We start from the raw sequence: 115,343 nt of genomic DNA, 5'->3' as shown, positions 1-115,343 counted from the left end.
CCAATAAAGATACATAAGGTAAAGTGTAGTATTGATTGGGATAGAAGAGAAGATGGTATGCATCAACATTTTGGACAACATGTACTCTCAGGATGTTTTTTTAAGACTTTTAATGCAAATACAACGGGTTTTCATTTAGGTAATGAGTACAGCACAGTGGATATAGAGGGTAATTTAGATGAAGAAAAAATTAGAGAGATAGAGTTACTTGCCAATGAAATTATTCATCAGAATATACAAGTAGAAACATTACTTCCAACTAAAAGAGAATTAAAAAAAATTTGGTTAAGACGTGCTTTACCAAACACAAATGAAGAAATAAGGGTAGTAAAAATAGGTGACTTAGATACAAATGCGTGTTGTGGAGTACATCCAACATCAACAAGTGAGCTTAGAATGATAAAAATAAAGAAATGGGAGAAGCATAAGTCTAGTACAAGAATAGAGTTTTTGGCTGGTAAAAGAGCTGTAGATGAAGTATTAAAAAGGGATATATGTTTAACTAAAATCTGTAGATATTTAAGTTGTAGTGAAGAAGATGCTATAAATGGAATTGTAAATTTAAATGAGAAAGTGGAAGATTCTCTAAGTAAAAAGAGAAAACTTGAAGAAATAGTAGCTAAGTATCAAGTTAAAGAAATGGTTGAAAATGCAAATAAGATTGGAAATATTTCAGTTGTTAAAAAAATTTATGATGAAGAAGATTTAAAATATGTAAATAAAATTGCAAATAAAATTACAGAAGATGAAAATAAAATTGCATTATTAGCTGTTAGATTTGAAGAAAAAATAAACTTGATTTTTGCATGTTCTAAAAATTTGAAGGATGTTAATATGGGAAGTTTATTGAAGGATGCAATAAGTCTTATAGATGGTAAAGGTGGAGGAAGTCAGGTTTTAGCTCAAGGTGGGGGAAAAAATAATGGTAACTTAGAATCTACCTTCGATTATGCATTTATGAAACTAGAAAAAATTTTATAATGTATTATTACAAAGAGATTAATGTAATACGTAAAATAGATATGGGGGAATAAGTATGGAACAAAAGGACTATATAGAATTATATGAAAATGAAGAACTGATAGAGATAAGAGAAGCCCGTTTAGATGATTTGGATATAATAGCGAGATTTAATTATAATTTAGCTAAAGAAACAGAAGGAAAAGAACTTGACATGGATGTTTTAACTAAAGGTGTAAGGGCGCTGTTATTAGATGAAAGAAAAGGAAAATACTATGTATATACAGTATTTGATAAGGTTGTTGCACAGATTATGTATACATATGAGTGGAGTGATTGGAGAAATGGAAACTTTCTTTGGATTCAGAGTGTATATGTAGAGAAAGAGTATAGAAGAAAGAACATCTTTAATTATTTATTTAATCATATAAAAAATATGTGTGATAGAGATGAAAATATTGTTGGCATGAGATTATATGTAGAAAAAGAAAACATAAATGCAAAAGCAACATATGAGTCTTTAAATATGTATGAATGTGATTATAATATGTATGAATATGAAGTAATAAACCAGTAATGTAAATATAAGATGTAATAAACCAATAATATAAACTTATACTATTATTATATTAAGATTATAAGTTTATATTGGGTATATTGAGAATTGTATGAAATAAAGCAGATATTATAATTAAATTTTTTAGGGGGTATAAGTATGGGCGTTTTAAAAGTCATGTTTTATGTATTTTTGTTTTTAGATTTAGTATCAATATTCTGTTTCTTTTTTAATAAAGGCAAGATAGCATCTAACACAATTGTATTTAATGCAATAGGTGTATATACATTTGTACTTTGTTTCATGTATTTTAGTTCTTATCCAAGTAATAATATTCTTGGTAAATTTATTGCATCTCTCTTTTTTATACTTGGAGTTGCAGGAGTTATGCTTAAAGAAAAAAATTTTTTATATGCTAGATTACTTTTAACTTTGGTTATTGTTTGTTCTACACTTAAATTGTTTGTCATTTAATAAAATGTATCTATAATGAAATTTATGAAGGTCTATATTTTAAAGTATAGACCTTTTTAATATGTTTTAATTTAACACTTAAGGAAAATTTAAGAAAATTTTAAAGGCATCTTAAACACTTGTTGGTATTATTAAAATATTAGAAGAGAGAAGGTGTTATTATTGAAAAAAGACATGTGTAGAACTTCAGAAAAATTATTATTATCAATTATATACATAATATTTTTTGTATATGTTCTAATAACTATAAGGATAATTTTATTTAAAGATGTACCAATTTATGCCATTTTCAAGGGTGGATTTAGGTCTGTCAACTTAATTCCATTCTATACAGTATGGGAATTTATGACAGATAGTAACATTAGTCTTATAAGAGCTATTGCAAATATCATAGGTAATATTGGTATATTTATTCCAATGGGAATTTTTCTTCCTGTAGTATTAAAAAAATTAGATAAAAAAACTATAATTATAATAATTTCTCTTATTAGTTTAGGATTTGAATTAATACAATATATTTTAGCTATTGGAAGCAGTGACATAGATGATGTGCTTCTAAATTCATTAGGTGGGATACTTGGTATTATTATTTATACAAAGGTGACCAAATTATTTCCTAATAACATTAAGAAATTCCAAGCCATAATAAGTACAAGCATAGTTTTGGGAGTAATAGGATTAGGTGTCATTGTTACAAATTACCAAAGCTTGTTAACTTTTAAACTCAAGCCAGATAAACAAGTTTCAAGAATATTAGTTGAAGAAAATAAGGAAATAATTAAAGATATAGATAAAAATGAGGGAGATATAATTGGCTCATTTGAAAGCTTTAAAAATGGTGTATTAACTATTAAGGCAGCTTGTAATAATAATATAAAGAGTCCAGATAATTTAATGGATAAGAATGGTAATATAAAAGTTTATCTAAGTAAAAATACAAAACTAATATCCTTTGTAATCACTGAAGGAGAGAATAAAGATATAATTAGATATGAAGAATTTGATGCTAAAAATTTGCCTCTGTTAAAGAAATCTGATACATTTGAGATTTGGATTGATAAGTATAATCGACCAAAAGATGAACATGGAATTACAGCTGCTAGATTATTAATCGGATTAGATGAATAGAATATCCAACAAAAAAGAATAACAAAAGTAAAAAACGAAAAAACTATTTCTACAATTATTTTTACATTATGCACAAAAATATATCAACTATTGAAGGAGTAGAGATAAATTATGGAGATAATAAAATATATTTTGTATTTTTTTATATATTCATTTCTAGGATGGGTAGTAGAAAGTGCAGGATGTTCTATAGCAAGCAAAAGGATAATCAATAGAGGTTTTTTAAATGGCCCAATATGTCCTGTTTATGGTTTTGGAGCAGTACTTGTGATATCAGTATTAGGCAGGTTTGACAATATAATTATTTTATTTTTGATAGGAATGATTTTGACTACAATACTAGAATATTTTACAGGATTTATTTTAGAAACATTATTCCATGCCAAATGGTGGGATTATTCTGACCAAAAATTTAATGTAAAGGGAAGAGTCTGTTTAAAAAATGCAATATATTTTGGAATAATGTCTGTTGTAATAATAAAATTTATACATCCCTATATAGAATACATTGTGAGTACTATTCCGTATAATATATTAATTTCAATAGTGGTAATTACGACTTTATGGACAATTGTGGATTTAATTGTTACTATCATATCACTTAAAAAATTAGACATGAAGCTCAATTTATTAGATGAAATAATTACAGACCTAAATGGTATAAACATGAAATTGGATAAGTTTGATAGAAGAGAGATACAAGCTTTATTTAAAACAATAAATAGTGAAGAGTTAGAAGCCAGAGAAAAATTAAACAAAATAAACAGTAAATTAGACCGTATAGAATCTAATATTATCTTACAAAAAAGAATTATCAAGGCTTTCCCAGATATAAAACATAAAAAACAACAAGAACAATTACAATATTTTAAAGAAATCATTAATGATAATAAAAGATGATAAGATGATTTAATTAGAAATAAATGGAAAAATAGTATTTATAAGATAATTTGCAAAGAACTCTATTATAATAGAATAGAGTTCTTTATTTTTTGGAGAAATAGAGTTGATTTGCTGAAAATAAAATATATTATCTCTGAATAACAAATATTTTGAAAATTATAAAAACATATATTGACAATTTGTGTCAAAAATACTAACATTAGTATATAAAGAATTTTATATAAAAATATCTTTATAAATTGCAATAATTCTAAAAATATAAATTTACTTAAAGAGGGGAATGATTTGCCAATGAGCGAGATAACTAGTCAAATGATAAGTACAGAAGAAAAAAAATATGTTGCTAAGACTCAAAAAATACCTTATTATCCAGTAGCATTTAAATCAGGTGAAGGTGCGATGTTATATGATTATGAAGGTAATGAGTATGTAGACTTTTTAGCAAGTGCAGGCTCTGCAAATGTAGGTCATGGAAATAAGGAAATCTCACAAGCAGTTAAAGAACAAATGGATGATATCACACAATATACACTTGCATATTTTCATAGTGATCCTCCTGTAAAGTTAGCTGAAAAGCTTGTGGAAATAGCCCCTGGAGATAATGATAAGAAAGTATTATACAGCGCAACAGGCTCTGCTTGTATAGATGCTGCTATAAAATTAGCAAGAGGATATACTGGAAGAACAAAAATAATATCTATGTGTGAATCATATCATGGAAGTACTTATGGAGCTATATCTATATCTGCATTAAGTACAAATATGAGAAGAAAAATGGGTCCATTATTACCAGAAGTTTATCACTTCCATTATCCAGATAAAAATAGAACTGCCAAAGAATGTTTAGATGAAATGGAATATGCTTTTGCACACTACTTACCAGTAGAAGAAGTAGCTGCAATATTTATAGAACCAATTGCAGGAGATGCAGGAATAATAGTGCCTCCAGTAGAATGGATTAAAGGATTAAGTAAAATATGTAAAGAAAATGGAATACTACTTATAAGTGATGAAATACAGCAAGGTATGGGAAGAACAGGTAAATGGTTTGGTATAGAAAATTTTGGTGTTGAAGCAGACCTTATAGTTCTTGGAAAATCTGTTGGTGGAGGATTACCTTTAGGAGCAGTTGTTGGAAGAACAGAAATAATGCAAAGTCTTGATGCACCAGCACATCTATTTACTTTAGCTGGAAATACAACAGTATGTGTAGCTGCTTTAAAATCTATAGAAATAATTGAAAGAGAAAATTTACTTCAAAAGAGTATAGAAATGGGAGATTATATTAAAGCAGGATTTGAAAAACTAAAAGAAAAATACGATATAATTGGAGAAATAAGAGGCTTAGGTTTATCTATAGGAGTTGATATAGTTAAAGGAAAAGGTTCTACTGAAAAACATCCAGATGCTACAGCTAAGATATGCTACAGATGTATACAAACTGGTTTGATAATGATATTCTTAGGACAATCCACTTTAAGAGTACAACCACCTTTAGTAATAACTAAGGAACAAGTAGATAAAGCAATGAGTATTATAGATTCTGCAATAGATGATTATTTAAATGGTAGAATTGGTGACGAAGTTTATGAAGTAACTCAAGGTTGGTAAAATAGATAGTAAATAAAAAAGAGTTATCTCAATTTTAGAAAATAATTTCTGAAATGAGATAACTCTTTTAAGTTACCCACAAGTAAGAAGATTAGTCGATTCATTAAAGGTTATGTTTTGGGTATTACTTTTGTGAGTATTAGAAACAGTATTGCGAGAGTAGTTACTCTTACTCGAACTATCTGTCAGTTTTGTTATAATCAAAATTGCTAAAAGAATAAAAATTACTGTGTATAAAGCAATAACATATGGTTTTCTTTTATATTTGTATTTGTTATTAAAAAAAGAATGTCCATAATTATCTTTATTGACCTTATGTTTATTTATATTTGTATTCTTTTTTTTGTTATTCTTCTTTTTATCATCCTTTTTTCTATTTTTAGGGTAAGGAATGACTTTGTGTGTATCATCAAGTTTGACATTTTTATTTTTTTGAATATTGTTTTCTAGGCTAGCTTTTTTTTCTCCAAATTGAATAGTTTTATTGGTATTGTTGTTATCTTTCAATGTTAATCTCCCTCCCTTAAACTTTCCCTTTAGATAATATTACTACTAACCTATAGAATATACAATAATAATATACAACGAATAAAATTTTATAAGTATAAATCTCTTTCCCCACGTTCTAAGGCAGTCATATTGTTAGATACGATGTTTCTTATGTCTTCTCTTTCTATCTTAGATATTTCTTCAGTAATAAGTTTTTTACCCATAGCTTTAAGTTCTTCGTCACCATAATCAATTAAAAATTCATTCAATGTAGTAAGTGCATTTGGTGTGCAGACATTGTGAATTTGACGACTCTTAGCCAAACTCATAAATCTATCTCCAGTTCTACCTTTTCGATAACAGGCTGTACAGTAACTAGGGATATATCCATCAGTGATTAATTCCTTAAGGACTTCTACAGGGCTTCTGTGGTCTCCAACCTCAAATTGTTCTGTATTGTCACCATCTTCATATGCTTTATATCCACCAACACCTGTTAGAGAACCTGCACTAACTTGTGATACACCATATTTTAGTAATTCGTTTCTCATTTCAGCAGTTTCCCTAGTAGACATTATAATTCCAGTAAAAGGAACTGCCAATCTAGTTATAGCTACAATTTTTTTGAACATATCATCAGAAACTAAATGAGGGAAATTTTCTAAACTCATACCCTCAGCTTTTTTTAATCTAGGGAAAGATATAGTATGGAATCCTACACCAAATTTTTCTTCTAGGTGTTCATTATGCATCATAAGTCCTAAAACTTCAAATTTAGGGTCAGCTAGACCAAATAAAACTCCTGCACCAACATCATCAACTCCAGCTTCCATGGCTCTATCAAAAGCTGTTAAATGGTAGTAGTAATCATTTTTTATAGACTGACCATGCATCTTTATAAATGTTGGTTTATGGTAAGTTTCTTGGAATAGTATATAAGTTCCTATTCCCTTTTCTTTTAGTAGTTTATATTCTTCTACACTAGTAGCTGCTATGTTAACGTTTACCCTTCTTATGTTTCCATTTTCATTATATGTTGAATAAATTGCATCTAAGCAGTCTAATATATAATTTATATCACAATTTTTAGGGTCTTCACCAGCTTCTAAAGCAAGTCTTTTATGACCCATTTTTTCAAGTATTTTAACTTCTTCTCTTATTTCGTCCATAGTAAGTTTTTTTCTTTTAAATTTATTACATGTATTGAAACCACAGTAAACACATTCATTTACACAGTAGTTTGATACATAAAGAGGGGCAAATAAAACCACTCTATTACCATATATTTCATTTTTTATTTGCCCAGCTATACTAAATAATCTATCAAGTTGTTTTTTATCTTCTACTTCAAGAAGTGTAGCTATATCTTTATAACTAAGTTTTTCTCTTCTATCAGCCTTATCAAGTACTTTCTCAATATCATCAGAAGTTGAATTTTTTGCATCCTCTAACAAAGAATTAATAAGTTCATGTTTTATGAACATTTACAAACGCCTCCATTCAATATTATCACCACGAGAGTAGTCAACCTTAAGTCCTAGTGACTTGATATTTTCCTCTAAACTCTGGTGATATTCACAAGCTTCTTGACCAGTAAAGGCTTTGTTATCATAAAGAGAATATTGTTTTCTAAATTCTTGAGGAGAAAGGTTTGGCATAATTACATTACAACCAGCTAAAAGACCTGCATTTCTACCACTAGGGTTTATAGATGCAAGAGCTGTTGTAGCAGGTAATAAGACTTTTGGAAGTAGAAGTCTTGTAATTGAAAGCATAAGTAGTGTTTTTTCTAAATCACCATGTTTATAATCTTTAAAGATTGTATCATGATGTGGGATAAAAGGTCCTATACCAACCATATGAGGATTTAACTCTTTTAGGTATAATAAGTCACGAACAAGGTCCTCATTGCTTTGGAATGGTGACTCAACCATAAATCCAGCACCTACTTGATAACCAATTTCCTTGAGGTTTTTAAGGCATTCTTTTCTAGTTCTAAGTTCAATGTTTGGCGGATGTAATTTTTTGTAATGGCTGTCTGTAGCAGTTTCATGTCTTAAAAGATATCTATCTGCACCACTTAAAAAGTATTTTTTATAGGAGTCATAGCTTTTTTCTCCTAATGATAATGTTATAGCACAATCCTCATATTTATTTTTGATACTTGAAACAATCTCACATATCTTATCATCAGTAAAATATGTGTCTTCACCACCTTGTAAAACAAAAGTTCTGTATCCTATCTTATAACCTATATCACAACATTCAAGTATTTCATCCGTTGAAAGTCGATATCTTGTAATATTTTTGTTAGAAGATTGTATACCACAGTAGTAACAATTGTTTTTGCAGTAGTTTGTAAGTTCTATAAGCCCTCTTAAGTAGACTCTATTTCCATAGTGTTTATTTCTCATATCGCTAGCTTGCTTGTAAAGATAGTTTCTCAAATTTTGTTCAAAGTTATATTCTTCATTGTCGATATTCTCTATTAAGTATAGTAGTTCATCAAAGCTTAGTGAATTAATGCTGTAAAGTTTATCTATAAAGTATTTAATCTTATTTTTAGTCATATCTTAGTATGTATTTATTAAATATATTTAAATTTTTAGTAATTGAAAAGTTCAAGGGATCTTTCCAAAATACCTTTTGTATATGCTATTAAAATACCATAGTTTACGATAGGTACATTGAAAGATTTTGCCTTTTCTATTCTAGATAACATTCCAGCTCTATTCATCATACAAGCTCCACAGTGAACTACAAGTGCATATTTAGTTATATCTTCAGTGAAAGATACTCCAGAACTAAATTCAAAAGTAATATTTTTACCAGTTTTCTTTCTAATCATATTAGGGATTTTAACTGTTCCAATATCATCAGTTTGTCTGTGATGAGTGCAACCTTCAGCCATCAAGACCTTGTCACCATCTTTTAAATTTTCTAAAGCATAGGCACCATCAATTAATTCTTTAAGGTCTCCTTTTTGTCTAGCGAACAATATAGAAAAAGATGTAAGAGGAATATCTTTTGGAGTATCTTTATCCACTTGTGGAAATACTTGAGAGTCAGTAATAACAAGCTTAGGTTTTTTACCTAAATTAGATAGAGTTTCTTTTAAGCTATCTTCTTTTGTAACTATAGAAATTGCTCCAATATCCAAAATATCTCTTATAACTTGCTGTTGAGGAAGTATAAGCCTACCTTTTGGAGCTGCCTTATCTATTGGAACAACTAAGACAACTAAATCATTTGGCTCGATTAAATCTGATACCAATTTAAACTCATTACTGTCTTTAGGCAAAACCTTTATTATTTCATTTTTTAAATCTTCAATTCCAATTTTATCTGTTGATGAGACAGAAACAACTGGACATTTAACTTTATTTTTAGTTAAGTTTAAAATTTCAGATTGATTTTTAATTGTATCAATCTTGTTAAGTACTAAAATGTGAGGTATATTTTTATCATTAAACTTTTCAATTAGTGATAAATCTTCTTTTGACACACCAATTTGGCAATCCACTACTAGTAAAGCTATGTCTGTCTTTTCTAAAATATCTAATGATTTGCTTATTCTAAGCTCACCAAGTTCACCAACATCGTCAAGACCAGCAGTATCTATAAGAACACAAGGTCCTATAGGAAGGATTTCCATTGGTCTAAATACTGGGTCTGTAGTAGTTCCAGCAATATCTGATACTATTGCAGCACTTTGATTTGTTATAGCGTTTATTACGCTAGATTTACCTGCATTTCTTTTACCAAAGAGACCTATATGTACTCTTATTGATTGTGGAGTAGAATTTAGACTCATTTGTACTCACCACCTTAAATTTCTTTTTTTGATATACTAGTTTTTACAGATACATGAGGTATATTTCCCAATTTACCAGTCAAACTATTGATAATATCCATTTCGCCAACAACTGCTATACATACAATTGAGACACCTTCTTCTTCACAAGGAATTCCCATTCTACCTTTAATAATACCTTTAAAAGTTGATACAACTTCATTAAATTTAAGCTGACATTCTTTTGGTTCTTCCAAAATAGCACTTATAACCGCAACCTTTTTCATAAATATCCTCCTAACTCAGAAAATATGTTCTTAAACAAATCCAAAATCAAAAAACTTTTCTTTTTAAAGAAAAGTTTCTACAAAAGAAAAGTTATTAATTACACAATTATAATGTGCTATATTAAACTATTTCCTTACAGATTAGATAACTCTTTTCTGGTAGGGTTAGCTTGTAAAATTTATTTTAACAACAATTAGCTAAAGAAAATTTTTATACAATTTGTGTGAATCATATAAAAATTAACTAAAGAAAATTGAAGTTACTTATATAATAGTAGTAAATCGAGATTAAGTCTATAGAAAAACCAATTTTTGTATAAAAATAAAAATAAAAATTGGTTATTTACAAAGAAATGACTTTAATAAAATATATAGTTAATTATTTTTTTAGCATGTAGTTTATAAGAAGTTTTAGAGTATTTTCAATTGCTTCTATATGAGTTCTTTCGTAGTGGTGGCTATTATTTGTTCCAGGGCCAACACAAGCTATTTGAACATCTTCTCCCCAACGAATAGCCTCTGAAGCATCTGAACCATAAAAAGTAAATACATCGACAGCATAATCTAAATTATTATCTTCTGCAACATCTACAAGTTTATTTCTTAAACTAAAATCATATAGAGATAAGTTATCTTTTGCAACTATAGTTACACCATGTTCACTAGATGTTTGACTTGGTCCAGTAGGTGCTATATCTATTGCTACAAATTCTCTAGTTTTTTCAGGTAAAGCTTTAGAGACACCATGTCCAATTTCCTCATAATTACTTATATAAAAGTTAGTAGTATGCTTAGGTATTAAGTTGTTTTCCTTAAAGTATCTAGCTATTTCAAGAACCATTGCTACAGCTGCTTTGTTATCTATATATCTAGATTTTATAAAACCAGATTCTGTAGTTTCAAAACGATGGTCTAGACATACAAAATCTCCAACATTTATTCCCAAATCCAAAATATCCTGTTTATTAAATACTTTTTCATCAAGTCTAATAATCATTGTTTCTTCATTTCTTTCAGATGCAGCTTTTGTCTGTCCATATATATGAGTAGAAGCGTATTTAAACACAACACTTCCTCTAATTTTTTTACCTTTTCTAGTTATAACAGTGCAATTTTCACCTTCTATAGCGGCCCAACAACCACCACCGACTTTATGGTATTTAAGAGTACCATCTGGTGATATTTCTTTTACCATAGCACCAAGTGTATCCATGTGTGCAGATATTGTTATTTGATTTGAATCATCTTCACCAGGAAGAGTAGCTATAAGAGCACCTTTTTTTGTAAGAGTAGTATTAAGACCTAAAGTTTCAAAATCCTTTTTGCTTTCTAAAACTGCATTTTCAGTATATCCAGCTGGACTTGGTATATCAAGATACTTCTTCATCAAATTTATAGTATTAGTTAAATTTAAATTCATATTATTTCCTCCTAAAAAATGTATATTCATACAAATTATAACATAAATACGAATGTTCTGAAAACTGTATTTGAAAGAAAAATTTCTAAATCTATTAAAAAAAATAATATATAAGGTAAAATTAATTTATATTATATGGGTTTAAGTTGAAAATAGTTTTATTGTATAAATAATAAAAATAAATAAAAAACAAATAAACAAATAAAAACAAATAAATAAAATATTTAGTTTAATTCTCTTTACAAATAAAGATTTTAGTAATAAAATAATTTTTGAAAAAGATTTTAAATTCAGACTATTCGTTTTTAAAGTAATTAATCTGTAAACCTTTATTAATATGTGTAAATAGTTGGTTATATATGTATTTAATTAGCTAAATATAAAAAAAAGTTTATTTTAATTATTTTCATTATTTGGAAAAAATTTATTAGGAATTATAAAAAATCTGGATTACTTAGAAAAAGAGAGGGTGTGTATAATGTGATTGAAAACGGATTCGTATTTTGTAGTTTTTTAGTTGTATTTGTAGGTGGCATTTTTTACATGGTTGATAAATTAAAATGGAAGATATTCGATGTTATTAATCCAATGCTTTTAATCTATTTAGGAGCTGCTATACTTGCATCATTTGGTTTATTTGCACAAAATGAAGAAGTTGGTATCTATCAGAATATAATAACCGTAAATTTTCTACCATTAATGTTAGTATTCTTATTAATTCAATGTGATTTAAGAAAAATATTAAAAATGGGCCCTAAAATGTTATTATCATTTTTCTGTGCTACATTGACATTTATGTTTGGGTTTGTTATAGCCTTTATAATTTTTAAAGGTTCAATGGGTGCAGATTCATGGAAAGTTCTTGGTGCAGCATCTGGGTCATGGATAGGTGGTTCATCAAATATGATTGCAGCAGCTAATGCTTTAGGTGTTGCAGAAGAAGGGCTTAGTTATGCAATACTTATGGGTTCTATAGGATATACAGTATGGATGTCTGTTTGTCTAATGTCTGTAAAATTTGGACCTAAATTTAACAAATGGACAAAATGTGATACAAGTTTTATAGATGAGGTTACAGCAAAGCTTGAGAAAGAAAATAAAGATAATACAGCACCTACGTTTGTGGAACTTATGACTTTATTATCTGTTGGATTTGGAGTTGCAGCATTTGCACAGATTGTATCTAAGATACTTCCAACTTCAGGCATACTTAATGAGACTATGTGGGTAGTGCTTGTTGCCTCTACAGTATCAATACTGTTAGGTATGACTAAGATATCAAAACTTAAAGGAAGTACATTAGTAGGAAATGTGTTTATGTACTTGCTTCTTGCAGCAACAGGAAGTAAAGCAAATTTCTTTGGACTATCAGAGGCTCCTGTTTACATAATGTTTGGATTAGTAGTAGTTCTTGTACATGCCATTTCATTTATAGGACTTGCAAAACTATTTAAATTAGACTTATTTACTTGTGAGGTAGGAAGTATAGCTAATATAGGTGGTGTAACTACAGCACCAATGATTGCTGGGGTTCATAATCCAGTATTAATTCCAGTAGGTGTACTTATGGGGCTTTTAGGAAATGTTATAGGAACTTATTGTGCTCTTATAGTTACTCAAATATTACATATGTTAGCTTAATGAAACTATAGTATAAAGCTAAATAATTCATATCAAAAAAGTTATTTCAATTTAAGCATAAGCTTTTATCGAAATAACTTTTTTTATTTGGCAAAATAAGTCGTTTTAAAAAGTTGTTTTGACATATTTAGTGAATAATATTGTAAAAATTACCAATAACGATATATATTTAATTTTTATATTGAATCGAACGTTTGTATGATGTATAATAAATATATAGAACGAATGTTTGCAGAACGAATGTTTTTTGAAATTATTTTAATAATTTATGAATATATATCACAATGCATAAATATATTTAAATATAAAGATAAAAAGAATTTAAAGGAGTGTTGATAACTTATGATAATTCCATCAAGAAAAATACAGGATATAACATTAACAAATTTAAAAAATGGTGAAGTGACTTTAATTGAATTAGATGAAATATATAAAAAGATGGGATTTTTATTTGTTGTAAGTGAAGGCAAATTGAAAAAAATAAAAAAGGAGAATCATCATTAAAAATGCATAAAATAAATACTATAAAATTTTGTAAAACCTAACTTATGTAGAATATAAATACTTAAGTTAGGTTTTTTGTGATAAAATCTGTGATTACTTGAGTTTTAGAAAGCAGTACAGTGTTTTATAAACTAAAAAATAAATGAGTTTAAATCTCAAGGGCATAATACTGCATAAGAGGTGATATTAATGAAAATAGTAACCTACAATATTCATAAAGGTATGGATTCAAATAATAAATTGACATTATCTAAAATGGGAATATATTTAAAGAACTTAAATTGTGATGTAGTTTGTTTGCAGGAAGTACTATACCCTCAATTTTTAGCTTTAAAGGCTGTTTTAAATATGGATGGTGTATTTGCTACAAATGTAAAAAAGGTAAATATGCTATATGGAATTTGTACATTTACAAAATTAAAAATATTAAACAATAATCATTTTTTTTTAACTAGTAAAAAAGAACAGCGAGGAGCACTTTGTATAACTGTAGATGATTATGGAAGAATTATAAATATTATAAATGTTCACTTAGGTTTAGATAGAGAAGAGAGAGCAAAGCAACTGGATGAAATAATAGACTATAGAAATAGATTAGTAGGAGCTGTTGTTTTATGTGGTGATTTCAATGAAAAAAATATCTCTTTAGATATGTTTAGTGATATGGCTGTTTGTCTAAATAAATCTCAGTTTGCAACCTTTGAAAAGTCAAATTCTAGGATAGATTATATTTTTGTTGATAGAAAAACTGAACTAAAAGGATATATAGTAGAGAAGATTTATTTATCAGACCATTATCCAGTAATAGGATATATTTGATTTTTAATGTAACTTAATCAATATTCGTAAATAAAGAGTAAATTTTTTATTAAGGTATAATTAAAAAAATATAATTAAAAAGTGTCAAAAAGAAATCTAATTATAAGACATAAATTTACAATAAAGTTACATTTGCTTAAATGCCTTGTTTAAAAAAAGCTATTCAAATATAATCTAAAGTAGTTTTGAAAGGGAAACTTTAATAAGCAAAATTAAGATAAATTAAGTTAGTGTTAAAATGAGGTGAATTTATGAGCAGAAGTACAACAAGGGTTTCAAAATTAGGAAAAGAAAAAAAACGAAATTTTATAATAGTGTTAGCAGTTTTAGCTGTAGCGATTGGTGTGTCTACTTATTTTTTTAACAACAAATTTCTATATAATGGGAAAATAGCTAAAAATGTATATATAGAAGATATAAATGTATCCGATATGAGCAAAGAAGAAGCATTAAAAGCTGTAACAGATAAGTATACTCCAGAAGACCTGAATCTTACTTATGATGGAAAAGATTATAAAATATCTCCAAATGATATTGATTTAAAATATAACACAGAAGAAGTTGTAAAAAATGCTTATGAGAGTACAAAAAAAGGTTCTTACTTTCAAAACTTAAAGAAGTATATTGATATAAGAATAAATAAGCTATCCCTGAAAATAGAATCTGGATATGATGAGGCAAAACTTAGTGCTCAAGTATCTTCAGTAGCAGATAGCATCAACGTTAAAATGAAAAATGCTTCAGTTAGTGTTGGAAGTGGTGGATTAAATTACACAGAGTCTGTTATAGGTAGAGAATTTGACTTGGCATCAAATAAAGAATCTATATACAACATGATAAAAAATAAAGAGCATAAGCCTTTAGAACTAAAAGTAAACCTTCAAAAACCAGATATAACGACAGAACAAGTAAAATCTGTGAATTCTGTTATAGGTCAATATTCAACAACATATTCTCAATCTGTATCAGGTAGAGCATATAATGTGGCATTGTCAGCAAGAAAAACTAGTGATGTTTTACTAATGCCAGGTGAAGAATTTTCATATAATAAGCTTACAGGGCCTAGCAATAAAGCTAATGGTTACAAAGATGCACCAGTTATAGTTTATGGAAAATTAGAGCAATCAGCAGGTGGAGGTGTTTGTCAAACATCTTCAACAGTTTATAATGCAGCTCTTCTTTCAGGTATGGAAATAACACAAGTTACAAACCACTCATCTGCATCTACTTATGTACCAAGAGGTAGAGATGCTACGGTAAGTGATGGAGGATTAAATTTAAAATTTAAAAATCCATATAACCATCCTGTATATATTAAAAATTATGCAGGTGGAGGAAGTGTATCATCTATAGTATATGGCAATTCTGGTGATAAACCAAATATATCTATAGAAGTAAAAAACACTGGAAAAGATAAATATTCTACATATAGGGTGTATAAAGACTCAAATGGAAAAGTCATAAAAAGAGAACATATATCAAATAGTTCTTATAAAGAATTGAAAAAATAGATTATTTTTTAGCTTAATATTGAATTGATACAAAAAACAAGAGAGTTGATAACTCTCTTGTTTTTTGTATAAGAGTAGACTTACTAATTGTCGTTTTGATATTAGAATCATTAATATATAGAAAATATTCCTATATATTGGTATAATTATAAATAGATTTAGTTATATAAAATGTATGAGGAGGTGACAGGGTTGAATTTTATAGGCAATAGGTATGAGGTAGTAAATTCTGATGACGTTTTAGAAATTAACAAAATCTATAAAGCTAGGGATGTTTTTTACAGAAAAAATGTGTTAATAAAAGTTATAAAACACAATAACTATATTTGTGAAGATTTTGTATCAAATTTAATTGATGAAAGTACTGCTTTAGATGAAATAAACTCTCCTTACATACTAAAAATAATTGATGTTGGGATTCATTGCACAGAAGAAACAACATTATATTATATTGTAAGTGAAGACTTTGATGGTATTGGCCTAGATGAATTAATTCTAGGTAATTATCTTCATCTAGAAGCAATTATAAATATAATGATACAAGTTTTAAAAGCTTTAGAAATGATACATAGAAATTATTCATATCATGGCAGTTTAAAGTCAAGTAGTATAATGGTGAATACAGAATATAATATTAAAATTTGTGATTTTGGAATTACAAAAGCAAATAATGGGGTTAATACAAGAAGCTATGGAAATAGAAGATATTTATGTCCACATCAACTATGTATAAACTATACTGATAGAGAGAGTGATTTTTTCGCAACAGGTCTTATTTTATTTGAGTCTATATTTAAGAAATTACCTTTTGGAGAAGCAAATTCAGAAGAAAAAATGTTACAATTGATTGATAAAGGGCTAGATTGGAATAGTATAAGAGCAATTAATGGCAACATAGAACTTATAAATGTTATAAAAAGACTGCTTGGTAGAAATAATAAATATACTAGAGCTAATGATATTATTGTTGACCTTAGTAAGGTAATGTATGAAAAAGCATATATAGAGGTTGAAGATAAATTAGAAGAAGAACCAAAAAAAATTGTTCAGGTTAGAAAAGAAGATAAAAGTAAAGTGAGAAGAAAATTACATAAAAAAATTGTTGTTGCTGGCTTAGCTATAGTTATGATTTCAATGATTATTATAGGTTCTATAATATAAAAATTATATATTGTACATTTTAAAATAAATGTCTATAAATAATATACATATAGATTAAAATTTTAGTATTGTTTTAATTATGAGAGGAAGTGGTTATTATGTTAGCAAAAAATAATGAGGTGTTAAACGTTTAAGAGTATTTTAACAAATAGCCACCTGCTTTTGTAGTTTAAAATAAAAAAGCTGTGGCTAAAAGTCACAGCTTTTTGCTACTTTTTAAAGGCAGGAGTATATTAAAAAGGAGCAAAGTATGAGTGAAATAAAAATAATAGCAAGTAACAAGTGTTGGATTGAAGATATAGCAAAGAAACAACTTGAAGATATTTTAAAATTGAATGGAGTTTTAAGAATAGTAGGATTGCCTGATTTACATGCAGGTAAAATACCTGTGGGCCTAGCAGTTGAAACCAAAGATATTATCTATCCACATATAATTGGAAATGATATAGGTTGTGGCATGACTTTATTTAAAACTGGAATTTCCAAAAAGAAATTTAAAAAAGATAGATGGATTAAACGTCTTTATGAAATTAAAGATTTATCTGATATAAAAATAATAAATCCATATGAAGAGGAATGCCCAATATCAAATTTGGGGACTATTGGAAGTGGAAATCATTTTATAGAATTTCAATGTGTAAATAAAATTCACAATAAAGAAAAATTTGAACTATTAAGATTTTCATCTGATGACATAATGATGTTAGTTCATTGTGGGTCAAGAAATTACGGAGAAACCATACTTAAAAAATTTTATAATAAAAATGGTATTGAAGTTGGAAGTGAAAAAGAAAGAGATTATATGATAAATCATGATAAAGCTTTAATCTGGTCAGAGCGTAATCGTGAAATTGTTAGTAAAAAAATCATGCAATCAATAGGTATATCTAGAGATATTGAAAAAATATTGTCTATAAATCATAATTTTATAGAAAAAAGGGAAGATAAATTCATACATAGAAAAGGTGCTGTTTCAAGTGAAAGAGGAGCTGTAATTATACCTGGTTCAAGAGGAAGTCTATCATATATAGTTATGCCTACTGAAAATACAGAACTGTCTTTATATTCTCTATCACATGGAGCTGGTAGAAAATGGTCTCGTTCAATTTGTAAATCTCGTCTTAAAAACAAGTATAATAAAGATACTATAAAACAAACAAAATTTAAAAGTCATATTCTATGTAATGATATAAACTTGTTATTTCAAGAGGCTCCAGAAGCATATAAAAATATAGAACAAATTATTGAAAGTTTGATAGAATATAAGCTTATTCAAGTAGTGGCAACTATGAAACCACTAATTACTTATAAAGGGTAATTTTAAAAATTATATTAAATTATAAATAACTGATTTTATTAAAGCATATTAAGAATGCTTTGATACTATCAGTTATTTTTTTGTTTTTTGTTAGGGTTAATAATTTAAAAAGCTTAACTTCATAATATGTAATTTTTATAAAATTACATTCTGTAAGAAATGTTGGGTATAAATGAAAGAATAAACATTATTTTTATTTTAATAGTGAGTATTATAGGTGTTTTATTATGTTAAAAGATAAATAAATTTATTTATATTGACACTAGGATATAATTTATGAAATAATGTTAAAGTGACTAAAATAGTTAAGTAAAAATAGAAAAGGAGCAGTGTTTTATGAAAAAGAATACTAACATTAGTGAGTCCGGGGTTAGACTTCTTAATAAATAAGGAGTTTAATGAACAATAATTCCTTATTTATTAAGTCGATTACAAATAATTATTATAAAAATAAGTGAAATAGTTATTTAAAATTCATGACTTATAAATAAAGGAGAAAGTAAAATAATGAATAGTAATACAATTGAAAGACTACAACTAAATGAGGTTAAAGAATTAATAAAAATACATTGTGTAAGTTCACTTGGAAGAAATTTAATAGACAAATTAACTCCTAGTGGTAATATTGAAGTAGTAAGAAGGAAATTAAAAGAAAATAAAGAAGCTAGAAAAATAATTGAAAATAGTAATCATATACCACTTGAAGGGTTGTTTAATGCAGGTTCTACAATAGATAAAATTGAAAAAGGAATGATAATAGAACCTATTGAACTTGTAAATATAGAGGATTTTTTAAGAGGTTGTAGGAAGATGAAAGCTTTTATGTTAGACAAAGAATTTTATTCGCCTACATTAAGTTCTTATGCTTTAAATATAACAGAATGCAAAAACATAGAGGAAGAGATAAACTACTGCATAAAATCAAATAAAGTTGATTCTAATGCCAGTAAAGAATTAAAAAAGGTAAGAAGAAATATAGAAGTTACAGAAGGAAAAATAAAAGATAGATTAAATAAGTTTATAACATCAAGTATAAACAAAAAGTATATACAAGAGTTTATAATAAGTAAAAGAAATGATAGATATGTAATACCAATTAAATCTTCTTATAAAAATGAAGTTGATGGTACTATATTAGATACTTCATCAAAAGGAAATACTGTATTCGTTGAACCAATAAGTGTGTCAAATTTAAGTACAGAATTGACTATGTTAAAAGCTGACGAGACTATTGAAGAATATAAGATATTATCTTATTTAACAGAGCTTATATTTGATAAAATAACTCAGATAAAGTTAAATATAGAAATACTTTCTGAATATGATATGGTATTTGCAAAAGCTAAATATAGTCAAAAAATAAATGGTATTACTCCAAGAATAAACAACAATGGATATATAAAAATAATCAAAGGTAAGCACCCACTTTTAACAGGAGATGTGGTACCTTTAGATTTTGAAATAGGTAAAAGTTATAGAAGTCTTGTAATAACAGGACCTAATGCAGGTGGAAAAACTGTAACTCTTAAGACTGTTGGTCTATTAACTTTGATGGTTCAATGTGGTTTTGATATTTCTGCTAAAGAAGACAGCGAACTAAGTGTATTTGAAAAAGTGTTTGTAGATATAGGAGATAATCAAAGTATTGAAAATGCTCTAAGTACTTTTTCATCACACATAAAAAATATTGCAGAAATTATGGACTCATCAAATAATTCTACACTTGTTCTATTTGATGAGATAGGTAGTGGAACTGAACCCAATGAAGGAGCAGGACTAGCAATATCATTGCTAGAAGAGTTTTATAGTATGGGATGTATAACAATAGCATCAACTCATTATGGCGAAATAAAAAAGTTTGCTAATTTGCATCCAGAATTTGAAAATGCAGGTATGATGTTTGATAAAGAAACTTTAGAACCATTATATAAATTAACAATAGGAAAATCTGAAGATAGTAATGCTCTTTTTATTTCTAAAAAGATGGGAATAAAAAATAAGGTATTAAGTAGAGCTAAAGAATATATAACTGATAGAAACTACAATTTAGATTTAGTTAAGAGAAGTAAATTAAAATCCCATACTGAAAATAAAGATAATGTTGAATTTATTTCCAATTATACAGAGTATAATACAGGTGATAAAGTAAAATTATTGGATGAAAATGACTTTGGAGTTGTGTATAAACCTAGAGACAAATTTAATAATGTAGAAATATTATTTAAAGACAATTTTGTTTTAGTAAATATAAAAAGATTAGAACTTAGTATAAAAGCAGAAGAGTTATATCCAGAAGGATATGATTTAAATTCATTGTTTACTAGTTTTAAAGATAGAAAATTAGAAAAAGACATTCATAGAGGTTCAAAAAAAGCTCTTAAACAGATTCAAAGAGAAATTAGAGAAAATAGAAAACAAATGTAAAAAACATAAATGACTATTTAAAATGTAAATAATTATTTTACAAAACATGAGTAATAAATGCGATTATTTTTGCGTATTTTACTCATGTTTTTTTGTGTGTAAAAATTTATACTTTAAACATAGATGAAATAATATTAAAGGAGGTATAAATATGGATGTTCTATTATCTGTAAAAGATGTAACAAAGACTTACAGTAAAAATAAAAAACCAAGTTTGAATCATGTTTCATTCGAGGTAAATTCTGGTGAATTTGTTGGAATTATGGGAGCATCAGGTTCTGGAAAAACAACTTTACTAAATGTATTATCTACAATAGATAGTGTAAATAGTGGTGAGATAATAATTAATGGTGTAAATTTAAAAGAATTAAATAATAACTCTACTGCGGATTTTATAAAGGATAATATTGGATTTATATTTCAAGAATACTTTTTGATTGATAGTTTGAATGTTTTTGAAAATATAGCTGTACCACTTACTTTAAAACATATGCAAGCAAGTGAAATCGAAGATTCTATCAAGTTATTGACAAAACGTTTTGGAATAGATTCAACTTTGTATAAGTATCCAAATGAGTTATCTGGTGGTCAATGTCAAAGGGTTGCTGCAGCAAGAGCTATTATAAAAAAACCATCTATAATACTTGCAGATGAGCCAACTGGAGCACTTGACTCAGTATCAGCAAATGAGTTACTAAAAACACTAAGTGATGTAAATCGAGAATTAAAAACTACTATATTGATGGTAACACATGATGCTTATGTAGCTAGTTTTTGTAGTAGAATTTTGATTTTTAGGGATGGTCAAATTATAGATGAACTTCAAAAAAATGAAAAAAATCATAAAGATTTCTTTGAAGCTATAGTTAGCAAGACCAGTAAACTAGAAGAAATATATTAGTATACATTAAAAGGAGATAGTAAAAATGAATATATATAACATTGCTAAAAAGAATCTCAAGAAAAACTTTTCGTTTTATTCATTATATTTGTTTTCTGTAGCTTTTATACTCATGATATTTTTTAGTTTTGTATCTTTTTCTGTGAATGATATTATAATGAATAAAATTTCATCAGATGGAAGAGTAGAAACTATGACAAAAACTATTTCAATTTTTATAATTTCATTTGTATTATTCTATATGCTTTACTCAAATAGATTTTTTATAAGACGTAGAATGAGAGAGCTTGGCATATACACCTTGATGGGATATAGAAAATCAAGTATATTAAAATTAGTTATGATTGAAAATATATTTATTTGCATGATTGCTTTTATTATAGGTGTTTTAGCTGGTTCATTATTACATAAGTTTATTATACATGTAATTGTGCATTCATTAAATTTAAATGTAGATAGTTCAAAGATACCTTTTTTCAATGTAAATGCTGTTATTTCTAGTATATTATTTTTAATTGTTATATTACTTGTACTATATTTTTCAAATTGGAAATTGATTCGAAGAAATTCTCTTCTTAATTTAGTCAAAATAGAACGAAACGAAGAAAAACAGATTATAATAAGACCTTTGATAGCTTTTATAGGTATTTTTATGCTTGTATTAGGATATGTACTAGCTTTTGATATGACTAGAGGAAAGGATTCTGTTTGGTATAGTATTGGTTTTTCTCCAATTGCTATATTGACCTTACTTTGCGTAGTTGTTGGAACTGTTTTTTTTATAAATTCATTTTTACCTTATATTATTAGAATATTAAAAACTAAAAAAAATCATTTTTATAGAGAAATACAGATTATTACAATTCCTAAGTTTATTTACTCCATACGTTCTAATGCAAAAACATTAATTTTATTAACTTTGTTGTCAGCAGGAACATTATGTATATTTGCGTCAACTGTTTTATCAATTTATTATCCTGTAGTAGCAGTTTCTCGTATAGTACCTTCTGCTATTGAGTTTAAGTTAGAAGAAAAAAGTAATGTTGATAAAATTATTAATGCTGTAAGAGATTATGAATTAATAGAAAACCTTAAATACAGAGAAACAAATATTATAAAAGTAAATTCTTCATCAAAAAATTTACCGATTGAATATTCTATTGGCAAAGACAAAGGAAGAATCTCTGGATTTGACTGTATATCAGAGTCTGATTATATAGAATTAATTAAACAACAAGGGAAAACATTTGATTTAAAACCTCTGAATTATAATGAAAGTGTATTAGTAAAATATAGACCAAGTGAAGAGAATGTGGATAAAGGGAAAATCCTTAACTTAGATTTATATTCAGATAAAAAGGTAGATGTGGTTATAAAGGATACTACATTAGATAATCCAATTAGTTTTTCAAATAGTATTGGAACATTAATAGTGTCGGATAAATTATATAATGAAATATCTAGATACAATAATCTATCAAGAAATTCTATTATAAGTATTGATGGAAAAGATATGAGAGATAATAAAGAAATTTATGAAAAACTTAAAAATTTATTAAAGAATAATCCATATTTTATAAGTGCTTATCAAAGAAAATTTGAAATTGTGCATGAGAGTAGTTCAACTTTTTTATTGATTAGCTTTCTTTCTGTTATATTTTTTATTGCTACAGGAAGTATGCTGTATTTTCACAGTATTTCTAATGCCATTTATGATAGAAATAGTTTTAATATATTGAGTAAAATAGGATATAGTCAAAAAAATATAAAGAAAATAATTAAGAATCAGATTTTAGTGTTTTTTTCGATACCATATGTATTAGGAATGGCACATAGTATATTTGGATTAATTGCTTACAAATCTGCTTTAATAGATAACATATTAGGAAATAATACACCTATAATAATTCCAATAGTATTTGCAAGTGTCATATTTACACTAGTATATATAGGATATTACATTTTAACAAAGTATTCATGTTATAAAATAGTGCTTAAAAAATAGCATTAAAAATTTTATAAAATATTTGGAAAATAGAAGATAAGCATCTTGTATATAAATTAATTTACAAGTTATGTAATGTTATCATATAATTAATTATCAGAAAGGAGTTAATATGTTCAAAGTCAGTTATAATAAAAGAAAGATTTTCATATTAATAAATCAATTATTGATAATATTATTTCTAATTTATGAATTTTTTAATAATAAAAATATTAAAAGTATTTCCATTTTCACTCTCTTACTTGTATCTATTATAGTTGTTGATATAATGTACATTGAATTAATTAACTTGAAACAAAATAGAGTGCTCGTACAATTTACAAACTTGCTTGTTTTGCTTTCTTGGTATTTTTTATTTTTATTTGATAATAGTAAAATATCTTCTGAATTAATTTTTTTCCTAAGTCCGATTATTGTTTTTGAAAGTGTAAGATTTTTATTTGTATTTTTCTTTCAAGATTACAAATACAACTACCAGAAAGGCTTAGAATTTATATTGAAACTTATGTGTGCTTTGACAGTCGTTTCAAAATTTATTGATAATCATCTGTTTGCACTACTTTATTTATTACAAATAATTATAAGTTTGATAAGCTTTATATTCTTAATAGTCTTATATAAAAAAACTGTGATACTTGTTTTAAAGTGTGAGAAAAGAAATTTTATATATTCAGCTATTTTATTGTTTATATTCCTTGTATATGCTATAGTTTTTTCTAAAAAACAGGAATATGTTGAGAATCTAGGAATGTATTTAATTATATCATTAGCCATATTTAGTATCCATAATATTGCTATAAAAGATAAAGGTTATATAAAACAAAATACTATGCTAAATGGTAAGAAAAGATTGATTTTTATTTCTTTAATAAGTGTATTTTTCGTTGGAATTGGAAAACTATTAGACCTTAATATAATTACGTATTTTATAATAATACATTGTATATTTTGGTTTACTCTACTTTACTTTATTTTAATTTACACAAACATTGATGATATCATATATAATAAAAATTCAGTAAAAAAATTTAGTGTGCAAGAAAGCAACTTAATAAATAATCTAATGCAGATATATAAAGAGGAAGAGCTTAAAAAGGATTTTTCTAATTATCTACATGATGAAGTATTACAAGATTTACTGTCAATTAAAAATATGATGAAAAAATCTGAAAATCCAGATGTAAAATATATAATCGTAAGTACATTAGAAAAATTAAATCTATCTATTCGCAATCAAATGCAGGATTATCATCCAATATTGTTAAAAACACTTACATTAAAAGAAAATATAGAAAATATGTTTGTTATGGTTAGAGGTAATTATTTATCTAAAAATATAGAAATTTGTTTTACATGTGAAGATAATATATTTTTGGCTGAACCATATAATTTTATTATATACCGTATATTAAAAGAGCTAGTAACAAATGCTTTTAAACATTCAAATTGCTCTAAAATGGAAATTTCACTAATTCAAAAAAATAAAGATATAATTCTTTCAGTATTAGATAACGGAGTGGGAGTGGAAAGTGAATATGATTTAATAAGATATCAAAATAATGGGCTATCTTCTATTCAAGAACAATTACACAGATTAAATGGTGTTTTTAATATTGATAAGACAGCTTCTGGGTTTAGTATTGTTGTAAAAATTCCTATGGAAGGAGAGAATTATTATAAATATTTTATTAATAGATGACCATGTGTTATTTGCAAAAAGCTTAGAAATTGCATTAGAAGATTATACTGAAATAGAAAAATTTATTTATATTAAAGATATTTCCCAGGTAATTTCAATAATTAAAAATGAAAAACCAGATATAATTCTTATTGATATTAATTTAGGAAAAATTGACAATGATGGGTTGTCTCTAGCAAAAGACATTATAAGAATAATACCTAAAGTAAAAATAGTCATGTTAACGGGTTATGATTTGCCTGTATATAAGTATGAAGCTCAAAAAATGGGTGCAAAAGGTTTTATAAATAAAAATATCGAGCCAGATAAATTTATTGAAATATTAAATCAGATTCAAAATGGATATAATTATTTTCCCAATGAAATAAAATATATTGAAGAGCTAACACATAGAGAAAAATTAATATTGCAATTTCTATATAATGGAGTTAAGAGAAAAGATATAGCAACTCAATTATACTTAAGTGAGCGAACAGTATCTAATCATATCCAAAACATTTTTGATAAACTAAATGTATCTTCTTCATTAGAAGCTGTCACAAAGGGAGTTCAGCTTGGATATATTAAACTCAATATGCAATAAGAGAAGTTTGTAGTTCAGTAAATGTATTTGATTGTAAATTTTCATCTAATATAATAATTAAATTTAAGTAGAAATTTTTATCATTTAAAATATATATAAAAAGGCTATCTAAAATAAAATTTTAAGATAGCCTTTTTGTTAACATATTTTCATAAATCCAATAATTAGTAAAATCAAACCGCTTAACCAAGATAAATTTAGATTTATATTTTTAACAAATACATTTCCTAGTAAACAACCAAATGATACTGCTAATATATTTGAAATTAGAGAAAATAAGATAACTTGTATATAATTTACACCTACAAGACCACTTCCAAATCCAATAGCTAATCCATCTAAGCTTAAAGCAAGTGCAAGTGTAAATGCTTCAGCAGGTTTAAGAATTTTAGATTTATTTGTATCTAAAGTGTCAGGTTCAACACTAACATTAAAATTTAACTTAAGGTCTAGCATATTAAAATTATAATCTTTTGAATGTATGGATTTTTTTTTGAAATAAGATTTAAAGAAACTCTCAACTAATCGAGAACTTCCTAATAAAAATAAAATTAAAAAGCATATCAACATTGTTATATTTTGAGGTAAGAAGTCTCTAGCTATTGTACCTGCAAAAAGTGATATTGCCAAAATTGCTGAAGAAACCACACTAATAATCATATTTGAATATAAAGGAACTTTAACTTTATTTACGCCATATCCAAAACTTGTTACAAAGGCATCTATACAAAGAGAAGTTACTAATAAAATTGATTCAATCACAGTAGATTAACATCCTTTCTCTTAAATTTTATACTTATATAGTTATAGTATTGTAAAAAGAGATAAATTGTTACAGATAAACCAATAGAGTGTTGATAGAATTTCAACATTTTGTAACACCTAAAAAACAAAAAATTCATATTATATAATATAAAATCAAACCTAATAAAGCAGGTGAAAATAATGGAGCAACATATTGAGATTGAGAGTTTTGGTAATCTATTGAAGGCATTATTAAAAGAAAAATCAATATCAATGGGAGCGTTGAGTAAAAAAAGCGGAATTGATAAATCTACTATATCTCGCATAGCAAATAATAAACAAAAACCGAATATAAATCACCTAGAAAAGATTGCAATACACTTAAATGTAAATTTAGAAGAGTTATTAAAAGCATCGGGATATGAGTTTAAAAACAGTAATAATAAACAAATTTTTAATATAGATAGCGATTTTAGTAACTTTGATGATGTACTTGGATTTGCAAATTTAATTAATGATAAAAATTTCAACGGAAATATTGAGAAAGAGTTAAGTAAATGTGAATTATATGTTCAAACAGATGAAGGGAAAAAATTACTTTTTGATAGTTTTAGTAAAAAAATAGATTCTATAGAAAAACAAGGACAATTTACAGATAGACTGAGGGACATGTATGCTGAATTTTGTACAGGAAAATTAGGAATAAAAAAATATTTATTGACTGGAAGTATGCTGCTTTACTTTGTTATATCAACGGATGTTATTCCAGACTTTGTATTTCCAATAGGATTTATGGATGACTTAGTAGCATTAAATATGATTACAAAACTACTTAGAAAAGATAAGTAGTTTTGTAATTGTACTACTCTATGGAGATGACAAGCAAAGATACTGAGTATAGATAAATTTTAATGTTTATCTAAGGAGAAATAACTTGAAAATTTTAAAATAAACAATTTAATATATATTTTGTATGTATTTAAGTATATAAAATAAAATAATATCCAAACTAATACAAAATAGTGATAATTTTTTTGTACTGGAGGATATTTATGAATTGCAAATGGATATCTAAAATAGATGAAAGAAAAAAATGTCATAGAGAAGCAGATTCTTCTGGATATTGTATTTTTCACAAAGAGAATAAGTCTAGTGAAGATATAAAACTGATGATGGATAATATATATAAAGAAGAAATAAATGAATTTAATGGATTTATATTTGAAAATGAATTTAATGCAGAAGAAATATTAACTTATGACTATAAATTATTAAATTTTTCTGAAACGATATTTAAAAAAGAAGCAAATTTTAGAAAATATCTTTTTAAAAAAAATGTTATTTTTAACTATACAGATTTCAGGGGTCAAGTATCTTTTAATGCTTGTGTATTTTTAGAAAATTGTGATTTTAATAAAACAAAGTTCAATAAGGTATATATAAATGATAAGATATTTGAAAAAGTAAAATTTAAAGGGCCTGATTTAGTAGTTAATAAAGTAGAAAATTTTCCAAGAATGGATGGAATAATTTTTAGTATGTGTACAAAATTTATACTTAAAAATGTGGAGTATGGAAAAAGTGAATGCAAGCATGGAAAAATAAATTATAGAATAGCTAGAAATCAAGCTACAAAAATTGGAGATTATGAGATGATAGGTCCTTACTATTATAAGGAAAGAATTTATAGTAGCAAAATGATAAAACGTTCTGACTATCCAACTCTCAGCAGTTATTTGGTTGAAAAGTTTTTTGACCAAATAGCGCACTATACTACAGGTTATGGAGAAAAACCATGGAATATATTATTTGTGATTATAGCTATAATAAGTAGTTTTGCCTTATTATATCTATTCGTAGGTATAGAAAGTTCAAACAGTACACTTATAACTTTAAATATAAATAACTTAGGTAATTATTCAGCAAGTGAGATTTTTAAAACATATATAGATTTATGGTATTTTAGTATGGCTACATTTAGTACAGTAGGATACGGAGATATGGTTGCTACAAGTTTGATTGGTAAAGCTTTAGCAGGTATAGAAGTATTTTTAGGAGTTACAATAGGAGCAATTTGGGCATCTGTGATTATTAAGAGAATGATAAGATAATATCTGTGTAAATATGGATAGGTATTAATTACTAGATATAAATTGGACTAAAGAGGGAAAATTTAAATATAAATATACTTAATAATCCAAGAAGGTGAAAAAATTGAAAAACGGAATAAAAAAAATTTTAACATTAACTCTAATTCTAGCATTTATAATACCAAATTATTCATATGCTGATGAAAAATCCGTAGACAAATACTCAAAAACATCTATACTTATAGACCAAGAAACAGGTAGAGTCTTGTATGGTAAAGAGCCTGATATGAAGGTACCTTTAGCAAGTTTAAGTAAGATGATGACTTTTTTACTTGCAATAGAGGCTATTGAAAATAAAGAAGTAAAAGAAACTGACACAATAAAGATAGACAAGTCTATTGCTTCAGTGAAAGGTTCAAGCTATAAACTAAAAGTTGGTGAAGAAGTACCACTTATAGAACTTATGAGAGGTCTTATGATTGTATCAGGAAATGATGCAGCAATTGCTATAGCAAAACATATTTGCAAATCTAAAGAGGCATTTGTAGATAGGATGAACAAAAAAGCAAAAGAAATAGGAATGACTAATACTCATTTTTTAAATCCAAATGGTCTTCCAATATATGATTTAAGTAATCCCAAAAAACCAGCAAAAGAAAATATATCTACTGCAAGAGATATATCTATTCTTGGAAAATACATGTTTGACCATTATGAAAAGCAAGTAACAGCTATAACTGATATGGAAACCTATACGAACTCAGATAGAAGCTTTGAAAAAAGCAATACAAATGCATTATTGAGAATTATACCTGAAGTTGATGGTATAAAAACAGGGTACACTGGGAATGCTGGCTATTGTTTATCATTTTCTATGATTGTTAATAAGAATGATAAAAATGAGAAAAAACGTAGAGTAATAGGCGTTGTATTAGGTGCTAATCATAAAGATAAAAGAATATCCTCTTCTTTGGCTATGTTAAAATATGGAAAAGAGAATTTTAATATGAAAAAAGTAATTGATAAAGATAGCTTTATTGGTAAGAAATATATAAAAGGAATGAAAGAACTAGAGGTTACTTTAAAAGCAAAAAATGAACTTTATACAATATTAAAAAATGATGAAAATATAAAATCTGAAGTAAAAATTAAAAATATGGAGTATCCTGTTAAAAAAGGTGATACTATGGGTACTATAAAATATTACACTAGTTCAGGTGATTTACTTGGAAGTGTAGATATAGTCAGTGATAATAGTGTTGATAATGTACCACTAAAAATAAAATTAAAAATGAAATTTGCAAATTAAATTCAAAAAAATGGTATAAAATATACAAAAAAATATAAAAATAGAAAATATGGAAAAAATATTGTTATTTTTTCACCTCTATGATATACTACTAGAGGTGAAAAAATAAAATAAATCACACACAGCATTGGGATCCTTAAAAGGTGCCTATTACATGGTTTTTTAGGGAGAAGATCAAGCTGGAGGTATAAAACCAGGAGGTAAATATGTCAGTAATATCAATGAAACAATTATTAGAAGCAGGTGTTCACTTCGGTCACCAAACAAGAAGATGGAACCCTAAAATGGCTAAGTATATATTCACAGAAAGAAATGGAATATATATAATCGACTTACAAAAAACAGTTAAAAAAGTTGAAGAAGCTTACAAGTTCACTAAAGAAGTAGCTGAAACAGGAAAGCCAATTTTATTCGTAGGAACTAAGAAACAAGCTCAAGATGCGATAAAAGATGAAGCTGAAAGATGTGGAATGTACTTTGTTAATGAAAGATGGTTAGGTGGAATGTTAACAAACCACAAAACTATAAAAACTAGAATAAATAAATTAAGAGAATTAGAAAAAATGGAAGAAGAAGGCGTATTTAACGTTCTTCCTAAAAAAGAAGTTATAAAATTAAGAGCTGAAAAAGAAAAACTAGAAAAGTACTTAGGTGGAATAAAAGACATGCCTGAATTACCAGGTGCAATGTTCGTAGTTGACCCAAGAAAAGAAAACATAGCTATTCAAGAAGCTCACAGATTAGGTATACCAGTAGTTGGTATAGTTGATACAAACTGTGACCCAGAACAATTAGACTTTGCTATACCAGGAAATGATGATGCAATAAGAGCCGTAAAATTAATAACTGGTGCTATGGCAACAGCTGTAATTGAAGGTAGACAAGGTGCTGAAGAAGAAGTAGCTGAAGACCAAGAATAATAATTTGACAATTAAATGGTAAGGGTCGCCCTTACCATTTATAATATGGAATAGAATAAGTAGGAGGAAACTTAAAAAATGGCTAATATAACTGCTCAAATGGTAAAAGAGTTAAGAGAAAGTACAGGCGCAGGAATGATGGACTGTAAGAAAGCTTTACAAGAAGCTGAAGGAAATATGGAAAAAGCAGTAGATTTATTAAGAGAAAAAGGATTATCAAAAGCTGCTAAAAAAGCTGGTAGAGTTGCTGCTGAAGGTCTAGTTGCAATAGAAATGAACGATGATAATACAGTTGCTTCTATGGTAGAAGTTAACTCAGAAACAGATTTCGTTGCTAAAAATGAAGACTTCAAAGTGTTCGTTAAAGATGCTGCTTGTATGGCATTAGCTACTGATAAAGAAGATATCGCTTCTTTATTAGGTGAAACTCATAGAGAAGGAATAACTTTACAAGAAGTTTTAAATAATAGAGTTGCAAAAATAGGTGAAAAATTAGACTTTAGAAGATTTGCTAAAGTTGTAACTAATGGACAAGTTGCTGGATATATCCACGGTGGTGGAAAAATAGGTGTTCTTGTTGAAATGGAAACAGAAGCTAGAGATGCCAAAGTTTTAGAATTAGGTAAAGATGTAGCTATGCAAGTTGCTGCTATGAATCCTAAATACGTTTCAAGAGATGAAGTAGATGCTGAATACATAGCACATGAAACAGAAGTATTAACTCAACAAGCATTAAATGAAGGAAAGCCAGCTAATATAGTTGAAAAAATGGTTAAAGGAAGATTAGAAAAAGAATTAAAAGAGGTTTGTTTATTAGAGCAAACTTTCGTTAAAAATCCAGATATAACTGTTAAACAATTAGTTGCTGATGTTGCTAAAGCAGTAGGTTCTGATATAAAAGTTGTTAAAGTTGTGAGATTCGAAGTTGGTGAAGGTATACAAAAGAGAGAAGAAAACTTTGCAGAAGAAGTTGCTAAGCAACTTAAGTAATAACCAAAGAGAGAACACGCAGGTGTTCTCTTTTTTAAAAAATAGAAAAAATGGATATGAAGGATTGAAATAGGAGGTTTCTGATGGATAAACCAATGTACAAAAGGGTATTGTTAAAATTAAGTGGAGAAGCATTAGCGGGAGAAAGAGGTTTTGGTATAAATAATGATGTAGTTAATGATATTGCTATTGCTATTAAAAAAATACAAGAAATAGGTGTTGAAGTGGCTGTAGTTGTAGGTGGAGGAAACTTCTGGAGAGGTAGAACTAGCGAAGGAATGGATAGAACTACTGCTGACTATATAGGTATGTTAGCTACAGTTATGAATGCAATGGCATTACAAGATGCACTAGAAAATATAGACGTTGCTACAAGAGTTCAAACTGCTATAGATATGAGACAAATTGCAGAACCATATATAAGAAGAAGAGCAGTTAGACATTTAGAAAAGGAAAGAGTTGTTATATTTGGTGCAGGAACTGGAAACCCTTACTTTACAACAGATACAACTGCTGCTTTACGTGCTGCTGAAATGGAAGCAGAAGTTATTTTGTTAGCTAAAAATGTTGATGCAGTATATGACAAGGATCCAAAAGTACATGCAGATGCTAAGAAATTTACAGAATTAAGCTATATGGAAGTTATACAAAAAGAATTAAAAGTTATGGATTCTACAGCTACATCTTTATGTATGGATAATAAGATTCCAATAAAGGTATTTGAGCTTACAACGGAGAATATAATAAGAGCAGTAAAAGGTGAAAATATAGGAACTACTGTAAAATAATGAAGAATGAAGGAGGAGTAAAATTATGAAACTAGAAATACATAAGCAGTTAGAAGAGAAAATGAATGGGACAATTGATGCTTTAAAGTTCGAATTTGGAACTATAAGAGCAGGAAGAGCCAATGCACAAATGTTAGACAAAATAAGAGTTGATTATTATGGAACTCCAACTCCAATAAATCAAATTGGTGCTATATCTGTACCAGAGCCAAGAATACTAATGATATCTCCTTGGGATAAATCTGCTATGCATGAAATAGAAAAAGCTATAGCTAACTCAGATTTAGGATTGAATCCATCTAATGATGGTGAAGTTATAAGACTTTCTGTACCAGCTTTAACAGAGGAAAGAAGAAAAGAATTAGCTAAAAAGGCCAGTAAAGCTTCAGAAGAATTTAAAGTTAGAATAAGAAATGAAAGAAGAGACGCCAATGAAAAAATTAAGAAAATGGAAAAAGGCGGAGAAATAACAGAAGATGAATTAAAGAAAGCACAAGATGAAGTTCAAAAAATGACTGATAAATTTATAAAAGAAATAGATACATTATTGGCTAAAAAAGAAAAGGATATAATGGAGGTATAATATTGAAAAAATATTATAACCTTTTAGGTCTTCATATAGATGAGGTAAAACAGTATTTTGATGAACAAAATGTAGCTTATACCATAAAATCTATTGAAGGTAAAAAGGATAAAGATAAACTTGTAGTTCCTAGAGTTATAAAAATATCTGAGATAGGTGATAGTGTAGAACTAATAATCACATACTTTTCTGACTCCTTAATTTAAGGAGTCAGAACAATATTGGAGGCAAAATATGAATAACAACATCATGTATGACATAGACTTAAATAACATACCTACTCATATTGCTATTATAATGGATGGGAATGGAAGATGGGCAAAATCCAGATTTCTTCCAAGAACTGCAGGACATAAGGCTGGAGTAGAAACTATAAGAGATATAGTTAAAGAATGTTCAAATTTAGGTGTTAAGCACTTGACACTATATGCATTTTCAACAGAAAATTGGAAAAGACCAAAACTTGAAGTTGATACACTTATGAACTTATTATCTACATACTTAAGAAATGAAATAGCTGAACTGCATCAAAATAATGTAAAAGTAACAGCTATAGGAGAGATAAGTGCTTTACCAAAAACTTGTATAAGAGAATTAAATTCAGCTAAGGAAATGACAAAAGACAATACAGGAGTTAACTTAAATTTAGCATTGAACTATGGAAGTAGGGCAGATATAAAAAATGCTCTTATAGATATAGTAAAAAATTGTGAAAGTGGTAAAATAGACATAAACAATATTGATGAAGATATTATAAAAAACTATTTAAGCACAAAGTCTATACCAGATCCAGACTTGGTCATAAGAACAAGTGGGGAACAAAGATTGAGTAACTTTTTACTTTGGGAAGTTGCTTATTCTGAGTTTTACTTTACTGATATACATTGGCCTGATTTCAACAAAGAAGAATTACAAAAGGCTATATATTTATATCAAAAAAGAGATAGAAGATTTGGAGGACTTAAGTAAGGAGATTATTTTATGCTTACAAGAATTATTGCTTCACTAGCTCTGGTTCCATTATTTCTATTTGTTGTATATGGAGGGATTCCTCTTTATATAGCTGAGATGGCAATAGTTTATATTGCATTACATGAATTTTATAAAGCATTTAAAATAAAAGATATACATCCAATATTTATTATAGGGTATATATTTTCTATTTATTTAGCTGTAAAAAATATTTTTAACTTACCATTGGAATATACTTATGCAGTGCTTTTCATTTTATTTTTAGCAAGTATAATTTATATGTTGATGGGCAAAAGCAATGTTATAGATGTTTCGATTACATTTTTAGGAGTTTTTTATATAGGAGTATTTTTAGATTTTATAGTTATAACTATAAATAGCTTTGAAAGAGGGAATATCTATGTATGGCTTATATTTGTAATATCTTTTATGACAGATATATTTGCATATTTTAGTGGCTATTTACTTGGCAAACATAAGTTAATCCCTAAAGTGAGTCCTAAAAAGACTGTAGAAGGAGCTATTGGAGGAATAATAGGAAGTACACTTTGTTGTATTTTATTTGGGTATTTATTTGGTATTGATTTGCTTCAATTGGCTATAATAGGAAGCATAGGAAGTATAATAGCTCAATTAGGAGATTTATTTGCATCCTCAATAAAGAGATATGTAGGGATAAAGGATTATGGAAAGATAATACCTGGTCATGGGGGTATATTAGATAGATTCGATAGTGTTATATTAGTAGCGCCTTTTGTATATAATACTATTAAATTTTTTATTAGATAAAGATTGGTTGGTTTTAAAAAGGCAGTCTATAATTGCTAGTAATGAAAATAGCTATGTAACTTTTAAAAAGCAGAAGAATTCTGTGAGTATTTAGTTACATGGCTATTTTCATTTTTTTATTTAATAATTTCGACATTTTTAAATATAGTATCTTTTTATAAGCTATATATCTGAATATAACTAATTTATTCTCAATTATAAATTTTATTTTTATGTATAATTAATAAGTCATAAGTATATTATTGATTTTATTTGATAAGTATGGGTATAATTTAAGTAATATATCAAAAAAAAGGAAAATATTTCCAAAATATGATAAAATAAATTCAAATAGTTAAATTCTCAATAAATAATATATTTTAATTGTTTATTGAAATATATTAGGTACTCCATCTTCAACATCATCAAGTTGATGATGTAAATTTAAAGTATACCAGTATAAAAATAGCTTTTGAATTAGGTAAGAATTTATTATATATATATAAATTTTCATAACTAGAAAATATGATTGGAATTAAAAAAATAATAGAAAAAAGTTTATTTCAAGAAGTTAAAGCAATTTAGGGGGGATGGATTAATAGGCATGTTAACTAATAATATTATAGACAAATTAACGAATTTAAATGGAAATTACAATTTGAGAATGATGCTTTCAAGTCTAGAAACACAGAAAAAGCCATATGGTATTATGTTTATTGGAATTGATGATTTCGAACAAATTAATAACTTATATTCTTATTCATTTGGAGATAGGGTTTTAAAAAAGTTTTCTAAATCTATTTTACCTTTTTTACCTGAAGATATAAGTTTATATAGATTAGATGGAAATGGTTTTGGAATTTTGTATCCAAATGGAGATTGTTATGAATTAACAAAACTCTTTAATAGGTTTCAAGATATCGCACAATGTATAAAACAGATTAATGGACATGCTATTTCATTTACTATATCAGGAAGTATTTGTTTTTATCCAAAAGATGGTATAGATTGTGATACACTATACCAAAATGCACGTGTTACATTTGAAAAAGCAAAAAAGCAAGGGAAAAAAACACTAATTGTCTATTCAAAAGATGAGTTGACTTTTTCGCAGTATTCTATACAGTTGATAGAGTATCTAAGAGAAAGTGTATTAAATAATTTTAAAGGATTTTATTTAAATTATCAACCACTTATTTTTAACAATAGTAAGAAACTATATGGATGCGAAGTATTGCTTCGTTGGAGAAATCCTAATTTTGAAATGAAACTTGGTCCAACTGAATTTATACCTTTTTTAGAATCTTCTGGGCTTATGGATACAGTTAGTCAATGGGTAATTAAAACAGCTTTAAAGCAATTAAAAGTATGGACAAAATATATGCCAAATTTCAATATGAATATAAATGTGTCATATCAGCAGCTTGAAGACCCTAGCTTCAAGTTTTTTATTTTAGACACTATAAAGCAAGAGGGTATATCTCCATCTCTGATTACATTGGAATTAACAGAAAATAATAACATAAAACAAATAGAAGAAATAAGGAGTTCTTTTGATTTTCTTCGAAGTCAAGGTATTAAGATTACATTCGACAGCTTTGGAGCAAAACATTCATCTTTAGAAATTTTTCGTGAACTAAGTGCTGATTCTTTAAAAATTAATCATACTCTTTTAAACCGTATTACATATGATGTAATAGACCAAAAAATCGTCTCTCAAATTATTAATCTATGTCATAGTATGAATATGTCCGTTTATGTGGAAGGAATTGAAAATAAAGAAACTTTAAAAATAATTGAACAGATGAGACCAGAAATATTGCAAGGATTTTATTATAATGAGCCTATAAACGCAGAGAAGTTTTATGAGCATTACTTTGAAAAGAATATTGAGAGCATTAATTATCAGGAAGATGTTATATCAAAAGAACTTTCTATAGAAAAAGAAAAAAGTATGGTATATTCTGCCTTTACTCCAACACATTCAATGAATATAAAAGAATTGGTTGATAATGCTTATGCAGGCATATTTCAAGTAGGAATGAACCCTGAATTTACTTTTCTTACATGTAATGAAGGCTATAGAAGGATGTTAGGTTATACCATTAAAGAGATGGAAGAAAAATTTAAAAATCAAGCATTAGGATTTGTGCATCCAGATGATATGGAATATGTGAATTATGAAATTAGAAGGCAACTTGGAATTAGCGATATAGTTACAATTGAATTTAGGGTAGTAAAATCTGATGGAACTCCTATATGGATACTTGGAACAGGCAATGTAGTAAAAGGTAAGCAGGGTTCTAAAAGTTTAATTGTAGTCATAATAGAAAATGATAGGCTTAAGAAAAGGTCTTTAGAGATGGAAGAATCCTATTGGAAATACAGAAGAGTTTTAGATAATATTCCTGCTTGTGTAAAATGTATCCATTTTGATGAAAATTTTACTTTAGATTATATTTCTCCTAGCTTTATATCATTGATAGGTTATACAGAAAAAGAAATTAAAAGTAAGTTTGATGGAAAGTATATCAATTTAATTATAGAAGAAGATAGAAGAGTTGTACTTGGAGATATGATAAGCCAAGTTAATTCTGGAGATATAGTTACACTTCATTATCATGTTAGATGTAAAGATAATCGTTTGATTTCTTTAGAAACGATTTCTAGATTATGTGAAAATGATAAAGATGGCAAGAAGTACTTTTATTCAAGTATTGTGGATGTAACAGAGGCAACAGATGTAACTTCTGAAAAAAGTGATAAAAAATCTAATAGACTTGTTAATCGCTATCAAACAGCCTTAAAACAATGGGGAGATATATTATTTGAATATAGTTTTAAGGATGGTACAATAACATTTTCTGATAACTATTATAGTATATTTGAGATAGAACCAAGAGGAACAATTTCTGAACAATTATCAAATATTTATGAAGAAGACCATCAGATTTTACTTGACGCTTTAGAAAATGCACGTATTGGTAATAAGCCAGAAGCAATAGAGATACGTATACGTTCTAAAGATAACGTACATTTATGGTGTTCTATAGTATTTAATGAACCTGATAAGATTGGAGATGCTACTATATCGATACTAGGTAAAATAAGAAATATTGATGAAGAAAAGAGAGAGTATAATAAGTTAATTGAGCAATCTCAAAATGATTTAATGACAGGATTACTAAATAAAAGTACTACTGAGGAAAAGATAAGACACATGTTGCTATCAGTTGATGAAAATAAGAAATATGCATTATTTATGATTGATGTAGATAATTTTAAGGATGTTAATGATACTATGGGGCATGTATTTGGAGATAAAATCTTAATTGAGTTAGCGGAATGTCTAAAAAGTAATTTTAGGAAAACAGATATTGTTGGCCGTGTTGGAGGTGATGAATTTATAGCATTTATGGAGTATAATGGAGATAAAGAAAGCCTACAAAAAAAAGGTCATGATATATTAAAAAGATTAGATACCACGTTTACATATGATAAATTATGTTTTGAAGTAAGTGTAAGTATAGGTATTTCTAGATACCCAGAAGATGGGAAACAGTTTTACGAGTTGTATCATCGTGCAGATAGTGCATTGTATAGAGCAAAAGAAGAAGGTAAAAATACATATTGTATGTTTTCCATCTAAAAATAAAATCAATCAAACACATGTTACTACAAAGCTTTTGTAATCACCTTTACTAAGTGATTAGTTATTTGTAAGTTATATAGATACATTATAATAGAGGTAACTGAAAGTGCTTTTAATGAAATATCAGAGCCAGTTAATTCAATTTTAGAAAAGCTTACTTAAAGAAACCTTTAATTGAGAAAAAGTCTACAAGTATCATTTAGTACATTATTAAAATGTCACATCGTATAGATATGTATGTTGTATGTTAAGGTATTGAAACTAAGAAAGACTTAGATTTTTTAAAGACTATTAAATGTGATGTGGGACAAGAATTTTATTTTTCGAGACCAATAGAAGAAAAAGAATTTTTTAATAAATATGTGACTGAAAAATAATATAAATATTGTAAAAGTGTAATAAGAACATAACATGCTAGAAGAATTAAAAATTTGTAATTAAAATTAGCAATAGATAAAAAGTATTAGTAATGTAACTAATGCTTTTTCTTATTGGCTTTATTTAGATTAATAATCATAAGAATAAAATGTTCATATAATAATTGAGTTGATTTCAATTTGATTTTATTAATAATGTAATAATGTTATTTGTGTAATGTCCAGTATTCATAACCAAAGATACTCTTTCTTTTACAAAGTTGAACTGAGTTATTTTTATTTGTCGAATCATACATGTTATTAGTAACTTTCATTTTTTTATTTTATTATTTACATTTATTTTAAGATAGTAATCGTTTTCAGAGCGAGAAGGATTTATTTCTTTATCAACAACTGTTACAAATTCAAACTCAGGTTTATCTAATGTTGCTATATAATTTAATGCTGGTGTTGTAGAAAAACTAAGAATAAATGTAGATAAGGTAACCAGTAATACTTTAAGTTTTGTTTCATGTCTTTTTTTGATAATTAATACTAAGGCATAAAAAATTAATAACACTATCATGTAAATAGCAGAAAAACTAAATCTTTCATTATTTGGTGTATTTAGGGTGTTTGTTGATAAAAGTGGAGTTAACATAGATAATGAACATGCTGTTAAAGGAAATGGTATATGATACTTTCTTGATTCTTTTGCTTTAGGTATTTCTAGTAGCATTTTAGGATATAGCCATAAATACATCATCCAACTGAATAGTAATATAAATATATAGATGGAAAATTTAATTTTCATAGGAGTAAGGAGAGCAATGATAGCAAGTATTGTTAGTAAATAACGAATAATACAAGTAACCTTTTTTTCTTTTTCTATGACAGCTAAAGTCCATCTATTTTTTATAAATTCATTTTCTCTTTTTTCACTCTGCTTCATTTAATAACCCTCTATTAATAGTATAGTTTTTTAATCCATTACTTTGTTTTATTTTAACATATTTATATAAAAAAGTAACATTGAAGTTTTTTATTTTTTGGAATGTTATGTTAACTTGGGATAATGATTATACAAATTTGTAATCAGAAGAAATTACTTCTATCATTACTTAAAGTTAATAAATATAATTTTCTGTAAAGCTTTTTAATTAGATACAGATTATTTTAAAACATATTTTTGATAGGTGCTATTTATTGTTATATTAAAATGAATTTATTTATCAATATTGAAAGAACATGGTTTTAGCCAATTTTGAATAAGTGATTATTTATCGAAAAAGATGAAAATTTTTCAAAATAGATAAAATATGATAAAATAGATTTTAGAAGAGGTGATAAAATGATTTCATACACTCCATTGTGGAAATTGCTAATTGATAGAAAAATAAGAAAGATGGAATTTGTAAATATATCAGGTATAAGTATTTCTGTTTTAGGTAGATTAGGAAATGATAAGTCTGTTTCTATGGATACAATGGAAAAGATATGTTTAGCACTAGACTGTAAAATAGAAGATGTTGTAGAAATAAAAAAAGATGTTTAATGATGCTAAAATATTTTAATAATATTATAAAAAACATATAAAGAATAGGTAAGGTTTAATTTAATAGATAGAGTTTTATTGGATTAAAAATAAAAGTAACTATATGTGAATAAATTAAAATTAAAGAGTAATGCTATAATGTAAACTAAATATATTTTTCCAGTAATTATATGAAGTTTTTGTGAATAGTAAAAATAATTGTTTTAGTAGTGTTATAATGTCTTGGTAGGGTATATTTATTATTAGAAAGGATTATTATATGAAAAAAATATCAATTTTAGGTTCTACAGGCTCTATAGGTAAGCAAACCTTAGATGTAGTTAGAGAAAATAGAGACAAGTTTGAGGTAGTTGCAATATCAGCTAATAGCAGTATTGAATTACTACTTGAACAAATTGTAGAATTTAGACCTAAATATGTAACAGTTTTTGAGGAAAGCAAAGCATTAAAATTAAAAGAAATATTGCCACAAAATATAGAGATAGAAGTTTTAACAGGAATGGAAGGTTTAAAAATAATTTCATCACTAGATGAAATTGATGTACTTTTAACTGCTGTTGTGGGAATGATAGGATTGGTCCCAACACTTTGTGCTATAAAGAAGGGAATAGATATAGCATTAGCGAATAAAGAGACATTAGTAACTGCTGGAGAGCTTGTAATGGCAGAGGCAAAAAAATATAATGTAAATATTCTTCCCGTTGATAGTGAACATAGTGCTATATTTCAGTGTTTAAATGGAGAGAATAATAAAAATATAGAAAAAATAATACTTACAGCTTCTGGTGGTCCATTTAGAGGAAAGAAAAAAGAAGAACTTTTAAATATAACTAAAAATGAAGCTTTAAAGCATCCAAACTGGAGTATGGGAAGAAAAATAAGTATTGACTCTTCAACTCTTATGAATAAAGGACTAGAAGTAATAGAAGCTAAATGGATATTTGGAGTAAAACAAGAAAATATAGATGTAGTAGTTCATCCACAAAGCATAATTCACTCAATGGTACAGTATACAGATAGTTCTATAATTGCACAATTAGGATGTCCAGATATGAGGTTGCCTATACAATATGCTCTTACATATCCAGATAGAATGGAAAGTAATTTTGAAAGAATGAATTTTTCAAAATTTAGTACTTTAACCTTTGAAGAACCAGACTTAGAGACTTTTCCATGTTTAAAATTAGCTTATGAATGTCTAAAGATGGGTGGAACTTATTCTTCTGTTTTAAATTCTGCAAATGAAGTTTTGGTAAGTGAATTTTTAGAGGATAAAATTGGTTTCTATGACATACCATATTACATAGAGAAAACTTTAGAGGTTCATAAAAGCATAAGCAAACCAACGTTAGAACAAATTTTAGAAACAGATAGATGGAGTAGAGCTTATGTTGAAAATCTGATAAAAAAATAGGAAGGTGAATTTATGACTATAATAGCTGCATTAATACTATTTAGTATAATTGTATTAATACATGAATTAGGACATTTTATATTTGCAAAAAGAAGTGGGATTAAGGTAAATGAGTTTTCTATAGGTATGGGACCTAAGATATATAGTGTAAAAAAAGATACAGAGTATTCCATAAGAGCTCTTCCAATTGGTGGATATGTAAGTATGGAGGGTGAAGACGAAGAACAAATAAGTCCAAATTCTTTTGGAAATAAATCTATACTACAAAGATTTAGTACTATTGTAGCAGGACCAATATTTAATATAATACTGGCAGCAGTACTTTTAGTACCAGTGTTTTTGTATATAGGTTCTCCAACTACTACACTTGGAAAAATAATGCAAGATACTCCTGCACAAGCAGTAGGACTTCAAGTAGGAGATAAGATAAATAAAATAAATGGTAATTCTGTTAAGACTTGGGATGAAGTTGCAAATATTATAAATACTTCTTCTGGTGGAGAATTGAAGCTTAGTATAACTAGGGATGGAAATGATAAAGTTGTAAATGTAATTCCTAAAGATAACAATGGAAAGTATGAAATAGGAATTCAGCCACAAAGAGAAAAAGATTTCTTTGGTTCAATAGTAAATGCATGTAAAACTACTGTGGATATGACAAAACAGATGTTAACATTCTTAGGTCAAATGGTTACAGGACGTGTACCAGGAGGAATTGGTAATGCTGTTGCAGGACCAGTAGGTGTTATTGGTATGGTATCAGATGCAGCCCAAACAGGTCTTATAAATGTAGTCTATTTGGCAGCTGTCATAAGTTTAAATCTAGGTATAGTAAACTTATTACCAATACCAGCCCTTGATGGTTGGAGAATACTTATGTTATTATTAGAAGCTGTTAGAGGCGGTAAAAAACTTGACCCAAATAAAGAAGGTATGATAAATGTAGTTGGATTTGGAGCCTTAATGTTATTTATGCTTTTTATAACATATAAAGATATATTAAGGTTATTTCAATAATTTAACTTTATATAAAGTTTAAAAAAGCTATGTAGTTTTAAGTGAGAATAAATTAATTTTAAAAGGTTAAATTTATTCTTAGTTGTTTAACTATATAGCTTTTTAATTTATAATATATATGTAGTTTGTAGTATTTTTTAAGATATTGAATAATTTTAATATAAAATAATATATAGAGGTGAAATATGAGTTACAAGAGAAGACAGACAAGAGAAGTTAGTGTTGGGAGTGTAAAAATAGGAGGAGAAAATCCTATAAGCATACAATCTATGACAAATACTGATACAAGAGATGCAGAGGCTACAATATCTCAAATAAAAAGATTAGAAGAAGCTGATTGTGATATAGTTAGAGTTGCTGTTCCTGATATGGAAGCAGCTAAAAATATAGGAAAGATAAAGTCTAATGTAAATATACCTGTTATTGCTGATATACATTTTGATTATAAGTTAGCACTTGAAGCTATAGAACAGGGTGTAGATGGTGTTAGAATAAATCCTGGTAATATTGGAAACATAGAAAGAGTTAGAATGGTTGTTGAGAAATGCAAGGAAAAAAATCTAAAAATTAGAATTGGTGTTAATGGGGGTTCTTTAGAAAAAGAACTTTTAAATAAATATGGTTCTGCAACTGCTGAAGCATTAGTTGAAAGTGCTATGGGACATATTAAGATTCTTGAAGATTTAGGTTTTTATAATATAGTTATTTCTCTAAAATCATCTGATATTTATAAAACTGTTGATGCATATGAATTAATATCAAAGAAAGTTGATTATCCTCTTCATATTGGAATTACTGAATCTGGAAGTGTTCATAAAGGAACAATAAAGTCTTCTATAGGTGTGGGAGCACTTCTTCTTAAAGGGATTGGAGATACTGTCAGAATATCTTTGACAGGTGACCCTGTTGAAGAGGTTGTTGTTGGTAAACAGATTTTAAGAAGTTTGGGTCTTTTAAATGATAAGATTAAAGTTATATCATGTCCTACATGTGGCAGATGTAATATAGATTTAATTAGTGTTGTAAATGAAGTTGAGGATAAAATTGGTAGTATGGAAAAAGATATTACTGTTGCAATTATGGGGTGTGCTGTAAACGGACCTGGAGAAGCTAGAGAAGCCGATATAGGCATTGCTGGTGGTAAGGGCGAAGGTCTTTTATTTAAAAAGGGTGAAATTGTAAGAATGATTAATGGTGATAAATTGGTTGATGAGTTACTGGATGAAATTGATAAGTTATAGAGTATATATTTAAAACATATTAAACAGCTAGATGATTAAATACTTTTAGAATAAACTTTATCTATAGTATTTAATTATCTAGCTGTTTTAAATTTTAACATTTTATAGTTGTATAATACTTTGTTTTTGATATTTTAACAGTATAAAGCTGAATTAACAAAGTTGATAGAATAAAATTGATTTAAAATTTAAGTTAAATGATTTGTCGAACAAAAAAATAAAAATTTTAAAGGAAAAAGTTGTTTAATAAAGAAATTATTAGATAGAAGTTATTTTTTATAATTTATTGTTGTTAAATAGATACAAAGGTCTTAATATATTTAGTTTATTAATATCAATTATCAGAAAATGGGGGGTGTTTATGAATTGGTTAAATGTATAGAATTATCAGTGAAGGTATACCTTCTTGAAAATATTTATTTAGATAATGTAGCCAAAGAAATATGCAAATTAATAGATGATACATTAATTATGGAAGATAAATATAGAGAGTTTCATAATAAAAATGAATTTAAGTATTATTCTTTCAATCTGCTATATCCTTTAGAAAAGGATAAAATTTATAAGAAGGATTGTATCTACACTTTTATTATTAGAACAGTAGATAGTGAGTTAGGAACTTATTTTATGAGGAATCTAAAAAATCAATATTCTGATAAAATAAAGGTCATTACAATGAGTAAAAAAGTAATTCCTAAAAAACATATTGAAAGTATTTATTCTATTACTCCAGTGATAGCAAAGTTTGAGGATGGATATTGGAAGGGTAGTAATACAGTAGAAGATCTGGAGAAAAGAATTAGAGAAAATTTAATAAAAAAATACAACGAATTTACCAACAGCAAGATAGATGAAAATTTTGAATTATTTAATATGATTAAGTTTATAAACAAAAAACCTATTTCCATGAAATATAAAAATATATCCTTACTTGGAGATAAAATAAGTTTTAAAGTATCAGAAAATGATATGGCTCAAGAAATTTCAAACTTTGCACTTGGAGTAGGGGTTGGAGAAATCAATTCTCGTGGATTTGGTTTTGTAAACTATAGATGGTTATAGGAGGTGAAGGTTTGTTAAAGGATTGCTTAGAGATTTTTGAAAAAGAATATAGGGCTATAGGGAATAGTCTTATAACAGATAATTATGTTTTATCTGAGGGCTCATATGTATTGGTAAAAGATTTTTCTATCATAGAAAAATTGGAAGTTTCAAAGGGTAATAGAGATAATACAGAAGAATTATATAGCAAGTTTTCAAAACTGGATTACTTGTCAAAACTGGTAGATATGAATAAACCTATTGATGACAAAAAGATAATTCATAGTAATAACTATCTTTCATTTTTTATTAAAAAAGAAAATTTAAGACCCGACAAAAATAACAGCATAAAGCTTACAGAAGATATTATTAATAACTATTATGATGTGTTACTAAATCCAGGGCTTAAATATGATAAAAAGAAAAAAGAAATATTTGATTCTATGGAAAAAAAATATGGTAGAACAGATGAAAATAATCTAAATAAGGTAAAGGTGTGGATAAAAAATAATATATTTACTTTAGTTGAAGATGTAAAAAAAGATAAAAATTATTTAAAAATATTTTTTGATGAAGAGATGGATATATACAATATAGAAAGTCAAAAATATGTAATTCCCAATATATATAATAAAAATGATTTTAATGTAACTATTGATGGTAAAACCTATGGATTACCAAACAATAATATGCAGTTAAATGCAAAAAAGCCATTTTTAGAATTAAAAACACGAAAGAAAAACTCAACACCATATCTAATTGATGAAGATGAAGTTTTGTTACAGAAAGCTTTCTTTGATTATTTAATGAATAAAGCATCCAGTGGAGAAGAATTAGTATATATAAGTAGTGAAAAAGGAATCCATAGAAAAGCTGATATACCAAATGAGTTTAGTGGATATATACTGAGGATAAAAAAGGGTAAAGAATTAGAAATACATGATTTTGATACTGTGGTAAATTTAAATACTAAAATAAAAAAAATAAATGTAAAGTTTGTAATACCAATAGAATATGACAAGTATGGTTTAAATCCAAGTTTAGAAGTAGGATATATTAATAATCTTAAAAAATTAGAAAAAACTATTGATACTATATATTTTAATACATTTATGTGTAATAGTTATTTCAGAGAAGTTAAAGAAATAAACTTAAATGATTTAATTCTAAGAGATATATTGGTTAGAAATAGAGATGGGTTATATACATGGTTTTATAAAGGTAGGGATAATATAGTAAGACAAACTTTTTCAAACTATTCTATGGAGATAATTAAAAATTCTATAAAAAACAATAACTATGTAAAAGCCAAGGAACAGTATAACTTAAGAATAGCTATAATAAATTATTTTTATGGAGGATATAAAATGGCAGATAAAATAAAATATATTAGTGAATCTTTATTTGAAAAAATAAATTCTAAACAAACACAATGTATACAAAGTGATGAAGAATACTATTTTGCAATTGGACAATTAGCTTCATATCTTATATCTAAAAATAAGTCATCAAAAAATAAAAACCATTCTCTAATTAATCCTATATTAAATGCACGAAATAAGGAAAAGCTTATGCTAGAGATAAGGAAGTTGTTTAAAAAATATAATTATGCCATAGATTATGGTAGTAAGAGGTTTGATAATTTATATGCTATGATTGTAGGATATGAAGTAGAAGATAAAAAAATTAATGGGGATTTATTAATAGGTGGTTACCTATATTCTAATTTAATATATACAAAAAGAGAGGAGAAAGAAGATGAATAAGAGAGTATATGGGGTGTTAGGAATAAAATCTGTAATGTCAAATTGGAATGCTGATTTTTCTGGATATCCAAAAACTATATCAACAGGAGAAATTTTTGGAAGTGACAAAGCTCTTAAATTTCCTATGAAGAAAATGTGGGAAAATGAAGGTGAAAAAGTATTATATATAAAGTCATTAAAAATAGATGAATCTAAGAAAGGAGAAATCAAAGTCAGACCAAAGTCACTAAAAGAGAGATATGAAGAATTGTTTGATATAGAAGATTTAAAGGTAGAAAAAAATCAACAAAATGTGTTAGAAAATTTATTTAAAGCTATTGATGTCAAAAACTTTGGAGCTACATTTGCAGAAGTAGGAAATAATATAGGAATTACAGGAGCAGTACAAATTGGTCAAGGATTTAATAAGTATGAAGATAGCAATGTCGAAGAGCAACAAATACTTTCTCCATTTAGAGACCCAAAAGCTAAAGATAAGAAAAAATCGACAAATGAAGAAGAAAAGGAAGATGCTAATTCAACTACTTTAGGTAAAAAAATAGTTAGTGATGAAGCGCATTATTTTTATCCTTTTTCAATAAATCCAAAGGCCTATGAAGCTTTTGTTAGTATGGGTGTAACTGAGGGGTATACTGAAAATGATTATAAAAAATTTAAAGAAGTTGCTCTAGTGAGTGCGACTGCGTTTAATACAAATTCAAAAATCGGATGTGAAAATGAATTTGCAATATTTATTGAAACAAATGAAGAAGTATATTTACCAGATTTAACTCAATATATAGCATTTAAAAAGAAAGAAAATGAAAATGATTTAATTTCTTTAAATATGATTGACTTAATGATTGACTTAGCAGAAGAAATTAATAGTATAGAAATATATTATAATCCATATAAAACAGAAATAAAGCCTTCCAAAGAGAAAATAGCATCAAAATTAGATAAAGTAAAGTTTATAAATATATTTACAAGAAAAGAGGTATAAGATGGAAGTCTTAAAATTTAACCTAAGTGGGAGAACTGCATTTTTTAAAAAGCCAGATGTAAATAGTATAGTTTGTTTTACTTATGGAAATATACATAAAGTCGCACTTATGGGAATTTTGGGAGCTTGCTTGGGACTTAAGGGATATAATCAACAGACTAAAGATGACGAATATCCTGAATTCTACTCTGAACTTGAGAATATAAAAATATCGATAGTTCCAAAAAATGAATTTGGATATATAGATAAAAAGATTCAGAGATTTAATAATTCTGTAGGATATGCTTCAAAAGAAGAAGGGGGAAATCTAATAGTAAAAGAGCAATGGCTTGAAAATCCTAGTTGGGATATATATATACAATTAGAAGATACAGATATTTGTAGAGATTTGAAAAATAGATTTTTATCTAATAAATTTGTTTACATACCTTATTTAGGAAAAAACGACCATATAGCAAATATAAGTGGAATTGAACTAATTAGTGATGCTTATAAATCAGAAAGTGTTGATAAAATAGATAGTTTTTTTACAAGGGAAGATTTTGAATTTGAGAAATATGATTTTGATGATGATGACGATGATTATGAAGAACCTTTTAAGTATCAAGAGAAGCTTCCTTGTAAGTTAGATAGAATAACTAATCAATATATTTTAGAAACCATAATATTTACTAATATGCCAGTTAAATTGCTTAGTAAAAAAGATGTATATAAAGTAAGGGATATGAATTTAATATTTATTTAAATTTATAAATCCAGGAGGGATATATGTATTTTGAAAAAGTTGAATTATTTGATATAAATAGCAATGTAAATAATTATCAAAATATTTATGCACATATAAATAAGGATAAATCTCCAGAAACTTTGAAAGAACATTCAGATTTAGTATACTCATACTTTATGAAATTATGTGTCAAAAAAGATTTAGAATCTTGTTTAAAAAGAATAGAAGATAAATTTTTTAAAAATAACTCTTATTTAAGTAAGAATTTTTATAGAGAACTTATGTTAAATATGGTTTACATGCATGATTTAGGTAAAATTAATGTTTCATTTCAATCTGTAAAAATGAACAATAAAAATTTTAAAAGTATTTCAACAAGATATACTAAACATTCTTTTATTTCGTCTATATTGTATTTTGATTATTATTTTGAAAAGTTAAAGAAAGTTGATGTTGAAGAGAAAAAGATATTGAAGTTGTTTTTAATGATAAATACATATGTAATATCAAAGCACCATGGAGTCTTGAAATCATTTAGGGAATTTTTATCTTCTTTTGAGGATGAATTTGTAAATATTGAAGATAATTTTAAAGATTTATTTATACATAATTATAATTTAGAGATTAAATCAACTTCAAAAACTATTAAAAAAATAATTAGTGATACATATAAGTATTTGGATGATAGTTCTATAAAAGATGGTTTAGATATAGAATTATATATATATTCAAAATTAATGTTTGCAATTGTTACATCTTGTGATTTTTATGCTACATCAGAATATAATGGTGGAAAATCTATAAATGATTTTGGGACTATTGATAATCATAATAAATATTATGATGTATTTAAAAAATCTAAAATATATGAAAATATGAATAGGTACAGAGAATATCTAAATAACGATGAAAAATGCCCATATGAAGATAATGATATAAATAAATTGAGAACAGAGATGAGTATAGAAGTTGAAGAAACAATGACATGTAATCTAAGTAAAAATATATTTTACTTAGAAGCACCTACTGGAAGTGGAAAAACTGTTACATCTATAAATTTAGCATTAAAATTTATAGAATTAAATCAATCATTAAGTAAAATATTTTATATATTTCCATTCAATACATTAGTAGAACAAACCAAAAGTGTATTTATAAATGATTTGTTTAATTCTGTTAAAGATATAGAAAAGGATGTTGTAGTTATAAATTCTATAACTCCGATACAGACCTATGATGACGAAGAAGATAATAAAGATGTTAAAGACTATAGCACAAAACAAAAAATTGACTATGAAAAATCCTTGCTAAATAGACAGTTTTTACACTATCCTATAGTACTTACTACTAACATAGGTTTTTTTAATTATTTATTTGGAGTTTCAAGAGAAGAAAGTTTCCCATTGATACATATGATAAATAGTGTAGTTATATTAGATGAGATACAAAGCTATAAAAATGAGATATGGAAAGAGATTATTTTATTCTTAGAAAAGTATGCTGAAATATTAAATATAAAAATTATTATAATGTCTGCAACTTTACCTAGATTAAATAAATTAGGATGTAATGATGATAATTTTGCTTATTTAGTAAGGTACAGAGATAAGTATTTTAAGAATCCACTTTTTAAAGATAGAGTAAATATAAGTTTTGAAATGTTAAATTCAGAAGTTAATTCTATTGAAGAAATAGCAAAAAAGGTTGTAGAGGAATCAGAAAGATATAATAAGATACTAATAGAGTTTATAAAGAAATCATCAGCATTAGAATTTTACAAGGATATTAAAGAAAAGTTGAAGGATAAGTCAGAAAGCATTTATTTAATAACGGGAGATGATAATAAATTAGAGAGAAAAAAAATAATAAATAAAATTAAAGGTATAGGATCTGTAATCTTAGTTGCTACACAAGTTGTAGAAGCTGGAGTGGATATAGATATGGATTTGGGATTTAAAGATATATCTATAATTGATTCAGACGAACAATTTTTGGGAAGGATAAATAGGTCTTGTAAAAAATTAAATTCAAAAGTTTATTTTTTTAATTTAGATGATGCAAAAGAGATATATAGGAAAGATATTAGAAAAGAGAAAAATTTAACCCTGAATGAGGAGAGCAATAGAGAAATTATTTTAGAAAAAGATTTTGAAAAGTACTACGACAAAATAATAGCTAGAATAGAAGAAAATAAAAATAAACATAATGACGAAAATATAGATGTTTTTACAAATGATATTGTAGGTAAATTAGATTTTAAATCAGTAAATAAAAGGATGACATTGATAGATAAATTAAGAGATTATACAATTTTTTTGAACACTCAAGTAGAAGATGAATCTGGAAATATAGTTGTAGGAAGTGATGTTTGGGAAGATTATGTTTCTCTATTAAAAAATAATGATATTGACTATTCTGAAAAAAGAGTAAAGATGTCTGACATTATGGAAAAATTAGATTATTTTACATATAAACTTCGTAAATTTGATAATTCATTTAATGATTATATAGGAGATATTTTTTATATTGATGATGGTGAACAGTATTTTACAGATGGTAAATTTGATAGAAGCAAATTTAATGAAAATGTAGAACATGAGTATATATAGTAAGGTTAGATTAGAAATAGGATATATAGTATAGTGTAATTAAAATTTATCCCAAGCTAGTCAATGAAGAATAGTTTCTAAGTATTGAAATTTAAATATTTTATAACTTTTATAGATTTTTTATGATTAGCTGGGATAAAAAATCTATATATCAGTCTTTTCAATGTGTTTAAAAGCAATATCCTTTTAAGAGATATTGCTTTTACAGTGGTTAAACAGTAACATGAGATGTATTTAAATATGAAAAGAGTGTTTAGAAATAAGTGAAACACTCTTGTTAAACAGTAACATGAGATGTATTTAAATTCTTTAGATTTAGTCATATACTTAAAAACTTCATAAGTTAAACAGTAACATGAGATGTATTTAAATACTAAAATATTAAATTCATCCCATATCTTTTCATTAGTTAAACAGTAACATGAGATGTATTTAAATGCTTTACAAAAGATTTTTATAATTGTAGGTAGACCTGTTAAACAGTAACATGAGATGTATTTAAATGTTTTTTGAGTATATTCCTTTATTCTAGACATATGGTTAAACAGTAACATGAGATGTATTTAAATAAAACAACTAACCCAGATATAGATGTTGATTTTGTGTTAAACAGTAACATGAGATGTATTTAAATACGACAATATCATTTTCACTTGTACCTTTATAAATGGTTAAACAGTAACATGAGATGTATTTAAATATAATTTGCTTGTGTATAGGTTTTAAGTTCCTTATAGTTAAACAGTAACATGAGATGTATTTAAATCTTGCTACATCAAATATTCCTATAGCTACATTTTTAGTTAAACAGTAACATGAGATGTATTTAAATTACTTTTAGATATAAGGATAAATATGCTCAACTTTAGTTAAACAGTAACATGAGATGTATTTAAATTTTGCATGATTCGCATGAAAAAAGACTTGCATACGCGTTAAACAGTAACATGAGATGTATTTAAATATACTTTGACTGCTTGGGGGTGGTAATTTTGGCTAAGGTTAAACAGTAACATGAGATGTATTTAAATTGAAGATAGACAAAGTTATGCTATGACTGTTGTAAACGTTAAACAGTAACATGAGATGTATTTAAATACTATTGCTTTTGTTAAATCATCAACTTTTTTTACAGTTAAACAGTAACATGAGATGTATTTAAATCTTTTTCGTATAATTTTTCTGATAGAGTCTTGTAAGTTAAACAGTAACATGAGATGTATTTAAATAAATAATACCCCCAATCACTAACGCACCCCTCAAGGGTTAAACAGTAAAATGAGATGTATTTAAATAAATAAAATTTTCTCTAGCCTTTGATATACCATATAGTTAAACAGTAACATGAGATGTATTTAAATGACGCTAAGAAACGCTTATTGACTAGTCTTGAAAGGTTAAACAGTAACATGAGATGTATTTAAATACATATATAAGTTAATTATACGGGATTTACAATAGGTTAAACAGTAACATGAGATGTATTTAAATCTACTCTAAGCCCTTCATGTTGGTACTAGACAACATGTTAAACAGTAACATGAGATGTATTTAAATATATCTTCTAAATTAGATATACCCTCAAAAAATTCAGTTAAACAGTAACATGAGATGTATTTAAATAAAGTATCTACATAAAGAAATTTCCCTTTTTTCTGTGTTAAACAGTAACATGAGATGTATTTAAATAATTCTATATTAATAATAACAGTAACTGGAGGCATAGTTAAACAGTAACATGAGATGTATTTAAATACATAAAAACATCCCCTTTTTATTTATTTTTTTTTAGTTAAACAGTAACATGAGATGTATTTAAATTTAACTCCATGAGTCCATAACCAAAAACTCCTAATTGTTAAACAGTAACATGAGATGTATTTAAATACTTAAGATTAAAATGGTACTCAACTTTCTTTTTAAGTTAAACAGTAACATGAGATGTATTTAAATCAACTGGAAAGCAACAACTACATTAACTGTTTTGTCAAGTTAAACAGTAACATGAGATGTATTTAAATATCCAAGTGTTTAGTCGGCTCTTGCAGTGTTCTCTGGTTAAACAGTAACATGAGATGTATTTAAATAAGACAATTCTGAATAATCTAAAAATATTTCTAGGTTAAACAGTAACATGAGATGTATTTAAATGAGATTGGCAAAAGTAAATTAACTTGCATTTGCCTTGTTAAACAGTAACATGAGATGTATTTAAATATCAACATATTCATTACTTTTTAGCCCTGCGCTGAGGTTAAACAGTAACATGAGATGTATTTAAATATAGAAAGGGCTTCTGAAAGTGATATAATTTGTTTTGTTAAACAGTAACATGAGATGTATTTAAATAGTTGTAAGAGCCAGTTAAAAAACTTTTTTTAACTTGTTAAACAGTAACATGAGATGTATTTAAATGAGTGATTACTTGCAAGAAACAAACGACCATCAAAATAGTTAAACAGTAACATGAGATGTATTTAAATAAGTAAGTCTATAATATTCTAGTTTCATTCACAAACGTTAAACAGTAACATGAGATGTATTTAAATCTTATAACTTCTTGTAATTCTTTTTCAAAAACAACTGTTAAACAGTAACATGAGATGTATTTAAATATGTTAAAAAGAGTTGGTTCAACTAAAGTTTCTTGTTAAACAGTAACATGAGGTGTATTTAAATATCTAAAACAGGTGGAACATTTGTAATTCCATCTACGTTAAACAGTAACATGAGATGTATTTAAATTTTTTTACCTTTTGCAAATGATTGCTTTGTTAGAAAAGTTAAACAGTAACATGAGATGTATTTAAATTAGGGATTATGGTTTGAGATGTTTTACCACAACCAGGTTAAACAGTAACATGAGATGTATTTAAATTTCATTTGTAAGTAGTGTTAAACCTTGTAACATGACGTTAAACAGTAACATGAGATGTATTTAAATACTAAAAAATTAGTTCCTGCTACACCTAAAAGTGATAGTTAAACAGTAACATGAGATGTATTTAAATTTTTTAGGGCAGCACCATAGCCCTCCTTATATTTTGGTTAAACAGTAACATGAGATGTATTTAAATTATTATACAATATTAAATTAAATAAAAATAATTTTATAGTAAATTATATTGTAAAATTATAAATTTTAATATTCTGAATAAGACAATATATGATATACTTATATATAAATAATCAAATAAATAGGTGATATTATGAAGCTTACAGGAACTTTAATAAATTACTATTTTCATTGTAAAAGACAATGTTGGCTACTTGGCAATAGAATAAACCTAGAAGAAAATAGTGAAGATGTAAAAATAGGTAGAATTCTTCATGAGCTAAAAGAAAAAAATTCAAAACATAAAGAAATTGCAATTGAAAATATAAAGATAGATAAATTAACAAAAGAATATTTAGTAGAGATTAAAAAGTCTGATGCTGATGTAGAAGCTGTCAAATGGCAAGTTCTTTTATACTTAAAAATATTAAAAGAAAAAGGAATTGTTAGAAAAGGAAAAATTGAATTTATAGAAAAAAACAAAACCGACAAAAAAATAGTTTTTGTAGATTTGAGAGAAGAAACTGAAAAACAGCTTGTATCTATAGAAAAGGACATTGTCGATTTAATAAATAGGGATAAAGCACCATATCCAGATTTAAAAAAAGGGTGTAAAAAATGCGCTTATTATGAGTATTGTTATATATAAAATTAGATAACAACATATAAGGAGGTGTCATTATTGGGAAAGACAAAATATATTGGCTCAATGGGAGAGCTTTCAAGAAAAGACAATTCAATATGCTTTAGAAAAAATGGAAAGAATGTGTACATACCAGTAGAAAATACTAGCGAAATATTTTGTTTAAATGAAGTATCATTAAATTCTAAATTACTTGATTTTTTATCGAGAGCAAATATTGTTGTTCATTTTTTTAATTACTATGGTGGATATAGCGGAACCTTTTATCCTAAAGAATTTTTGATAAGTGGAAAGGTAACTGTAGCTCAGGTAAAAACCTTTGAGAATAGAAGAGAAGAAATAGCAAAATCTATAGTTAATGGTATAAGGATTAATACAATAAATACATTATCACATTATTATAAACATGGAAATTCAGAAATACAACCATTATTATCACATCTAAAAAAAGATTCTCTAAATAAATTAGAAAAATCGAATAATATAAAAGAAATATTATCAGTTGAAGGAGATATTTGGCAAATATTTTACTCTTCCTTTAAATATATTTTAAGAGAAGAATTTATTTTTAATAAAAGAGTTAAGAGACCACCAGATAATCCCCTAAATGCTATGATATCATTTGGAAGTAGTATATTATATGCTAAAACTGTAACTGCTATATATAATACCCATCTAAATCAAAGTGTAAGTTTCTTACATGAACCAAGTGAAAGTAGATTTTCTTTAAGCTTAGACTTAAGTGAAAATTTTAAACATGCAGTAACATTTAAAACTATATTTGATTTAGTAAATAATAGAAAAATAAATGTTGAAAAACATTTTGATAAAAAATTGAATTATTGTATTTTAAATGATGAAGGAAAACAGCTTTTTATAAATTCCTTAGAAGAAAGGTTAGAATCTGTAAAAGAGCATCCAAAATTGAAAAGAAAGGTAAGTTTGAAAACATGTATAAAACTAGATGCTTATAAAATATTAAAATGTATAATGGAACAAAAAGAATTTATTCCTTATAATTTAAAATATAGTCTATAATTTTAAAAATAAATAAAATTCCTTAATGTAATAACACTAGAATTATAATAGTGATATTATTATTAAATATACATAATATACTATTATAATAGTGCAAATTAAAAGTAGAAATTCTCAGAGATAGTTGAAAATATGAAAGGAGGAAGTTCTGAAAAATAATTATAACATTTTGATTTATTGAAAGTTTATATGTTTTTCAGTTTAAGTAATATATTATATATGAAAAAGAAAAGTAATTTAAATTATAATTATGTATTTGTGGTTTATGATGTAGGAGAAAAAAGAGTAAATAAAGTTTTTAAAATATGTAAAAAGTATCTTTCACATTTCCAAAAATCAGTTTTTAGAGGAGAAATAACTCCATCTAAAATTATGAGTTTGAAACATGATTTAGAAAATATTGTAGATAAAGATAACGATTTTGTATGTATAATAAAATTAATGAATTCTAATATATTTGAAGAAGAAATAATAGGTAATAATAATAGTAATTGTGAAAATTTAATATTATAAATAATTTACTTAGTATACTCATAAAAACAAATATAATAAATTGTTAAAGGATAGTGAAATTAGACGATAGTTAAATTAAACTTGGAAATATTTATTAGTAAGGCTATGGCTGTGAGAAGCATAGTCTTATTTTTATATTTTTTAAAATCTTTTAAAAATCCTTTTTTATATTTAAACTTTCTAAATTAATATCTATAGCTATACATGTTGATTTGTTTATTTATTCTACTTTCGCTTCTAGTCTTATAATGTATTGAATTTATAAAATACAATTGGATAAATCATATCAGGTGGTCTATTTTACCATTCAAGAGTCAAATGCATAACTTTATCAGTAACTTTTAGCTAATAGTGAATGAGGCATATGATGTCTTGATATACTCTGAGTAGAAATACCTTTTATTTCTATGTCTATTTATAGAATTTTAGCATCTTTATTCTTATTGTAATAGCTATAATCATTTAAATGATTATAAAGCTCCGTTTCCAATATTTAATGAATTGTATTTGTAAATAAATCTTTTAGTATCTTTTAAATATATATTGTTGTTTTAACATCATATTGTTAAATAAGTTTTATATATTATGATTCAATTATATAAGTGAGTACCAAAATCCATTCTATATTTATTATAATAAAATTATATTTACTAAAATGAAAATTACAACAGTAGTATTGAAATATAATTACTATTATGGTAATATTTAGTTACTAAAACTATTGATGTATTATGTCAACACAAATATCAATGCATTTTACAAAATGTTTTAGTAAAGATTAATAATAGAAAGGAGAGCAACTTGTGGGATATAAAAAAATATATAGATTGCCTATTTTGGTTATTGCTTTATTGGTTACTGGTACGACAACGGCCTTTTCTCTTAATACAACCAATTCAGAACAAACAAGTGTATGCTTAACAAATTCAGAAAGTACTTCAACACAGAAGGTTTTAGACATTTCAAATAGCAAAGGTATTGCCAATAATAAAAATCTTCCACTAGCCATAAACAATAGCAAAATACAGTTTGATGATAGTCCATATCATTGGCCTAGCAATGTTATAAGTGTTAAGAATAACAGTAAAAAGGCAATCATAGATTATGAAATTGTGTGTCTTGCATATGACAAAAACGGAAAACCACTTGAACTATATTGGGATGCTCAAAATGTAGCCACAAATGGAGAGGTAGGAAGTGTTGGATTTGGTACAGATGGTGTAGATTATGGTATTGTTGCAGGTATATCTCCTGTATCTAAGAAAGCATACTCACATACTTATAGAAGAGTGCAACAATCACCACCAAAAGATATAATAAGTATGTTTGAAAAACAACAAGGTAAGGCATGGGTAGAAAAATGGCTGAAAGAATGGCAACAAATAGAGAAAGAATATGCAAAGAAAAATGCAATAGTTCCAGGTAAGAATCAAAATGATGCTTCTTTATTGTTTGATAAATGGAACCAATCAACTGGAAAGCATGATGTGAAGTATATTATATCATGTGTAAAGCAAGTAACATTTACTGATGGTAGTGCATGGAAAAATTCATCATATGAGACTTGGATGAAAGATTTTCAAGGAAAATCAGTGTCAACTAATGTGTTAGAAAATTACTGTAAGTAATATTTGACACTAATAAGATAAAATCAGGTATACACTTAATTGGTGTTAAGCCAGCTAAATACTTATTGTTCCAATGGAAATAGACATTTTTACAGATGTATTTTAATTGTGAAAATGAATCTTATAGATAGATATACCATAGACAGATATACATAAGATTATAGGCATGTATCAACTTTTGATAGGTGCTTTTTTTATTGGATAAAAAAGATAATGAATGCTATTCAATTTAGAACCTATTTAAGAATATATACTATAATTCTTCCTTGTATCATAAGTATACATGTAGTAAATACTTAGAAATAGTTTGTTTTTAATAATGAACTTATAAAAAATAAACTATTAAATAGTAGAAAAATAGATAAAAATAGCAATTTTTTATCTATTTTTCCATTCTCTATAAATACTTTTAATTATATGGATATAATTCATAATAAGTTAGCAATAAATCAACCATTTTACCATAACTTTGAGTTCCTTCAGCAATTCCATTAGCTTTTAAATAAGAATTATTAAACCCATTGGAAATTTTATCGATTTTACCTTCATATCTTTGCCAAAATTCACTCTCATTTTTTAAATCCCTACGAACAGACTCTGAAATACCAGCAGAAATATCAGAATATGCCTTATAGTCAACTTTGCCTAAAGCAGAAGCAGTATAATTTAAGGCCAAAATATAGCCAGAATAATTAAAATCAATATCAGGATGTTTTATTGAAGTAAGATAACCTATAAAGTTAGCTTCATCTTCACTAGCAAATCCTCTCTGATGTGCCATTTCATGACCAACTGTACAAGGAATATATAAGTCAGGGATTGCAATATTAATATTTGCCTCACCTGTAAAGGGAAAGTATATACCAGTTATTCCTGTATAACACATAAGATGTGATGAAATAACATACTTTGGCTTAGAGTAACTACCACTAACACTAGGTAAAATATATGAAATTTTATCATATCCTAATTGAGCTCTATTTATGACACCTTTATAATCTGTATTAGATTTTACGACACCATTTTTATCTTGTAGTGTAAGTTTTCTAGTTTCATTTGCTTTAGCTACCAAAAATTTATATAACTCAGAAAGTTCTTTAGTACTATGTTGCTTTGATTGGACAGAACTGTTGTTTTTTAAATTGTATTGGTTGATAAGGGTGTTCTCAAGTGGAACTCTATTGTAGTTTATACCCCAAAGTACTACAAAAAGAAAATAAACTATTGATAAAATGGATAATATATTTAAAATAGAATTCTTTAAAAATGTCTTTAAATTTCTATTCTTTTTGAAAATTGTAAATACAATAGAACATAAAAATAAAAAAATAGATATAACTATTATGTACATTGTAATTTCGTAGATAGAAAATGGAAATATTCCTGAAACTTTACTTAATAGCTGTATAACTTTTTTATCTATGGCTTGAGAATAATATTTTTCAACAATATGTGGAATTTTACTTGCTATGAAATTTAAAAACAAAGCAATAGGAAAAAGGATTAAAGAAAAATATTTTATTTTTTTACTCATATTTCACCTCGCAGACTTTAATTTGTATAAATATATTATATATCAATTAAAGTTAGATTGTAAAATAGGTATAGTTATTTATATTTATGACTTTATACTAAATAAATGATAAGTTATAATATTCATATGAATAAACAATTTATGTATAACTAATAATAATTAAAAATAACAATTGTATAAGGAGTAAAAAATATTATGATAATAAGGCTTACTAAAGATAATTTTAATTTTAGATTTAAACAATATGAAGGGATGTTTTTTCATGCTGAAGTAAACGAAGGAGAAGAATCAATTAAATACAAAATAACTAAAGATAAAGGTGGCACTGAACTAAAAGAGTTTGGAAGTACACATATAAAGGATAATATGATATATATACCTCAAATAGAAGCATACATAGATTTAAACAGTATAAAATAAAGATTGTAGGTATTAATTTAAAAAGAGGGTTATGTTTAGGGGGGAATACAGTATGAGTAAAGCATTAGACATAGTAATAAGACCAGTAAGAAGGGAAGACGCACAATCGATTAATGAAATGAGAAGAGCATATAATGTTATGAGAAATACACTAGCATTAATGAGTGATAGGCTGGATAGAACTATAGCTATGCTAGATTCTCTAGGTGAAAATGATTATATGTTTGTGGCTGAAATTGATAATGATGGAGAAAAAAATGTAATAGGTTTTGCTGGTTTACATGTGAATCCATCTCCAAGATTAAGACATAGTGCAGAACTAGGAATAACTGTTGATGAAAAGTATCATGGTATAGGAGTAGGTCAAAAGCTTATGGAACAACTTTTAGACATAGCAGACAATTGGATTAAGTTGATGAGAGTAGGGTTAGAAGTAATTGTAGACAATGAAAAGGGATTAAACTTATACAAAAAACTGGGATTTGAAATAGAAGGAACTAAAAAATATGCTGTAATTAGAGATGGAAAATTTGAAGATGTTTATATCATGGGAAGATATAATAAAGATTTAATTTAACTCATTCCAATAAAAATAGAGAAGTAGAATAGATTATCTATTAATAAAGAATTTTCATTAAAGATAATTTAATATTACTTCTCTATTATATTTTAAAAACTTTATTATCGAAAATTTATAAAAACATTCTATATACAAATAGAATTATTAGCAATATCAAAGCTACCTTAAAAGCTAGACTAGCAACAGTTTTTATAATTTTTACAGAAACGCCTATAGCAACTATAGCAAATACTATTTTAAAGAGTAAATCTATATCCATATTTAAGCCTCCTATTCTATCATACATATAGATATTATTGACAAATATCTAGGAAAAAATTCCATCAATACACTATAATAAATTGTTTATATTTGTAATTTATTGAGTCTATTATTATATAATACATAAAAGAATAAATCAAGATAGTAAAAAAATACTTATAAAAGGTATTGATATAACTGAAAATAATGTCGTAAAAAATACACATTGTGAGGCTAGTGTTACATTAGAGTCATATTGATTAGCAAATATAGCAGTATTTGCAGCAGCAGGCATAGAAGAAATTACTACTGGTATAGCTAAAATCATTTTATCATTAACCCACCCTTTTAGAATAAAGTATATAATCACAGGAAGTACTAATAATCTTACAATAGTAACTAGATATAATCTTTTATTTACAAAACAATCTATTGCTGAAGAATTAGCAAGCAAACTACCAATAATAATCATAGATATTGGTGTAGTCATATCTCCTAACATCTTAAGTGGATCATTTATAAACTGAGGTAATCTAAGACCTGTTATAAATAAAAATAAACCAATAACTACTGCTATTGTAGCAGGGCTTATAAGTGATTTCATTGAAAATCCTTTAGTGCTACTACCTTTAGATAACAAGTAAATTCCCAAAGTAAAAGAAAACAAGTTAAATGGTAGATTAAAAATAGCGGTGTAGAATATAGCCTCGTGACCTAGAACTGCTTCAATTACAGGATAACCCATGAAAGCTACATTTGAAAAAACAACTATATACTGATATATCCCCAGGTCTTTTGTATCTTCACATTTTAAAATGTATTTTAACAAAAAAGCAATTATAATAGAAACTATATACATAACTAAGGATATAAATAATAATAGTAGTATTTTTTGTATCATTTTATTATCAAAGTTAATCTGCATAGAACTAATTATCATAGATGGTAAAAAAATAGTCATTGTCAAATTTGAAAGTTTAGATGTACAGTGTTCATCTAATAAGTTGAATTTTCTGACAAAGTATCCTACTAAAATAATTATAAATAAAACTGCAACTTGAATAAAAATATTGCTGAAATTCATAAAATGTCCCCCCTATATATACATTATATACCAACTCAATAATAAAATCTAATGATTATAAAATTTAAAATTCAATATTACAATATAGTGACAAAAGGTAAAAATTCAATATTATAGCATTAATTATGGTTTATAATGTATAATAATGTTTGAGAGAATATATTTTATAAAATGGGTAGGTAGCGAATAATGAAAAACACAAAATTTTCTATAAGAAAAATAAAAAATATATCTAGTGACCCCAAAGTTATACATACTAAGGGAGCTCTTTTTGAAAAAATGGGAAAGACAGAAAGTGCAATAGAATTATATAAAAGTGCAGCATTAGATAATTATGTAAAATCTCAATATACTTTGGGAAATATATATGAAAATAAAAAGCAATTTAAAGAAGCAGAAAAATGGTATTCAATGGCATATAAGAATGGAAGTGAAGATGCTGCATTTGATTTGGGTAATATGTATTATAGATTAGATGGATATGAGTATGCTATATACTGGTATGAGAAAATAGCTACTATAGGATATTTACAAGCACAAAATAATTTAGGTGTATGCCATTTTAAAATGAAAGATTTTATAAGATGCGAAAAGTGGTTAAAAGAAGCAGCAGATAATAATCTAGGTAAGGCTTGTTTTAATCTAGGAGTATTGTATACATTTTTAGAAAAAGAAGATGAGGCATATGAATATTATAAAAAAGGTTCTGTACTTTTAGATGATGATGCGAAGTATAATCTAGCAATACTAAATGGAAAGAAGAAGGACAATAAATCTACAGTAAGTCTATATAAGCAATTGTATAAGTCTGGTCATATGAAAGGTTGTTTTAACTTGGGTATGATTATGGAAATCAATGATAATTTGGAAGAAGCAGAGAGATATTATAAAAAGAGCGCAGATAGAGAAGATGTAAAATCTGAGTATAGACTTGCATATGTATATGATAGAAAAGAAGAATTAGGAGATGCAATTTATTATTATGAAAAAGCAATAGAAAAAAATCACACACTTTCTAAATATAGACTTGCAAATTTATATAATAGAGAGAATGAGATAGAAAAAGCAAAGACTTATTATAAAATGGCAGCAGAAGATGATATAACAGAAGCTAAAAACAATCTAGCAGGTATATATTTTGAAGAAAAAGATTATGAAAATGCTATAAAGTACTATGAAGATGCTATAGCTGTTGGATGTAAAAGTTCTCTTGAGAATCTTGGAGACTTATATTATCAAAATCAAGATATAGAAAAAGCAGTTTCATATTATTCTAGAATTCCAAATAATGTATCTTGTCAAATAAAATTAGGGAATATATATGAAGATTTAAATAACATAGAAGAAGCTATAAGTTGGTATAAAAAAGCATCTGAAAATGGAGATACCAAATCTAGCTATAGATTGGGATGTATATATGAGAATTTAGGAAATACAAAAAATGCTAGAAAGTATTTTGAGATGGCAAGTAGTAAAAATCATATGAATGCGCGTATACATTTAGGTAGAATTTATTTTAGAGAAGGAAAACTAGAAGAATCTAAAATGATGCTTGACACACCTGCTAATGAAAATAATATATATGCTCAACACATGGTAGGACTTATTTATGATATGTTTTACAAAGATTATGTTAATTCCAAATACTGGTATGAGAAGGCTAGAGCACAAGGTTGTGTTGAATCAATATATAATTTAGGGCAAATTTATTTAAAATTAAATGATGATGCAGAAGCTGAAAAATATTATAAAGAAGGTATTAAATTTGGGAGTAAGAAGTGTGAATATATGCTTGCAGGACTTTACTACAAAAAAAGTTTAGATATGTATATTTCTCTAGCAGATGAAGAATATGATAACTGTGGAGAAATAGTAGAAGATTTCCCTAAACTAAATATAAACTTTGATGAAATATTAATTCCACCATTTAAATTACAGGAAGAAATACTTGATGAAGAAGAGTATGTTCCAATTTATATATTGAACATAAAAGAAAGTTTAGACTCAATGTTGGAAGGTCTTGAAACTGAAATGAGTATAGATGAAGAATATGATAATTAAAAAACCTGATAAAAAGAGTATTTTTAAACTAAATAAAAGCCATTGGAGTAAATGTAAATTAATTAACTCTAATGGCTTTTTCTTATTAATATTTTATAATAGCTTGTTTCTTGACATAAAAAATGTAATTATTATGCATATTATAGAAGTAATGAGCATAATTATCCAAAATCCATTTGGGTTATCAGAAAATGGCATATTGATAACATTCATACCAAAGAATCCTGATATTATTGTAGGTATTGAGAAAATTAGTGTAACTACTGTTAAAAATTGCATAACATTATTTTGATTATTACTTATAATTGCACTGAAAGCATCCATAATTCTACTCAATATATCTCCATAGATTTTAGCCATATCAAGAGCCTGTCTATTTTCGACTATAACATCTTCTAAGAGGTCTTCATCATCTGGATATTTCTTTATACCAGCAGTTCTAACCATCTTGTTTAAGACCAATTCATTGGACTTTAAAGAGGTAGAGAAGTATACCAAAGACTTTTCTAATTCCAATAGTTGTACTAGTTCTTTATTTTTCATAGATTTGTAAATTTCTCGCTCTATTATGATTGTCATTTTATTTATTTTTCTTAAGTAATGCAAGTAATAAGCTGCATTTTTATGAAGAATTTGAAGCAAGAAGCGAGTTTTTTTAAATGTAAAAAAATCTTTAATATGACCAACTATAAAGTCATTTAAAATCTTAGTTTGTGCATTACAAACTGTTATAATAGCTTCTTGAGTTATTATAATACCTAAGGGTATTGTAGTATAATGAGAAGAATTAGAGTCACTTTCGTCTACTGGTATATCTATAAGTATAAGAGTATGATTGTCTTCAACATCTATTCTTGAGCGCTCTTCTTCATCTAGTGCAGATTCTATGCTTTCTACATCTATATTTAATAAATTAGAAATTTCGTTGATTTCACTATGATTAGGTTCAACAAGATTTATCCAACAGCCATCTTCAAAAAAACTAAGTTTCTCTAATTTTGAATCTATAGTTTTGTAATATCTTATCATGGCAACACATCCTTTATTCAGTTTTATATAAATCTCATCATTTAATAGTATCTATTAATTAACTAATTTATATAACTGAATATCTGTATTAGTTTTAAATTTAGATATTATTAAGTGATGAAATTGTAAAAAATTCTCTCCGCAACGGACTAGTATCCATTGCTCATCACTCTCCTTATTTATTATTTTATACATGCCTATATACAAAAGAAGTATTTTAAGCACTCTTTAATATAATACCTTTTCCAGGTATATAAATCAAGTTTTGATTTAGTCAAATGATATTTTTGTCATAATTTACATGTAAAACATAACAGTCATATTTAACTTAGATAAAGTATATATATACTCTGAGTGAAAATATTAAATATATTAGAAAATGAATAGGTATCTATATCCTTACTCCTTTATAATATGTTTAATAAAAAATACTTTATTTTTCAAAGTAAATTCTAGTAATAATTTATGATGAAAATAAAAGTATTATCAATATAATAGAATGAGAGGTTATTAGAGGTATGAGTGAATTTAAAGAGATTATGTCAGAAGAAATTAAAAGTAATCCATTTAAGTTGATAGGTAAAGACTGGACATTGATAACAGCTGAAAAAGAAGGTAAAGTAAATACAATGACTGCTAGTTGGGGTGGACTTGGAGTTATGTGGGGAAAAAATGTTGCTTTTGTAGTAATAAGACCACAACGTTATACTAAAGAATTTATAGATAATACAGATACATTTTCTCTTACTTTTTTTGATGAAGATTTTCGTGAAGAACTTTCTTATTGTGGTAAAGTATCTGGTAGGGGAGAGGATAAAATATCTAAAATAGGATTTAATATAGAATATTTGAATGATACACCTTATTTTAAAGAGGCAAAGTTGGCTATTATATGTAAAAAAATGCACTGCCAAAAAATTGACCCACAATGTTTTATTGATGAAGAGATAGATGGAAGATGGTATCCACAAAAAGATTATCACACTCTATATGTAGCTGAGATAACAAATGTACTTGTAAAAGAAGATTAAATAATATGCAATGATAGGGTTATATCAGTAAGCAGTATTATAGAAAGCAAAGAAAATTTAATTATGATATATAAGTGATTGAGTTTTTATACATGAAATTTTCTACAATTGATTGGAAAATAAATTAAGTAAGAGCAAGGGAAATTTTGAAATATACTATTAATAATGGTGTAAATTATATTTATATAGTATCTTAATAAAAATAAAGATGAGAATATAAATAAGCTAAGGATATAAATATGTTAATATAGATTGATTAGTAACATATTTAAAAATCCTTAGCTTAATAAAAATTTAATTTGTAAATTTTCAAATTATAATTCAGAAATTAATTCATTGATAACATCTTCAACAGAACTTAACTTATCAATTTTATACGCATTATTGCCACAGAATAAAAGTGAATTTTCCACATCTCCTTTAACAGCATTAATTAATGCTTGAGAAATACAGTATGGTGTTTCTTTTGGATTGCAAGGAATCAAACAGTTGTAACATTTTTTTATCTCTGGACGATTAGTTTTAACATCTTCTATAAATTTATTTCTTATAGCACGTCCAGGAAGACCTACAGGGCTTTTAACTATGTGTACATCTTCTTCTGTAGCATTTATATACGCCATTTTAAAGTTTTCATGTGCATCACACTCATAAGTAGCAACAAATCTCGTACCAACTTGTACACCACTTGCTCCCATATCAATATATTTTTTTACATCACTACTAGAAGTTATGCCACCAGCAGCAACAACTGGAATGTTCTTGCCAAATTTTTCTCCATAATTATTTGCAACTTTTAATATCTCAACAAATTCTTTATCATAGTCTATAGAATCTATGTTATCAAGCTCCTCATTAGAGTATCCAAGATGACCACCAGCTTTTGGACCTTCAACAACTATTAAGTCAGCAGTAGTTTTCTCTTTTCTATCCCACATTTTTAAGATTACACTAGCAGCTTTTGCAGTAGAAACTATAGGTGCTATTTTTACATTACTTCCTTTTACTAAAGATGGTAGTTTATTAGGAAGTCCAGCCCCTGATATTATAAGGTCTACACCAGCTTTAACAGCTTCTTTTACATATGTTTCATATTCTTTCATAGCGACCATGAAATTAATGCCAATAATGCCACCATTTGAAATTTCTTTTGCTCTGGAAATATGTTTTTTTATAGCTCTTAAATTTGCATTTATAGTGTTAGTCTCAAAATCTTCCTCATCATAACCAATTTGAACTCCAGAAACTACACCAACACCACCAAGCTTAGCAACAGCACCAGCAAGTGATGATCTAGATATACCAACGCCCATTCCACCTTGAATTATAGGAACTTTTGCAACTAAATCTCCAATTATTAACTCTTTTATGATAATCCCTCCTCAATGTAAACATGTTTAAAGAACTAGATTATAATACTTAATATTATTACCTAGTCCTAATTATTATACTACAAATTATAATAAAAGAGTAGTTATATTTTATATGTGAGACAATAATTATAGAATATTTAAAACTGCTCCTTTAGAATCACAACACAACTCTTTTATTTCCCAATTAGATTTTAAGTTTGATAGATAATCTCTCATATTATGCACGAAATTATCATCATTTTCTTTTATTAAAGCCATTATAGTAGGCCCAGCTCCACTTAAGAATACGCCAATACTATTTAATTGTTCAGATTTTTTAACAATATCACTGTAGTTTTCAATTAAAGTACCCCTATAATCTTGATGCAATTTATCTTGACAAGCTACTTTAAGAAGCTCAAAGTTTTTGTTTAACAGTGCAGACACAAGTAAAGCGACTCTACTAACATTAAACACTCCATCAGAATATGGTATTTCTTTTGGTAAAACACCTCTAGCTTTTTCAGTTGACAGTTTGAAATTAGGTATCATTGCACAAAATTTGAGTTCATTAGGGATTTCTATAATATCGTAGTGTATATTGTCATTATCAGTAACAGAAACAACCATATTACCTAAAATAGCAGGAGCAACATTATCTGGATGTCCCTCTATTTCTGAAGCTATATTTAACAACTGGCATTTATCTAAATTAGCATTTGATAGAGCATTTGCAGCTATAACGCCAGCAACTATACAAGAGGCACTACTACCAAGACCTCTACATATAGGGACATCACTTTGGATTTTTATTTTGATACCAGTAGGTATTTTAGCTGGCTTAACTCTATCAAAGAAGTATTTCATAGATGTATAAACTAAATTATTTTCATTTTTGTAGGCATCTTCGCAACCTTCTATTTCAAGACCACTTTCAATTTCTTCAACATAAAATTTATTATATATATTTAAAGCAATTCCAAGACAATCAAATCCTGGACCTATATTTGCACTTGTTGCAGGAACTATAATTTCTAACATAATAATCACCTATACCTTTAAGAATTTTTCTATAGCTATTTTTAATTCATCCTTTTCATAAATATCTTTATGTAGTATTTCTGCATTTTGAAGATTTCTAATAGGTTTTGGTATATCTACCTTAGCAATATTTGATAATCTATCTATTATGGCAAAATCATCAAGATTTCCCAAATTGGAGTCTATAGATTTTAAAACATCTTCAGAAAACTTAAATGGGCTTGCAGTACTTACAACAACAGTTTTTGTATCATCAGAAGTTTCTTTTTTGTATTTTTCATAACAATTATATGCAACAGCAGTATGAGTATCGATTAAATAATTGTAATTTTTAAAAATATTATTTATCGTGTTTTTAACTTCTTCCTCATTAGAATATTCACCATAGAATGAAGCCAGATTCTTTTTCATATCTTCATTTATTTTATAAACTCCATCTTCACTAAGATTAGATAGAAGTCTGCTTACAGTTTCAGTATTTCTATTTGATATTTCAAATAATAATCTTTCTAAATTACTTGAAATTAATATATCCATAGAAGGTGAAGAAGTCAATTTCAATGCTCTATTTTTATCATATATACCAGTTTTAAAGAAGTCATAAAGTACATTGTTGTCATTTGATGCACATATCAATTTATTTATTGGAAGTCCCATTTGTTTAGCATAATATCCAGCTAAAATATTACCAAAGTTACCAGTTGGGACTACAAAATTTATTTTGTCATTTAACTTTATTTCATCACTATCTACCAATTTCATATATGAATAAAAATAGTATGCAACTTGAGGAAGAAGTCTTCCTATGTTAATTGAATTAGCAGAAGATAAGATATAATTACTATCTAATAGTTTTTCATTAAATTCCTTATTAGAGAAAATTTTCTTTACACCAGATTGTGCATCGTCAAAATTTCCTTTTATACCAACTACATATGTATTTTTTCCAGTTTGAGTCTTCATCTGAAGTTTTTGCACTGCACTTACACCATCTTCTGGAAAGAATACAATTATTTTTATCTTGTCTATATCTTTAAAACCTTCAAGTGCTGCTTTTCCTGTATCTCCAGATGTAGCAGTAAGAATTACAACATCTTTTTCTAAATTATCTTTTTTAATAGATGTTTTAAGAAGGTGAGGCATTATAGTAAGTGCCATATCCTTAAATGCTAAAGTTGGACCATGATATAATTCTAAGAAATAAGCATCATTTACTTTATTTAATGGAGCTATACTAGTGCAATCAAATTTTTCGTCATATGCATTTGTTATACAATCTTTAATCTCAGATTCAGTAAAATCGCATAAAAATTTACTAAGTACAAAAAATGCTATTTGGGAATACGTTAAATTTACTAAATCTATAAGTTCATTTTTTACATTTGGAAATTCACTTGGAACATAAAGACCACCATCGTTTGAAATTCCTTTTATTATTGCTTGTGATGCAGTTACTTTTTCTTTGGTGCCTCTTGTACTTGAATAATACATTTCTATAATCCTCCATATATTTTAAATTTTTAATTAGCTAATTAAACTAGATACAGAATATTTTAAAAACTGAATTTAGGTAATAAAAAAAGACCCTCATCCCTAAAAAAGGGACGAGAATCTGTTTCCCGCGGTTCCACCCAAATTGATTTAAAAAAATCCACTTGATACTTTAACGTAAGTAGTAAAACGTCTATTCTTACTAAAATCATAAGATAACTTCAGATAGAAGCTCATAGGTAGTTTTCAATCTTTCTAGTTAAAGAAACTTTTCAGCTAATAGTTTCCTTCTCTGGTAACCGATTCAGATTTACTCTTCCTAATCAAAGCCTTTCAATATTCTTAATATTATTAATTATTCTAGAATATAAAACAGACAAAGTCAAGTATTAATATAAAAATTTGGAAAAAATATTTTTTGAAATGTAAAAAAACTGTAATCAAATTGACTTATATACAGAATATTTTTTTAACCTTTTTAAATCTATAAAAACTTGAATTTTCATAGAAATGAAGTGGATTTTAATAAAAATTAATTAGAAGATAAGAGTTACATATCTGTAATATTAAAATTTTATGCTACACCATATTACAAAAAAAGTTTACAAAACTTTAATTTGAAAAATGTAATTATATGGTATATCATATAAATATAGATAAATAGCGTTAATATTTAAACGATTAATTGTACTTGAATTAATAAAAGTATATAATTCTTAATTTGAAAAAAATACTATTGTAAAATTACAAATATGTTCAAATTAAATTCACAAGTATTTCACATAATAAGAGTATACTGTAAACAAAAGGAGGTATTAAATATGGGAATAGTACTTATAACAGCAGCATTAGTTTTGGTTATGTATGGACTTTCAATTCTATCATATATATCAGAAAGCAATATATTAGAAGACACTGTAAATGATAACCAATAAGGTTTTAAATTATATAAATAAGTAGAACTGTAAGTAAAAATTACTTTTTATTTACAGTTTTTTTATATATTTATTAAATAAAGTTAACATATAAATAAATAAAGTTAAAATGTAAAAAATAATACTTTATTTATAGCTATCAGTTTTTAAATTAATCCTTTCTATAAACTAACAAAAATAATGTTTTGTTTATAGTATATATGGATAATAATAGTAAAGTATAAGAATAATGAGAATAATATATAAGAAATAATAATATAAAGAGAGGTAAATTGTCATGGTAGATATTATTGTAATTGGTGCTGGACCAGCAGGTTTAACTTCAGCAATTTATGCTATGAGAGCTGGTTTAAGTGTAACAGTCTTTGAAAAAAGTATTTATGGAGGTCAAGTTGCAAGTACATCTGAGGTAGAAAATTATCCAGCAGTTCAAAAAATTTCTGGTATAGAGTTTTCTACTAACATATATAATCAAGCAGTCGATCAGGGTGTTGATATTCAGTTTGATGAAGTAGAAAGGATAAGTTTAGAAGGTAAAGTAAAAATTGTTAAAACAGCATCAGGAGAACATAAAGCAAAGGCTGTTATCCTCGCAAATGGAGTCGAAAGACGTAAATTAGGATGTGTTGGAGAAAAAGAGTTTACAGGTAGAGGAGTATCTTATTGTGCAACATGTGATGGAGCCTTTTTTAAGAATAAAGAAGTTGCAATAGTTGGTGGAGGAAATACTGCATTAGAAGATGCTTTATTTTTAGCTAATAATTGTACAAAAGTGTACTTAATTCACAGAAGAGATGATTTTAGAGGTGAAGAAGTATTAGAAAAGTCAGTAAAGGCAAGAAAAAATATTGAGATACTTTATAGTCATGGTGTAGAAAAAATAGAAGGTGAAAAGACAGTATCAAGAATAGAAGTAAAAGACTTAAAAACTGAGGAGAAAAGAACTATAGATGTAAGTGGTATTTTCATTGCTATAGGACTTAAACCTAACAATAAAATGTTTGAAAATGTACTTGAGTTAGATGAAGGTGGGTATATAGTTTCAGATGAGTCTTGCACAACATCAGTTGAAGGTGTATATGTAGCAGGAGATAATAGAACGAAGTTTTTACGTCAAATAATAACAGCAGCTTCAGATGGTGCTATCGCAGCTGTTCAAGCAGCTAATTATATAAATGTTGAATAAATATAACTCTTAAATAAAAATAGCCATATAACACTATAAAGAAAATATATCTTTAAGTATTATATGGCTATTTAGTAAATAGATATTAGAATTTATTTACCTTGTCTAGACTTATTATATCTTAATCTATCATGTTCATTTAATAATCTTTTTCTAAGTCTTATAGAATCTGGTGTGATTTCAACTAATTCATCATCTTCTATAAATTCTAATGCTTCCTCAAGAGTGAATATTCTAGGAGGTGATAATTTTATAGCATCATCTGAACCAGAAGCACGTACGTTACTCATTTTCTTGTTTTTACAAGGATTAACTACCATGTCATCTTTTCTAGAATTCATACCAATTATCATGCCTTCATAAACTTCTACACCAGGGTCTACAAACATCGTAGCTCTATCACTTAAAGCATTAAGAGAATATCCCATAGTAACACCAGGCCCTTGTGCTATTAAGACACCATTTCCTCTTGAAGGTATTTCACCCTTAAATTCTTCAAATTTTTCAAATGAACGAACTAGAGTACCTTCTCCACGAGTAGCATTTATAAACTCACTTCTATATCCTAAAAGACCACGAGTAGGAGCTAAGAATTCTATTTTTACATAGTCTCCTTCTATTGACATAGACTCCATCATACCTTTTCTCATGTTCAATTCATTTATAATAGTACCTGAATAAACTTCTGGACAGTTTACAATAACTCTTTCTACTGGTTCCATCAATTTTCCATCTTCTTTATGCATTAAAACTTCAGGCTTAGAAACACCAACTTCATAACCTTCACGTCTCATATTTTCAAGAAGTATAGATAAATGAAGTTCTCCACGTCCAGAAACTTTATATCCATCAGTAGTATCAAGAGGTTCAACTTTAAGTCCTACATTTACTTCAAGTTCTTTTTCAAGTCTGTCTTTTAAATGTCTAGTTGTAACGAATTTACCACTTTTTCCAACAAATGGAGAATCATTTACTAAGAAGTTCATAGAAAGAGTAGGCTCTTCTATTTTTATCATTTCCATAGGAAGTGGATTATCTAAATCACATAGAGTTTCTCCTATAGATATATCAGGAATACCAGATATAACAACTATTTCTCCACTAGTAGCTTCATTCACTTCAACTTGTTTTAAACCTTCATATACAGAAAGTCTTGATACTTTTCCTCTAGATACAACAGAACCTTCTCTACAAATAGCAACTTGTTCATTGCTTTTAAGTGTTCCTTTATAGATTCTACCTATACCAAGTCTACCTACATAATCATCATATGCAAGAGCTGATATTTGGAATTGTAGAGATTCATTGTCGTAATCAGGATAAGCTTCAACATGATTTACAATAGTTTTAAATAGTGGAGATAGGTCTTCACTGTCATCATCCATTTCAAGTTTAGCTATACCTTGTTTAGCTATTCCATATATTATAGGGAACTCACATTGTTCGTCTGTTGCATTTAAGTCTACAAATAAATCGAAAACTTCATTAACTACTTCTTCCGCTCGTTGGTCTTTTTTATCAATTTTATTGATAAATAGTATTGGTTTTAAACCGAACTCTAAAGATTTTTGTAAAACAAATCTAGTTTGAGGCATTGGGCCTTCGCTTGCATCAACTAGTAAAATAACTGTGTCAACAGTTTTCATAACACGTTCAACTTCAGAAGAAAAGTCGCTATGTCCTGGTGTATCAACTATATTTATTTTATAGTCTTGATAGTTTATTGCACAGTTTTTTGAATATATAGTTATGCCTCTTTCTTTCTCAAGGTCGTTACTGTCCATAACGCAGTCTTTAACTACTTCATTTTCTCTAAAAACACCACTTTGAGAAAGGAAAGCATCAACTAGTGTTGATTTTCCTGCATCAACGTGGGCAATAACTGCGATATTTATAATTTTATGTTTTTGTGACATTTTTGTTGCTCCCTTCGATTAAAATAACTTATTAATTATATCACAATATATTGTTAGGTACAAGGAAAAATAGATTAAAATGCATTAATATAATTTAAATTAGGTAAAAATGTTGATTTCAAATATATAAATTTATTTTGTTTAAAAAAAATTTTTAGACAAATAATAAATTTATAAATGAACATACTAATTTAAAAGTAGAGGATGATATATATTGGAAGTAACTAAAATAATCATTAAATATTTTACAAGTGAAAGTGATACTTTCATAAAAGAGGAAGTAGATAATTTTGAAGAACTTTTAAGATGTTCTAAAAAGTTTATTGAGGGTAAAAAAATAGAAGAAGATGTTTTATATATAAAATCTAAAGAAAACTACAAAGTAAATGTAGTTAAGTTTATAGAAGTTAAAGAGTTGGAGATAGTAAGAAAACAGCAAATACCCCCATACATGTAATAATAAAATTACTATAAAATGGAATGCATGGAAATAATTTATTGTAAAAAAAAAATTACAAAGCTTATATTTGGGTATAACTGTATTAATTAGACATTAATTAGGAGGAACTTAAATATGATAAGAGTATGCCCAAACTGTTCAAATGTGGATGTAAATAAGCTAAAAACTTTAGTTGGAGAAGAAAATGTGAAGACTGGTTGTATAGGTCAATGTAGAGCATTTAAAAAAGAAGCTGTAGGAATAATAGATAATGAGCTTGAAATAAGAGAAACAGAGGAAGAATTTTTTGAAGCATGTAAGAAATAAACTATACATGTAAGAAAAAACTACAGTAGAAAATAAATTATATAAAAGAGAGCATATAAATTGAGTAAGTATTTAGCAATTTATTTGCTCTCTTTTTATGTACATATTTAATTATGAGTATACTTTTTTATTAAATACAAATAAATATAACTAAATTAAATTTATTTATTAAAAAAATATTGATTAAATATACCTATAGGGGGTATAATAAATACTATAGATTTCCAAATAAAGAATTTATCAATATTACATATCAAAATAAAATATACAAATTAATTGAAAATATATTGAAAGAGAGGAAGAGTTTATTATGAGTTCAAATAAAATAGTAGAAAATTATAAAATAACAGGTATGACATGTGCAGCTTGTGCAAAGGCAGTAGAAAGAGTAACTAAGAAATTAGATGGAGTATATGACCAAAGCGTAAACATAGCTACTGAAAAACTTAAGATAGAATATGACAATTCTAAAGTTAGCTTTGATGACATAAAACAGGTTGTAGAAAAAGCTGGATATGGAATTATAAAGGAAGAAAGTAATAAAAAAATTGATATGAAAATTGATGGAATGACATGTGCAGCCTGTGCAAAAGCTGTAGAGAGAGTAGTAAAAAAATTGGATGGAGTAGAAAGTATTAGTGTAAATATTGCAACTGATAAAGCTAATATAGACTATAATCCATCAAAAGTAAAATTATCTCAGATAAAAGCAGCTATAGAAAAAGCTGGTTATAAACCAATAGAAGAAGTAAAAAATAAAGTTGATGTAGATGAAGATAAATTAAGAAAAGAAAAAGAAATGAATACTTTATTTATTAAATTCATAGTTGCAATAGTATTTGCAGTACCTTTGTTTTATATAGCAATGGGTCCTATGATAATAAAACCTATAGGACCATGGCCTTTACCAGAAATTCTAAATCCTATGACAAATACTTTAAATTATGCATTAGTTCAATTGATTTTAGTAATCCCAGTTATGATAGCTGGATATAAATTTTATATAAATGGGTTTAAAGCACTTTTTTCTTTAAGTCCTAATATGGATTCTTTGGTTGCAATTGGTACCTTGGCAGCATTTTTATATAGTCTATATACAACAGTACAAATAGCAAATGGACAAATTCAGGGTATGCACCATCATCAGTTGTATTATGAAAGTGCAGGAATAATAATAGCACTTATATTACTTGGTAAATATTTAGAATCAAAATCAAAAGGAAAAACATCAGAAGCAATTAAAAAACTTATGGGGCTACAACCTAAAACTGCAATAGTAATAGTTGATGGTAAAGAAATAGAGACTCCTATAGAAGAAGTTGGAATAGGAGATATAATACTAGTAAAACCAGGGACTAAAATACCAGTAGATGGAGTTGTAATAGAGGGATATACATCAGTTGATGAATCTATGCTTACAGGTGAAAGTATACCAGTAGAAAAAAATATTGGAAGTAAAGTTACAGGAGCTAGTATAAATAAAAATGGTGTTATTAAATTTAAAGCTGAAAAAATTGGTGGAGATACAGCTCTTGCTCAAATAATAAAATTAGTTGAAGATGCACAGGGTACAAAAGCACCCATTGCTAAACTTGCTGATACTGTTTCTGGATATTTTGTACCAATAGTAATTGCAATAGCTATAGTATCATCATTATTGTGGTTTTTAGTGGGTGGAAAAGATATAGTATTTGTACTTACTATATTCATATCAATACTTGTAATTGCTTGCCCTTGTGCATTAGGATTGGCTACACCAACTGCTATAATGGTTGGAACTGGAAAAGGTGCAGAAAATGGAATACTGATAAAAGGTGGGGAAGCACTAGAATCTGCTCACAAAGTAAATACAGTAATATTTGATAAAACAGGTACAATAACAGAAGGAAAACCAAAAGTAACAGATATTGTATTAAATAATGTGAAAGAAGAATACCTAATTAAGATTGCTTCAAGTGCAGAGAAAGGTTCAGAACATCCTCTAGGAGAAGCAATAGTTAGATATGGAGAAGAGAAAAATATACAGATTGAAAAAGTTGATAACTTTAAAGCTATACCAGGTGCTGGTATACAAGTTACTATAAATAATGAAAATATATTACTTGGAAATAGAAAGCTTATGAACGACAATAATATTAACCTTAAAGATTTAGAGGAAAAATCTAATATACTAGCAAGTCAAGGTAAGACACCTATGTATATTGCTGTAGATGGAAATTTATCAGGAATAATTGCAGTTGCAGATGTGGTTAAAGAAAGTAGTAAAAAAGCAATAGATATTCTTCATGATATGGGAATAAAAGTTGCAATGGTAACTGGAGATAATGTTAAGACTGCAAATGCTATAGCAAGTCAAGTAGGTATAGATATGGTATTAGCAGAGGTTTTACCAGAAGATAAATCAAAAGAAGTTGAAAAATTACAAAATCAAGGTAAGTTTGTTGCAATGGTAGGAGATGGAATAAATGATGCACCAGCTCTTGCAAAAGCTGATATAGGAATAGCAATAGGAAGTGGAACAGATGTAGCAATTGAGTCTGCAGATATAGTGCTTATGAAGAGTGATTTAATGGATGTTCCAACTGCGATTAAACTTAGTAATGAAACTATAAAAAACATAAAGCAAAACTTATTTTGGGCATTTGGATATAATACAATTGGTATACCTGTAGCAGCAGGATTATTGTATATATTTGGAGGACCTCTTTTAAATCCAATGATTGCAGCAGCAGCCATGAGTTTAAGTTCAGTTTCGGTAGTTTCAAATGCGCTTAGACTTAAAAATTTCAAAGCATATAAAAAAAATTAGAATAATAAATTAAGTAAAAATGTATTTAAAAGAGCTATCTTTAATTAAAAGGATTAATTTACAAATTAAGATAGTTCTTTTTTCATGTAAAATTCACAACAATGAGATAAAATATAAGTAATATAAGAAATTTTAAAATAGAAAGGATTGATAGGATGAACTCGTCAATACTTGTAATCGAAGACGATTCAAACATACAAGAATTAATATCAGAGTTTTTAAGTGCAGAAGGCTATCAGGTTGAGTCAGCAAATGATGGATTAGAAGGTATACAAAAATTTAAGCAAGGAAGTTATGACTTGGTAATATTAGATATAATGATGCCAAACTTAGATGGTTATGGAGTTTGTAAAATGATAAGAAAATCATCAAGTGTTCCAATTATATTTTTGACTGCTTTAAACGATGAAGGAGATCAACTTAAGGGATTTGACTTAGAATGCGATGATTATATAACAAAACCATTTTCATTTAATCTTCTCATTAAAAGAGTAGAAGCTATCTTGAGAAGAAGCAACAAAACGATAAATGATAAGTTTATAGTTTTTGAAAAATTAAAGTTAGATTTAAACACATATATTGCTGAAATAGATGGAGAGCCTATAGAACTTACATTAAAAGAATTTAATATATTGAAAGCTTTGATAGAAAAATATCCACAGGTTATAACTAGGGAAGGTCTTTTAGATAGTATATGGGGTTATGATTATTATGGAGATACTAGAATTGTTGATGCACATATAAAAAATATAAGAAAAAAAATATCATTACCATATATTAAAACTGTAAAAGGAATAGGATATACACTTGAGAAGGATATTTGATAAGTGGGAAAAATTAAGTATAAAGTATAAATTATTTTCCATAACAACATCATTATTAATAGCATTAGCTTTAATAATATACCTAATTTTATATTTTTTATTGCCATCATATTATCATGAGTATAAAATTGAGTCTCTTCAAGAAAGCTTAAAATCTCTAGTAGATAGTTCAATTCACTTTGATACATATACTTTAGAAGAAAGACTCTATTATATGGCTAAAGACCAAAACCTTGCTATTTTACTAAAAGACAACCAAGGAAAAATTGTATATGGTAAAAATGAAGTAGTTATTTTAAGATATAGTAAGTATATGATTAATAGTATTGAAGATGAGTATAGAACATCTATACCTATATATACAAAAGACTCAAAAGACGGGCCATATAGTTTAGAACTTGTTATGCCATTACAGCCAATTGACGAAGCAAATGAAGTCATAAGAAAGTTAATGCCATACATTATATCAATAGCGATATTAATAGCAATTATTGGAGCATATATATATTCAATCGTAATAACAAAGCCTCTTATAAATATAATAGAGAGTGAAAGAGAACAGGAATATAGAAGAAAGGATTTTGTTGCAACGATATCACATGAATTAAAAACTCCAATAACCATAATAAGTGGTCAAATTGAAGGAATGATTTATAGTGTAGGTAAGTATAAAGATAGGGATACTTACTTGAAAAAATCATATGAATGTACACAAGAGCTAAAAGATTTAGTAAATGAGATGATAGAGGTTTCAAAATCAGAAATACTAGAAAAAGATTTAAAATTAGTATCAATAAATATAAGTGAACTTTTAAATAGACTGGTAAAAAGACAAGTATTTTTAATAGAAGAAAAACATATGAAAACTATTCTAAAAATAGAAGAAAACCTAGAAATTAAGGCAGACCAAGAGAGAATAACTAAAGCAATTAATAATATAATAAATAATGCTATAAAATATTCTCCTGAAGGCTCAGACCTTATAATTAGACTTTATGATAAAAACAATCGAATAAACAAAAAAACTTCTAATCAAAGAGTTATTTTAGAAATTGAAAATACTGGTGTAACTATAGAGAAACGTTACTTAGAAGAGATATTTAATCCATTTTATAGAATAGAAAAATCTCGTTCAAGAAAAACTGGAGGAAGTGGTCTAGGTCTTTATATAGTCAGTCAAATTTTTAAAACTCATGGGTTTGAATACAGTATAAAAAATAAGGAAAACTCTGTAGTATTTACGGTTGAATTTAAAAATTAGCTTTAAAACATATATAGAGTATCTTTTCATAAGTTGGAAAATGTCAGCATAGCCTGTATTTACGAGTTTTGATAAGGATGGTAGTAGAAAATTAGCAAAATCAAGGCTTTGCAGACAGCAGGCAGACAGTGTGATTATATAAAACTGAATATTATGATAGAAAAAGGACGCATTTTTTGAAATCTGCGTCCTTTTTCTATTGGATTTTGCTTATCCTTGAAAAGTCAGCAGGCAGTAAAGAACGTCATTGAATGGGCTTCATTGATGGCTTTTGATTGAATGGGTTTTAGAGCCGTGTTACAGTCATTTTTAGATACCGAAGATACAAGGCATCTTACTTAGAGGATGGGCAAAATCTAGCGCTGGATAAGGTAGATTTTGGTTATCTCATTGAGCATTTATACAGGCAGACTGGAACTGAATATGAGTTATTCCCTGCTGAAGAAGAAATTTGAGAGGGATTTTTTGGATAAATTGCAAGGTTAATGCAAGGTTCTAGCAAGATTAATGTAAGATTAGAGTGTTATAATGGGAATCAGAATAGGGGGAATGTATATGAACAAATACATAATTGAAACGAAAAATCTTACAAAACAGTATGGTTCACAAAAAAGTGTTGCTGACCTGAACATCCATGTACAGAAAGGGAGAATTTACGGTCTGCTTGGTAGAAACGGAGCAGGAAAAACTACCACAATGAAAATGTTGCTTGGATTAACACAGCCTACTTCTGGTGAAGTGAAGATTTTTGGAAAATGCTTAAAAGACAATGAAAAAAAATTGCTGCCACACATAGGAAGTCTGATTGAATCGCCTGGTTTTTATCCCAACCTGACTGCTACGGAAAATCTGTGTATTTTTGCTACTTTACGTGGAATTCAAAACCAGAATGCTATCAAAAATGCTTTGGATTTAGTAGGTCTTCCCTATAAAGACAAAAAGCTGTTTTCTCAATATTCTCTGGGAATGAAACAAAGACTAGCGATTGCTCTTGCTATTATGCACGAGCCAGAATTATTGATTTTGGATGAACCAATTAACGGTCTTGACCCTATTGGAATTGCAGAAATACGCTCATTTATCCATGACCTATGTAAAAAAAGAGGAAAGACCATTTTAATCTCCAGTCATATTTTATCAGAAATAGCTCTGCTGGCTGATGATATAGGAATTATCGACCATGGAGTATTATTGGAAGAAGAAAGTCTATCTGAACTGGAACAGAAAAGCAACAAATATATTCATTTTACGATTTCTGATACAGCACAGGCAGGAAGAGTTTTGGAACACATATTCCATGAGCAGCACTTTACAATTCAAGATGACCACAATTTAAGACTGCATAATCTTGATTTATCTGTTGGAAAAATTGTAACTTCGTTTGTAGAGAATGGATTAGAGGTTTTTGAAGCACATACTTGCGAAGAGACCCTTGAAGACTACTTCAAACGAGTAACCAGAGGTGAGGGAATTGCTTAAACTCATAAAATGTGAATTTTGGAAGTTAAAACGCAAAAAGTTATTATACGCACTTTTGTCATTATCATTATTCTTTCCCTTAATTTTAACATATATGGCAAAATCCAGAACAAACACAGATATGACAGAACATTATCTTCAAACAAGATTTGATTATGTCTATACAATGATGTTAGGTTATGGATTGGTTTTTTTACTGCCTTGTTTAATTGGTATTATTGCAGCTATTCTTTTCTTTATAGAAAGAGACTGTAATACTTCAAAAAATATCAGGACAATACCTATTGCAAATACGCAACTTATCAGGGCAAAAATCTATATGTTATTTATTTTTGGAATTGCTTTTTGCCTAATAAATACCTTATCAGTTGCATTGTTTTCCAGTTTGTTTCATGCAGGAATGGTTTATGGTATGTCCTATAAGTTAATGATGAGTTTAGTTTTTGCTGTGCTTATTGTAGCGGCTTCTTTATCGATTGTTTTTCTGATTATTTATTTTAACAAAACATTTTTATTGTCCATCTTGCTTGCATTTTTCTATTCTATTTTCAACTGGGGAATATTGGGGACTGTGGGAACCTCCATAAGTGCTTCTAAAATCACTTTTTTAAATTTCTTTCCAGTTATATGTGTTATGAACTGGGCGAGCGGTTCCATGATGAATAATCTGCAAAAAGATAATCTTTTACCAGAAGCATACGATATTGTACCAACCACTAGCCATACAGTTTTACTCATGGTGATTACTGTTACTATCTCCTTATGGCTGATAGTTCGATTCTACAAAAAATGGACGAGGTAATATATATGGAAAATATAGTAAAAGTTGAATTTTTGAAATTAAAACGATATTCTGTAATAAAGGCTGGAATTATTATGACAACACTTTCTCCACTACTGTCATTATTTTATTCAACAGCTAGTGGTGGACAATCATGGACATTTGAATATTTCATGCAACAGGTTATGACTAGTAATTGTACCCTTTTCTTCCCGATTATTATTACATTGATTGCTGGATATATCATAACACGGGAATATACAGACGATACCATAAAAAACCTATTAACAATTCCTATTCCTTACAAACAACTACTTTCCAGCAAATTACTTATACTACTACTCTTAACAATTTATTTCAGTTTTATAGGATGTGTTATAGCGTTAGTAATCAATATAATTGCTGGATTTCCAGGAGTAGGTTTTGGCAATATCATTAATATGTTTATTCATATTATCGGAGCAAACATTTTTGTATACATTGCTGTTTTACCCATTATCTTACTTTTCTGTTGTTCAGTAAATAACTTTTTGGGTGGTGTTGCACTTGCTTTTGTATATGGATATTTTGGAACTTTTGAAGGAACATTATTAAATTATTATCCGATTAAAGCAAGTATGATTTTAATGGATTCTAATTGTAGTGCGGAGTATGGATATACTTATCGTATTTTTCCTGCTTTAATTGTACGGCTGTTCATTTTATTGATTTCTGGAATTATCCTTGCTGGCAAAAAGAAAGAAACTAGTGTATTAACGATTACTAAAAAGAAAAAAACAGCAAGAAAAAAGGGATGGTAATAATTTAAAAATAAGCCAACAGAAGATTATTCTTCTATCAGTTTATATTGGATAATTTCGTAAATTAAATACTGATCTGCAATACAATATCTTTACATATATAGTATTTTCTACATTAAAAAGTAGAAGCTTCAATAATAGTTCATTGTAAAATCATAAAAAATTCATACTAAAAATGTATTATGTAAATAGAAATAAAAAATTTTAAACCATAAAATAACACCAAGCTATAATGATGATATAACCTAATATCCTCCAATTAAATCATCATTATAGTAATTCCCAACAATTAAATGCAATGAATTTAAGAAATAACATCGAGCATAGAGTATATATGCTTGATGTTATTTTTATTTTAAAACGAAAAATAGGTAATCTTTATTAAAAGTTATATATTCAGATAGTCTTAAATTACATTTAATAACTTAAAAATTATACTTGATAGAGCAAATAAATATATACATTTTGGGAAAAATAACTGTAGGAAGTATTATATTTACAGAGGAGGTAGTTTTGATGGATAGACTTAAAAGAGATATGAAAAACATGAAAGAAGATTTAAAAGAAGGTGCTAAAAAGACAGCTTATGTAATGAAAAATACTGCTGAAGACTTAAAAGATGACGCTCAAGGTGCTATGGTAAACCTAGAAATGAAGAAAGATGAAATGATGGAAAGATATGAGCAAAAGAAATTTGCAAAAGATTTAGAAAAGCAAATGAAAGATGAAATGAAATAAAGTTTTGTCTATAGATTTAGGTACTATTGTCAATAATAGTTCTTAGATAAGAAATACTATAAAAGGTTTTACAGAAGAAATAGGCTTTCTAAAAATAACTGTATTATATTTAGAAAGTCTATTTCAAGTATGTTGTATTTAAATCATATCAATTTTAAAATTTTAAATATTAAATTTGATTATTGCTGTAATCATATAGAATTAAGGCTTTTAAGGATATTTACAAAATAATGGTTTATCTCTTTAATCTATTTGAAAAATATATCATTAAGTTTATAAAACATTCACATTAAATTCTGATAAAGTATTTACTATGTCAGGAGTAGGTGATTTTTCTGTAATTATAGAACTAATGTCTTCTAAATGAGCAAATTTAAAGTTTCCATCAAATTTAAATTTTTTATCTTCCATAACTATAAATACTTTTTTACTTGAATTTATTATAGCTTTTTTTGTAAGTCCATCTTCAATTTCAAATGTTGTAAGAGAAGAATTAAATACATCTATACCACAACTGCCCATAAAAGTTTTATCAAATTTATATCTTGATATAAAGTCTATTGTCGGAGTACCAACAAATCCATCTAAGCTAAGATTTAATAAACCACCAGTAGAAATTACATTTAAATTATTGGGCTTTGAAGTAACTACATTTAGTATATCTAGCATATTTGTGACTAATGTTACTTTCTTATTGCTTTCAGCTAACAGTTTAGCCAACAATATATTGATTGTAGATATATCTAAAAATATAGTTTCTCTATCTGAAATTAGATTAAATGCTTTTTCTGCTATTATTTTTTTTGTTGGTATATTAATTTCTTTTCTATCTTTTGTATCTTGGTTTTCAAGGGTTTCTCTGACTAGTACAGCTCCACCATAAATTCTTCGTATTGAAGAAATTTTTTCTATATTTTTTAAATCTTTTCTTATACAATCTTCAGTAACATTAAATTTTGAACTGAGTTCTTTTACAGTAACTCTTCCTTCTTTTTTTAGGATATTTAATATAGCTTGAATCCTTTCTTCCGCAAACATCTTTTACCTCTTTTCCTGAATATAGTATTATAGTAAATATTATAAGATAAAAGATAAAATATCAACTATTTTAATATGGAATACAACATTAATTTAATATAAAAAGTATATTATTCTTAATAGTTTATTTAAAACTTAATAAATAAAGAAATTATAAAAATATACAACAAAATCAAACAATAAAAAAACATAAAAAACAATAATAAAAAAGTTGAAAATAATACCAAACCAATATATAATAAGAATAAATAAAATAAAAAAATAAAGTTTAAAGGGGGATATTTTAATGCAACTAATCTTAGATACAGGTAACATAGAGGAAATTAAAGAGCTAAGTACTTATTTACCAGTTGATGGTGTAACAACAAATCCAAGTATTATTTCAAAGGAAAAAAAGAATTTTAAGCAACTTATAAGTGAGATTGGTGAAATTATAGGTGAAGATATGCCTATACATGCTCAAGTATTAAGTACAAAGTATGAAGATATATTAGATGAAGCATTATATATAAGTAGTTTGAGAGAAAACATATATGTGAAAATACCTGTAACACAAGATGGTTTAAGAGCTATAAAAGACCTTCATAAAAAAGGAATAAAAATAACTGCCACTGCAATATTTACTGCTCATCAGGGATTTTTAGCTGCAAAAGCTGGAGCAAATTATGTTGCACCTTATGTAAACAGACTTGATAATATATCTGGGGATGGTGTATCTGTGGTTTCAGAGCTTATAAAAATAATAGATACTTATAATATGGATACAAAGGTACTTGCTGCTAGTTTTAAAAATGCACAACAGGTTATAGAATTAATGAAGTGTGGAGTACACAGTGTTACAGTGCCATATGATATTTGTAAATCCATGATGAATCATCCATTGACAGATTGGAGTGTTGATAAGTTTATAGAAGATTGGGAAAATACTTTTGGAAAAGGTAGCAAAACAAATAACATTTAATTTTAGAATAAAAAATTAGTTTTTATGCAATTTTATAAATAGATTTTTATAAAAAAGATGAAAATATGAATTAACTTAAGATAATAATGTTCTAAATTATTAAAAAGAAAATTCATATTTTCATCTTTGTTAAACTTCTAGACCTATAAATCTCCACCAAGGGAAGGTTATACAGATTATTATAAAATAGGTTAAAGGAATTAAAGTCAAACCATACTTAAAAATAACCTTACTATTATATAGATTCTCACCATGTCCAACCATTATTGTTGCATGATGAAAAGGCAATATGTATTGTATACTTACTACAATATAAACAAAAAGGCAAAGAACAATACTATTTTCTTTCAATATATGTAAACTTCCAAGTAATGGTATCACCACAGAGGATGTAGTGACAGCACTTCCAAGGCATATATTCAGTATTATTGTCAGGGTTATTAAAAATAATATTGAAATAGTTTTTGAAGAGTTTGGAATTAATTTTATTAAATAGTTTCCCATTATATCAACAACTCCAGAATACTTTAGTACTCCTCCAATTGAAAACGCTGCTACAAAAAAAATGAGAACTTTCCAATTTATTTCTTTTAAAGTATTGAAACCAATTATTCCTTTTAACAACAAAAGAAGTACACAAATAGACATTATAATTAGTGTATTTAAATTATGAATAAATTGAGTTAAGAACATAAAAAACATTATTCCTAAACATAAAAATACATGTTTTTGTTCATCACTTAATAAACAAAATTCTTTTTTTAGATTAGAATATGAAAATTGAAATTTATTAGAATTAAGATTATCATAAGAAGTAAATTTTATTAAAGATAATTCTTTTTTAAAAACAATTATAAATAAAAAATAAGTTATAAAACAAGTAATTATAGTTGGAACAGACATATAAAAAGCCCACTGCCCCCAGTTTATATTACAATTTCCAAGTTCTAGGACTACATAGTTTAAAAGAGTATCTCCATTTACAAAAAACATTGATGTAAATGTAGATGCTGTAAATATACTAAAGAGAAGTATAGATTTTGAATCATCAGCTAAGTGTTGTTCTTTAAAAAATTCTTTATAAAAAGCTGACACAAGAATGACTCTTGGAAATGGCTGTGGTATGAAAAATATTAATAATACACCTAAAATATATGATAAAAAAATCATTTTTTTAGGGGTATCTACAGTATTTAAAATTAATTTTTCAGAAATAATTTTTGCAACACCTGTCTTTGCAACTGCATTAGTAATTATGTAAGCAAGGATTATTATATAAAAATTTTCTGTAAATAAAAATTGTAAAATGACTTTCAAAGGTGCAATATTAAAAATAAAAGCTAATATTACAAAGACTAGTGCAACTACAGTTTTTTCAACAGAGTCTACAGCCCATATTAAGATAGTTAAAAACGATAAGCATATAGAAAATTTTATATTGAAACTATAATTTAGAAAGAAGTAAAGAATTATAGTAACCATAATAGTCATGCAAAATTGTTTTGGTTTAAGAATAATATCCATTTTTTGTATCCACCTCCATAATTTATTATATCATAATGAAGGTGAATACATTTTATTAAAAGATTATTCATTAATTCTATGATTTACAATAGCTTTAGTTTTCCAATAACCTTTTTTATAATAGATGACTGTAACAATAAGACCTAAAGTCCAACCAAAAGGTATACCCATCCAAATTCCATCTGTTCCAAATAATCTAGAAAATAAATAAGAAGCAGGAATTCTTCCAAGCCATAAAGATACGACTGAACTCATCAAAGCAAACATAGAATCACCAGCACCTTTCATTGCACTTGAAAGTACAAAGGAAGTACCAATAAATAAGAAAAAAGGTCCTATTATAAATAAGTAAGAAGAACCAATTTTAATGACATCTTTGTCTGTATTAAATAGAGAAATTAAGTTTTCTCTAAATAATAAGATTAAGGCAACGACAACAATTGCTAGAATTAAAGCCATTTTTATAGATTCACGAATTCCTTTTCTAACCCTTTCATTTTCTCCAGCACCTATATTTTGAGCAACAAAAGTGGAAACAGCAGAACCAAGGTTCATGATAGGTAAGCTTATAAAGTTTTCTATTCTAAGACCAGCTCCAAAAGCTGCCATGGCAGATGTACCATAACCATTAACTAAAAATTGAAGAGCCATGTTGCCAATTGAAAATAACATCTGTTGAACTCCACTTGGAAGTCCTAATCTAAGACCATCTTTAAATATTTTATTGTCATATACAATTCCTTTAATCTTAAATTTAAGTACTTCATGTTTTTTATTTAAATATATTATGCTAATTATAAATGATACTGCTTGAGCCATTATAGTGGCAAGTGCAACACCTTCAACTCCCATTTTCAAGACAACAATAAAAGTTAAATCTAAAACTATATTTAAAATTGTGGCTATTATTAAAAAATAAAGTGGAGTTACTGAATCTCCAAGTCCTCTAAGTATTGCACTTACTGAATTATATCCAGCAGAAAATAAGATTCCACCAAATATTATAGTAAGATACAGTTTTGATTGATTAAAAACTGATTCTGGAGTATTCATAAGCTTAAGCATAGGACCTCCAAATACTATTCCAATAACACTTATCAATATAGAGCCAATAAATAAAAGTATATATGTAGTATCAATAGTAGCTTTTACTTTTTTTAAATCTCCTGAACCATAAAACTGTGAAATTAAAATAGAAAAACCAAGACTGACACCCATAAGCATTGCTACAAGCAAAAACATTATAGGGTTAGCACCTGAGACTGCTGCCATAGCTTCTTTACCAATAAATCTACCAACTATAATACTATCAGCAGTATTGTATAGTTGTTGAAATAAACTACCAATAAGCATAGGCATAGCAAAAAAGAATATAGATTTTCCCTCATGACCTGTAGTTAAATCTTTCACCCTTATTCCTCCAAATTTAAAAATTATTAATTATCAATTTGCTATAATAAATATAATATAATCTTAACATAAACTTTATATCTGTACTATAAATAAATTGTATTAAATAATCATATATTTTATAAAAATGTAAAGAATATAAGTATGACGTAGATATAGAAAATTAACATTTAATATAATCGAATATTAATACAAATTTATTCTAATATATACGCATATATTGACAAAATTAACTATATAAATTAAAATAATATTCGTAAAGAAAAATTCATGTTTTATATTGTATAACATATAATTTTGACAATACGGGTCATAAGTTTCTACCGGAATACCGTAAATATTCTGACTATGTATACTATTATTTAGTTAAATAAATATTTATTTAACTAAATTATGAAGGATACGACTCAGCTTATTAGTTACTGCGTCGTTTTTTTGTAAAATTTAATAGGAGGTGTTGTTATGCAAACAACAAACAGTAGTACCATGCAGAAACTTTTTCCAATTTTGACTAATAAAAATGTCGACATGAAGAAAGAAGTAATTGCTGGTGTAACTACTTTTTTAACTATGGCTTATATAATAGCTGTAAATCCAAACATTTTATCAGCAACAGGGATGCCAGCAGGTGCTCTTGTTACAGGGACATGTCTAGCAGCAGCATTTGGATGTATTTTAATGGGAATGGTTGCAAATCTTCCTTTTGCTTTAGCATCAGGTATGGGTCTTAATGCATTTTTTGCATACACAGTAGTCTTACAAATGGGGGTTCCTTGGGAAGTAGCTCTTACAGCGGTATTTGTAGAAGGTATCATTTTTATAATATTATCAGTAAGTGGAGTTCGTGAAGCTGTTGTAAATGCAATACCAAAGAATATGAAGCTTGCTGTTACAGGTGGTATAGGTATATTTATTGCACTTATAGGTTTAGTTAATTGTGGAATCGTAATTGGAGATCAAGCTACTCTTATAAAGATGGGGAAATTTACTCCAGCAGTAATAATAGCTTGCATAGGATTAATAATTGTAGCAGTATTAGATAAAAAAAGAGTTAAAGGTTCTATCCTTTTTGGAATAGTAGTAAGTTCATTACTTGCTTGGGGATTTGCATTTATGAATCCAGAATATGCACAAAAATTAGGTATATACTTACCTAGTGGAATATTCAAGTTTGAAAGTTTAGCACCGATAGCAGGTAAAATAGATTTAGGATATGTATTACATCCAACAAATATAGGTGGTTTCTTTGTAATAGTTTGTACATTCTTATTTGTTGATTTCTTTGATACAGTAGGTACATTAGTAGGGGTTTGCTCTAAAGCAAATATGCTAGATGAAAAAGGAAATGTTCCTAATGTAGGTAGAGCTTTGCTTACAGATGCAGTTGCAACTACAGTAGGTGCAGGGCTTGGAGTATCTACAGTTACAACTTATGTTGAGAGTTCAACAGGAGTTATTGCAGGTGGTAGAACTGGATGGACAGCAGTAACAGTGGGTGTTTTATTCTTAGTTGCAATGTTTTTCTCTCCTGTATTTATAGCAATTCCATCATGTGCTACAGCACCAGCTTTAATTTATGTTGGGTACTTGATGCTTGGTACAGTTAAAGATATTGAGTTTGACAATATAACTGAAGGTGTTCCAGCTTTCGTTACTATTGCTTGTATGGCATTAACTTATAGTATAGGTGATGGTTTAACTCTAGGTATATTAACTTATGTTTTTGTAAATGTATTTTACAACATATTTGGAGCTAAAAAGGCTGAAGATAAGAAACATGTTTCAGTAGTAATGATTGTTCTTGCTATATTATTTATAATAAAACTTTGGCTATTATAATAGATATTGTTTAAAAATTTAATTCAATAAAATAAAGAACTGTAATTTCTAATCTATTTTGAGAAGAAGTTACAGTTCTTATTTTTTTGTATTACTTAGATATATCTACTAATTTTCCCTTTTCTAAGGTTTTAGGCACAATTGTTATATTAAATTCTTTTTGCAATTCTTTTATAATATCTAATTCTTTTTTTGTTATTATTGAAATAGTATCTCCACTTCGGTTTCCTCTAGCAGTTCTACCACATCTATGCAGATATTCATTTTTACTATTTGGAAAATCTAAATTAAAAACATGGCTTATATCTACTATATCAAGTCCACGAGCAGATAAATCTGTTGTAACTAAAATTTTTGCTTTTCCAAGTTTAAATTTATTTATTGCATTTTTTCTATCCTCTTTTGGCATATTTCCAAATATTCCAATTGCTTTATAATTATGATAGTTTAATTTTGATACTATAACATCTATGTTTTTTTCATTGTTTACAAATACAATAGCTCTTTTTGGGTTTGTAGCAGCTAATGTTTTTCTAAGAAAATTAAATTTATCTCTTATTTCCCCTAACATATATGTATGATTTATATTAGGATTTATCTGTGACTTTTCTTTTGTTTTTATTAATTCAAATTCTTTCATAAATTTATCACAAATTTTTATAGTACTATCTGTAAGACTTGCAGAACAACCTATGATTTGTCTATCTCTTAATGTAGTTTTTATTATGTCTTCTACACAAGTTATGTTTTTACCATTCAACAAATTGTCCACTTCATCTAAAACGATAGTTTTTATGTTGTGTGATTTTAACTTCTTCTGCTTTATTAAGTCTAAAACTCTTCCACAAGTTCCTATTACTATATGTGGTTTTATAGCCTTTATATTTTTTATTTGTTTTTGTATATTAACTTCTCCAATTAAGGATAGTGAAGTCAAAGGAGTTTCTGAGTTTTTTGCTAATAATTCAATTTGATTTGTAATTTGCATTACTAATTCATGTGTTGGTGCAAGTATAAGAGCCTGAGTTTCTCTTTTTGATGTATCAATTCTTTCAAATATAGGTAAAACATATGCAAGTGTTTTTCCTGTTCCAGTTTGTGAGTTGATTAATAAATCTTTATTTTGCATTATATTTTCTATAACAAGTGACTGAACTTCTGTTGGAGAAGTTATGTCTTGTTTTTTAAGTCCATTTATTAGAGTAGAACTTATCTTTAATTGTTCAAATGTGTTCATCTTTTGCTCCTTCTATTAAAAACTTATATTATTGTAGTTAACTATTTCTTATTATACATTGTTTAGTCAAATCGAACTATACATTATTTTATAATTATGTGCAATTTAGAAGTAAATATAGATGTTTTTTGTATATTTATATTGAGTTCAGTATTTTTACAATTGTCTAATACTTAAATTTAAAAATTTAGCAAATTGTAGTTGCAATTGTTTAATACTTGTTATATATTATATATAACAAGTATTAAAACTATAATATATAACATGGAGGGAAATTATGTTAAAGATAAGTAATGTATCTAAATCATATAAAAATAAAAAGGTAGTAAATAATATTTCATTTGAGGTAAATGATGGAGAGATTTTTGGCTTTATAGGTCATAATGGTGCAGGAAAAACTACTACTATTAAAGCAATTGTTGGGATACATGATTTTGAGGGAGGAGAAATACTTATAAACTCTAAATCTATAAAAAAACAATCTGTTGAGTGCAAAAAGGAAATGGCGTATATTCCTGATAATCCAGATTTATATGAAGATCTAACTGGAATACAATACCTTAATTTTATAGCAGATATATTTGAGGTAGATAAAAATGAAAGAGAGGAATTAATAAAATACTATTCAAATAAATTTGAAATTAATAGGGCATTAGGAGATTTAATATCTTCGTATTCACATGGAATGAAACAAAAACTAGCTATAATTTCAGCTTTAATCCATAATCCTAAAATTCTAATTCTTGATGAACCTTTTGTAGGTCTTGACCCAAAAGCTTCCTTTATATTAAAGGAAATCATGAAGGAGTTTTGTAAAAAAGATGGTTGTATATTTTTCTCAACGCATGTATTAGAAGTTGCTGAAAAAATCTGTGATAAGATTGCCATAATAAAAGATGGAAATATAATTGCTTATGGAACTACTGAAGAAGTGAAAGGAAACAATTCTCTTGAAAATATTTTTATGGAATTAATAGAAAAATAAAATGCTATTTTTACAGAATATAATGTCTAAAGTGAGGTATGATAAATTATGAGTAATCTAAGTATATTAATAAAAACTAATATAATAAATGAGTTTAAATTGAATGCTTTAAAAAATATAGACAGCAAAGAAAAACAAAAAATAATAGGAATGATGTTTTCAATAGTTGTTGTAGTAGGGCTATTAATATTTTATGTAACAAGTTTAAGCCTTTCTCTAGTTGATATTTTAAAACAAATAAATCAAATGGAAATGTTGCTTGTGTTTGGCTTTGGATTATCAACAGTAATGGCAATTGTTACATCATTATATAAAACTTCATCATATCTATTTCAAGCGAAGGATTTAGAGTTATTAACTAGTTTGCCAATAAAAGAATCTACTATATTGGCTAGTAAAATATTAATGTTAGTTGGAACTAATTATTTGTTTTCTTCAGTGTGTATGATTATACCAGCAGTAGTTTATTTTTTTAATGCCAATGTAAGTATAACCTATTTTCCTTACTTAATATTATTATTTTTGGCTCTGCCATTACTACCAATAGTTGTTTCATCAATAATTTTCTTATTTATAGGACAGTTATCATCAAAGCTAAAATATAAAAATTTAGTGTTAATCATAGGTAATGTAATATTAATTTTGGCTTATATTGTACTTATGTCAAAATTAAACTCTATATCAGTTGAGTTATTAAAAAATAGTGCATCTATTTCAGAAACAATTAATAAAATATATCCACCTATATACTATTTTGTTGATGCTCTTAAAACTGGAAGTATAGTTTCATTTTTAATGTTTATGGCAACATCATTAATACCATTCTTTATCTTTGTGACTCTGTTTGCAAAAGGATTTACAAAGATAAATGCTAGAATGGGTGAAAGTTATAAGACTAAAAACTATAAATTTAAAAGTCAAAAAATTTCAACACCCTCAAAGGCTCTATTGAAAAAAGAATTTAGAAGATATACTTCTTCATTTATTTACTTTTTGAATTCATCTATTGGTCTGTTATTTTTAATAGTGGCTACAATCGGTGTGTTGGCATTTGGAGCTGATAAAATAGGTGAGTTACTAAAAATGAATATAGATTTTAGTATTATAAAAATACAGTTATTAGGTGCGTTTCTATTTATAATAGTAATGAACTGCACAACATATTGTTCAATTTCTTTTGAAGGAAAGAATCTATGGATACTAAAGTCTTCTCCAATAGATGAAAGGGAGATATTTTGGTCAAAAATATTGATGAATTTTTTATTAAATGCACCATTATCTGTTTTATGTCTAATATTAGTGTCTATAAAACTAAACTTTGAAATTCAGTTCGTGATGGTAGCAAGTTGCTTGATTGTAACTATGTCAATGTTTGTAGCTTTAATGGGATTGTTATCAAATTTACTTTATCCAAACCTTGATTGGAAAAATGAAGTGGCGGTAGTAAAAAGAAGTGCAAGTATGATAGTTACAATATTAGTATCATTAATTTATATAGTTATACTTGGAGGCACATATATGTTATTGAAAGTTTCATTTCTAAATATATATTTGATTTTAGCAAGTGTGCTTACACTTATATTAGACTTTATGCTATGGAGAATTATTTCCACTAAAGGAGTAAAAATATTTAAAAATTTATAGATATATTTGTGTTAAAAATAGACTTATTTTTTAAAGTATTGCAAAGAATATGCTAAGTAGTATACTATTGTATAGTGATATGAAAAAATTTAGGAGAAAATAAATGAGAAAATTATCCAAAAAAGAGAAAGATTTTATTCAATATGGATTTCTGATATTTTTGATATGTATTACTACTTATTTAGTATCAACCACTTTAGATGTAAAACTAATACCTAAAATTATAAGTCTAGTAAATAAAACCTATATATTTCTTGGCATACTAATAATGTTAATATATATGATAATTGAATCTATTGTGACACATTTGATAATAAATGCAGTTCAAAAAACAAAAGTAAAATTTATAGGTATCAAAATGGCTACAATGGGATTTTATTATAATTTAGTTACTCCCTTTGCATCTGGGAGTCAGCCAATGCAAATATATGCACTTACAAAGTATGATGTTAGTCTCAGTAAATCTGTAGCCATAGTTACTAATAAGACAGTTGTATTTCAAAGTACAGTTACTATATTTTGTGGAATTTTAATTTTATTGAATAAGTCATTATTAATGGAACAAGTGCATTCAGTTAGAGTTTTAATCGCCGCTGGGATGACCATGAATGTAAGCATGCTATTAGGAGGACTCTTAATAGTATTTAGTCCTAAGCAAGTAAAAATGATAGCAGAGGTTTTGATTAATTTTTTATCTAAATTTAAAGCATTTAAGTTTTTAGATTTAAAAAGAGATAGAATAAATCATTATATTGATGACTACAATTATTCTATAAAAATATTTATCAAAAATGTAAGGATTTTATTTTTAAGCATATTGCTTACTGCACTACAACTTATAGCATACTTTAGTATAGTTTATTGTGTATATAAAGCTTCAAATTTAAAAGGAGTATCATATATACATATAATGACATTGCAAGTATTTTTATACATGGCAATATCACCAGTTCCAACACCAGGAAATGTTGGAGCAAATGAAGTTACATTTTTTACCATGTTCTCAAACATAATTCCAAAAGAATTATTGGGATATTCAGTGCTTTTGTATAGTGGATTTGTATATTATATGTTATTAATAATTTCAGGATTGTTTACATTCAGAACACATTATACATTGAATAACTGGAAACATGATAACAAAAGTAATTCTAGTTTAGGAGAAGTTATTGAAAAAGTTTAATTATTAGAAAATAAAAAGAAATATAAATTACTTAGTTTGTAAAATTTAATCGATAAAATTATTATTAGGGAAATTCTAAATATAAATATACTGCTAAAATAAGCTGTATTGTATTGAGATATTTCCCTTTTTTGATTAAAATTATAGAAATTTGAAATAATAAGTAATAAATACAAACTCTATATTATTTAGAAAAGGAGAAAATATGAAACAAAATAAAGAAAATGAAAAACAAATGAGTAATTCTAATATTAAAAAAAATAGTGATAATAAAATCGAAATTGCTGAAGAACTATATCCAAATAAAAATATAGGTAGTATGCTTGGAGATAGAATAGATAAGAAAAAAATCAATCGTCCAAGTTAATGAAGTAGTTGAAAATGGTGTGTTTTAAAAAAATAATATAATGAGATGTTTTATTGTTAAATTTAAACTTATTTTAATGATAAAAAAAGTCGAAAATCGTCTAAAATGCACCTGTATGGGGGACAACGTTATTTTATAGATGCATAAAACTTGACAAAATCAACCTTTTCTTGGCAAGAAAAAAAAGATAAAATTATATGAGCGTTATTTAATTGTCAAAAATGAAGGTAAAGTTGCAAGTGATAAAAAATATGATTGATAACATTTATTTCTGTGCTATAATTGTATAGTAAAATGAATAAATGAATATGTTGTATACATGCATATTAGGAGGAGAGACTGACATGGAATCATCTATACATACAATTGCCAGCAATAATTTATTGATAATTTTTGCTATTGTGAGTATAACTGGAATAATTTGCAGCAAACTTAGCGAAATCGTAAAAGTTCCAGATGTTGTATTATTTTTACTTGTAGGTATTTTAATAGGACCATCATTTTTGAAATTTATAGATATTCGTGGATTCCAAATAGAGAATCAACTGATACTTACATTTGGTTCTGCATTTATATTATATTTAGGTGGAAAAGAAATAAGTTTAAAAGTTTTGAGAAATGTAAAGATATCTGTATTTTTACTAGCTACTGTAGGAGTAGTGATATCTGCTTTTATAATGCAACAAGTAATAGGATTTACTTTTGGAGTAAGTGCAATGACTGCTTTATTAGCAGGAACTATAATAGCATCAACAGACCCTGCTACTCTTGTACCTATATTTAATCAAGTAAAGATAAAGGATAGAGTAAAACAAACTGTAATAAGTGAATCAGCTTTTAATGATGCAACAGGAGCTATATTAACATCAGCAGTGTTAGCTGTAATTTTATCAAATAAGTTTTCTTTAAGTGCCAATATTTATGAATTAGGTACAATGGTTGTTGTAGGAATTGTAGTTGGTCTAATTACAGGAATACTGCTTTTGAAATTGGTTAATGATAAGCCATATGGTATATTTAAAGATTTTGCACCAATAATATCTGTTATTTCAGTTGTGGTTGCATATGAATTATCTACAAAATTAGGCGGAAGTGGATATATGTCTTGCTTTATTGTAGGTATAATAACTGGTAACAAGAAAAACTTTAAAATATGGTTAAGCCAAAAATCTTATGATGCAGATTTTTATGTTGCTGAGACTTTAGGAACTATTTGTCGTATGGCGATATTCATAATATTAGGTAGTCAAGTTAATTTGGCTCAGTTAGGTAAATATTTTGTACCATCTGTAATTGCAGTGCTAGTATTAATGTTTATAGCAAGACCAATTTGTGTCTTAGTATGTGCACTTGCAGACAGAGAAGCAAAATGGAGTAAAAATGAAATATTGTTCATGATGTGGGTAAGAGAAACTGGTGTAATCCCAGCTGCACTTTGTGGTATTATTTCAGCAATGAAAGTTCCTGGATATGAAGTAATTTCATCAGTAGTATTTATGTCTATATTAATTACATTAGTAATACAAGGAAGCACTACAAAATTGGTAGCTAAAAAACTTGGATTATTAGAAGAAGAAGTGATAAATATAAGCGAAAAGGTATCAACTTTTTAGTTTTTCACTTTAAAGGATACATAATAATGGCTATTTTAAGGTTATCTAGTGATAATTATTGAAGTAGCTATTTTTTATGTAAAAATGAATTTACATAATTTACATATTGCATATATTTATTATCAAAATTTGTTGAAGCTGTGATATAATTAGTTGTATTTAAAATAAGAATAGCGAATAAGGGAGGAAATTTATGTTTACGGTTATAGATATTGTACAACCAGATACAGTGGAAGAAGCGTACTCAATTTTAAATAAAAGAAAAACTAATCAAGTAATTGGTGGAAGTGCTTTTTTAAGAATGGGGAAAAAAAGAATAGGAACAGGAATAGAGTTATCTAACCTAAACCTAGATTATATAAAAGAAGATAAAGAGTATGTTGAAATTGGTTCTATGACTACTTTTAGAACATTGGAAACAAGTTCAATAATAAAAGATAATTTTGGCAAAATAATAGAAGATTCAGTTAAAGATATAATAGGAATTCAGTTTAGAAATGTAGTAACAGTTGGTGCAACAGTATTTTCTAAATATGGGTTTTCTGATTTGATAGTGGCATTGCTTTCATTAGATACAGAAGTAGAGTTATATAAGGGTGGGAGAATTAGCCTTGAAGAGTTTTTAGATAGAGATTATGGGAAGGACTTATTGACTAAGGTGTATATAAAGAAGGAAAATAAAAAAGCCTCTTATAAGTCATTGAGAAATGCAAAAAGTGATTACCCTATTTTGAATGTGTCTGTTTCAAAAGATGGTAAGAAGTTTAAGTTGTGTGTAGGAGCAAGACCTCAAAAAGCTATGATTGCAAAAAAAGCTAGTGAATTTTTATCTAATAATGAAATTAATGAAGCTAATATAGATAGGGCAATAGAAATAGCTTCAGAGGAATTAACATTTGGTTCTAATATGAGAGCATCTAAAGACTATAGAAAAGCTATGAGTAAAGTACTTTTAAAAAGAGCTATAATGGAGGTTATTTAATGTTAGTAAAGCTTAATATAAATGGAAAAATGAAAAATATTGATATAGAGCCAGAAGAATATTTGGTTGATACCTTAAGAAAAGTTGGCAATTTAAGTGTAAAAAGGGGTTGTGATACAGGTTGTTGTGGTCTCTGTACAGTTTTAATAGATAAGAAACCTACATTATCTTGTGCGACATTAACCTTGAGAGTTTTAAATAAAGAGATAACTACAATTGAAGGTTTAGAAAATGAAGTTAAAGAATTTAGTGAAGTTTTGGTAAAAGAAGGAGCTGAACAATGTGGTTTCTGCTCTCCTGGTTTTATACTTACTGTACTTGCAATGAAAGATGAGCTTAAGAACCCTACAGACGAAGAAATAAAACATTATTTAACAGGAAATTTATGTAGATGTACAGGATATATGGGACAGTTAAGAGCTATCAAAACTTATCTGGAGGTAAAGTAGAATATGAATATAGTTGGAAAAGGAATTGAAAAAATAGATGGAATGAGTATAACAACAGGAAAACCTGTATATACTGATGATTTAGCAGCAAAAGATGCTTTAATAGTAAAGATACTTAGAAGCCCTTATGCTTATGCAAAGATAAAAGATATAGATACATCAAAGGCAGAAATGGTTGATGGTGTTGAATGTATTTTAACATATAAAGATGTACCAAAATCTAGATTTACACTTGCTGGTCAAACCTATCCAGAGCCATCACCTTATGATAGGCTAATTCTTGAAGATGTTGTGAGATATGTTGGTGATGAGGTAGCTATAGTTGCAGCTATAGATGAAAAAAGTGCAGTTAAAGCAATGAATCTTATAAAGGTAAATTATGAAGTACTAACACCTGTTTTGAATTTTGAAGAGGCAATCGGAAATAAAACTATAGTACATGATGAAGATAGACATTGTAATTTTGAAATAGGTATGCAGAGAGAAAAGAATATAGTGTCACATCATGACTATACAAAAGGTGATATAGAAGAAGTATTAAGTAATTGTGACATAGTGATTGAAGAAACATATTATACTCAAGCTCAAGCCCATGCAATGATGGAGACGTATAGATCATATAACTATTTAGATCATGCTGGAAGACTAGTTGTAGTAAGTTCAACTCAAATACCATTTCATGTTAAAAGACATCTATCCCGTGCATTAGAACTACCAGCTAGTAAAATTAGAGTTATAAAACCTAGAATTGGTGGTGGTTTTGGTGGTAAACAAACTGCTTGTGTTGAGATTTTTTCAGCTATTGTAACTTTAAAAACAGGTAAGCCAGCTAAAATAATATATGATAGAAAAGAAACTTTTAATTGTTCGACTAGTAGACATGCAATGAAACTAAAAGTTCGACTAGGTGCTACTAATGATGGAATAATAAAGGCTATCGATATAAATGCACTTTCAGATACAGGAGCATATGGAGAACATGCTTCTACAACTATTGGCTTAGTTGGGGAAAAGACTTTACCAATGTATAATAAGGTTGAGGCAACAAGATTTATCGCAGATGTAGTTTATACTAATAAAATGCCAGCAGGTGCACTTAGAGGGTATGGAGCTTCTCAAGGCTGTTTCGCTGTTGAATCAACTATAAACATGTTAGCTGACAAATTAAAAATGGACCCAACGGACTTGAGATTAAAAAATGTAGTAACACAAGGTGAAACTACCTTTGCATATGGAAAAACTTTAAATAGTGTAGACTTAGTAAAATGTATAAATAAAGGGAAAGAACTTATCGGATGGGATGAAAAATATCCTTGTAAGCATCTTGAAAATGGAAAAGTTAGAAGTGTGGGTATGGCAATTACTATGCAGGGTTCTGGTATACAAGGGCTTGATAAATCTTCAGCTGAAATAAAACTAAATGACTGTGGAGACTATACACTTATGATAGGTTCTACTGATATGGGTACAGGAAGTGACACAATTCTAGCTCAAATGGCTGCTGAAATTCTTGAGACAAGTATTGAAAATATAACAGTTATATCAGCAGATACAGACTTGGTCCCATATGACCCAGGTTCATATGCTTCAAGTACCACTTATGTAACTGGGATGGCAGTGGTTAAGGCAGCTCAGGATTTAAGGGATAAAATAATATCTGCTGGAGCAACTAAACTAGGTGTAGATAAAGACGAATTAGAATTTGATGGTATAAAATTAACTAGTAAAGAATGCAGTACTTCGTTATTTGACATAGCAGTTGACTCTACAATTGGACCAAATACTAATCAATTAATAGGTCTTGCATCTCATGGTAGTCCAGTATCACCACCACCTTTTATAGCTGGTTTTGCAGAAACTGAAATTGATAAAGAAACTGGAAAAGTTGACTTATTAAATTATGTAGCCATAGTGGACTGTGGAACAGTTATAAATAAAAACTTAGCAAAGATACAGGTTGAAGGTGGAATTGTTCAAGGTATTGGAATGGCAATGTTTGAAGAAGTTAGATATACAGAAAAAGGTAACATGGATACAAACACATTTATGCAATATAAGATTCCAGCTAGATGTGATATTGGAAATGTGGAAGTTGATTTTGTTGAAAACTATGAGCCAACAGGACCTTTTGGAGCTAAATCTGTTGGAGAGGTTGTTATAAATACACCTTTACCAGCAATTCAAGAAGCTGTTTTTAATGGTGTTGGGGTTAGAGTAAATACACTTCCTATTACACCTGAAAAAGTTTTTATGGAAATGAATAAGTAAGTATTTTATACAGATTTTAGACTAGTTTTACATGTTAAACAACCAGTTATGTCATACCTGTTGAAAGATATTTAATAAGTAGTTATTATAATATTATGAAACTTTACTTGTAAAATATAAAATTAACTAAGGGGATGATGTTTTGGCTGGAAATCTAAATAATATGAGAGCAGTAAATAATTTTAGAGGAGATAATAACATTTTAGAATGTTTAGTCAGCTTTGAGGGTCGTTCAATAAGTCAGAGAAAAGCAAGGGTATTTTTTAAGGAAATGAAGAATCAAATAGAAATCGACTTCGTAGAAGAAGAAATTTCTAAACTTGTTGAAAATGTTGTTTTAAATACATCATATCAAGAAATGTTATATGATGAAATAGAGAAACAGCTGGAAATTGATTGTGTAGGAACTTGGATGATATTATCTAAATTAAAAGATGCTAGAGTTCATTGATTTTAAAATAAATTATTAGAGCCTAATTTTAAGGCTCTTTTTTAATGTTTTTAATTAAGATATAAACTTATTTTAATTTAAATATATGATAATTATAACATATATTTAAAATCTAACTATTTAATTTTATATGTATTCTATTGTATAATATAAATTAGATTAATAAAATAGTTCGTTAAAATAATTTATTTATTTTAAATTATTGTTTAAGTTTATAAATTTTGTATAAAATAAAATTATATTATTAATTTTTAGCAATAAAATTTTCACTAGGAGAGATATATGAGAAGAAATAGTACCAATATAGCAGTAACAGCAGTTGTTACATCAATTTATGCAGTTTTAACTTTATCATTAGGATTTATAAGTTATGGACCAATACAATTTAGGATAGCCGAAATTATGATGCTTCTAGCATTTTTAGATAAGGGATATATAGTAGGTCTTACATTAGGTTGTTTTTTAGCCAATGTAATAGGTCCATATGGTGTACCTGATATAATTTTTGGAACATTTGCCACATTTGTAAGTGCAAGTTTAGTGTATATTACTAGAAAGTTAGGAGGTCAAAATAAAAGCACATTAATTATAGCTTCTATATGGCCGACTATCATAAATGCAATTGTAGTTGGATTAATGTTAAATATATTTTTTGGACTTCCTCTAATATTATCGATGATACAAGTAGGTTTTGGAGAATTTGTAGTAGTAACCTTGGTAGGAGTACCATTCTTTTGTTTTTTAATGAAAAAATATAGAAATATCATTGATATTAAGTTTTAGTGTGTAGAAAGTTATTTTGTAGATTAAAAATTAGTGTGAATTAAGAATAGTATTATTATAAGGGGGATTTTATTTGTCAAAGATAAAGAGATTAACTGATGTTTGGACATATATTAATGATAGACAAAAGTTTACAATCAAAGAGTTGTCAGAGAAGTTTAATCTTTCAACTAAAACTATTCAACGATATTTAATAGAATTAAATAAAATGGGGCTTCCAATTAAAGCAGAAAAAGGTAGAAATGGAGGTTATAGAGTATTAAATAATAGCTATATACCTCCTGTTATATTTACAGAAAAAGAAGTTATGTCTATAGTTTTTGCATTTAAGTCACTACAAGTTTACAATTTTTCACACATAAAAAAAGAAATTGATTCTATAATTAAAAAAATAAATTATAATCGTGAAAGTAGTGCAAAAATAGGTATAAACAACATTGAAAAATATATTGAGTTTATAGCTAATTATAAAAATATTGATGCCAATATTGTGACTGAATTTTTCAGGTCTTCATCAAACTCTTGTGTTTTAAATATCAAATATAAATCTGGAAATCAGTTGTTGGAGAAAAAAATATGCCCAATAGGTATATATTTAAATGAAGGATTTTGGTTTTCGCCAGTGTATGACTATGAAAGTGATAATATTATACTAATACGTATAGACAAAGTACTGGAAATTGAAAAAGTAGGAGAGTCTAAAAAAGCATGTATAAGTTTGAAAAGTTGGCTAGATTCAGTATATAGCAAGTTAAATGAAGAGATGGCAATTACTAAGAAAACTAGTGAAATTGTTCATTTGCATATATTACTCACAAAAGAAGGTATTTCTAAAATAACTAGAAGTTTTTTAGATTTGGATATAGAATTAAATGAAAATGGAAGTGGAACAATTAGTAAATTTATAAAGTATGAAGAAATAGATTGGTGGATATCTACATTATTTTCAATAGGAAAAGATGCTAAAGTTATAGAACCAAAATTTATGAATAAATTACTTTATGATAGGGCTAAAGAGTTAAAATATTTTTATGAAGAAAATATGATATAATATTTAAAAATGTTAAAATTAAATAATTATTAAGGAGATATATATTATAATGGAAAGTTTTAATAAGAATGCTAAGATAATTGGTATTGGAGCTAAAGGTATTAATATAATAAATGAAATAGAAGAAAAAGTAAAAATAAATATGGATATAGAAAAAATTACTATGAATCAAGAGGTTGAAAAAGAATATGTTAGAAGTCTTTTAGATGGAGTTGACATATTATTTTTAGCATATTCAACTGAAGATAAACAAAGTCGAGAAGTTATAAAAGCTATTTCATACATGTCTAATGAAAGACGAATTTTATCTATAGGTATAAATTCTTCAGAAGAAGAAAATAAAGATGACTTAGGAATTAATAGAGAATTTAAAGTCAATGAAAATAGTATTTTAAAATTTGTTGATTTGATGAATGTTATGATAGAATCTATTTCAGACTCTTGTATGATAAATATAGATATAACTGATTTAAAAGAAGCTATTATAAGTGATAAAGGGATTAAGTATTCTTTTGAAGAATTTGAAGATTCAAAACAGCACAGTGAAATAGTAGATATTTTATTTGAAAATATGGAACATTTTGGTGAAGAATTTATTGGGAAAAAAGGTATAGTTTTTGTTGAAGGAAATGATAAATTTTCACTAGTTGAATTAAATGATTTGATGAATAATATTCAAAGTAAGGTAGAAGAAGGCTATGAAATAATATTTTCTTTATACTTAAAAGAAAATTTAGATGGAAAGATTAAAGTGGGAATGTTATATAATTAATGTATTTTAGATATTAAGGAGAAGTATATGTCTGAAAATATAAATGTTACAGAGTATTGGCTAATGGAAGAATTTTTTTATCAAGAGACAGATACACCACAAATTTTTAAAGAAGAAAGCATAATTGCATTGGGATTTGATATAAAAATAAATTTAAAAAAAGTGCTTAATATGGGAAAAAAATCTGAAAAATACATTAATGAGAACTGTAATGACAAAGATTTTATAAAAAAATTTATTTCAGTTAAAAAAGGAGATTATTTTCTATATAAGGCATATCAAAATGTAGAAGGAAAAATTAAGTATAGTGTTCTTATTGGTATTGTTGAAGAAAGTTTTGAAAATGGTTATGAATTAAGTCATATCTTGGGTCATACATTACCTATAAAATGGATGTACACATTTGATACAGTTTTAAATTGTAAAATATATACGAGTGAGTTTTATAAATTAAATAATGAAGATATAAATACATATTTAGACATTATTAAATTGCAACATAATAAATCATTAAAAAAAAGAATAGAAGAAAATGACAATAATAAATGGTATCTAAAAAACTATTATTATATAGATGTAGATAAGTGTGTAGAGAATGAAGAACTGTTTATTCAACCTACTAATTTAGAACAATTAGAAAACTTGAAAAATATAAATACAGATGATTATATTCTAGTATATAATAGCGAAAAAGTAAGTTACGAAAATGACCATACAATGAAAAGCTTATTTGGTGTTTGTCAAGTTAAAGAGGGTTTTGATAAAGACAAAATAACTACTTCAGAAGGTGGATGTTTTTTACCTGTAGAATGGATAGAAAATGAAAAAGAGAATATTGATGGAAATGCATGGGTTATCTTTGAAAATAATAATTTAGTTGAAAAATATATAAAAAGATGTATTAATAAAATTCCATTAAATACCATACTTTATGGTCCACCAGGGACGGGTAAAACATATAACGCAAAACAAATAGTTTATAATTTAATAAATGAAACTAGTTTAAAAAATAATGATTGTACAAGTTATGTAGATTATAAAAATAATGTAGAATTTTGTACTTTTCATCAATCATATGGATATGAAGAGTTTATAGAAGGTCTCAAATCCGATGGTGAAGGTAATTTTAAGCCAGAAGATGGTATATTGAAGGAAATATCTATAGAAGCATGTTACGATGGGTTGAAACTTGAAAAGAAGCTAAATCTTGAGTTAGAAAAAGATACTTTAACTATAGAAGATGTAAAGGCAAGAAAAAAGATGTTGGTGCTTGATAATATAGAAGATGTCGAGAACTTTAATTTTGAAGAATCAGAAAACTATGTTTTAATAATAGATGAAATCAATAGAGGAAATATATCTAAAATATTTGGGGAATTAATAACATTATTAGAAGATGATAAAAGACTTACTAAATCAAATCAAACTATCGTAAAACTACCATATTCAAAAGAAAGATTTTCTCTACCTCCAAATTTATATATAATTGGTACTATGAATACATCAGATAAATCCATAGCTCTTTTAGATATAGCTTTGAGAAGAAGATTTGCTTTTGAAGAAATTATGCCAGACTATGATTTATTGTCCGTTGTAGATGGAATAGATGTTAAAAATATGCTATATACAATTAATAAGAGAATAGAGTTTTTATATGATAGAGACCATGTTATTGGACAGGCCTACTTACTAAATGTAGAAAATATTGATGATATAGTGGCCATATTTAGAAAAAAAATAATACCACTTCTTCAAGAATATTTCTATTATGACTCAGAAAAAGTAGGACTTATTTTAGGTGGTATAGGTAAAAATGAAAAGGATAAATATATTGTTTATAAGGAAGAAATCACAGCATCTAAATTATTTAAAAATAATAATTCATCAATAATGGAAAGTAAAGTTAATTATTGTATAAAACGAAATATATCTATTGAGGAGTTAAAAAATATATATGAGTAAAAATATATATGTAAAGGAAACTTATGAATGGATAAAAGTAGGTAATGGTGAAAATGAACTTACAGAAACTGAATATGAAAAATTACTTAAATATCTGGATAATAATAATGATGTGTTAAAGAGTAATATAATAGATATCAGATATAAAAAACTGAGATTCATAAATTATGTAGGTGTTATATATTTTGAAAATGTAATATTGGAGATACTTCCAAAGCTGTCATTAAGTAATGATATTGTAAAAGATAGAGAAATGCTATTACAAATGCTTTCTACATGTAATAAGATTCCAATTATAATAAACGAAAATATAAAATCAAGTTTAAAAAATTATAATCTCATGAATTTTTTTGTTATGTATTTTATTGAAAGTATGCAAATGCAAATTAAGAGAGGGATTTATTTTGAATATATAAATAAGATAGATAATTCGAATGTTGTAAAAGGCAAGATATTAATAAGTAAATATGCAAGAGAAAAAAATATATCTCCAATGAAAATAAAATGTGAATATGATGAGTATAGCGAAAATAATTTTTTGAATCAAGTTTTAAAAAAGGCATGTATATCTATATTATGTAGAGTAAACGACAATTTAATTCAAAATAAGATAAAAAAAATTTTGAGTTATTTTTATAATGTGGACTTAGTTTATATAAATAGAGAAGAACTATTGGATTACAAATTTTATAAAAATAATGATAGATTTAAAGATTGTTACTCATTGGCGAAACTTATACTTTTAAATTTATCGATGGATAACAGCGAAAATAATCAAGATGCATTTTCTATATTATTTGAAATAAACATTTTATATGAAGAATATATCGGAAACTTAATAAAAAATATATGGAATAATGAATTTAGAGAAACGTATATACAAGATAAAAGTAAATTTCTTTTAAAAAATGAGCAAACAGGAAAGAAAACTTTTAATTTAAGACCAGATATAGTTTTATATGATTCAAAATATGAATCTGAAATCATAATTGATACAAAATGGAAAGCTATTGAATTGGATTCAAATATCTTCTATAGATCAAGTGATATATATCAGATGTATGCATATATAACATCTTATGAAAATGCAAAAAGGTGTATATTATTATATCCTTGTATTAAAAAAGATAAAAATTATAGCTCTTGGAGATTATTGGAGTCGTTTAAAGGTAAATTTATAGAAGCAAAAACTGTAAGATTGGATAATATAAAAAACACCATATCTGATTTGAAAAAAATAATTTTTAATTATAAATTTTAAAAATAAGAATTATAAAAATAATAAAAATACATTGTATAAAGCAATAAACAATTTTATAGCATATAAGAACTATAAAAAAATAATAAATGAAAATTTTTGTAAACTATTTTAGATGTTAAACATGGCACTATAATTGCTTATTTAGCATAGAATGCTTGCAAAATAAAGAAAGTATACCTGCTAAATTGAAATTTAAGTAGGTATATTTTTTCTTAAGCTTCATTTGAAAATTAAAATATTATTGTAAAATTATAACTAAGCTTTTCTGTTATGATATAATTAAATAGATAATTTAAATGATGATTATATATAATACTTATTTGGAGTTGATATTTTATGGATAAACACAGTGATTCAGTAATGTATGGTGGAATGGAAGTATACAATATTTGGGGAACAACAACAGTAGACTCTATAATTGGGGAGTCTGATGTAATGCTTGCTCTTAAAAATAGAATTTGTAAAATTGGAAATAGTGATTCTACTGTAGCGATAACTGGAGAAAGTGGCACTGGAAAAGAGTTAATAGCAAGAGCCATTCATCTCGCAGGAAACAGAGGGAATAAAACATTCGTTGCTATAAACTGTGCTGCTATACCAGAGCCCTTGCTAGAAAGTGAACTTTTTGGGTATACAAAAGGAGCTTTTAGTGGGGCAGATTCAAAAGGCAAAATTGGTAAATTTGAATTAGCTAATGGAGGAGTTGTATTTCTAGATGAGATAGGGGATATGCCAATTCAATTACAATCAAAGCTTTTGAGAGTGTTACAGGAAAAGAAGTTTACAAGAATAGGTTCAAATGAACTAATTGATATAGATGTTAGAATTATATCAGCTACTAATAGAGATTTATTTGAGTTGGTTAAAGAAAATAAATTTAGAGAAGACTTATATTATAGATTGAATGTAATACCTCTAGAAGTACCTCCTCTTAGAGATAGAGGAGATGATATACAAATATTAATAAATAATTTTATAGATAAATATTCAAGGAAGATGAAAAAAAATGTATACCATATAGAGCCAGATGTAGAACATATGCTGCTTAAATATCCGTGGCCAGGAAATATAAGAGAATTAGAAAACACTATAGAATTGGCTTTAAATCTTCTTGAAGAAGATGGGATAATACATAAAGGTATAATAAATAGAAAGATAATTGAATATTTTAAGTTAAACAAAATAAATATAAAATTACTTGAGGAAAGTGACTATGAAATAAATATGGAACAAGATATACTTACCCTTGAAGAATTTGAGAGAGCATATATAAAAAAGGTATTAAAGTTTTATGGAAATGATACTAAATCTAAAAAGTTAGCTGCTAAAAAGCTTGGAATATCGCTAGCAACATTGTATAGAAAGATAGATGTATAGTAATTATTCTTTTAATTCTCAATTCTAAAATTTGAAATTATAAAATTGATAAAAATCACTTGAAAAACTATTTTCTAAGTGATTTTTTTTGTAATAAGATTTTATTATCCAAAAATAAAAAAAATTTGAAAGAATTTAAAAAAAGAAATGCTTTATCAAATTATTAAATACTAACAAATATAATAAAAATTATATATGTAAAACAATTTTGTTAAAATATTGGCATTATAATTGCTTCATATTAAATCAAGATGACAAAATAAAAAAGAAAGGATGTTGAATAATAACTGTCATTAAAAAATAGTTGGGAGTGATAACCTTGAGTAAATATCAAAAAAGTGTATCTATGTTTGATATTGATGGAAGGCCACCAATTTTAAAGTGTTTACCACTATCAATGCAGCATATACTAGCAATGATAGTTGGAACTGTCACAGTACCTATAGTTGTGGGAGGAGCTGTTGGTGCTAGTGCCACACAAATAACACTTTTAGTGCAATATGCATTAATAATAGCTGGAATATCAACACTTATACAACTATATCCAATAGTAAATATTGGTTCAAGATTGCCTATAATTTTTGGAGTCGGTTTTACTTATGTGCCAACACTCGTAGCAGTTGGAGGAAGTTATGGACTAGCGAGCATATTGGGAGCACAATTAATAGGGGGAGTGGCTACAGTATTAATAGGAATATTTATAAAAAAGATAAGAAAATTTTTTCCTAATATAGTTGCAGGAACAGTAGTTTTTACAATTGGATTATCTTTATATCCTATAGCAATAAATTATATGGCAGGTGGTGTAAATAGCCCTACTTATGGCTCTATGCAAAATTGGGCAGTAGCAGCTATAACACTAGTGGTAGTTATAGGTCTTAGTCAATTTGCAAAAGGTTATGCAAAATTGGCAGCAATATTTTTGGGAATTATAGTTGGATATTGTGTATCTTTAGTTTTGGGCATAATAAATTTTGACCCTATTAGAGAGGCAGCTTGGTTTGCTATACCTAAGCCACTTGAATTTGGACTTAAATTTGATATACCAGTAGTAATCTCTGTAGTAATTGTAAGTATAATCAATGCTGTTCAAGCAATTGGAGATTTGTCAGCTACTACAATGGGAGGTATGGATAGAAATATAACAGATAAAGAACTGTCAAGTGGAGTAATAGGAAGTGGAATTTGTACTATGATAGGTGCTTTGTTTGGAGGTTTACCACCATCATCATATAGTCAAAATGTAGGTATGGTAGCTATGAACAAAGTAATAAGCAGATTTGTACTTGGAATAGCTGGTATATTTATGTTATTATCGGGATTTGTACCTAAGTTTGGTGCATTGATGACAACTATACCATATTCTGTTTTAGGAGGGGCTACAATATCTATATTCAGTATGATAACAATGACAGGTATAAAGTTAATTATTACAGAAGAATTGTCATCAAGGAATATTACTATTGTAGGTTTGGCAATAGCTTTAGGTATGGGAATAACATCAGTTCCGGCAGCACAGGAAGCATTTCCTCCATTTGTAAAGTTAGTATTTGGAGAATCTCCAATAGTAATTGCGACATTGGTTGCATTTGTTTTAAATCTAATAATACCAAATAAAAGTCTAGAAGATGAAGCTAAAGAAAGAGCTGTTATGGAAAAGGCTAATTAAAAAATGATAATTTAAAAGGGTTGTTTAAATTATTTTATTATGAGATTGTTAGATTACTTCAGATAGCTATTCATTTTAATAAGAAATTTAATAAAGAGTATACATCAGACATTTAATGTTTAGTCAAAAAGAAAATCGGGGAGGGTATATTTGCACGTTTGTTAAATTTTTATAAAAATAGCTCAGTTTAGCTGTGGTTATCGGTTGAGCAATAAATTCATGGTCATAAAAATATTTATAGAAAATAATTATAAAATATTTAGTCAAGATATTTATGTATGGGAGGATTTATTTTATGAAAACACGTAATACTTCAAAATATGATGTGGATGGGATACCACCACTAAAGGAATCGGTACCTTTAGCTTTACAACATTTGTTAGCAATGATAGTAGGAAATATGGTGCCTGCAATATTAATAGCAAACGTGGTAGGACTTAACCAGGGGCAAGCGACGATGTTGATTCAAGGCTCTATGTTAGCAGCAGGTTTGGCAACGTTTTTACAATTATATCCAATACCTTTATTTAAAGGATTTAAATTAGGTTCAAGATTACCTGTAATGATGGGAATGAGTTATGTATTTTTAGGGGCCTGTCTTTCTGTAGCAGCTAAAGACGGTTTAGCAGCTCTATTTGGAGCACAAATTGCTGCTGGGGTAATCGTATTCTTTGTAGGATTTGCAGTTAAGAAAATTAGACATATATTCACTTCTATAGTTTCTGGAACTATAATAGCATGTATGGGACTTGGATTATTTGCAACAGCTATAAAGAATTTAGCAGGAGGAGAAGGTGCACAAACATTTGGAAGTCCAATAAATTTTATAGTAGGAGTTATAGTTGCTTTTGTAATAATAATGATAAATAAGTATGGTAAAGGCTTAGTTAAAAACTCTTCAATATTAATTGGAATATTAGTAGGATATGCTATATCTTTAGTTTTAGGATTAGTTGATTTTTCTGCAGTTAAAGGTGCAGCTATAGTATCTTTGCCAACACCAGCAGCTTTTGGATTGGAATTTAGACCAGAGTTAATAGTAATGTTTACTATTATTTACATAATAGGTATAGCTGATATGATGGGTGCGTGTACAATAGCAACAATAGGTGCAATGGACAGAGAGGTAACTGATGAAGAGTTATCATCAGTTGTTTTAGGAAACTCTGTAACTTCTATAATTTCATCACTATTTGCAGCTCTTCCAACTGGAGTATTCAGCCAAAACACAGTAATTGTATCTATGAATAAAGTTACAAGTAGATTTGTAATAGCATTAGGAGCACTTGTATTATTGCTAGCAGGAATATCTCCAGCATTAGGAGCAATAATGACAACTATACCATCTTGTGTTGTTGGTGGAGCAACTTTAGTAGTATTTTCATCAATAGCAATGTCTGGTTTTTCTATTATGAGTATGGATGGTTTTACTGAAGAAAATAATCTTATAGCAGGAGTATCTATAGCAACAAGCATGGGTCTTACAACTGCTCCACAAGTTTTAGACCAATTTCCAGCAACAATTGGAACTGTCCTAGGAGGCTCAAGTATAGTTTCTGGAGCAATAATAGCTATATTACTTCAAACACTATTTAAACTAAAAGGAAGTAAGAAAGCTGAAAACGTTACTTCAAATCTTGAGGAAAATATTGGATAAATGTATTAGATATGATATGAGAAAGCTATGTGATAAAATGTTGTAATGAAAGTATTAAAAGGGGGATTTAAGATGATTGATATACTAATAAAAAATGCAATAGTTGTTACAGTTAATAAAAATAGAGAAGTTATATTTGATGGAGCAATAGCTATTCAAGGTGACAGAATCTTAGATATAGGAAATACAAATGATGTTGAGGTGAAGTATACTGATGTTAAAAAGGTTATAGATGCTAAAGGAAAAGTGATATTCCCTGGATTTATAAACACTCATAATCATCTATTCCAAGTATTATTAAAAGGTCTAGGAGACGACATGGCACTTCATGAATGGTTAAACACAATGATGTTTCCATCAGCAAAGTTCTTGACAGAACAAGATACCTATGATGCTGCAATGCTTGGATGTATGGAAGGTTTAAAAAGTGGTATAACTACAATGGTTGATTATATGCATACACATAATAGACCAGGACTTACAGATGGAATAGTAAAAGCATATAAAGATTTAGGTATAAGAGGAGTAGTTGGTAGGGGCTGTATAGATTTAGGTATTCATAAAGAGCTTATAGAAGACGTGGAAACGGTTGAAAAGGATTTGAGAAGAGTATTTGAAAAATATCATAATTCAGAAAATGGAAGAATAAAAATTTGTGTAGCACCTTCTTCAATGTGGGCTATATCTGAAGAAATGGGTAAAATGCTTTGGAATATAGTCAAAGAGTATGATTCATACTTCACAGTTCATATTTCTGAAACTGAATTTGCAAGAACAGCAACAAAAGATATACATGGGGAAATAGATATAAAATTACTTGAAAAATGGGGAATAGTAGGTCCAGAGGTTGTAGCAGTGCATTGTGTATGTATAACTGATGAGGACATGGAAATGCTTAAAAAGTATGATATAAAAGTTTCTCATAATGTTGCAAGTAATATGTATCTTGCTTCTGGTGTTGCACCTGTTCCAGAAATGTTAAAGAAGGGTATAAATGTAAGCTTAGGTCTTGATGGTGCAGCAAGTAACAATGCACAAGATATGGTAGAACTTATGAAATTAACAGCTTTACAACATAAGGTAAACAATTGTGACCCTCTTGCAATTTCTGCAGAAAAAGTCCTTGAAATGGCTACAATTGAGGGAGCAAGAACTCTTAGAATGGAAGATGAAATAGGTTCTTTAGAGGTTGGAAAAAAAGCTGATTTAGTAATATTTAACTCAATGCTTTCTCCAAAATCAATACCTCTTCACAATCCTGTATCAACTTTGGTATACTCAGCTAGTATGCACAATGTAGAAAGTGTCTTAGTTGATGGAAATATAATACTTGAAAATGGTAGAGTTACTACAATTGAAAGTGAAGAACAAGTCTTATTGAATGCTCAACATGCAGCAGAAGAATTATGTAAGAGAGCTAATGTAACTAATAGAATGGAAGGGCATAAGTGGAATAGCTTATACTAGTATAAAAACAAACTTGTAATAATATTCTATTACAACATTAGTTTATCTGTAGGAGGAGAAAATGGAAAAAATAAAATTAAATATTAATGATTACATGTATGAAGTAGAAGTTGAAAAGAATGAAACTCTTTTGCATGTACTTCGTGAAAAATTAAATCTAACTGGAGCGAAACAAGGTTGTAATAGTGGCAGTTGTGGAGCATGTAAAGTTTTGATAGATGGAGTAGATATAAAATCTTGTAAACTTCTTGCAAGGAACTGTGAAGATAAAGTTATATACACTATAGAAAGTTTTGCTAATGGAGAAAATCTTCATCCAATACAAGAAGCTTTTATAGAAGTTGGAGCTGTACAATGTGGATATTGCACTCCTGGCATGATTATAACTACACAAGCTCTTTTAAATAGAAATTCATCTCCTAGTGAAGATGAGATTAGAGAGGCTTTTAAAGAAAATCTCTGCAGATGCACAGGATATATAAAAATTATAGAAGCTGTAAAATTATCTGCAGCTAGATTAGGAGGTAGATAGTTATGGAAAAAGTCATAGGAAAATCATACCCTCTAAAAGATGCAGCTTTAAAAGTTACTGGTCAAATGAAGTATGTAGCAGACATGAAACCGCAAAATGCACTTCATGCTAAAATGCTTTTAAGCCCAGTAGCACATGCAAAAATAAAAAGTATAGATACAAGTGAAGCCGAGAAAATCGTTGGAGTTAGAGCCATAGCTACACATCTCAATACATCACAGAGAAAATATAATGGTTCTTTACGATTTTATGAACATAATATACCTGAAAATGAAGTTATTTTTTCAGATACAGTTAGATTTGTAGGTGATCGTGTAGCAGCAGTTGCAGCAGAAACACCAGAAATAGCAGAAAAAGCTGTAAAACTTATAAAAGTAGAATATGAAGAATTACCAGCTATATTTACTATACAAGATGCAATAAAAGAAGATGCTATATGTATACACGGAGATTCAAACATGGTTTCTCAAAATAATATAAATGGTGGAGATGTAGAAAAAGGTTTTAAAGAATGTGACTACATCTTTGAAGACGAATACTCTACTCCTGCTATACATCATAGTGCAATAGAAACTCACAGCGTAATTGCACATTATGATTATAATGATAAATTGATTGTACATACACCTTGCCAAAATACATTTGGTTTTAGAATAATATTATCTCAAATTTTTGGGATGTCATTAAATAAGATAAGAGTTATAAGACCTGCTATTGGAGGTTCATTTGGTGGGAAATTAGAAATGACAATTGAGCCAGTAGCAGCAGCATTGTCAAAAATGACGAGAAGACCAGTCAAAATGGTTCTTACAAGAAAAGAGTCTATGATATCAACAAGAACTCGTCATGGGTCTTTTGTAAAACTAAAAACTGGTGTAAATAAAGATGGAGAAGTAATAGCACAGGAGATAAAAA

97 protein-coding genes, 1 CRISPR repeat array, 1 riboswitch and 1 other annotated feature (2 of these 100 only partly in view) are annotated in these 115,343 nt (G+C 27.1%); of the genes, 77 read left to right on the top strand and 20 right to left on the bottom strand.

The annotated features are described in order from the left end of the window. The 6 genes from IC758_RS11500 to IC758_RS11475 form a co-directional block, all read left to right on the top strand. On the top strand, positions 1-981 hold the 3' portion of the coding sequence (locus IC758_RS11500; protein WP_227482531.1) for a DHHA1 domain-containing protein. 219 nt of this gene lie to the left of the window's left edge; the window shows 981 of its 1,200 coding nt (coding positions 220-1,200); the start codon falls outside the window, past its left edge; it ends in the stop codon at positions 979-981. A 55-nt stretch (positions 982-1,036) separates the two neighbouring features. Further along, positions 1,037-1,537, top strand: a complete 501-nt coding sequence (locus IC758_RS11495; protein WP_227482532.1) for a GNAT family N-acetyltransferase — start codon at positions 1,037-1,039, stop codon at positions 1,535-1,537. Between the two features lie 138 nt (positions 1,538-1,675). Further along, positions 1,676-1,990 (top strand): hypothetical protein, encoded by a 315-nt coding sequence (locus tag IC758_RS11490; RefSeq protein WP_227482533.1) that lies wholly within the window; start codon positions 1,676-1,678, stop codon positions 1,988-1,990. 162 nt (positions 1,991-2,152) lie between these two features. Next, positions 2,153-3,118 carry a VanZ family protein gene (locus tag IC758_RS11485; RefSeq protein ID WP_227482534.1) on the top strand — a complete coding sequence of 322 codons (966 nt, stop codon included), beginning with the start codon at positions 2,153-2,155 and terminating at the stop codon, positions 3,116-3,118. 111 nt (positions 3,119-3,229) lie between these two features. Further along, positions 3,230-4,018, top strand: a complete 789-nt coding sequence (locus IC758_RS11480) for a putative ABC transporter permease (RefSeq protein ID WP_227482535.1) — start codon at positions 3,230-3,232, stop codon at positions 4,016-4,018. Between the two features lie 294 nt (positions 4,019-4,312). Next, positions 4,313-5,632 carry an aminotransferase class III-fold pyridoxal phosphate-dependent enzyme gene (locus IC758_RS11475; protein ID WP_227434812.1) on the top strand — a complete coding sequence of 440 codons (1,320 nt, stop codon included), beginning with the start codon at positions 4,313-4,315 and terminating at the stop codon, positions 5,630-5,632. 72 nt (positions 5,633-5,704) lie between these two features. Here IC758_RS11475 and IC758_RS11470 read toward each other — a convergent pair whose 3' ends face one another. The 6 genes from IC758_RS11470 to IC758_RS11445 all read right to left on the bottom strand — a co-directional run bounded on the left by IC758_RS11470 (position 5,705) and on the right by IC758_RS11445 (position 11,621). Continuing rightward, on the bottom strand, positions 5,705-6,139 hold the full coding sequence (locus IC758_RS11470; protein ID WP_227482536.1) for a hypothetical protein: 435 nt from the start codon (positions 6,137-6,139) through the stop codon (positions 5,705-5,707). Between the two features lie 89 nt (positions 6,140-6,228). Further along, complete coding sequence (hydG, locus tag IC758_RS11465; protein WP_227482537.1) at positions 6,229-7,605, bottom strand: [FeFe] hydrogenase H-cluster radical SAM maturase HydG; 1,377 nt, start codon at positions 7,603-7,605, stop codon at positions 6,229-6,231. After that, a complete protein-coding gene (hydE, locus tag IC758_RS11460; protein WP_227434809.1) occupies positions 7,606-8,691 on the bottom strand; it encodes a [FeFe] hydrogenase H-cluster radical SAM maturase HydE in 1,086 nt (361 codons plus the stop codon). A gap of 35 nt (positions 8,692-8,726) precedes the next feature. Further along, positions 8,727-9,935 carry a [FeFe] hydrogenase H-cluster maturation GTPase HydF gene (gene hydF / locus IC758_RS11455; protein ID WP_227482538.1) on the bottom strand — a complete coding sequence of 403 codons (1,209 nt, stop codon included), beginning with the start codon at positions 9,933-9,935 and terminating at the stop codon, positions 8,727-8,729. A gap of 14 nt (positions 9,936-9,949) precedes the next feature. Beyond that, positions 9,950-10,201, bottom strand: coding sequence for a TM1266 family iron-only hydrogenase system putative regulator (locus IC758_RS11450; RefSeq protein ID WP_227434807.1), 252 nt, complete (start codon positions 10,199-10,201; stop codon positions 9,950-9,952). 379 nt (positions 10,202-10,580) lie between these two features. Further along, entirely contained in the window at positions 10,581-11,621 is a 1,041-nt protein-coding gene (locus IC758_RS11445) for a M42 family metallopeptidase (RefSeq protein WP_227482539.1), read from the bottom strand. 480 nt (positions 11,622-12,101) lie between these two features. Between IC758_RS11445 and IC758_RS11440 the strand changes: the two genes are divergently transcribed. The 11 genes from IC758_RS11440 to IC758_RS11390 all read left to right on the top strand — a co-directional run bounded on the left by IC758_RS11440 (position 12,102) and on the right by IC758_RS11390 (position 26,187). Further along, positions 12,102-13,262, top strand: a complete 1,161-nt coding sequence (locus IC758_RS11440) for a DUF819 domain-containing protein (RefSeq protein WP_227482540.1) — start codon at positions 12,102-12,104, stop codon at positions 13,260-13,262. A gap of 342 nt (positions 13,263-13,604) precedes the next feature. Continuing rightward, the gene (locus IC758_RS11435; RefSeq protein ID WP_227434804.1) at positions 13,605-13,766 is read left to right on the top strand and encodes a hypothetical protein; all 162 of its coding nucleotides are present in this window, start codon (positions 13,605-13,607) and stop codon (positions 13,764-13,766) included. A 189-nt stretch (positions 13,767-13,955) separates the two neighbouring features. Beyond that, complete coding sequence (locus IC758_RS11430) at positions 13,956-14,585, top strand: endonuclease/exonuclease/phosphatase family protein (RefSeq protein WP_227434803.1); 630 nt, start codon at positions 13,956-13,958, stop codon at positions 14,583-14,585. Between the two features lie 251 nt (positions 14,586-14,836). Next, complete coding sequence (locus tag IC758_RS11425) at positions 14,837-16,096, top strand: VanW family protein (protein WP_227434802.1); 1,260 nt, start codon at positions 14,837-14,839, stop codon at positions 16,094-16,096. A 183-nt stretch (positions 16,097-16,279) separates the two neighbouring features. Then, positions 16,280-17,257, top strand: coding sequence for a protein kinase domain-containing protein (locus IC758_RS11420; RefSeq protein ID WP_227434801.1), 978 nt, complete (start codon positions 16,280-16,282; stop codon positions 17,255-17,257). Positions 17,258-17,507: 250 nt separating this feature from the next. Further along, entirely contained in the window at positions 17,508-18,575 is a 1,068-nt protein-coding gene (locus IC758_RS11415; RefSeq protein ID WP_227482542.1) for an RNA ligase RtcB family protein, read from the top strand. A 507-nt stretch (positions 18,576-19,082) separates the two neighbouring features. Then, positions 19,083-20,999: an endonuclease MutS2 gene (locus IC758_RS11410; RefSeq protein WP_227482543.1), complete on the top strand. Its 1,917-nt coding sequence runs from the start codon at positions 19,083-19,085 to the stop codon at positions 20,997-20,999. Between the two features lie 151 nt (positions 21,000-21,150). Continuing rightward, on the top strand, positions 21,151-21,900 hold the full coding sequence (locus IC758_RS11405; RefSeq protein WP_227482544.1) for an ABC transporter ATP-binding protein: 750 nt from the start codon (positions 21,151-21,153) through the stop codon (positions 21,898-21,900). A gap of 25 nt (positions 21,901-21,925) precedes the next feature. After that, positions 21,926-23,905 (top strand): ABC transporter permease, encoded by a 1,980-nt coding sequence (locus tag IC758_RS11400; RefSeq protein ID WP_227850984.1) that lies wholly within the window; start codon positions 21,926-21,928, stop codon positions 23,903-23,905. Positions 23,906-24,017: 112 nt separating this feature from the next. Continuing rightward, positions 24,018-25,604 (top strand): ATP-binding protein, encoded by a 1,587-nt coding sequence (locus tag IC758_RS11395; protein ID WP_227860427.1) that lies wholly within the window; start codon positions 24,018-24,020, stop codon positions 25,602-25,604. Between the two features lie 4 nt (positions 25,605-25,608). Further along, a complete protein-coding gene (locus tag IC758_RS11390) occupies positions 25,609-26,187 on the top strand; it encodes a response regulator transcription factor (RefSeq protein WP_255606521.1) in 579 nt (192 codons plus the stop codon). A 138-nt stretch (positions 26,188-26,325) separates the two neighbouring features. Here IC758_RS11390 and ytaF read toward each other — a convergent pair whose 3' ends face one another. Beyond that, complete coding sequence (gene ytaF, locus IC758_RS11385) at positions 26,326-26,949, bottom strand: sporulation membrane protein YtaF (RefSeq protein WP_227482547.1); 624 nt, start codon at positions 26,947-26,949, stop codon at positions 26,326-26,328. 183 nt (positions 26,950-27,132) lie between these two features. On the opposite strand from ytaF, the gene IC758_RS11380 reads away from it, so the two are divergent. The 11 genes from IC758_RS11380 (at position 27,133) to IC758_RS11330 (ending at position 39,000) form a co-directional block, all read left to right on the top strand. Further along, positions 27,133-27,780: a helix-turn-helix domain-containing protein gene (locus tag IC758_RS11380; protein WP_227860426.1), complete on the top strand. Its 648-nt coding sequence runs from the start codon at positions 27,133-27,135 to the stop codon at positions 27,778-27,780. A 203-nt stretch (positions 27,781-27,983) separates the two neighbouring features. Then, entirely contained in the window at positions 27,984-29,042 is a 1,059-nt protein-coding gene (locus IC758_RS11375; protein ID WP_227434793.1) for a potassium channel family protein, read from the top strand. 103 nt (positions 29,043-29,145) lie between these two features. Then, positions 29,146-30,330 carry a D-alanyl-D-alanine carboxypeptidase family protein gene (locus tag IC758_RS11370; protein ID WP_227482548.1) on the top strand — a complete coding sequence of 395 codons (1,185 nt, stop codon included), beginning with the start codon at positions 29,146-29,148 and terminating at the stop codon, positions 30,328-30,330. A 206-nt stretch (positions 30,331-30,536) separates the two neighbouring features. Further along, on the top strand, positions 30,537-31,250 hold the full coding sequence (gene rpsB, locus IC758_RS11365) for a 30S ribosomal protein S2 (protein WP_003424537.1): 714 nt from the start codon (positions 30,537-30,539) through the stop codon (positions 31,248-31,250). A 78-nt stretch (positions 31,251-31,328) separates the two neighbouring features. Beyond that, a complete protein-coding gene (tsf, locus tag IC758_RS11360) occupies positions 31,329-32,240 on the top strand; it encodes a translation elongation factor Ts (RefSeq protein WP_021384993.1) in 912 nt (303 codons plus the stop codon). An 83-nt stretch (positions 32,241-32,323) separates the two neighbouring features. Continuing rightward, the gene (gene pyrH, locus IC758_RS11355; RefSeq protein ID WP_003430597.1) at positions 32,324-33,028 is read left to right on the top strand and encodes a UMP kinase; all 705 of its coding nucleotides are present in this window, start codon (positions 32,324-32,326) and stop codon (positions 33,026-33,028) included. Between the two features lie 25 nt (positions 33,029-33,053). Further along, the gene (gene frr / locus IC758_RS11350; RefSeq protein WP_227434791.1) at positions 33,054-33,611 is read left to right on the top strand and encodes a ribosome recycling factor; all 558 of its coding nucleotides are present in this window, start codon (positions 33,054-33,056) and stop codon (positions 33,609-33,611) included. 2 nt (positions 33,612-33,613) lie between these two features. After that, positions 33,614-33,817 carry a hypothetical protein gene (locus IC758_RS11345; protein ID WP_227434790.1) on the top strand — a complete coding sequence of 68 codons (204 nt, stop codon included), beginning with the start codon at positions 33,614-33,616 and terminating at the stop codon, positions 33,815-33,817. A 28-nt stretch (positions 33,818-33,845) separates the two neighbouring features. Beyond that, positions 33,846-34,580: an isoprenyl transferase gene (locus tag IC758_RS11340; protein WP_227434789.1), complete on the top strand. Its 735-nt coding sequence runs from the start codon at positions 33,846-33,848 to the stop codon at positions 34,578-34,580. 12 nt (positions 34,581-34,592) lie between these two features. Continuing rightward, entirely contained in the window at positions 34,593-35,372 is a 780-nt protein-coding gene (locus IC758_RS11335) for a phosphatidate cytidylyltransferase (protein WP_227434788.1), read from the top strand. Between the two features lie 583 nt (positions 35,373-35,955). Beyond that, positions 35,956-39,000 (top strand): diguanylate cyclase domain-containing protein, encoded by a 3,045-nt coding sequence (locus IC758_RS11330; RefSeq protein WP_227482549.1) that lies wholly within the window; start codon positions 35,956-35,958, stop codon positions 38,998-39,000. 690 nt (positions 39,001-39,690) lie between these two features. On the opposite strand, the gene IC758_RS11325 is transcribed toward IC758_RS11330, so the two are convergent. Next, positions 39,691-40,311 (bottom strand): hypothetical protein, encoded by a 621-nt coding sequence (locus IC758_RS11325; RefSeq protein ID WP_227850987.1) that lies wholly within the window; start codon positions 40,309-40,311, stop codon positions 39,691-39,693. 399 nt (positions 40,312-40,710) lie between these two features. Here IC758_RS11325 and IC758_RS11320 point away from each other — a divergent pair, with 399 nt between their 5' ends. The 13 genes from IC758_RS11320 to IC758_RS11260 all read left to right on the top strand — a co-directional run bounded on the left by IC758_RS11320 (position 40,711) and on the right by IC758_RS11260 (position 58,588). Further along, positions 40,711-40,914, top strand: coding sequence for a helix-turn-helix domain-containing protein (locus IC758_RS11320; protein WP_227434784.1), 204 nt, complete (start codon positions 40,711-40,713; stop codon positions 40,912-40,914). 259 nt (positions 40,915-41,173) lie between these two features. Further along, positions 41,174-42,328 carry a 1-deoxy-D-xylulose-5-phosphate reductoisomerase gene (locus IC758_RS11315; RefSeq protein WP_227860425.1) on the top strand — a complete coding sequence of 385 codons (1,155 nt, stop codon included), beginning with the start codon at positions 41,174-41,176 and terminating at the stop codon, positions 42,326-42,328. A 12-nt stretch (positions 42,329-42,340) separates the two neighbouring features. Beyond that, entirely contained in the window at positions 42,341-43,345 is a 1,005-nt protein-coding gene (gene rseP / locus IC758_RS11310; protein ID WP_227434782.1) for an RIP metalloprotease RseP, read from the top strand. 185 nt (positions 43,346-43,530) lie between these two features. After that, a complete protein-coding gene (ispG, locus tag IC758_RS11305) occupies positions 43,531-44,586 on the top strand; it encodes a flavodoxin-dependent (E)-4-hydroxy-3-methylbut-2-enyl-diphosphate synthase (RefSeq protein ID WP_227860424.1) in 1,056 nt (351 codons plus the stop codon). Positions 44,587-44,952: 366 nt separating this feature from the next. After that, positions 44,953-45,648, top strand: coding sequence for a CRISPR-associated endoribonuclease Cas6 (gene cas6, locus IC758_RS11300; RefSeq protein WP_227835452.1), 696 nt, complete (start codon positions 44,953-44,955; stop codon positions 45,646-45,648). A gap of 11 nt (positions 45,649-45,659) precedes the next feature. Continuing rightward, positions 45,660-47,393 (top strand): CRISPR-associated protein Cse4, encoded by a 1,734-nt coding sequence (locus IC758_RS11295; RefSeq protein WP_227860423.1) that lies wholly within the window; start codon positions 45,660-45,662, stop codon positions 47,391-47,393. Further along, positions 47,386-48,375 (top strand): type I CRISPR-associated protein Cas7, encoded by a 990-nt coding sequence (locus IC758_RS11290; RefSeq protein ID WP_227824015.1) that lies wholly within the window; start codon positions 47,386-47,388, stop codon positions 48,373-48,375. The genes IC758_RS11295 and IC758_RS11290 overlap by 8 nt, the downstream gene beginning before the upstream one ends. 1 nt (position 48,376) lies before the next feature. Next, the gene (gene cas5b / locus IC758_RS11285; RefSeq protein ID WP_227824014.1) at positions 48,377-49,120 is read left to right on the top strand and encodes a type I-B CRISPR-associated protein Cas5b; all 744 of its coding nucleotides are present in this window, start codon (positions 48,377-48,379) and stop codon (positions 49,118-49,120) included. Between the two features lie 23 nt (positions 49,121-49,143). After that, positions 49,144-51,711, top strand: a complete 2,568-nt coding sequence (cas3, locus tag IC758_RS11280; RefSeq protein WP_227860422.1) for a CRISPR-associated helicase Cas3' — start codon at positions 49,144-49,146, stop codon at positions 51,709-51,711. 210 nt (positions 51,712-51,921) lie between these two features. Next, positions 51,922-54,788: a CRISPR direct-repeat array (repeat unit 30 nt; unit sequence GTTAAACAGTAACATGAGATGTATTTAAAT). Between the two features lie 132 nt (positions 54,789-54,920). After that, positions 54,921-55,415: a CRISPR-associated protein Cas4 gene (cas4, locus tag IC758_RS11275; protein ID WP_227835456.1), complete on the top strand. Its 495-nt coding sequence runs from the start codon at positions 54,921-54,923 to the stop codon at positions 55,413-55,415. Between the two features lie 33 nt (positions 55,416-55,448). Further along, positions 55,449-56,447: a type I-B CRISPR-associated endonuclease Cas1b gene (cas1b, locus tag IC758_RS11270; protein ID WP_227860421.1), complete on the top strand. Its 999-nt coding sequence runs from the start codon at positions 55,449-55,451 to the stop codon at positions 56,445-56,447. A gap of 219 nt (positions 56,448-56,666) precedes the next feature. Beyond that, the gene (cas2, locus tag IC758_RS11265; RefSeq protein WP_227835458.1) at positions 56,667-56,960 is read left to right on the top strand and encodes a CRISPR-associated endonuclease Cas2; all 294 of its coding nucleotides are present in this window, start codon (positions 56,667-56,669) and stop codon (positions 56,958-56,960) included. 803 nt (positions 56,961-57,763) lie between these two features. Beyond that, positions 57,764-58,588, top strand: a complete 825-nt coding sequence (locus IC758_RS11260; RefSeq protein ID WP_227860420.1) for a DUF5780 domain-containing protein — start codon at positions 57,764-57,766, stop codon at positions 58,586-58,588. 409 nt (positions 58,589-58,997) lie between these two features. Here IC758_RS11260 and IC758_RS11255 read toward each other — a convergent pair whose 3' ends face one another. Further along, positions 58,998-60,122 carry a DUF3810 domain-containing protein gene (locus tag IC758_RS11255; protein ID WP_227860419.1) on the bottom strand — a complete coding sequence of 375 codons (1,125 nt, stop codon included), beginning with the start codon at positions 60,120-60,122 and terminating at the stop codon, positions 58,998-59,000. A gap of 195 nt (positions 60,123-60,317) precedes the next feature. Between IC758_RS11255 and IC758_RS11250 the strand changes: the two genes are divergently transcribed. Together IC758_RS11250 and IC758_RS11245 are read left to right on the top strand one after the other, a co-directional pair. Then, positions 60,318-60,542, top strand: coding sequence for a hypothetical protein (locus IC758_RS11250; protein ID WP_227860418.1), 225 nt, complete (start codon positions 60,318-60,320; stop codon positions 60,540-60,542). A gap of 52 nt (positions 60,543-60,594) precedes the next feature. Beyond that, entirely contained in the window at positions 60,595-61,119 is a 525-nt protein-coding gene (locus IC758_RS11245) for a GNAT family N-acetyltransferase (protein WP_227835460.1), read from the top strand. Between the two features lie 115 nt (positions 61,120-61,234). Here IC758_RS11245 and IC758_RS11240 read toward each other — a convergent pair whose 3' ends face one another. Together IC758_RS11240 and IC758_RS11235 are read right to left on the bottom strand one after the other, a co-directional pair. Continuing rightward, complete coding sequence (locus IC758_RS11240; RefSeq protein WP_227434777.1) at positions 61,235-61,381, bottom strand: hypothetical protein; 147 nt, start codon at positions 61,379-61,381, stop codon at positions 61,235-61,237. A gap of 138 nt (positions 61,382-61,519) precedes the next feature. Next, entirely contained in the window at positions 61,520-62,446 is a 927-nt protein-coding gene (locus IC758_RS11235) for an AEC family transporter (RefSeq protein WP_227482557.1), read from the bottom strand. Between the two features lie 189 nt (positions 62,447-62,635). Here IC758_RS11235 and IC758_RS11230 point away from each other — a divergent pair, with 189 nt between their 5' ends. Next, positions 62,636-64,507, top strand: a complete 1,872-nt coding sequence (locus IC758_RS11230; RefSeq protein ID WP_227434775.1) for a tetratricopeptide repeat protein — start codon at positions 62,636-62,638, stop codon at positions 64,505-64,507. A 93-nt stretch (positions 64,508-64,600) separates the two neighbouring features. On the opposite strand, the gene IC758_RS11225 is transcribed toward IC758_RS11230, so the two are convergent. Further along, positions 64,601-65,536, bottom strand: coding sequence for a magnesium transporter CorA family protein (locus IC758_RS11225; RefSeq protein ID WP_227434774.1), 936 nt, complete (start codon positions 65,534-65,536; stop codon positions 64,601-64,603). A gap of 518 nt (positions 65,537-66,054) precedes the next feature. Between IC758_RS11225 and IC758_RS11220 the strand changes: the two genes are divergently transcribed. After that, the gene (locus tag IC758_RS11220; protein ID WP_227434773.1) at positions 66,055-66,567 is read left to right on the top strand and encodes a flavin reductase family protein; all 513 of its coding nucleotides are present in this window, start codon (positions 66,055-66,057) and stop codon (positions 66,565-66,567) included. Positions 66,568-66,881: 314 nt separating this feature from the next. On the opposite strand, the gene IC758_RS11215 is transcribed toward IC758_RS11220, so the two are convergent. The 3 genes from IC758_RS11215 to thrC all read right to left on the bottom strand — a co-directional run bounded on the left by IC758_RS11215 (position 66,882) and on the right by thrC (position 70,451). Beyond that, positions 66,882-67,880, bottom strand: coding sequence for an NAD(P)H-dependent flavin oxidoreductase (locus tag IC758_RS11215; RefSeq protein WP_255630905.1), 999 nt, complete (start codon positions 67,878-67,880; stop codon positions 66,882-66,884). 186 nt (positions 67,881-68,066) lie between these two features. Beyond that, entirely contained in the window at positions 68,067-68,960 is an 894-nt protein-coding gene (gene thrB, locus IC758_RS11210; RefSeq protein WP_227824005.1) for a homoserine kinase, read from the bottom strand. Between the two features lie 9 nt (positions 68,961-68,969). Next, entirely contained in the window at positions 68,970-70,451 is a 1,482-nt protein-coding gene (gene thrC / locus IC758_RS11205; protein WP_227850990.1) for a threonine synthase, read from the bottom strand. Positions 70,452-70,557: 106 nt separating this feature from the next. Then, positions 70,558-70,787 (bottom strand) — a binding site (T-box leader). Positions 70,788-71,663: 876 nt separating this feature from the next. Between thrC and trxB the strand changes: the two genes are divergently transcribed. Beyond that, positions 71,664-72,572, top strand: coding sequence for a thioredoxin-disulfide reductase (trxB, locus tag IC758_RS11200; protein ID WP_227482559.1), 909 nt, complete (start codon positions 71,664-71,666; stop codon positions 72,570-72,572). 92 nt (positions 72,573-72,664) lie between these two features. Here trxB and typA read toward each other — a convergent pair whose 3' ends face one another. Then, positions 72,665-74,488, bottom strand: coding sequence for a translational GTPase TypA (gene typA / locus IC758_RS11195; RefSeq protein ID WP_227434769.1), 1,824 nt, complete (start codon positions 74,486-74,488; stop codon positions 72,665-72,667). A 214-nt stretch (positions 74,489-74,702) separates the two neighbouring features. Here typA and IC758_RS11190 point away from each other — a divergent pair, with 214 nt between their 5' ends. The 9 genes from IC758_RS11190 to IC758_RS11150 all read left to right on the top strand — a co-directional run bounded on the left by IC758_RS11190 (position 74,703) and on the right by IC758_RS11150 (position 83,946). After that, positions 74,703-74,945, top strand: a complete 243-nt coding sequence (locus tag IC758_RS11190; RefSeq protein WP_227434768.1) for a hypothetical protein — start codon at positions 74,703-74,705, stop codon at positions 74,943-74,945. Positions 74,946-75,062: 117 nt separating this feature from the next. Continuing rightward, complete coding sequence (locus tag IC758_RS11185; protein ID WP_227434767.1) at positions 75,063-75,254, top strand: DUF1450 domain-containing protein; 192 nt, start codon at positions 75,063-75,065, stop codon at positions 75,252-75,254. Positions 75,255-75,564: 310 nt separating this feature from the next. Beyond that, complete coding sequence (locus IC758_RS11180) at positions 75,565-78,063, top strand: heavy metal translocating P-type ATPase (protein WP_227845916.1); 2,499 nt, start codon at positions 75,565-75,567, stop codon at positions 78,061-78,063. 155 nt (positions 78,064-78,218) lie between these two features. Continuing rightward, the gene (locus tag IC758_RS11175) at positions 78,219-78,887 is read left to right on the top strand and encodes a response regulator transcription factor (protein ID WP_227434765.1); all 669 of its coding nucleotides are present in this window, start codon (positions 78,219-78,221) and stop codon (positions 78,885-78,887) included. Further along, on the top strand, positions 78,871-80,148 hold the full coding sequence (locus tag IC758_RS11170; protein ID WP_227434764.1) for a sensor histidine kinase: 1,278 nt from the start codon (positions 78,871-78,873) through the stop codon (positions 80,146-80,148). Before IC758_RS11175 ends, IC758_RS11170 begins: the two co-directional genes overlap by 17 nt. A 555-nt stretch (positions 80,149-80,703) precedes the next feature. Then, positions 80,704-81,627 carry an ABC transporter ATP-binding protein gene (locus IC758_RS11165; RefSeq protein ID WP_227860417.1) on the top strand — a complete coding sequence of 308 codons (924 nt, stop codon included), beginning with the start codon at positions 80,704-80,706 and terminating at the stop codon, positions 81,625-81,627. Beyond that, complete coding sequence (locus IC758_RS11160; RefSeq protein WP_227860416.1) at positions 81,611-82,429, top strand: ABC transporter permease; 819 nt, start codon at positions 81,611-81,613, stop codon at positions 82,427-82,429. The genes IC758_RS11165 and IC758_RS11160 overlap by 17 nt, the downstream gene beginning before the upstream one ends. 5 nt (positions 82,430-82,434) lie before the next feature. Next, positions 82,435-83,208: an ABC transporter permease gene (locus IC758_RS11155; protein ID WP_227860415.1), complete on the top strand. Its 774-nt coding sequence runs from the start codon at positions 82,435-82,437 to the stop codon at positions 83,206-83,208. A gap of 516 nt (positions 83,209-83,724) precedes the next feature. After that, a complete protein-coding gene (locus tag IC758_RS11150; RefSeq protein ID WP_227434761.1) occupies positions 83,725-83,946 on the top strand; it encodes a hypothetical protein in 222 nt (73 codons plus the stop codon). A gap of 273 nt (positions 83,947-84,219) precedes the next feature. Here IC758_RS11150 and IC758_RS11145 read toward each other — a convergent pair whose 3' ends face one another. Beyond that, the gene (locus tag IC758_RS11145) at positions 84,220-84,984 is read right to left on the bottom strand and encodes a DeoR/GlpR family DNA-binding transcription regulator (protein ID WP_227434760.1); all 765 of its coding nucleotides are present in this window, start codon (positions 84,982-84,984) and stop codon (positions 84,220-84,222) included. A 286-nt stretch (positions 84,985-85,270) separates the two neighbouring features. Between IC758_RS11145 and fsa the strand changes: the two genes are divergently transcribed. After that, positions 85,271-85,945, top strand: coding sequence for a fructose-6-phosphate aldolase (gene fsa, locus IC758_RS11140; protein ID WP_227434759.1), 675 nt, complete (start codon positions 85,271-85,273; stop codon positions 85,943-85,945). 129 nt (positions 85,946-86,074) lie between these two features. Here fsa and IC758_RS11135 read toward each other — a convergent pair whose 3' ends face one another. Continuing rightward, positions 86,075-87,469, bottom strand: a complete 1,395-nt coding sequence (locus tag IC758_RS11135) for an SLC13 family permease (RefSeq protein ID WP_227434758.1) — start codon at positions 87,467-87,469, stop codon at positions 86,075-86,077. A gap of 63 nt (positions 87,470-87,532) precedes the next feature. Further along, a complete protein-coding gene (locus tag IC758_RS11130) occupies positions 87,533-88,879 on the bottom strand; it encodes an MATE family efflux transporter (protein WP_227434757.1) in 1,347 nt (448 codons plus the stop codon). 266 nt (positions 88,880-89,145) lie between these two features. Next, a riboswitch (purine riboswitch) is annotated at positions 89,146-89,248 on the top strand. A gap of 93 nt (positions 89,249-89,341) precedes the next feature. Between IC758_RS11130 and IC758_RS11125 the strand changes: the two genes are divergently transcribed. Then, a complete protein-coding gene (locus IC758_RS11125) occupies positions 89,342-90,718 on the top strand; it encodes an NCS2 family permease (protein ID WP_227434756.1) in 1,377 nt (458 codons plus the stop codon). A 91-nt stretch (positions 90,719-90,809) separates the two neighbouring features. On the opposite strand, the gene IC758_RS11120 is transcribed toward IC758_RS11125, so the two are convergent. Further along, positions 90,810-91,955 (bottom strand): DEAD/DEAH box helicase, encoded by a 1,146-nt coding sequence (locus tag IC758_RS11120; RefSeq protein ID WP_227434755.1) that lies wholly within the window; start codon positions 91,953-91,955, stop codon positions 90,810-90,812. Positions 91,956-92,232: 277 nt separating this feature from the next. Here IC758_RS11120 and IC758_RS11115 point away from each other — a divergent pair, with 277 nt between their 5' ends. The 20 genes from IC758_RS11115 to IC758_RS11020 form a co-directional block, all read left to right on the top strand. Continuing rightward, positions 92,233-92,940 carry an ABC transporter ATP-binding protein gene (locus IC758_RS11115; protein WP_227434754.1) on the top strand — a complete coding sequence of 236 codons (708 nt, stop codon included), beginning with the start codon at positions 92,233-92,235 and terminating at the stop codon, positions 92,938-92,940. A gap of 48 nt (positions 92,941-92,988) precedes the next feature. Then, positions 92,989-94,584 carry a putative ABC transporter permease subunit gene (locus IC758_RS11110; RefSeq protein ID WP_227434753.1) on the top strand — a complete coding sequence of 532 codons (1,596 nt, stop codon included), beginning with the start codon at positions 92,989-92,991 and terminating at the stop codon, positions 94,582-94,584. A 103-nt stretch (positions 94,585-94,687) separates the two neighbouring features. Further along, positions 94,688-95,767 carry a lysylphosphatidylglycerol synthase transmembrane domain-containing protein gene (locus IC758_RS11105; RefSeq protein ID WP_227434752.1) on the top strand — a complete coding sequence of 360 codons (1,080 nt, stop codon included), beginning with the start codon at positions 94,688-94,690 and terminating at the stop codon, positions 95,765-95,767. Positions 95,768-95,972: 205 nt separating this feature from the next. After that, complete coding sequence (locus IC758_RS11100; protein ID WP_227434751.1) at positions 95,973-96,134, top strand: DNA polymerase III; 162 nt, start codon at positions 95,973-95,975, stop codon at positions 96,132-96,134. A 344-nt stretch (positions 96,135-96,478) separates the two neighbouring features. Further along, complete coding sequence (locus IC758_RS11095) at positions 96,479-97,747, top strand: cation:proton antiporter (protein WP_227434750.1); 1,269 nt, start codon at positions 96,479-96,481, stop codon at positions 97,745-97,747. A 193-nt stretch (positions 97,748-97,940) separates the two neighbouring features. After that, the gene (locus IC758_RS11090) at positions 97,941-98,729 is read left to right on the top strand and encodes an FAD binding domain-containing protein (protein WP_227482570.1); all 789 of its coding nucleotides are present in this window, start codon (positions 97,941-97,943) and stop codon (positions 98,727-98,729) included. Continuing rightward, the gene (locus IC758_RS11085) at positions 98,729-99,178 is read left to right on the top strand and encodes a (2Fe-2S)-binding protein (protein WP_227434748.1); all 450 of its coding nucleotides are present in this window, start codon (positions 98,729-98,731) and stop codon (positions 99,176-99,178) included. Before IC758_RS11090 ends, IC758_RS11085 begins: the two co-directional genes overlap by 1 nt. Before the next feature lie 3 nt (positions 99,179-99,181). Continuing rightward, a complete protein-coding gene (locus tag IC758_RS11080; protein ID WP_227434747.1) occupies positions 99,182-101,446 on the top strand; it encodes a xanthine dehydrogenase family protein molybdopterin-binding subunit in 2,265 nt (754 codons plus the stop codon). Positions 101,447-101,588: 142 nt separating this feature from the next. Next, positions 101,589-101,897: a hypothetical protein gene (locus IC758_RS11075; protein WP_227434746.1), complete on the top strand. Its 309-nt coding sequence runs from the start codon at positions 101,589-101,591 to the stop codon at positions 101,895-101,897. Positions 101,898-102,179: 282 nt separating this feature from the next. Next, positions 102,180-102,680 (top strand): QueT transporter family protein, encoded by a 501-nt coding sequence (locus IC758_RS11070; RefSeq protein WP_227434745.1) that lies wholly within the window; start codon positions 102,180-102,182, stop codon positions 102,678-102,680. Between the two features lie 73 nt (positions 102,681-102,753). Beyond that, positions 102,754-103,731, top strand: a complete 978-nt coding sequence (locus IC758_RS11065) for a helix-turn-helix transcriptional regulator (RefSeq protein ID WP_227860414.1) — start codon at positions 102,754-102,756, stop codon at positions 103,729-103,731. A gap of 49 nt (positions 103,732-103,780) precedes the next feature. After that, entirely contained in the window at positions 103,781-104,503 is a 723-nt protein-coding gene (locus tag IC758_RS11060; RefSeq protein ID WP_227482572.1) for a cell division protein, read from the top strand. A gap of 27 nt (positions 104,504-104,530) precedes the next feature. Beyond that, positions 104,531-106,465 (top strand): McrB family protein, encoded by a 1,935-nt coding sequence (locus IC758_RS11055; RefSeq protein ID WP_227860413.1) that lies wholly within the window; start codon positions 104,531-104,533, stop codon positions 106,463-106,465. Further along, on the top strand, positions 106,458-107,726 hold the full coding sequence (locus IC758_RS11050; RefSeq protein ID WP_227860412.1) for an McrC family protein: 1,269 nt from the start codon (positions 106,458-106,460) through the stop codon (positions 107,724-107,726). The genes IC758_RS11055 and IC758_RS11050 overlap by 8 nt, the downstream gene beginning before the upstream one ends. Positions 107,727-108,062: 336 nt before the next feature. Further along, entirely contained in the window at positions 108,063-109,103 is a 1,041-nt protein-coding gene (locus IC758_RS11045) for a sigma-54 interaction domain-containing protein (protein WP_227434740.1), read from the top strand. Positions 109,104-109,449: 346 nt separating this feature from the next. Next, a complete protein-coding gene (locus IC758_RS11040) occupies positions 109,450-110,772 on the top strand; it encodes a uracil-xanthine permease family protein (RefSeq protein WP_227434942.1) in 1,323 nt (440 codons plus the stop codon). A 295-nt stretch (positions 110,773-111,067) separates the two neighbouring features. Next, a complete protein-coding gene (locus IC758_RS11035; RefSeq protein ID WP_227434739.1) occupies positions 111,068-112,429 on the top strand; it encodes a uracil-xanthine permease family protein in 1,362 nt (453 codons plus the stop codon). A gap of 72 nt (positions 112,430-112,501) precedes the next feature. Continuing rightward, a complete protein-coding gene (locus tag IC758_RS11030; protein WP_227860411.1) occupies positions 112,502-113,896 on the top strand; it encodes an amidohydrolase family protein in 1,395 nt (464 codons plus the stop codon). Positions 113,897-113,957: 61 nt separating this feature from the next. After that, positions 113,958-114,428, top strand: coding sequence for a (2Fe-2S)-binding protein (locus IC758_RS11025; protein ID WP_227434737.1), 471 nt, complete (start codon positions 113,958-113,960; stop codon positions 114,426-114,428). Between the two features lie 2 nt (positions 114,429-114,430). Beyond that, positions 114,431-115,343 carry the beginning of a xanthine dehydrogenase family protein molybdopterin-binding subunit gene (locus IC758_RS11020; protein ID WP_227434736.1) on the top strand. Its footprint extends 1,304 nt past the window's final position, so only the first 913 of its 2,217 coding nucleotides appear in the window; its start codon is at positions 114,431-114,433; its stop codon lies off the right edge, out of view.

The organism is Clostridioides sp. ES-W-0016-02 (genome assembly GCF_020641035.1).
In the GTDB taxonomy this organism is placed as follows: Bacteria; Bacillota; Clostridia; order Peptostreptococcales; family Peptostreptococcaceae; genus Clostridioides.
The sequence above is the reverse complement of the archived record's forward strand: the minus strand, read 5'-3'. Positions and strand labels throughout refer to the sequence as shown.

Bases quoted from the DNA above. Each gene is read 5' to 3' on its own strand.
- IC758_RS11495 (WP_227482532.1), top strand. From the start codon at position 1,037: ATGGAACAAAAGGACTATATAGAATTATATGAAAATGAAGAACTGATA.
- IC758_RS11490 (WP_227482533.1), top strand. From the start codon at position 1,676: ATGGGCGTTTTAAAAGTCATGTTTTATGTATTTTTGTTTTTAGATTTA.
- IC758_RS11480 (WP_227482535.1), top strand. From the start codon at position 3,230: ATGGAGATAATAAAATATATTTTGTATTTTTTTATATATTCATTTCTA.
- IC758_RS11475 (WP_227434812.1), top strand. From the start codon at position 4,313: ATGAGCGAGATAACTAGTCAAATGATAAGTACAGAAGAAAAAAAATAT.
- hydG (WP_227482537.1), bottom strand. From the start codon at position 7,605: ATGTTCATAAAACATGAACTTATTAATTCTTTGTTAGAGGATGCAAAA.
- hydE (WP_227434809.1), bottom strand. From the start codon at position 8,691: ATGACTAAAAATAAGATTAAATACTTTATAGATAAACTTTACAGCATT.
- hydF (WP_227482538.1), bottom strand. From the start codon at position 9,935: ATGAGTCTAAATTCTACTCCACAATCAATAAGAGTACATATAGGTCTC.
- IC758_RS11450 (WP_227434807.1), bottom strand. From the start codon at position 10,201: ATGAAAAAGGTTGCGGTTATAAGTGCTATTTTGGAAGAACCAAAAGAA.
- IC758_RS11445 (WP_227482539.1), bottom strand. From the start codon at position 11,621: ATGAATTTAAATTTAACTAATACTATAAATTTGATGAAGAAGTATCTT.
- IC758_RS11435 (WP_227434804.1), top strand. From the start codon at position 13,605: ATGATAATTCCATCAAGAAAAATACAGGATATAACATTAACAAATTTA.
- IC758_RS11430 (WP_227434803.1), top strand. From the start codon at position 13,956: ATGAAAATAGTAACCTACAATATTCATAAAGGTATGGATTCAAATAAT.
- IC758_RS11425 (WP_227434802.1), top strand. From the start codon at position 14,837: ATGAGCAGAAGTACAACAAGGGTTTCAAAATTAGGAAAAGAAAAAAAA.
- IC758_RS11415 (WP_227482542.1), top strand. From the start codon at position 17,508: ATGAGTGAAATAAAAATAATAGCAAGTAACAAGTGTTGGATTGAAGAT.
- IC758_RS11410 (WP_227482543.1), top strand. From the start codon at position 19,083: ATGAATAGTAATACAATTGAAAGACTACAACTAAATGAGGTTAAAGAA.
- IC758_RS11405 (WP_227482544.1), top strand. From the start codon at position 21,151: ATGGATGTTCTATTATCTGTAAAAGATGTAACAAAGACTTACAGTAAA.
- IC758_RS11400 (WP_227850984.1), top strand. From the start codon at position 21,926: ATGAATATATATAACATTGCTAAAAAGAATCTCAAGAAAAACTTTTCG.
- IC758_RS11395 (WP_227860427.1), top strand. From the start codon at position 24,018: ATGTTCAAAGTCAGTTATAATAAAAGAAAGATTTTCATATTAATAAAT.
- IC758_RS11380 (WP_227860426.1), top strand. From the start codon at position 27,133: ATGGAGCAACATATTGAGATTGAGAGTTTTGGTAATCTATTGAAGGCA.
- IC758_RS11375 (WP_227434793.1), top strand. From the start codon at position 27,984: ATGAATTGCAAATGGATATCTAAAATAGATGAAAGAAAAAAATGTCAT.
- rpsB (WP_003424537.1), top strand. From the start codon at position 30,537: ATGTCAGTAATATCAATGAAACAATTATTAGAAGCAGGTGTTCACTTC.
- tsf (WP_021384993.1), top strand. From the start codon at position 31,329: ATGGCTAATATAACTGCTCAAATGGTAAAAGAGTTAAGAGAAAGTACA.
- pyrH (WP_003430597.1), top strand. From the start codon at position 32,324: ATGGATAAACCAATGTACAAAAGGGTATTGTTAAAATTAAGTGGAGAA.
- frr (WP_227434791.1), top strand. From the start codon at position 33,054: ATGAAACTAGAAATACATAAGCAGTTAGAAGAGAAAATGAATGGGACA.
- IC758_RS11340 (WP_227434789.1), top strand. From the start codon at position 33,846: ATGAATAACAACATCATGTATGACATAGACTTAAATAACATACCTACT.
- IC758_RS11335 (WP_227434788.1), top strand. From the start codon at position 34,593: ATGCTTACAAGAATTATTGCTTCACTAGCTCTGGTTCCATTATTTCTA.
- IC758_RS11330 (WP_227482549.1), top strand. From the start codon at position 35,956: ATGTTAACTAATAATATTATAGACAAATTAACGAATTTAAATGGAAAT.
- IC758_RS11325 (WP_227850987.1), bottom strand. From the start codon at position 40,311: ATGAAGCAGAGTGAAAAAAGAGAAAATGAATTTATAAAAAATAGATGG.
- IC758_RS11320 (WP_227434784.1), top strand. From the start codon at position 40,711: ATGATTTCATACACTCCATTGTGGAAATTGCTAATTGATAGAAAAATA.
- IC758_RS11315 (WP_227860425.1), top strand. From the start codon at position 41,174: ATGAAAAAAATATCAATTTTAGGTTCTACAGGCTCTATAGGTAAGCAA.
- rseP (WP_227434782.1), top strand. From the start codon at position 42,341: ATGACTATAATAGCTGCATTAATACTATTTAGTATAATTGTATTAATA.
- ispG (WP_227860424.1), top strand. From the start codon at position 43,531: ATGAGTTACAAGAGAAGACAGACAAGAGAAGTTAGTGTTGGGAGTGTA.
- IC758_RS11290 (WP_227824015.1), top strand. From the start codon at position 47,386: ATGAATAAGAGAGTATATGGGGTGTTAGGAATAAAATCTGTAATGTCA.
- cas5b (WP_227824014.1), top strand. From the start codon at position 48,377: ATGGAAGTCTTAAAATTTAACCTAAGTGGGAGAACTGCATTTTTTAAA.
- cas3 (WP_227860422.1), top strand. From the start codon at position 49,144: ATGTATTTTGAAAAAGTTGAATTATTTGATATAAATAGCAATGTAAAT.
- cas4 (WP_227835456.1), top strand. From the start codon at position 54,921: ATGAAGCTTACAGGAACTTTAATAAATTACTATTTTCATTGTAAAAGA.
- cas2 (WP_227835458.1), top strand. From the start codon at position 56,667: ATGAAAAAGAAAAGTAATTTAAATTATAATTATGTATTTGTGGTTTAT.
- IC758_RS11255 (WP_227860419.1), bottom strand. From the start codon at position 60,122: ATGAGTAAAAAAATAAAATATTTTTCTTTAATCCTTTTTCCTATTGCT.
- IC758_RS11250 (WP_227860418.1), top strand. From the start codon at position 60,318: ATGATAATAAGGCTTACTAAAGATAATTTTAATTTTAGATTTAAACAA.
- IC758_RS11245 (WP_227835460.1), top strand. From the start codon at position 60,595: ATGAGTAAAGCATTAGACATAGTAATAAGACCAGTAAGAAGGGAAGAC.
- IC758_RS11240 (WP_227434777.1), bottom strand. From the start codon at position 61,381: ATGGATATAGATTTACTCTTTAAAATAGTATTTGCTATAGTTGCTATA.
- IC758_RS11235 (WP_227482557.1), bottom strand. From the start codon at position 62,446: ATGAATTTCAGCAATATTTTTATTCAAGTTGCAGTTTTATTTATAATT.
- IC758_RS11230 (WP_227434775.1), top strand. From the start codon at position 62,636: ATGAAAAACACAAAATTTTCTATAAGAAAAATAAAAAATATATCTAGT.
- IC758_RS11225 (WP_227434774.1), bottom strand. From the start codon at position 65,536: ATGATAAGATATTACAAAACTATAGATTCAAAATTAGAGAAACTTAGT.
- IC758_RS11220 (WP_227434773.1), top strand. From the start codon at position 66,055: ATGAGTGAATTTAAAGAGATTATGTCAGAAGAAATTAAAAGTAATCCA.
- IC758_RS11215 (WP_255630905.1), bottom strand. From the start codon at position 67,880: ATGGGCGTTGGTATATCTAGATCATCACTTGCTGGTGCTGTTGCTAAG.
- thrB (WP_227824005.1), bottom strand. From the start codon at position 68,960: ATGTTAGAAATTATAGTTCCTGCAACAAGTGCAAATATAGGTCCAGGA.
- thrC (WP_227850990.1), bottom strand. From the start codon at position 70,451: ATGTATTATTCAAGTACAAGAGGCACCAAAGAAAAAGTAACTGCATCA.
- trxB (WP_227482559.1), top strand. From the start codon at position 71,664: ATGGTAGATATTATTGTAATTGGTGCTGGACCAGCAGGTTTAACTTCA.
- typA (WP_227434769.1), bottom strand. From the start codon at position 74,488: ATGTCACAAAAACATAAAATTATAAATATCGCAGTTATTGCCCACGTT.
- IC758_RS11185 (WP_227434767.1), top strand. From the start codon at position 75,063: ATGATAAGAGTATGCCCAAACTGTTCAAATGTGGATGTAAATAAGCTA.
- IC758_RS11180 (WP_227845916.1), top strand. From the start codon at position 75,565: ATGAGTTCAAATAAAATAGTAGAAAATTATAAAATAACAGGTATGACA.
- IC758_RS11175 (WP_227434765.1), top strand. From the start codon at position 78,219: ATGAACTCGTCAATACTTGTAATCGAAGACGATTCAAACATACAAGAA.
- IC758_RS11165 (WP_227860417.1), top strand. From the start codon at position 80,704: ATGAACAAATACATAATTGAAACGAAAAATCTTACAAAACAGTATGGT.
- IC758_RS11155 (WP_227860415.1), top strand. From the start codon at position 82,435: ATGGAAAATATAGTAAAAGTTGAATTTTTGAAATTAAAACGATATTCT.
- IC758_RS11150 (WP_227434761.1), top strand. From the start codon at position 83,725: ATGGATAGACTTAAAAGAGATATGAAAAACATGAAAGAAGATTTAAAA.
- IC758_RS11145 (WP_227434760.1), bottom strand. From the start codon at position 84,984: ATGTTTGCGGAAGAAAGGATTCAAGCTATATTAAATATCCTAAAAAAA.
- fsa (WP_227434759.1), top strand. From the start codon at position 85,271: ATGCAACTAATCTTAGATACAGGTAACATAGAGGAAATTAAAGAGCTA.
- IC758_RS11135 (WP_227434758.1), bottom strand. From the start codon at position 87,469: ATGGATATTATTCTTAAACCAAAACAATTTTGCATGACTATTATGGTT.
- IC758_RS11125 (WP_227434756.1), top strand. From the start codon at position 89,342: ATGCAAACAACAAACAGTAGTACCATGCAGAAACTTTTTCCAATTTTG.
- IC758_RS11120 (WP_227434755.1), bottom strand. From the start codon at position 91,955: ATGAACACATTTGAACAATTAAAGATAAGTTCTACTCTAATAAATGGA.
- IC758_RS11115 (WP_227434754.1), top strand. From the start codon at position 92,233: ATGTTAAAGATAAGTAATGTATCTAAATCATATAAAAATAAAAAGGTA.
- IC758_RS11110 (WP_227434753.1), top strand. From the start codon at position 92,989: ATGAGTAATCTAAGTATATTAATAAAAACTAATATAATAAATGAGTTT.
- IC758_RS11105 (WP_227434752.1), top strand. From the start codon at position 94,688: ATGAGAAAATTATCCAAAAAAGAGAAAGATTTTATTCAATATGGATTT.
- IC758_RS11100 (WP_227434751.1), top strand. From the start codon at position 95,973: ATGAAACAAAATAAAGAAAATGAAAAACAAATGAGTAATTCTAATATT.
- IC758_RS11095 (WP_227434750.1), top strand. From the start codon at position 96,479: ATGGAATCATCTATACATACAATTGCCAGCAATAATTTATTGATAATT.
- IC758_RS11090 (WP_227482570.1), top strand. From the start codon at position 97,941: ATGTTTACGGTTATAGATATTGTACAACCAGATACAGTGGAAGAAGCG.
- IC758_RS11085 (WP_227434748.1), top strand. From the start codon at position 98,729: ATGTTAGTAAAGCTTAATATAAATGGAAAAATGAAAAATATTGATATA.
- IC758_RS11080 (WP_227434747.1), top strand. From the start codon at position 99,182: ATGAATATAGTTGGAAAAGGAATTGAAAAAATAGATGGAATGAGTATA.
- IC758_RS11070 (WP_227434745.1), top strand. From the start codon at position 102,180: ATGAGAAGAAATAGTACCAATATAGCAGTAACAGCAGTTGTTACATCA.
- IC758_RS11060 (WP_227482572.1), top strand. From the start codon at position 103,781: ATGGAAAGTTTTAATAAGAATGCTAAGATAATTGGTATTGGAGCTAAA.
- IC758_RS11055 (WP_227860413.1), top strand. From the start codon at position 104,531: ATGTCTGAAAATATAAATGTTACAGAGTATTGGCTAATGGAAGAATTT.
- IC758_RS11050 (WP_227860412.1), top strand. From the start codon at position 106,458: ATGAGTAAAAATATATATGTAAAGGAAACTTATGAATGGATAAAAGTA.
- IC758_RS11045 (WP_227434740.1), top strand. From the start codon at position 108,063: ATGGATAAACACAGTGATTCAGTAATGTATGGTGGAATGGAAGTATAC.
- IC758_RS11040 (WP_227434942.1), top strand. From the start codon at position 109,450: ATGTTTGATATTGATGGAAGGCCACCAATTTTAAAGTGTTTACCACTA.
- IC758_RS11035 (WP_227434739.1), top strand. From the start codon at position 111,068: ATGAAAACACGTAATACTTCAAAATATGATGTGGATGGGATACCACCA.
- IC758_RS11030 (WP_227860411.1), top strand. From the start codon at position 112,502: ATGATTGATATACTAATAAAAAATGCAATAGTTGTTACAGTTAATAAA.
- IC758_RS11025 (WP_227434737.1), top strand. From the start codon at position 113,958: ATGGAAAAAATAAAATTAAATATTAATGATTACATGTATGAAGTAGAA.